This is a genomic window from Bacteroides sp. D20 (assembly GCF_003436255.1).
Lineage (GTDB): Bacteria > Bacteroidota > Bacteroidia > Bacteroidales > Bacteroidaceae > Bacteroides > Bacteroides uniformis.
Genome location: NZ_QSOO01000013.1, coordinates 57,672 through 142,909 on the forward strand (window position 1 = coordinate 57,672; position 85,238 = coordinate 142,909).

Annotated in this window: 60 protein-coding genes and 1 tRNA gene (1 of these 61 only partly in view); 30 read left to right on the top strand and 31 right to left on the bottom strand. The window is 47.3% G+C overall.

Features of this window, described 5'->3' with window-relative positions; genetic code table 11:
- Together msrA and DXD78_RS13915 are read right to left on the bottom strand one after the other, a co-directional pair.
- Positions 1-604: the 5' portion of a peptide-methionine (S)-S-oxide reductase MsrA gene (msrA, locus tag DXD78_RS13910; RefSeq protein ID WP_034522775.1), read on the bottom strand. Its footprint begins 38 nt before the window's first position; the window shows 604 of its 642 coding nt (coding positions 1-604); its start codon is at positions 602-604; the stop codon falls past the left edge of the window.
- A gap of 121 nt (positions 605-725) precedes the next feature.
- Positions 726-798: transfer RNA gene (locus DXD78_RS13915), tRNA-Arg, on the bottom strand.
- Between the two features lie 212 nt (positions 799-1,010).
- Here DXD78_RS13915 and asnA point away from each other — a divergent pair.
- Both asnA and ung read left to right on the top strand, forming a co-directional pair.
- Positions 1,011-2,048, top strand: coding sequence for an aspartate--ammonia ligase (asnA, locus tag DXD78_RS13920; protein ID WP_008664075.1), 1,038 nt, complete (start codon positions 1,011-1,013; stop codon positions 2,046-2,048).
- 104 nt (positions 2,049-2,152) lie between these two features.
- Positions 2,153-2,815, top strand: a complete 663-nt coding sequence (ung, locus tag DXD78_RS13925) for a uracil-DNA glycosylase (RefSeq protein ID WP_005827240.1) — start codon at positions 2,153-2,155, stop codon at positions 2,813-2,815.
- Between the two features lie 3 nt (positions 2,816-2,818).
- On the opposite strand, the gene DXD78_RS13930 is transcribed toward ung, so the two are convergent.
- From DXD78_RS13930 to DXD78_RS13940, 3 genes are all read right to left on the bottom strand, one after another.
- Positions 2,819-5,599: a putative LPS assembly protein LptD gene (locus DXD78_RS13930; RefSeq protein ID WP_117652788.1), complete on the bottom strand. Its 2,781-nt coding sequence runs from the start codon at positions 5,597-5,599 to the stop codon at positions 2,819-2,821.
- Between the two features lie 79 nt (positions 5,600-5,678).
- A complete protein-coding gene (locus DXD78_RS13935) occupies positions 5,679-6,215 on the bottom strand; it encodes an HD domain-containing protein (protein ID WP_005827246.1) in 537 nt (178 codons plus the stop codon).
- A gap of 27 nt (positions 6,216-6,242) precedes the next feature.
- Positions 6,243-7,976 (bottom strand): glycosyltransferase family 39 protein, encoded by a 1,734-nt coding sequence (locus DXD78_RS13940; RefSeq protein WP_022401422.1) that lies wholly within the window; start codon positions 7,974-7,976, stop codon positions 6,243-6,245.
- 187 nt (positions 7,977-8,163) lie between these two features.
- Here DXD78_RS13940 and DXD78_RS13945 point away from each other — a divergent pair, with 187 nt between their 5' ends.
- From DXD78_RS13945 to DXD78_RS13975, 7 genes are all read left to right on the top strand, one after another.
- A complete protein-coding gene (locus DXD78_RS13945) occupies positions 8,164-8,541 on the top strand; it encodes a GtrA family protein (protein ID WP_005833184.1) in 378 nt (125 codons plus the stop codon).
- Between the two features lie 51 nt (positions 8,542-8,592).
- Complete coding sequence (locus tag DXD78_RS13950) at positions 8,593-9,564, top strand: glycosyltransferase family 2 protein (RefSeq protein WP_022401421.1); 972 nt, start codon at positions 8,593-8,595, stop codon at positions 9,562-9,564.
- Positions 9,565-9,922: 358 nt separating this feature from the next.
- Positions 9,923-10,210 (top strand): hypothetical protein, encoded by a 288-nt coding sequence (locus DXD78_RS13955; protein WP_022401420.1) that lies wholly within the window; start codon positions 9,923-9,925, stop codon positions 10,208-10,210.
- A gap of 256 nt (positions 10,211-10,466) precedes the next feature.
- Entirely contained in the window at positions 10,467-10,949 is a 483-nt protein-coding gene (locus DXD78_RS13960) for a GNAT family N-acetyltransferase (RefSeq protein ID WP_022401418.1), read from the top strand.
- Positions 10,946-11,305 (top strand): DUF3795 domain-containing protein, encoded by a 360-nt coding sequence (locus DXD78_RS13965; RefSeq protein WP_057097562.1) that lies wholly within the window; start codon positions 10,946-10,948, stop codon positions 11,303-11,305. The genes DXD78_RS13960 and DXD78_RS13965 overlap by 4 nt, the downstream gene beginning before the upstream one ends.
- A gap of 31 nt (positions 11,306-11,336) precedes the next feature.
- Positions 11,337-11,918, top strand: a complete 582-nt coding sequence (locus DXD78_RS13970) for a Crp/Fnr family transcriptional regulator (protein ID WP_005827269.1) — start codon at positions 11,337-11,339, stop codon at positions 11,916-11,918.
- A 143-nt stretch (positions 11,919-12,061) separates the two neighbouring features.
- Entirely contained in the window at positions 12,062-12,337 is a 276-nt protein-coding gene (locus DXD78_RS13975) for a hypothetical protein (RefSeq protein ID WP_022401417.1), read from the top strand.
- A 12-nt stretch (positions 12,338-12,349) separates the two neighbouring features.
- On the opposite strand, the gene DXD78_RS13980 is transcribed toward DXD78_RS13975, so the two are convergent.
- Positions 12,350-13,303: a transporter gene (locus DXD78_RS13980; protein ID WP_009037935.1), complete on the bottom strand. Its 954-nt coding sequence runs from the start codon at positions 13,301-13,303 to the stop codon at positions 12,350-12,352.
- Positions 13,304-13,503: 200 nt separating this feature from the next.
- On the opposite strand from DXD78_RS13980, the gene DXD78_RS13985 reads away from it, so the two are divergent.
- From DXD78_RS13985 to dnaA, 3 genes are all read left to right on the top strand, one after another.
- A complete protein-coding gene (locus DXD78_RS13985) occupies positions 13,504-14,739 on the top strand; it encodes an N-acetylmuramoyl-L-alanine amidase (protein ID WP_009037934.1) in 1,236 nt (411 codons plus the stop codon).
- A 13-nt stretch (positions 14,740-14,752) separates the two neighbouring features.
- On the top strand, positions 14,753-15,646 hold the full coding sequence (locus DXD78_RS13990) for an MlaD family protein (RefSeq protein WP_005827282.1): 894 nt from the start codon (positions 14,753-14,755) through the stop codon (positions 15,644-15,646).
- A 351-nt stretch (positions 15,647-15,997) separates the two neighbouring features.
- Complete coding sequence (dnaA, locus tag DXD78_RS13995) at positions 15,998-17,383, top strand: chromosomal replication initiator protein DnaA (RefSeq protein WP_005827286.1); 1,386 nt, start codon at positions 15,998-16,000, stop codon at positions 17,381-17,383.
- A 92-nt stretch (positions 17,384-17,475) separates the two neighbouring features.
- On the opposite strand, the gene DXD78_RS14000 is transcribed toward dnaA, so the two are convergent.
- A complete protein-coding gene (locus DXD78_RS14000; protein WP_044468986.1) occupies positions 17,476-18,210 on the bottom strand; it encodes an NADPH-dependent oxidoreductase in 735 nt (244 codons plus the stop codon).
- Positions 18,211-18,627: 417 nt separating this feature from the next.
- Here DXD78_RS14000 and DXD78_RS14005 point away from each other — a divergent pair, with 417 nt between their 5' ends.
- The 3 genes from DXD78_RS14005 to folB all read left to right on the top strand — a co-directional run bounded on the left by DXD78_RS14005 (position 18,628) and on the right by folB (position 24,630).
- The gene (locus tag DXD78_RS14005) at positions 18,628-21,165 is read left to right on the top strand and encodes an adenosylcobalamin-dependent ribonucleoside-diphosphate reductase (RefSeq protein WP_009037933.1); all 2,538 of its coding nucleotides are present in this window, start codon (positions 18,628-18,630) and stop codon (positions 21,163-21,165) included.
- Positions 21,166-21,296: 131 nt separating this feature from the next.
- Positions 21,297-23,990 (top strand): 4-alpha-glucanotransferase, encoded by a 2,694-nt coding sequence (locus DXD78_RS14010; RefSeq protein ID WP_009037932.1) that lies wholly within the window; start codon positions 21,297-21,299, stop codon positions 23,988-23,990.
- A gap of 274 nt (positions 23,991-24,264) precedes the next feature.
- Positions 24,265-24,630 (top strand): dihydroneopterin aldolase, encoded by a 366-nt coding sequence (folB, locus tag DXD78_RS14015; protein ID WP_009037931.1) that lies wholly within the window; start codon positions 24,265-24,267, stop codon positions 24,628-24,630.
- Between the two features lie 653 nt (positions 24,631-25,283).
- Here the strand turns inward: folB and DXD78_RS14025 are convergent.
- Genes DXD78_RS14025 through mtaB form a run of 4 tightly spaced genes read right to left on the bottom strand, consistent with a single transcriptional unit; the run spans position 25,284 to position 29,129 of the window.
- Positions 25,284-25,802: a methylglyoxal synthase gene (locus DXD78_RS14025; protein ID WP_005830204.1), complete on the bottom strand. Its 519-nt coding sequence runs from the start codon at positions 25,800-25,802 to the stop codon at positions 25,284-25,286.
- A 47-nt stretch (positions 25,803-25,849) separates the two neighbouring features.
- A complete protein-coding gene (locus DXD78_RS14030) occupies positions 25,850-26,866 on the bottom strand; it encodes a glycosyltransferase family 2 protein (RefSeq protein ID WP_009037929.1) in 1,017 nt (338 codons plus the stop codon).
- The gene (locus tag DXD78_RS14035; protein ID WP_005833230.1) at positions 26,859-27,758 is read right to left on the bottom strand and encodes a lysophospholipid acyltransferase family protein; all 900 of its coding nucleotides are present in this window, start codon (positions 27,756-27,758) and stop codon (positions 26,859-26,861) included. Before DXD78_RS14035 ends, DXD78_RS14030 begins: the two co-directional genes overlap by 8 nt.
- Positions 27,759-27,812: 54 nt before the next feature.
- Positions 27,813-29,129, bottom strand: coding sequence for a tRNA (N(6)-L-threonylcarbamoyladenosine(37)-C(2))-methylthiotransferase MtaB (mtaB, locus tag DXD78_RS14040; protein WP_005833232.1), 1,317 nt, complete (start codon positions 29,127-29,129; stop codon positions 27,813-27,815).
- 85 nt (positions 29,130-29,214) lie between these two features.
- On the opposite strand from mtaB, the gene DXD78_RS14045 reads away from it, so the two are divergent.
- The 3 genes from DXD78_RS14045 (at position 29,215) to DXD78_RS14055 (ending at position 31,837) form a co-directional block, all read left to right on the top strand.
- The gene (locus DXD78_RS14045) at positions 29,215-30,888 is read left to right on the top strand and encodes a long-chain fatty acid--CoA ligase (RefSeq protein WP_117652789.1); all 1,674 of its coding nucleotides are present in this window, start codon (positions 29,215-29,217) and stop codon (positions 30,886-30,888) included.
- A 157-nt stretch (positions 30,889-31,045) separates the two neighbouring features.
- On the top strand, positions 31,046-31,258 hold the full coding sequence (locus DXD78_RS14050) for a hypothetical protein (RefSeq protein ID WP_005833237.1): 213 nt from the start codon (positions 31,046-31,048) through the stop codon (positions 31,256-31,258).
- A gap of 333 nt (positions 31,259-31,591) precedes the next feature.
- Positions 31,592-31,837: an RNA-binding protein gene (locus DXD78_RS14055; RefSeq protein ID WP_005830186.1), complete on the top strand. Its 246-nt coding sequence runs from the start codon at positions 31,592-31,594 to the stop codon at positions 31,835-31,837.
- A gap of 264 nt (positions 31,838-32,101) precedes the next feature.
- On the opposite strand, the gene rplI is transcribed toward DXD78_RS14055, so the two are convergent.
- The 3 genes from rplI to rpsF are packed head-to-tail and all read right to left on the bottom strand — an operon-like array spanning position 32,102 to position 33,186.
- Positions 32,102-32,551: a 50S ribosomal protein L9 gene (gene rplI / locus DXD78_RS14065; RefSeq protein WP_005830185.1), complete on the bottom strand. Its 450-nt coding sequence runs from the start codon at positions 32,549-32,551 to the stop codon at positions 32,102-32,104.
- A gap of 15 nt (positions 32,552-32,566) precedes the next feature.
- Positions 32,567-32,839, bottom strand: a complete 273-nt coding sequence (gene rpsR, locus DXD78_RS14070) for a 30S ribosomal protein S18 (protein WP_004288442.1) — start codon at positions 32,837-32,839, stop codon at positions 32,567-32,569.
- A gap of 2 nt (positions 32,840-32,841) precedes the next feature.
- Positions 32,842-33,186, bottom strand: coding sequence for a 30S ribosomal protein S6 (gene rpsF / locus DXD78_RS14075; RefSeq protein ID WP_005657357.1), 345 nt, complete (start codon positions 33,184-33,186; stop codon positions 32,842-32,844).
- 159 nt (positions 33,187-33,345) lie between these two features.
- Between rpsF and DXD78_RS14080 the strand changes: the two genes are divergently transcribed.
- Both DXD78_RS14080 and DXD78_RS21190 read left to right on the top strand, forming a co-directional pair.
- The gene (locus tag DXD78_RS14080) at positions 33,346-33,792 is read left to right on the top strand and encodes a MarR family winged helix-turn-helix transcriptional regulator (RefSeq protein ID WP_005830183.1); all 447 of its coding nucleotides are present in this window, start codon (positions 33,346-33,348) and stop codon (positions 33,790-33,792) included.
- A gap of 200 nt (positions 33,793-33,992) precedes the next feature.
- Positions 33,993-34,169, top strand: coding sequence for a hypothetical protein (locus DXD78_RS21190; RefSeq protein WP_005830181.1), 177 nt, complete (start codon positions 33,993-33,995; stop codon positions 34,167-34,169).
- 89 nt (positions 34,170-34,258) lie between these two features.
- Here DXD78_RS21190 and DXD78_RS14085 read toward each other — a convergent pair whose 3' ends face one another.
- From DXD78_RS14085 to DXD78_RS14095, 3 genes are all read right to left on the bottom strand, one after another.
- Positions 34,259-34,960 carry a response regulator transcription factor gene (locus DXD78_RS14085; RefSeq protein WP_005830176.1) on the bottom strand — a complete coding sequence of 234 codons (702 nt, stop codon included), beginning with the start codon at positions 34,958-34,960 and terminating at the stop codon, positions 34,259-34,261.
- 5 nt (positions 34,961-34,965) lie between these two features.
- Complete coding sequence (locus DXD78_RS14090; protein ID WP_005830174.1) at positions 34,966-36,510, bottom strand: sensor histidine kinase KdpD; 1,545 nt, start codon at positions 36,508-36,510, stop codon at positions 34,966-34,968.
- 300 nt (positions 36,511-36,810) lie between these two features.
- A complete protein-coding gene (locus DXD78_RS14095) occupies positions 36,811-38,967 on the bottom strand; it encodes a translation factor GTPase family protein (RefSeq protein ID WP_008664112.1) in 2,157 nt (718 codons plus the stop codon).
- 250 nt (positions 38,968-39,217) lie between these two features.
- Between DXD78_RS14095 and DXD78_RS14100 the strand changes: the two genes are divergently transcribed.
- Together DXD78_RS14100 and DXD78_RS14105 are read left to right on the top strand one after the other, a co-directional pair.
- Complete coding sequence (locus DXD78_RS14100; protein ID WP_009037926.1) at positions 39,218-40,987, top strand: gamma-glutamyl-gamma-aminobutyrate hydrolase family protein; 1,770 nt, start codon at positions 39,218-39,220, stop codon at positions 40,985-40,987.
- Positions 40,988-41,134: 147 nt separating this feature from the next.
- Positions 41,135-44,455 (top strand): beta-galactosidase, encoded by a 3,321-nt coding sequence (locus tag DXD78_RS14105; protein ID WP_009037925.1) that lies wholly within the window; start codon positions 41,135-41,137, stop codon positions 44,453-44,455.
- 114 nt (positions 44,456-44,569) lie between these two features.
- Here the strand turns inward: DXD78_RS14105 and uxuA are convergent, their stop codons facing one another.
- Positions 44,570-45,751, bottom strand: coding sequence for a mannonate dehydratase (uxuA, locus tag DXD78_RS14110; protein ID WP_009037924.1), 1,182 nt, complete (start codon positions 45,749-45,751; stop codon positions 44,570-44,572).
- A gap of 162 nt (positions 45,752-45,913) precedes the next feature.
- Between uxuA and DXD78_RS14115 the strand changes: the two genes are divergently transcribed.
- The gene (locus DXD78_RS14115; protein ID WP_009037923.1) at positions 45,914-46,486 is read left to right on the top strand and encodes a DNA-3-methyladenine glycosylase I; all 573 of its coding nucleotides are present in this window, start codon (positions 45,914-45,916) and stop codon (positions 46,484-46,486) included.
- Here DXD78_RS14115 and DXD78_RS14120 read toward each other — a convergent pair.
- From DXD78_RS14120 to DXD78_RS14135, 4 genes are all read right to left on the bottom strand, one after another.
- Positions 46,446-48,605: a glycoside hydrolase family 88 protein gene (locus DXD78_RS14120; RefSeq protein WP_083790053.1), complete on the bottom strand. Its 2,160-nt coding sequence runs from the start codon at positions 48,603-48,605 to the stop codon at positions 46,446-46,448. The two genes, DXD78_RS14115 and DXD78_RS14120, sit on opposite strands and share 41 nt — an antisense overlap.
- Before the next feature lie 24 nt (positions 48,606-48,629).
- Positions 48,630-49,718: a hypothetical protein gene (locus DXD78_RS14125; RefSeq protein WP_009037921.1), complete on the bottom strand. Its 1,089-nt coding sequence runs from the start codon at positions 49,716-49,718 to the stop codon at positions 48,630-48,632.
- A gap of 103 nt (positions 49,719-49,821) precedes the next feature.
- Positions 49,822-51,807: a RagB/SusD family nutrient uptake outer membrane protein gene (locus tag DXD78_RS14130; RefSeq protein WP_009037920.1), complete on the bottom strand. Its 1,986-nt coding sequence runs from the start codon at positions 51,805-51,807 to the stop codon at positions 49,822-49,824.
- Positions 51,808-51,819: 12 nt separating this feature from the next.
- Positions 51,820-55,140, bottom strand: coding sequence for a TonB-dependent receptor (locus DXD78_RS14135; protein WP_009037919.1), 3,321 nt, complete (start codon positions 55,138-55,140; stop codon positions 51,820-51,822).
- A gap of 379 nt (positions 55,141-55,519) precedes the next feature.
- On the opposite strand from DXD78_RS14135, the gene DXD78_RS14140 reads away from it, so the two are divergent.
- On the top strand, positions 55,520-59,584 hold the full coding sequence (locus DXD78_RS14140) for a two-component regulator propeller domain-containing protein (RefSeq protein ID WP_009037918.1): 4,065 nt from the start codon (positions 55,520-55,522) through the stop codon (positions 59,582-59,584).
- A gap of 136 nt (positions 59,585-59,720) precedes the next feature.
- Here DXD78_RS14140 and DXD78_RS14145 read toward each other — a convergent pair whose 3' ends face one another.
- The 9 genes from DXD78_RS14145 to DXD78_RS14185 form a co-directional block, all read right to left on the bottom strand.
- On the bottom strand, positions 59,721-62,816 hold the full coding sequence (locus tag DXD78_RS14145; protein ID WP_009037917.1) for a glycoside hydrolase family 2 TIM barrel-domain containing protein: 3,096 nt from the start codon (positions 62,814-62,816) through the stop codon (positions 59,721-59,723).
- 178 nt (positions 62,817-62,994) lie between these two features.
- Positions 62,995-64,944: an alpha-L-arabinofuranosidase C-terminal domain-containing protein gene (locus DXD78_RS14150; protein ID WP_005830131.1), complete on the bottom strand. Its 1,950-nt coding sequence runs from the start codon at positions 64,942-64,944 to the stop codon at positions 62,995-62,997.
- Positions 64,945-64,998: 54 nt separating this feature from the next.
- On the bottom strand, positions 64,999-66,990 hold the full coding sequence (locus tag DXD78_RS14155; RefSeq protein ID WP_009037916.1) for a glycoside hydrolase family 127 protein: 1,992 nt from the start codon (positions 66,988-66,990) through the stop codon (positions 64,999-65,001).
- A 49-nt stretch (positions 66,991-67,039) separates the two neighbouring features.
- Positions 67,040-69,580 (bottom strand): alpha-L-arabinofuranosidase C-terminal domain-containing protein, encoded by a 2,541-nt coding sequence (locus DXD78_RS14160; protein ID WP_034529507.1) that lies wholly within the window; start codon positions 69,578-69,580, stop codon positions 67,040-67,042.
- Positions 69,581-69,805: 225 nt separating this feature from the next.
- On the bottom strand, positions 69,806-71,752 hold the full coding sequence (locus tag DXD78_RS14165; protein WP_009037914.1) for a glycoside hydrolase family 97 protein: 1,947 nt from the start codon (positions 71,750-71,752) through the stop codon (positions 69,806-69,808).
- Positions 71,753-71,782: 30 nt separating this feature from the next.
- Positions 71,783-73,723, bottom strand: coding sequence for a family 43 glycosylhydrolase (locus tag DXD78_RS14170; protein WP_009037913.1), 1,941 nt, complete (start codon positions 73,721-73,723; stop codon positions 71,783-71,785).
- A gap of 110 nt (positions 73,724-73,833) precedes the next feature.
- The gene (locus tag DXD78_RS14175) at positions 73,834-74,961 is read right to left on the bottom strand and encodes a glycoside hydrolase family 88 protein (RefSeq protein ID WP_009037912.1); all 1,128 of its coding nucleotides are present in this window, start codon (positions 74,959-74,961) and stop codon (positions 73,834-73,836) included.
- Positions 74,962-74,978: 17 nt separating this feature from the next.
- On the bottom strand, positions 74,979-76,310 hold the full coding sequence (locus tag DXD78_RS14180) for a BNR repeat-containing protein (RefSeq protein WP_009037911.1): 1,332 nt from the start codon (positions 76,308-76,310) through the stop codon (positions 74,979-74,981).
- Positions 76,303-77,556: a DUF2264 domain-containing protein gene (locus DXD78_RS14185; protein WP_005830116.1), complete on the bottom strand. Its 1,254-nt coding sequence runs from the start codon at positions 77,554-77,556 to the stop codon at positions 76,303-76,305. Before DXD78_RS14185 ends, DXD78_RS14180 begins: the two co-directional genes overlap by 8 nt.
- Positions 77,557-78,061: 505 nt before the next feature.
- Here DXD78_RS14185 and hemW point away from each other — a divergent pair.
- From hemW to DXD78_RS14215, 6 genes are all read left to right on the top strand, one after another.
- The gene (gene hemW, locus DXD78_RS14190) at positions 78,062-79,192 is read left to right on the top strand and encodes a radical SAM family heme chaperone HemW (RefSeq protein ID WP_009037910.1); all 1,131 of its coding nucleotides are present in this window, start codon (positions 78,062-78,064) and stop codon (positions 79,190-79,192) included.
- A gap of 20 nt (positions 79,193-79,212) precedes the next feature.
- Positions 79,213-79,758: an RNA polymerase sigma-70 factor gene (locus tag DXD78_RS14195; protein ID WP_009037909.1), complete on the top strand. Its 546-nt coding sequence runs from the start codon at positions 79,213-79,215 to the stop codon at positions 79,756-79,758.
- 286 nt (positions 79,759-80,044) lie between these two features.
- Entirely contained in the window at positions 80,045-80,563 is a 519-nt protein-coding gene (locus tag DXD78_RS14200) for a DUF4974 domain-containing protein (RefSeq protein ID WP_009037908.1), read from the top strand.
- A gap of 2 nt (positions 80,564-80,565) precedes the next feature.
- Positions 80,566-83,304, top strand: a complete 2,739-nt coding sequence (locus DXD78_RS14205; protein WP_034529504.1) for a TonB-dependent receptor domain-containing protein — start codon at positions 80,566-80,568, stop codon at positions 83,302-83,304.
- A 15-nt stretch (positions 83,305-83,319) separates the two neighbouring features.
- On the top strand, positions 83,320-84,462 hold the full coding sequence (locus DXD78_RS14210) for a DUF4249 domain-containing protein (RefSeq protein ID WP_016273062.1): 1,143 nt from the start codon (positions 83,320-83,322) through the stop codon (positions 84,460-84,462).
- A 291-nt stretch (positions 84,463-84,753) separates the two neighbouring features.
- On the top strand, positions 84,754-85,107 hold the full coding sequence (locus DXD78_RS14215; protein WP_005830102.1) for a hypothetical protein: 354 nt from the start codon (positions 84,754-84,756) through the stop codon (positions 85,105-85,107).
- Positions 85,108-85,238: the final 131 nt, after the last annotated feature.

The following is an 85,238-nucleotide window of genomic DNA, read 5'->3' on the forward strand; positions in this document are numbered from 1 at the left end:
TCTTCATCTTCGCTTTACGTGCCAGGTCGAACAAGGTGGGGTTAATGTGGCAATATCCACCAGGATTTTTGTCCAGATAGTCTTGATGATAATCTTCGGCGAGATAGAAGTTCTTCAAAGGCTCTATCTCTACAACCAACGGACGGGAGTAGTTGGCAGCCAGCCGGTCAACGGTTTCACGAATAACGGGCAGGTCGGCGGTATCCGTATAATAGATACCCGTGCGATACTGTGTACCTCTATCCCCCCCTTGCTTATTGAGGCTGGTAGGGTCAATCGTTTTGAAATAAAGGTCGATAAGGAAAGGCAAGTCCACCTCATCGGGATCATACTGTACTTTTACGGTTTCGGCAAAGTCCGTGGTACCGGTACATACCTGCTGATAGGTAGGATTGGCTATATTTCCATTGGCATATCCCACCTGGGTAGCCTCCACACCTTCTATTTGTTTCAGGAAATGTTCGGTACCCCAAAAACATCCTCCTGCCAGATAAATCTCTTTCATTGGTTTCATGTCTGTTCTCCTTTCTGACCGTCCTTCCGGCTTACCGGCATAGGACAGACAAGTCATTAACATTGCAAAAATAAATATTATTTGTTTCATACCTCTAACTCTATGGAAATTATAACAAGAAAGAGAACCGTATGGTTGACTTTTCTGGATGTATTGTATAAAAAGAAACTCCCTTTGCAAAGTATTCATGCAAAGGGAGTTCCTTTCTTTGTGACCCCGGTGCGATTCAAACGCACGACCTTCAGAACCGGAATCTGACGCTCTATTCACTAAGCTACGGAGCCAAATGTGGATGCAAAAGTATAAAAAAATTAGCAGATTCCTAACATTCAAACGCTTTTTATATCAAACCGAGGAATATTTTTATTATTACTTTGAGAAGACTAACCGCAATTACACAAACATTTTGTTCTTTTTTCCCACAAAACAGAAGCAAGTATCAATATTATTCCTATCTTTGCCGAGCAATTTAATAGAAGTTATACTGAATAAATTTATGAGCTACCTGATAACACCTGAAGGTTACAAACCTTTATTGGACCTAAAACAGACTGAATTAGGGATTAAACAAATTAAAGAGTTCTTCCAATTGAACCTCTCTTCCGAACTGCGCCTGCGACGTGTGACAGCTCCACTGTTCGTATTGAAAGGAATGGGTATCAATGACGACCTCAATGGAGTGGAACGTGCCGTAACTTTCCCTATCAAAGATTTGGGCGACGCCAAAGCTGAAGTGGTGCACTCCCTCGCCAAATGGAAACGCCTCACGCTTGCCGAATACCATATCGAACCGGGATATGGCATCTACACAGACATGAATGCCATCCGTGCCGATGAAGAACTGGGCAATCTGCATTCCCTTTATGTAGACCAGTGGGACTGGGAACGCGTCATTACTGCCGAAGACCGCAATGTGGAATTCCTCAAGGAGATAGTAACCCGTATCTATGCAGCTATGGTGCGCACAGAATATATGGTATATGAGATGTATCCGCAAATCAAGCCTTGCCTGCCCCAGAAACTTCACTTTATCCATGCCGAAGAATTGCGCCAACTGTATCCGGACTTGGAACCCAAATGCCGCGAACATGCCATTTGCAAGAAATACGGTGCAGTGTTCATCATCGGTATCGGATGCAAGCTGAGCGACGGCAAGAAGCACGACGGACGCGCCCCGGACTACGACGACTATACCAGCAAAGGGCTGAACGACCTCCCCGGACTGAACGGTGACCTCCTGCTATGGGACCACATCCTGCAACGCAGCATCGAACTTTCCTCCATGGGTATCCGCGTAGACAAGGAAGCCCTGCTTCGCCAGCTCAAAGAGGAAGGCGAAGAGGAACGCCTGGAACTTTACTTCCACAAACGCTTGATGAATGATACACTGCCGCTTTCCATCGGTGGCGGTATAGGGCAGTCCCGCCTCTGTATGTTCTATCTGCGCAAGGCGCATATCGGTGAGATACAAGCCAGTATCTGGCCGGAAGATATGCGCAAAGAGTGCAAGGAACACAATATACACCTGATTTGATATACATTTATCCCGTCATATAATATAAAGTTCACCCCCTCAAAAGGTTGGACTTTATTTTTTATTTTGTACTTTAGCATCCGAAACTACTAACAGATCCAATTATGAATGTTCAAATAGAAGAAAGCTGGAAAGCACATCTGCAACCTGAATTTGAGAAAGATTATTTCCGTACATTGACTGATTTTGTACGGGACGAATATGGGAAATATGCAATATATCCTCCGGGAAAGCTGATATTCAATGCATTCAACCTATGCCCTTTTGACAAAGTAAAAGTCGTGATAATCGGTCAAGACCCCTATCATGGTCCGGGACAAGCACACGGACTTTGTTTCTCCGTAAATGACGGTGTTCCTTTCCCTCCTTCCTTACTTAATATTTTCAAGGAAATAAAAAATGACATTGGCACTGATGCCCCCACTACCGGCAATCTGACACGCTGGGCAGAGCAAGGCATATTGCTGCTCAATGCTACCCTCACCGTACGTGCACACCAAGCCGGTTCTCACCAAAACCGAGGTTGGGAAACATTTACAGATGCGGCTATCCGCATTCTCGCCGAAGAAAAAGAGCATCTTGTATTTATTCTTTGGGGAGCCTACGCCCAACGTAAAGGGGCATTCATCGACCGTAGCCGACATCTGGTACTTACCTCGGCACATCCATCTCCCCTATCCGCTTATAACGGCTTCTTCGGGAACAAGCATTTCAGCAAAACAAACGAGTATTTGCGGGAACATGGAGAGACGGAAATAATTTGGTAAACATCAATACCACTGAATATTACTCTGAGTCTGGCTTCTCTGTTCCCATTTCAAGTCTTGCAGGATACTTGCATTGGCACGGATGGTAAAGTTATAGTATTTCCAGCGTCCGAAAGGTGATATGGCAGCCGTCATGCTGAAACAGTGCAGGTCACGTGTGATGTTGAAAGCGGTCTGCGTTATCTCCTTCGCATTGAAGTCATAACCGGAATTGAAGCTGACAGCCCATTTATTGGTAAGCTTGACGTTACCGTTTATATTAAGGGAATTCAGGCTGAATTTGTACGGATAGCGCATGTTCTTACGATTAATGGGCTTACTGGTGTCTTCCGTTATATTGAAACCGGTACTGAAGTTGATGGACCAAGGCATTTTGAATACTTGATAGCCGTCAGCATCGGCAGCAGCCTTTTCCTTCTTCTTCTTCTTCGGAGTGCCGTCCTCGGTGGTTTCGCCCTCCATGTCACTGTCTCCCTCCGTCGAGGCATTCTGGTCTTGGTCCTGCTCCTCGTCATCCTTCTGACCGGTGAAGAAGTTCCTTATTTTCTTCCACGAATCATTGTTCACGGTCCAACTGAACGACGTACCATATCCCGACCAACGACCGAAACGGCCATACGACCATTCCGTACGGTTACCGGGCACCACCCTTCCGTTCTCATCAAACTCGTAAGCATAAGTGGCAAAGGTAGAGCTCATACTCAACGTATAACTCTTGCTCAACTTCAGACGGAGATTAAAGCTCAAGTCACTCCAAGGACGCACCTGGGCAGCCGTGTTGTAACTGATACCCATACTCAAATCGTCAATCAGGCTCACCTTGCGGATAGAGTCATTCTTATCCTTGAACTTCATTTCAAGGTTATTGGAGATATTGAAACTGATAAGCCCCTGCTTTCCTCCACTTGGCGGACTGAACACCTGACCGGCATAATAGGAATACTGCACGGTATCGCGAATGCCGTTCTGGTCTTTTATATAAGAGTCATAATAGCCAAAACGGGACGAAGTGAAATCGGGCGCAGCGCTGAAACTGATGGAGGGAGTGATGACGTGACGTATCTGTATCTCCTTCTTCTTCATGAACAATGGCTTGTACATACCATAAACTTTGGTATTGATACCCAGACTGGCACTGTAGTCGTATACACGGTGAAAACCGTAGGTCGTATCATTCACCTCCTTGCCTTGCTCATCGTCCCAGTCCTTCTTCACCTTGCGGGTGTACCAACGCTCCGTATAGTTTACGGTAGGCGTCACATTGAAGTACTTGAACAAAGTAAACGTGGCACTTACCGGAATCTCATGCTGCATACCGTTCTCCCAATCGCGTATCAGGTTCTTCTTGAACAACAGATTGTCCTTCGTCTTGATACTGTTCTTCACACGGCCAGTATAGCGAACGGAAATCTTCTCATACCACTTTTCATCTCCCACTGCATGTTTGCGCTTGAAAGGGAAAATGGTACTCAAGGAAATGGTCATGTCCGGTAAAGTCACCGCGATAGAGGAGTCGCGCATGGTCTGGGCAATATTACCTGAAGCGGAGATGCTCAGATGCTGGTCGGGAAAGTTACGCGAATAGCTGACACTGGAAGTCTTGGTATTCTGCGACATTGCCTGGGAGTTGTACATATTGCCGATATTGGTACGCTCATAACTACTGGTAGCAAAGTTCACACTGGCAGAAAAGGTAGAATTCGGACTCGCTTTCGGGTCCTGCCGGTGAGACCACACCACCTTGAAGTCTTTGGCAACCGAGTAGTCGGGCAAGCCTTTGTCACCGGTCTTGGTCACCTGATAGCTTGCCTGCAGCAAACCGGAATATTTGTAACGCTTCACATAGTTCGACTCCATATTCAGCGCCCAAGAACCTTTCGTGAAGATATCCGCCCGCAGCTTCAAGTCCATTTGGTCACTGATGGCGAAGTAATATCCACCGTCCGTCAGACCGAAGCCACGATTGGAGTCATCCATATAGGTAGGCATCAGAAAACCGGACTGGTAACTGCTAGAAAACGGGAAAAAGAAAAATGGAACGGCAAGCGGAAGCGGCACATCCTCTACTACCAGATAGGCAGGTCCCGTCACCACGTTCTTTTTCGGACGTACCTTGGCATAAGTCATCTGCATATAAAAATGGGGGTGGTCATGATGGTCACAAGTCGTGTAACGACCGCTCCTCATATAGAGTTCATCATTATTCCCTTTCTTGGCATTATTACCGGTCACGTATCCCTCGCCCTGCTGGCTGACAACATTGCTGATAAGACCTCTTTTACTCTTGAAGTTATAACGGATAGTATCGGTTTCGTAGGAGGTGTCCCCGTCTTTGAAGACCGGTCTTCCCTTGGCTGTTCCTACAGAATCGACCACGCCACGGGCAAAAACCGTACTGTTGTCCATATCCATAGAGATGACATCAGCCTCCAGGTCAGCACCCGGATAACTCACCTTTCCCTGGCCGTAAAGATGGGCAAAGCCACTCTGCGTAAATACAATGGAGTCATTGGCTTCGTAGGCTACGGGAGCATCCAATGCATCCTTCTTGGGAGGCGCAGCCGCTACCGTATCTTGTTGCAACGAATCGGCAGGAAGCCCCTTTCCCCCTTGCAGGGAGACTCCCATCTGCAAACTATCCCCTACCTGCAACGTGTCTGTCCGCTGAACATTCGGAGGCGCGACCTTCGTTCTACGGCGCTGAGAAGCAGCCCCACCAGAGAGAAGAAGCAAGACGAATAGTAGTATGAATGATATGAATGTATTTGCTTTCAATGGCGTCATTAACTAATAGTTTACGCTTGGAGGGGCAAAAGTACATAATTTATACGGATAATCTCCCTTTTTAAAGAAATTTAGATTGCTACAAGAACTGTTCGCACCAATTATCAAAGCGCCGTACCCCTTCTTCACCATAACGTTCCAAACTTTTTCGGGCTTTTTCTACACTTTTCTCCTTTTCCAAATGAGTTTTTGAATAAAACTTATCGGCAAAACAGATAGCTTGTTCTTCCAAGCTGACCGGAACCATTTCACGATGCGGTACGGGCAAATCCTGCGCAATGATTCCCTCCAATGAAAGTCCGGCACCCGTATGGCGTTCACAAACCAAAGCATGGCGGGGATAGCCTTCGCCGCGTATCAGGTCGGCTCCCAAATAACCGTGACAGATATAAGGCTTGTCGCCAAAACAATGGATACCTGCCGCATCTGTAAGAAAAATGCCTATATCGTGCAGCATGGCAGCCTCGTACAGAAAATCCTTATCCAATGAAAGTTCCGGATGGCGGTCGGCAATCCATAACGACTTGTCGGCTACGGAACGGCTGTGCGTCAACAGTATATGCCGCAACTCATTCTCTTCCGGATAATATTTGTTAATGATATCTATCGGATTCATTTTAAGTTATGAGTTATGAGTTATAAATTATGGGTTATGAATGTCAATCGCCCTAAATTTATACATGCAGATTTCATTACGCATATCACAACTGCGTCTGTCTGTACGGAATATCTTTTCCAGATGATACGTCTGTTCCAGCTCTCCCAACATATTCTCCTCCTCCTTTACGGGAACCAACAAATAGCCCTCCTCGCTGGACGGACGTTCCTTTTCAATGTGCCGCATGCGGTCTTTCAGATAGAAGTTAACACCATAGAAACTCATTTTCGAGTAAGAATAGACCACACCTTCCGGAACATACGTATTGACCCTTTCAGCCAAATGTTTATCTGATTTCACAGCCAGCACCGTGGGCTGATAAACCGAATCCAATGATACGAAAAGGCAGAGCATACATCCTGCTATGCCATATAATAATGACCGGCTATCCGCACGCTTTATCACCATGCGTAATGTGCAGACAGCGGCTACTACGGGAAGCGCTACCAGGAGCCACTTGGGAACAGACAAAGCCACATCCTCCAACGCATGCATAAAGGCTACATTCTCAGCGGCATGGCGTCCGCTTCCAAAAACACTGTCGGGAACCAGGCCGAGACGAACTACGACAAAAACAAGCGTAAGCAACAAGCCCAAAGAAGCAAAGATGATTGCACAAATCCTGAAAACTCGTGCCCCCTTTTGTACCAAAGCCAACAGATACTCAGCTATCAGCACTGCCATAAACGGATAGATGGGAAGCAGATAAACGCTCCGCTTACTCTTGGGGATGCAGTAGAAGACAAAGATTATCAGAATGACCAGCCACGTGAACAATTGTACCGGAGACTGGTTGCGGAAAGCAGTCCAGCCCTTCTTCAACCGCAACAGCAGGGTCTCCCCTTCCGGCAGACAACGCATGTTTTTCCACTTCAAGCCAAACAAGGAAATTACCAGAACCAACGTCCAGGGAATCCATCCCCAAATCAAAGTCAGGAAATTATACCATATAGGATTTTCATGGGACTCGTAGGACATTTTGCCCATAAACCGCCCGGTATTCTCCTCCAGAACCAAATCGAGGAACGGTTGTCCACCTTGTCTGTAAGCTACGTATACCCAAGCTAAATAAGGAACAAAAGAAAGCAAGCCGATACCTACCAACGAGAAAAACGCTTTCCAGAAAGAACGTCCGCGCAACAACTGATACACACCGATACACGCGCAAGGGAATATGGAGCCTACCGGCCCTTTGGTCAACGTGGCACATCCCATCAGCAACACCGCAAGCCAGGGCACTCCGCGGCATCCCTTCTCATCCCAGCGGAACAGCAGACAAAGGGAAATAACGATAAAGGCAACCTGAACCATATCGACCCGACAAGCGACAGCCGCCCGATGCACCTCGAAAGAAGACAAAAGAAGAATAGAGGCCAGAAACGCCGTTTGAACGTTTTTACGTTTTGCCACAAAGGCAAAGAACATCAACTGCATGGCTAAAAAAGCCAATGCAGACGGGAAACGGGCGGAAAACTCCGTCACCTCTCCAAAAAGGGAAGAGACGGCGGCTATTGACCAGTAGAAGAAAGGGGGTTTATAAGCAATATCAGTACCATAGTTCACCGGAAGTATCCAGTTTCCACTTTCCAGCATAGAAAGGGCAACAATCGCCTCCCGCGGTTCCCCCTTGGAATAAAAAATGGTTTCTCCCAGAAAGGGAACAACCACAAGCACACTCAGCAGCGCAATAAACCAGAACGCCTTCTTTCTGTCCGACATACCTTATTTGTTTTTTATGTTTTCTGGACGCAAAGATAGCGCAAACCGAAAGCAGATGCAAATTTATTTGCAATTTGCTGAGATGCAGCTTAATTTCGCAAAGCAAAATTACAAATAATTCTGAAACAATGCCTAACTTTGCCGCCCCAATGATAATGGCAACAGAGAGTAGATATTTAATGTTAAGATGAAGCGGCTGAAACAACTACCGGAATTTGTACGCTTCGTAATGGTGGGCATCTTTGCGACAGCTCTGCACTACGGATTGTATTTTGTATTACAACGGGTTATCAATGTAAACATAGCCTATACACTGGGATATGCTCTCAGCTTCATCGCCAATTTCTATCTGACTGCTTACTTTACCTTCGGCCGAAAGCCCTCATGGAGAAAAGCCTTCGGATTTGGAGGGGCACACTTATGCAGCTATCTGCTACACATGGGGTTGCTGAACCTCTCTCTCTGGATGGGCATCCCCAAACCTCTGGCCCCCATTCCGGTTTTCGCCATCGCCATTCCGGTCAACTTCTTACTCGTACGTTTCGTTTTCAAAAGAAAAGAGTGATAATTTGTTTTTCTCCCGATTTCTTACGAATATTGCAAAAAGATTTGTTCTATGATGGAAAACTCTCCCATACTCGCCGTTGTCGTACCTTGCTACAAAGAAGAGGCAGTGCTGCATGAAACCCATAAACGATTGAGCCAATTATTCGACCGGCTGATACAAGCCCGGCAAATTTCCCCGGAAAGCTATATATTATATGTAAACGACGGAAGCACCGACCAGACATGGGCTATCATCAAAGAACTGCACCAAAATACGGCCTATGCCTGCGGACTGAACCTGGCAGGAAACGTAGGACACCAGAATGCCCTGCTAGCAGGACTCAATGCAGTAAAAGAGCGTTGCGAGATAGCCATCTCCATTGATGCAGACTTGCAAGATGACATCCAGGTGATTCCGGACATGATAAACAGCTATAAAGCGGGCAATGACATCGTTTATGGCGTACGTAAAGAACGGAAGACCGACACTTTCTTCAAACGCAACACCGCTTTGGTCTTTTATCGGCTGATGAAGGCAATGGGGGTAAAATCCGTCTACAACCATGCCGACTACCGCCTGATGAGCCAGCGGGCTATACAACACCTATGCCGCTTCCGCGAGCGCAACCTTTTTCTTCGGGGGCTGGTTCCCCTCATCGGCTACCAGACGGACAGCGTGTACTACAATCGTGACAAGCGTTTTGCCGGAGAATCAAAGTATCCTTTCCGGAAGATGCTTAATTTTGCCATCGACGGTATCACTTCCTTTTCCGTCAAACCGGTCCGTATGATTTTTTGGATAGGCTGCATCTTTATTCTTGTGGCACTGTGTGTCACCGGATGGACACTTCACTCTTACACACAGCATAACGCCGTCCCCGGATGGTCATCACTGATGATTTCCGTCTGGCTGGTAGGAGGTGTGATACTTGTGTCGCTGGGGATTGTAGGCGAATACATCGGCAAAATATACATTGAGGTGAAGGACCGACCGCGCTACAATGAAGAAGAACTGCTGATGCCGTCCGGCAAAACAGAATAAAAGAAGCCCATCATCATTCTACACAAAAGTTTTAAAAAGGAAAAACACTTGTCACGCTATCACACTATAATAAAGGTATAGGGAACAGTGTGTGTCTTTCTTGCCGACAAGTTGGCAAGATTTTGCCACCCTATTGGCAAGACTTTGCCATAGGCATGGCAAAAGTTTGCCAAAAGCATGACAATGGGTTGGCAAAATTACTCTCTGGCAGACAATGAGTTAACATAACTATCAAAATCGTATCGTCACATCAGTTTATATCAAAAAACACAAAATCGCTTGCGAAAGCGACATAAATGCCGTATCTTAGTACACGTGCAAGCAAACCATTTTGCTTACACATGATAAAAATCTGCTTATGGGAACATTAGGCTGCATCAATGACATGCTACAAAGGGATAAAGAGAACCGTGCTCTCCGCAAGTTGAGCAGAGGACGGATGCGGGAGCACTACAAATACCTTGTAGAAAGGAAAGGTCCTGAGAGAGCCGATGTAACCATTGAGGAAATAGAAAAAATCCGAAGAAATACTACTGAAAAGGAATTGTCAGATAAAGAACATCTATTCAGGGCAAAGACGATTCTTGCAGCATGTGCTTTAGTCTTGCTTTTATTGGGAGTACTTTGTTATAAATTGTTCTTATAAGCAGGTCTGAAACCAATTGGCAAGAAATCTACCCGGTTAAATTCATCAGCCATTGGCTGGCGATTGAAAGCAGATTCCCATGCTTCATAAAAATTCGCATACTTTTTATATTCGAAGCAGAGAATCAACAACTTGATTTTCCTAAACCAATAAATTAGAAATGAAAAGATTATCTTTGCAAACACAATAAATACATTGAAAGACTTTCTGTTAGAACATGGAACATCTAAAAGCATACATTTTAGCACTTAAAAACATGAATACAGATTTTACAATTAGAATTGCCCAACAGCCTGATGCCCTTGAACTTATGAGTTTGTTTCAAGAGACAGTCCTCCATATAAACAAACGTGACTATTCAGAAGCAGAAGTGGCAGATTGGGCATCGTGCGGAAACGACCTCTCCCGCATAAAAGACATGATTAAGACACATTATTTTATTGTGGCAACCAATCAACAGTCACAGATTGTCGGCTTTTCATCCATTACCCACCAAGGATATTTGCATTCTATGTTTGTTCATAAAGATTTTCAAGGTAAAGGCATTGCTACCATACTTCTAAATGAGATAGAACGGTATGCAACCGCAAGAGGAATCATGCGAATTACATCAGAAGTAAGCCTGACAGCCCGTCCATTCTTTGAGAAAAGAGGCTATATAGTAGAAGTGGAACAGAAACGCAAAGCCAACCAACTTTATCTCACCAATTTTTGGATGGCGAAAAGGCTGGCTGAATGAAATCGTATAACGGACGTATTCCTGCTTGTGGTGTCTTTTGTGGTGGTTGTCCCATATACACAAGAGAAAAAAGTCCCTGCAAAGGAGCAGAACAGAATGGTTCTCGCTGTGAAAAATGTAAAACATTCCATTTATGTTGCTTGGAAAAAAGAATAACACATTGTTTCCAATGTTCTGATTTCCCATGTACTAAATTCAAAAGATTTACCAAACGTTGGCTAAAATACGGACAAAACTTCATTGAAAACCAAAAGCTTTTAAAAAACGTAGGTGAAGTTAAATTTTTAAAGTATTATAATGAGAGAGTCCACGACCAGCTTACCAACAATGACAGAAAATCAGGAATAAAACAATAATTTTGTACCTTTCGAAAAACATGTGTTGTAAATGACAGATTTTAATTCATACATGGGCAATATAGACACTGACTTTTTTAGGGAACTGTGTTTAAGAAACGGAGAACTACGGTATTATAAAAGAAATGAGTTTATCCTCCGAGAGGGAGAAGTCGGTTCTTTCTTCGGGTTTATTGTATCCGGTGTAATCAAATATACCTGCATCAACCAAACTGAAAACAAAACATATAATGTAGGTTTTTCTTTTGCCAATGAATTTATCTCTGATTATCCCAATTGTTTATACGACATAAAATCTGAATTGAATATACAAGCAATAACCCCATGTAGAATCTACATCTGTTCTTCCGAATTACTTCTACAAGAATTTGAAGAGAACAAAGAAAATCAACGAATAGCCCGTATTGCAGCCGAACAATTATTTTTTCAGTCGTATTCACGTTACTTGGATTTGTTCAGATTTACATCGGAAGAACGCTATCTCCAACTTCTTAAAAAATGTCCAGAAATCCTACAAATGGTACCCCTAAAAGAAATTGCGTCTTACTTGAAAATAACCCCTATTCACATGAGCCGCATCAGACACAAACAGAGTTTTGACAGCAAAGAATAAACATAGGTTTAGAAATTCAATCATTTAACAATATTCCAAGACAATATTGATTCTGTCAGGAAGTTCTCTTTTATTTTTGCCCTATCCTTTGGCTGATTCAGCGAAAGGCAGGAATGAAAGGAGTTAAACATAGAGTCCTATATATGAGAACAAGAAAAGTATTTAGAATGCCACTTGATAAAATTCTTTGTTTATCAGCCAATGCTATATTAACCATTATTGCACTATGGAGTATTGCATCAGTCTTTTTCGAAAACGCCACAATTGATTCTATAATAGCCCGTTTCAGCGTGGCTTCTGCCTGCATGGCCAACCTATTTTCAAAACATCGTCTTATCCGGATAATATTCCTCATTATGGCATTTGTACTGATAATTGTTGCAACCACCCTCTATGTCCATAAAGCAAATAAGATGTAAAATACTCAGCAGTTATTCCGTCTCATTTTTCCTTTTCTTCCACAGCTGATAACTATTGATGATGTTTTGCCACAGCACATACGATCCCGGACCGACGGAAGATAACGGATTAAGATAAGTATATGCCATCCAGATGGCAAGCACCGTATTCTTTTGCCCCAGCGCCTGCCCTCCACTGATGCGCTCACCATAATGACCGCCGATTCTCTTTCCCAAATAGAATTGTATACAGCAGGTTATCAGTCCCGCCAGGGCTATCAGCAGTTCAACAAATACCGGTGCATCACTATTGACCAATGAACGTACCGTCTGCCCTGAGACAATGGCAAGAGCTACCGCCCACAAATAGAAGGCTGCATCATGGAAACCCAACAGAAAATGATGCACCTTCGGCACAAACGCACGCAGAAACCATGCCAGCAAGAAAGGACAAAGCAGCAATGGAAAGACTTTACTCAGAATTTTCAGGAATGCAACAAAAAAAGTAATGTCAGCATGAGGCTCCACCAACGGGAAAACCAAAGGAACAGCCACAGCCGCCAGAAGATTGGACAACAACGTATAGGTCGTCAGGCTGGATGCGCTTCCACCCAGTTTACCGGTAATGACAGCCGCAGCGGTTGCAGTGGGACAAATGAGACAGACCATCGCACCTTCAAACACTTCCCGGTAGACCTCCTCCATAGGACAACACACCAACAATACCGCAACAATCAAGCAAGAAACCGTCTGGAACAGCAGTAACCATCCATGCCACGATTTGGGTTTCAGTTCATGCACCTCCACCTTACAGAAAGTGAGCAGAAGTTGGGAAAAAATCAAAAGTGGAGTCAGGAAAGCCACTAACACATTCACATAAGGTTTGGCAGGCGCCACAAAAGGAATGTCTGCAAAAAAGAAATATCCCAAAGTACCGGCAAGCATTGCCAAAGGCAACGTCCAGTTCTTTATAAAACGAACCAGCATACTTGATTTGCTATTTTAATTATCTGCCGCAAAGTTACGCATATTATCAATACATTGAGCCACTAATTACTCAAACACAGACATTAATTACACTAAAAATGAGAAGAAGAACAATAAAACTGAACATAATCCATTAGTTTTCTATAAATTTCCACTACATTTGCCAAGCGAAAAGGAAGCATTGTCTTTGCTACAATTATATGAAACTATACAGACGATACATATTATATATAAGTATATGCTTAGGGCTGCTTATCTCCCCCTTTTGCAGTGGCAGCGCTGAAGCGAAAGACTTTGTTGTCGTTATAGACCCCGGACACGGTGGACACGACCCGGGTGCAGTGGGAAAAATTTCCAAAGAGAAGAATATCAACCTGAATGTAGCACTCAAACTTGGCAAACAAATCAAGAAGAACTGCCCTGATGTAAAAGTTATCTATACGCGGGACCGGGACATATTCATCCCCTTGGACCGGCGCGCTGAAATTGCCAATAACGCCAAAGCTGATTTGTTCATCTCCATACATACCAATGCCCTGGCCAAAAACCGGACGGCCAAAGGAGCCTCCACCTGGACACTGGGTCTGGCAAAATCGGATGCCAATCTGGAAGTAGCCAAGCGCGAAAATGCCGTTATCCTCTACGAAAGCGACTACAAGACGCGGTATGCCGGCTTCAATCCCAACTCGGCAGAGTCCTACATCATCTTCGAATTCATGCAAGACAAATACATGTCACAGAGTGTGCACCTCGCCTCCCTCGTACAAAAGCATTTCCGCCAAACCTGCAAACGTACAGATCGGGGCGTGCACCAGGCAGGTTTTCTGGTATTGAAGGCCAGTGCCATGCCAAGCATACTGGTGGAACTCGGATTCATCTCCACACCGGAAGAGGAACGGTACCTGAACACTGAAGCAGGAACCACCTCACTTGCCAACGGTATCTTCCGCGCTTTCCTCACCTATAAGCGCGAGCAGGAAATCCGGTTGAACGGAAGCAGCAATACCATTCTTCCGGAGGATGTACCCGAGCCCGTTCAAGAAGAAGGCAACGCAGCTACAGCGACACCGGAAAAGAAAAATGCACCTCAAGCGGAGAGTAACCAAGCTGCCCAACGCCCGCAAAGGTCAGAAAATGCAGCCGTTTCCCAAACAGAACAGAGCGGCATCGTGTTTAAGATACAGATACTCACTTCTTCACGTCCTCTGGCCAAGAATGACAAAAGACTGAAAGGAGTGAAAGACGTGGATTATTATAAAGAAGGCGGAATCTACAAATATACGTACGGCGCATCACCCGATTACAACAAGGTGCTGCGCAGCAAACGTAGCATTACGGACAAATTCAAGGACGCATTCATCATTGCGTTCAAGAATGGAGAAAAGATAAACGTCAACACAGCCATCAGCGAATTTAAAAAGAACAGAAATAAATAACAAAAGATACATCATGAAGTATATTACAAAAGAAGTTAGAATAGGAATAGCAGGCATAGCTGCACTTTGCATATTGGTATACGGCATCAACTACCTGAAAGGGATAAATATGTTCAAGCCCTCCAGCTATTTCTACGTGAAATTCCAGAATGTCAATGGACTGACAAAATCCAGCCCGGTCTTTGCCGACGGCTTCCGCGTGGGTATTGTCCGCGACTTGTACTACGACTATACCCAACCGGGCAAAGTCGTTGCCGAAATAGATGTTGACCCAGAGCTACGCATTCCCAAAGGAAGTACGGCAGAACTGGCAGCCGAAATGCTTGGCGGCGTAAAGATGAACCTGCTGCTTGCCAATAACCCACGGGAGAAATACCAGATTGGAGACACAATCCCCGGCGTGCTGAACAACGGAATGATGGAAAAAGTTGCCACCATGATGCCGCAAGTAGAGAAGATGCTGCCCAAGCTGGATTCCATCCTCGCATCCTTAAATGTCATACTGGCCGACCCCGCCATCCCTGCAACCTTGCATAACGTACAAGATTTAACAGCAAGTATGGCCGTCACAAGCCGCCAGTTGCAAACTCTAATGAAGGATGATATTCCACAACTGACCGGCAAGCTCAATACCATTGGAGACAACTTTGCACTCATTTCCAACAACTTAAAGGAGATAGATTATGCTGCCGCCATGCAAAAGGTAGACGCAACTTTGAACAATGTAAAAATGATTACAGACAAATTGAACCAGAAAGACAATACCGTCGGACTTTTGCTAAACGACCCTTCTCTATATAATAATCTGAACGCCACCACTGCCAACGCAGCAAGTTTATTGGAAGACTTGAAATCGCATCCGAAACGATACGTCCATTTCTCCCTATTCGGCAAGAAAGATAAGTAAAAGATGGACGTTATATAGATTTTGTCTAAATAACAAGTCTATAAAGGAATTAAAAGGAAAGCCCTCATTTGCTCTATACAAGGAGCGAAAAAGGGCTTTTTCCTGCTCTGGGCACAGAAAGAAAACAAGAGACGCAAAGCTACATAAACCACTATATGACAAAGTATTAGATAAATGCAACACACCTTATATAAGGAGTATACTCATAGTAACCGATAAGTAGCTGAAAGTAAAGAGCTTATTACTTTCCCTAAAAACGCAAGAAAAAAAGGATTTGTTTTTCTCGAATAAGATTGCCAATTTTGCAATCGTAGAAGTTATGCTTAATTAATAAATGTATTTATAGCCGTTATGAGTGAAATAGATCATGTCGGGCTGTGGAACCGCTGTCTTGAAATCATCAGAGACAATGTTCCGGAGCAGACATACAAAACATGGTTTCTTCCCATCATACCTTTAAAATATGAAGACAAAACGCTGGTCGTACAAGTGCCCAGCCAGTTCTTCTATGAGTTTTTGGAGGACAAATTTGTTGATTTGTTGCGCAAGACTCTCTATAAGGTCATTGGTGAGGGAACTAAATTGATGTATAACGTAATGGTGGACAAGAGCTCGCGGAAAACCGTCGACCTGGAGTCTACACAGCGTACCATCATACCGCAAAAACAAGTGATGGACAAAAGGATTCCGCAGATTCCCGTCCCCGAACTTGACCCGCACCTTAATCCAGAATACAACTTTGAAACCTTCATCGAAGGTTACAGCAACAAGCTGTCGCGCAGCGTTGCAGAAGCTGTCGCTCTCAATCCGGCTAAAACAATCTTCAATCCGCTGTTCCTATACGGAGCATCAGGTGTAGGCAAAACCCATCTTGCCAATGCTATCGGAACCAAAATCAAGGAACTATACCCGGAGAAAAGGGTATTGTATGTATCTGCACACCTATTCCAAGTGCAATACACCGATTCCGTACGTAACAATACGACTAACGACTTCATCAACTTCTACCAGACCATTGATATTCTAATCATTGATGATATTCAGGAATTTGCCGGCGTGACCAAAACGCAGAATACATTCTTCCATATCTTCAACCATCTGCATCAGAACGGCAAGCAGCTCATCCTCACTTCCGACCGTGCACCGGTATTGCTGCAGGGCATGGAAGAGCGTCTGATTACACGTTTTAAATGGGGAATGGTGGCTGAGCTGGAGAAACCTACCGTAGAACTCCGCAAGAACATTCTGCGCAACAAGATACACCGTGACGGCCTGCAGTTCCCCCAGGAAGTGATTGACTATATTGCAGAGAACGTGGGCGACAGTGTACGTGACCTGGAGGGCATCGTCATTTCCATTATGGCGCATTCCACCATATACAATAAAGAAATAGACCTGGAACTGACGCAACGTATCGTCCGCAAGGTAGTGAACAGCGAAAGCAAGGCAGTGACTGTCGATGAAATCATCAACACCGTATGCAAGCACTTCGGATTGGAAACTGCCACCATCCACACAAAATCCAGAAAGCGGGAAGTGGTGCAAGCACGACAAATAGCCATGTATTTAGCCAAAAACCATACAGACTTCTCTACTGCAAAAATCGGTGCGCTAATTGGACATAAAGACCATGCCACCGTATTGCATGCATGTAAAACCATCAAAGAACTGAAAGAGGTGGACAAATCATTCCGTGCGGAAATCGACGAGATTCAAGCCGCACTGAAAAAAGGATAAGAATAAAGGATAAGGGATTAAATGCAGCTAAGTATGCATTAGCTTAACCCCTTATCCCTTATCCCTTATCCCTTATCCCTAATCCTTAATTTTCAAAATCCCTGCTTTTTCATTATCTTCCAAAGATTCTCCGACATTGCCTCACTGTCTTTCTTCGTATAACGCACATCTGTAAAGACCTGCGCCAGCGTTTCCTTATTGTTCTCCAAGATGAACTGCTTGTTCTCAGGAAGCGATTCTTTATAGGCATACAACCGGTCAATGTCCTGAGGAGTATAATCATGATAAACCTCTTCGTGTACAATGGCCTCCAGCGGCAAACGGTCCACTTGTTCCGGCTGTTCGGCAGGCCATCCCACTGTGACTGTCGTGATGGGAAACACCAATTCCGGTAACTCCAACGCTTCGACAATCATCTGAGGGTTGTAAGTGGTAGTTCCCAGATAGCAAATGCCCAACCCCTTCTCCTCGGCAGCCACACAAAAAGTCTGTGCCACCAGCAAGGTATCGACAGCCCCCGTCACAAACCACTCAAAGTTGTTGTATCCCGGCTCAGCCTTACGTTGCTCACACCACTTGCTGAAGCGGCGCAAATCTATGCAGAAAGTAAGCACTACCGGCGCCGTCCGAACCATCGGCTGATTGAAATGTGCAGGCGCCAGTTTGGCTTTACGCTCTGCATCACGCGTCACAATCACACTATAAACCTGCATGTTCCCGACTGTAGAAGCCCGGAAAGAGGTTTCAAGCAAATCATTTAACAAATCAGCAGAAATATCCTTCTGCTGGTATTTTCGGATTGTTCTCCTTTGTTTCAAGCTTTCCATTCTTTCTTTTTTTGCAAAGATAATGTAATCCACGAACAATTCATTCAAGAGTTCACACTTTTTTTATCATCATATATCCGGAATAAAATACATCTTTTCAACAAGAAATGAACAATTATTATCTCTACGAGCAGATAAAAGTAACCTTATGTTCGACTAAACCGAGAACCTTTCAGCCCAACAAGTTGTTAATAAATTCCATTTTGGAAAACTTATTCGTTTACTCAAATCATTAAAACATTATAAACCAATAAATTAATAGCAATCAATAGAAAACTATACATCGGTTGATAAAAACATTCATTTTAATTTTGCCAAGTTGAAAAACATTCATAGCTTTGCAAATGCATTTGTTAACGATAAGTACAACTTCTACAACTTTACTTATTTGTAACTAATCCTAAGAGATACAACATTGTGGAAAAGAAAAATTATTCTTATGACGAAGCCTACGGAGAATCTTTAAAATACTTCCAAGGCGACGAATTGGCTGCCAGAGTTTGGGTAAACAAATATGCAGTCAAAGATTCTTTCGGAAATATTTACGAAAAGTCTCCGGAAGACATGCATTGGCGAATAGCCAATGAGGTAGCCCGCATTGAGGCCAAGTACCCCAATCCATTAAGTTCAGAGGAACTTTTCGGCTTGCTCGACCACTTCAAGTACATTGTTCCGCAAGGAAGCCCGATGACCGGAATTGGAAACAACTATCAGGTAGCCTCTCTGTCCAACTGCTTCGTTATCGGTGTGGACGGCGAAGCGGATTCTTATGGTGCCATCTTCAAGATAGACGAAGAACAAGTACAGCTGATGAAACGCCGTGGCGGCGTGGGACACGACTTATCCCATATCCGTCCGAAAGGTTCACCGGTAAAGAACTCGGCACTGACCTCCACCGGCTTGGTCCCCTTCATGGAACGCTATTCAAACTCTACACGCGAAGTAGCTCAAGATGGACGCCGCGGCGCACTGATGCTCAGCGTATCCATCAAACACCCCGACTCGGAAGCCTTCATCGATGCCAAGATGACTGAGGGCAAAGTGACCGGAGCCAACGTCTCCGTAAAACTGACCGACGACTTCATGCAGGCCGCCATCGAAGGCAAACCATATACACAGCAATATCCGATTGACGCCACAGAGCCGGCATTTCAAAAAGACATTGACGCATCCGCATTATGGAAAAAGATTGTGCACAATGCATGGAAATCGGCAGAACCCGGTGTATTGTTCTGGGATACCATATTAAAGGAATCCGTGCCCGACTGCTATGCAGACCTGGGCTACCGTACCGTATCCACCAATCCATGCGGCGAAATTCCACTGTGCCCGTACGACTCCTGCCGTCTGCTCGCCATCAACCTTTACTCATACGTGGTCAATCCGTTCAAGCCGGACGCCTACTTTGACTTTGAGCTATTCAAGAAGCATGTAGCTTTGGCCCAACGCATCATGGACGATATCATCGACCTTGAACTGGAGAAGATAGAGCGCATCATGAGCAAGATAGATGCCGACCCCGAAAGCGAAGACGTGAAACATACAGAACGCGTTTTGTGGCAGAAGATTTACAAGAAAAGCGCCCAAGGCCGCCGTACCGGTGTAGGTATCACGGCAGAAGGCGACATGCTTGCCGCCCTGGGATTGCGTTACGGTACTGAAGAGGCAACCGAGTTCTCGGAGAAAGTACACAAGACGGTGGCACTCAACGCCTATCGCTCCTCCATAGAAATGGCCAAAGAGCGCGGCGCATTCGAGGTGTACGACACAGAACGCGAAAAGAACAACCCGTTCATCAACCGCCTGCGTGAAGCCGACCCGGAAATGTACGAGGAGATGAAGAAGTACGGACGCCGCAACATTGCCTGTCTGACCATCGCCCCGACCGGCACCACCAGCCTGATGACTCAAACCACCTCCGGTATCGAGCCCGTATTCCTGCCCGTGTACAAGCGCCGCCGCAAAGTGAATCCCAACGATACGAACGTTCATGTGGACTTCATCGACGAAACCGGGGATGCCTTTGAAGAATATATCGTGTTCCACCCCAAGTTCGTGACTTGGATGGAAGCTCAAGGATACAACCCCGCCAAACGCTACACGCAGGAAGAAGTGGATGCCCTGGTAGAGAAATCACCTTATTATAAAGCAACCTCCAACGACGTGGACTGGCTGATGAAAGTCAAGATGCAGGGACGTATCCAGAAATGGGTGGACCACTCCATCAGCGTAACCATCAACCTGCCGAACGACGTGGACGAAGACCTTGTGAACCGTCTGTATGTAGAAGCATGGAAATCCGGCTGCAAGGGCTGTACGGTTTACCGCGACGGTTCGCGTTCCGGTGTGCTCATCTCTACCAAGAGCGACAAGAAGTCCGAGCTTCCTCCATGCAAACCGCCTACGGTCGTTGAAACTCGTCCCAGAATATTGGATGCAGACGTTGTCCGTTTCCAAAACAACAAAGAGAAATGGGTGGCGTTCGTCGGCTTGCTGGACAATCATCCCTACGAGATATTCACCGGTGTGCTGGACGATGACGAAGGCATCATCCTGCCGAAGAATGTGGTGTCGGGCCACATCATCAAGAATGTGGATGAGCACGGAAACAAGCGTTACGACTTCCAGTTCGAGAACAAGCGTGGATACAAAGTCACCATCGAGGGCCTGTCCGAGAAGTTCAACAAAGAGTATTGGAACTATGCCAAGCTGATTTCCGGTGTATTGCGCTATCGCATGCCTATCGAGCAGGTCATCAAGCTGGTAGGTTCACTGCAACTGGACAGCGAAAACATCAACACCTGGAAGAACGGTGTGGAACGCGCCCTGAAGAAATACATCCAGGACGGCACGGAAGCCAAAGGCAAGAAATGCCCCAACTGCGGCAACGAAACACTGGTTTACCAAGAAGGTTGCCTCATCTGCAAGACGTGCGGAGCTTCCCGCTGTGGATAATCCCACGGCAAGCACAAACGTTTGCATAGGAATTTAAATGACTTAGATAACGGTAGCTGCATGATTATGAGGAATAATTTCTATACTTGCATAATCATTGCAGCTATTGCTATTTCTAAATCTAATATAATATGACACTAATATTCAATATCGAGTATCGCACCAGCTGGGGTGAAGAAGTCAGAGTCCTGGGTTCCATCCCGGAACTTGGCAACAACCAGCCCAACAAAGCCACCCCCCTGCACACTGTAGACGGCATTCACTGGACCGCGGAAGTGGATATCCAGATTCCCGGTAATGGAAGCGTCGAATACAGTTACCACATCTATCGAGATGGCAGAACCATACGGACAGAGTGGAACAGCCTGCCACGCATCCTGCACGTTGCAGACAATCCGAAGAAAGTTTACCGCATAGAAGATTGTTGGAAGAATCTGCCCGAGCAGCAGTATTTTTATACATCCGCTTTCACAGAATCCCTGCTGGCGCATCGCGAACGCAGTGCCGCCCCGAAAAGCTACAAAAAGGGGTTGCTGATAAAGGCGTACGCCCCCTGCATAGACAGTGACCATTGCCTGGCACTCTGCGGAAACCAGAAGGCGCTGGGTGACTGGAACCCGGACAAAGCTGCCCTTATGAGCGACATCGACTTCCCCGAATGGCAGGTAGAAGTGGATGCCGGCAAAATCAGCTTCCCGCTAGAGTATAAATTCGTCCTTTACAACAAGAAAGAGCGCCGTGCCGTGGCCTGGGAGAACAATCCCAACCGCTATATGGCCGACCCGCAGATAGCCGCCAACGAAACGCTGGCTGTCGGCGACCGTTATGTATACTTCAATCTTCCTGCATGGAAAGGTTCCGGAGTAGCCGTACCCGTATTCTCCCTGCGCTCCGAGAAAAGCTTCGGTGTAGGCGATTTCGGCGACTTGAAGCGCATGATTGACTGGGCAGTTGCCACCAATCAGAAGGCGGTGCAGATTCTGCCCATCAACGACACTACCATGACGCATACCTGGACAGACTCCTACCCTTACAGTAGCATCTCCATCTATGCCTTCCATCCCATGTACGCCGACCTGAAGCAGTTGGGCAGCTTGAAGGACAAGAAGGTGATGGCCGAATTCAACAAACGCCAGAAGGAACTGAATGCCCTGCCCGCCGTGGACTACGAAGCTGTGAACAAGACAAAGTGGGAATACTTCCACCTCATCTTCAAGCAGGAAGGGGAAAAGGTGCTGGCATCGGATGCTTTCCGTAATTTCTACGAAGCCAACAAGGAATGGTTGCAGCCATATGCCGTCTTCAGCTACCTGCGTGATGCCTACAAGACCCCGAATTTCCGCGAGTGGCCCAAGTATGCCACCTACGATGCCAAGGAGATAGAGACATTGTGCCGGCCGGACTCTGCCGACTATCCGCATATTGCCATCTACTACTACATCCAGTTCAATCTGCACCTGCAACTGCTTGCCGCCACCGAACATGCGCGCGCCAACGGCGTAGTGCTGAAAGGCGACATCCCCATCGGCATCAGCCGCAACAGTGTGGAAGCCTGGAAGGAACCCCACTACTTCAACTTGAACGGCCAAGCCGGTGCACCGCCCGACGACTTCTCCGTGAACGGACAGAACTGGGGCCTCCCCACCTACAACTGGGATGTCATGGAAAAAGACGGTTATGCCTGGTGGATGAAACGTTTCCACAAAATGGCAGAATACTTCGATGCCTACCGCATAGACCACATCCTCGGCTTCTTCCGCATTTGGGAGATACCGATGCACGCCGTACACGGGCTGTTGGGACAATTCGTCCCCGCCCTGCCCATGACGCGCGAGGAGATAGAAAGCTACGGGCTGGCATTCCGCGAAGACTTCTTCCTGAAGCCCTATATCCATGAGTACTTCCTCGGACAAATCTTCGGCCCGCATACAGACTATGTGAAACAGACCTTCATAGAGCCGACAGACACGTGGGAGGTTTACCGCATGCGTCCCGAGTTCGACACCCAGCGCAAGGTGGAAGCCTACTTTGCCGGAAAAACGGACGATGACAGCATCTGGATTCGTGACGGGCTTTACGCCCTTATCAGCGATGTGCTGTTCGTGCCCGACCGCAACAATCCGCACGAATACCATCCGCGCATCGGCGTGCAGCACGACTACATCTACCGCGCACTGAACGATTGGGAAAAGGCTGCCTTCAACCGGCTGTATGACCAGTACTACTATCACCGCCACAACGACTTCTGGGGACAGCAAGCCATGAAGAAACTGCCGCAACTGACACAGTCCACGCGCATGCTGGTATGCGGTGAGGACTTAGGCATGATTCCCGATTGCGTGGCATGGGTGATGAACGACCTGCGTATCCTTTCCCTGGAGATACAACGTATGCCGAAAGACCCGAAACAAGAATTCGGCCACACAGACTGGTATCCATACCGTTCGGTCTGCACCATCTCCACGCACGACATGTCTACCCTGCGCGGCTGGTGGGAAGAAGACTTCCAACAGACGCAGCGTTACTACAACACCATGCTCGGGCACTACGGTGCCGCACCGGCAACGGCCACGCCGGAGCTCTGCGAAGAAGTGGTTCGCAATCACCTCCATAGCAACTCCATCCTCTGCATCCTCTCCCTGCAAGACTGGATGTCCATGGACGGCAAATGGCGCAACCCGAACGTGCAGGAAGAACGCATCAATATTCCTGCCAACCCGCGGCACTACTGGCGCTGGCGCATGCACCTGACACTGGAACAACTGATGAAGGCAGAAAGCTTGAACGAGAAAATAAGGTGCATGATAGAAAGCACCGGAAGATAAGAAAGGATTCTTAGCAAAGTATTATTTTAGGCACGGATTACATGGACAATCACGGATAATATTGAAAGCAACCGTGATAACCCGTATAATTCCGTGCCTAAAATAGTTCGATAAGTTTATTCCGACCCTCACATAATTGTATTCTATAAAAAACAATTTCGCGCTATTTTTATATTTTACAGAATACAATCCACAGCCTGAATCGTAATAACCGGATACTGATTTGCCCGTACCACAAAATATCAGTAAGTTTGCAGAAAACAATCTACAAGTAATGACCAGTTATATTTTCCTTGACACGCTTCGCTTCTTCGCCCATCACGGCGTGGGCGAACAAGAAACCGTGGTAGGCAATGAGTTTACCGTCAGCCTGCGCCTGCAAGTTGATATCCGGCGTGCGGCAGAAACGGACGACGTAGCCGACACCGTGAGCTATGCCGATGTACATACAGCTGTGAAGGCAGAGATGGACATTCCTTCCAAACTATTGGAACATGTATGCGGGCGAATTATAAACCGATTGTTCCGCGACTTCCCACAGATAGAGGAAATAACCCTCAAGCTGGCAAAGCGCAATCCACCGATGGGCGCGGATATAGAGGCTGCAGGAGTGGAAATATGCCAACGCCGCGGAGAATGACAGATTGCCGAATCACCCCATTCACTATTGATACACAGGCACTTCCCACTGCAAAGACACTGCATGCTTTTTGCAGTGGCGCTGCAAACGGTTTGCAGTAACACTGCACATATATTTGCAGTAGTACTGCAACAGCTTTGCAGTAACGCTGCAACAGATATGCAGTAGCACTGCAAAATGTATACAGAAGTTCTGCAGTGAGCATGCAGCAACTTTTCTGCCGTAGAATACAACCATTGATACCAATATTCCGTACCTTTGCCCCATCATCAACAAAAAGTCAATGAGAAACGCTATACAACGACTGGCATTACTCCCCATCGTCGCTCTCTTCCTGCTACCGGCCGCTTGCTATCAAATACAGCTCCGAGTTTCATTGAAGAAATGCCCTCTACCTGCCCACCCCTTACGACTTTACAAACCCATACAACTATGCAGACTTCAGAAGGAATGAACTATTGAAAATAAACCTCACAGAGTTCCGCTTCCCCTACCAATACCTCAACGACATAGAATGGGCAGATTCACCAACACCATTATTGTGCAACCCTATGACTTCAAACGGCAAGGGTGGGCTATCGCACCAGTGTGGGCTGTCCATGAACGAAGGGTAGCGATAGATTAAGAATGCCCAGTAGAACCGAGTTTCATCCTTATTTTTGCCGTTTCCGCTTCTTTGCCGATTCCACCGCTTCGGCCACCACCGGCTTATTTGCAAACCGCTTGGTGTAGTTGCTGTAATCGGGAACAGTGCGTTCATACGTTGGATCGACAAACAACGGGCTGGAAATGATATGGTCTGCCGTACTGCGGTTGCAGCAGAACACGATGTTCTCCACACCGGCAAGGCGGGTCAACGCCTTCACATCCGTATCGTGCGGCTGAAGGGTCATCGGGTCGGTGAAAAAGAAAAGATAGTCAATCTCTCCGTCCACAATGCGCGAGCCCATCTGCTGGTCACCGCCCAAAGGACCGGATTTAAGGATAGTGAAATCCCACTCCACATCAGGATGTTTCTCCCGGAGGGCTTCGAGGATAAGGGTACCCGTGGTGCCCGTACAATAGAATTTATGCCCCATCAGCAATTCCGAGTTCCACAGTACCCACTCGATGAGGTCTTTCTTCATGGCGTCGTGTGCCACTAATCCGATTTTTCTAACTAGTTTTTCCATAATTCAAAACCTTTAATAGATTGAACAATTATAAAAGGCAACAGTTCCTACAATTGGGAAAAGAATTTCTTTCCATGCAGATAAAACTGCGCCAATATACTGTTTTTTGTCCGTTCCGGTATTACGGCAAGCGTAGTTTTTTTCAGATTCTCTTTGCGGGACGCTGCTAATGAAGTGCGGAGGGAGTGGTAGGCACGGCGCGCACGGAATACGGCCAAAGCATTGGGTAACTGGCCTTTCAGCATGAAACTGAACGCAGCCACATAATCGAGCACCGCACGTACACGCATCACGGACGCCAAGTCCTCCTGCGGCAGATTCTTATAAAGCATGACAAGGTTATTACGAAAATTGAGGAAGGTCTTGCGCGGATTCTCCTTCTTCAAAGTGGCCCCTCCCACATGAAATACCACACTCTGCGGTATACATGCCAACTGTCTGCCACGGGCACGAAGCCGCCAACATAAATCTATCTCCTCCATGTGGGCAAAAAAACGTCCGTCCAGCCCACCCGCTTCCCGGTAGTCTGCCAGACGGATGAACAGAGCCGCCCCCGTAGCCCAGAAAATGGGTATCACCGTGTCGTATTGCCCCTTGTCCTCTTCTACCACGCCCATAATACGGCCGCGGCAGAAGGGATAGCCATAGCGGTCGATGAAACCTCCCGCAGCTCCGGCATATTCAAACTGCCCCTTGTTACGCCAACTGCGTATCTTCGGCTGGCAAGCGGCCGTCTCCGGATAGGCATCCATATACTCTGCCAACGGGACAAGCCAGTGCTCGGTGACCTCTACATCGGAGTTGAGCAGCACTACATATTCTGCCTCCACCTGCTTCAATGCCAGATTGTATCCGTCGGCAAAACCGTGGTTCTCTTCCAGCAGAATCAAGTGCACAGAAGGAAACTCGCGACGGAGCATTGCCACAGAAGCATCCGTAGAGCCATTGTCCGCCACATACACCACAGCACCATCCGCCTCCGAAAAACGCACAACAGAGGAAAGGAAGGAACGGAGCATATCACATCCGTTCCAATTCAATATGACAACAGCAATCTTATCCATGTTGCACAGATTCTTTTCGTTTATTTTTCCAGCGTTTATGAGACCAGAACCAATAAGCCGGTTCGCGCCGGATGGTCTGCTCCAGACGACGGGCGAAGCACTCGGTTATCTCGCCATCCGCCGTCTGCTTGGGAGTTTCGGTAACCAAATCGAAGAGCACTTTGCAATATCCCCTGGATGTCCGTTCCAATTCACAATAAAAGACGGGGAAGTCCATCAGCTTGGCAATGCGCTCGGCGCCATCCATGAACACGGTGTCCTGATTCAAGAAAGTGGTCCAATAATGGGCCTCGCTGCGGTTGGGCGACTGGTCTGTAATCAGGCCGATGGCTATCCGCCTGCCTTCACGGCGAAGCTTTATCACTTCGCGTGCCGTGGAATGTTTCGCCACATTGTATCCTCCGAACCGGGCACGGATATGCTTAAACATCTCGTCCAGATACTTATTGCTTAGCGGTTTGTACACCTGCACCGGGATGTCGCCCGGATGCATGATGGCCCCCATGCCTATAATCCACTCAAAATTGGCATAATGGGGAATCAACAGTACAATGCCTCCATGCTTCTCTATCATGGCAAGGTATTCTTCCTTATTATCATACTTCATCCGGCGGCAGAGCTCCTCGAAAGACATGCGCAGCATCTTCACCTCTTCCAGCATATAGTCGCAGATATAATGGTAGAACTTGCGCTCTATCTCCATCAATTCGGTTTCCGACTTCTCCGGAAAGGAATTGCGAAGGTTGCGGCGAACGACTTTCTTCCGATAATGCACGACGTGGCGCATCAGGAAGTACAGCCCGTCAGACAATGCATAAAGCGCCCGGAAAGGCAGAAGTGCCACAAGCCACATGCCCGCATAAGTCAGCCAATAGACAATTTTTGATTTCACTTCGTCAGTTATGAGTTATAAGTTATGAGTTATTTGTTGCAAAGGCGGCATTCCTCATTCCATTGCTCCCAAGAGTGCGGTGCCGTCGGCATTGAAATCGCCCAGGCGCACAGACACGAGCTGGTTGTCCAAGGCAGCATCATGAGGGACTTCCACACGGATATAATTGGGAGTGAAGCCGTGCATCGGCAGTCCGGGTTTGGGACGTTCCAGCAACACCGGCATCGTCTGCCCGATATGGCGCGCATAAAAAGCACGGGTCTTTTCGTCCGAAAGCTCCAGCAATTGCTGGCTCCTGCGGTGCTTTTCTTCGGGTGCCACCACGTGGTCTATCTTCAAGGCTTGCGTGCCGGGACGCTCCGAATAGCTGAAGACATGGAGCTGCGTCACGTCCAGGCTCTTGATAAACTCATAAGCCTGCCCGAAATACTCCTCCGTCTCTCCACGGGTACCCACAATCACGTCTACCCCTATAAAGGAATCGGGCATCACTTCCTTTATCTTCTTTATCTTCGAGGCAAACAAGGCGGTATCGTAACGGCGTCGCATCAGCTTCAGCACCTCGTCACTGCCCGACTGCAGCGGTATATGGAAATGAGGCATGAAACGCCGGGAACGGGACACGTATTCTATGATTTCATCTGTCAGCAGATTCGGCTCGATGGAGGATATGCGGTAACGCTCAATGCCTTCCACCTCGTCCAGCGCCTTCACCAAGTCGAAGAAAGTCTCACCGGTAGACTTGCCGAAGTCTCCGATATTGACGCCGGTCAATACAATTTCCTTTCCACCTTCGGCAGCCGCCTGGCTGGCCTGCTCCACCATAGAAGCAATGCTGCCGTTACGGCTACGTCCGCGGGCAAAGGGAATGGTGCAATAGGAACAATAATAATCGCAGCCGTCCTGCACTTTCAGGAAGAAGCGTGTCCGGTCGCCACGCGAACAAGACGGGGCAAACGAACGTATATCCTTCAAAGCGGAAGTGTAGGCCTCGCCGGTCTCGTGCTTCTGCAGATTGCCCAGGTAGTGGAGCAGGTCCTTCTTCTGCTCGGCTCCCAGCACGACGTCCACACCTTCTATCTTTGCCACCGTCTCCGGTTTCAGCTGGGCATAGCAACCGGTCACCACGACAAATGCACCCGGATGTTGCTTCACCAGTTTGTGGATGGCCTGGCGGCACTTCTTGTCCGCCACTTCCGTCACCGAGCAGGTATTCACTACACAAATATCCGCTTTCTCACCCTTGCGCGCCGTACGTACGCCCGCTTCCCGCAAAATTTTACCGATAGTAGAGGTCTCCGAGAAGTTCAGTTTGCACCCCAACGTATAGTAAACCGCCGTCTTATCTTGAAATATATTGGTATCTATCATGAGCTTATAAACACATTTATGCTGCAAATATATACATTATTAATCTATTTTTCCTACTTTTGCACACTCAACTAAAATTTGTGCAATGATACAAGAGAACTTTATCAAACTATACGAGCATAGTTTCCGCGAGAATTGGGACCTCCCCTGCTATACCAACTATGGAGAAAACGAGAGCTATACTTATGGCGAAGTGGCACAAGAAATAGCCAGACTGCATCTTATTTTCAAGTACTGCCAACTGCGCCGCGGCGACAAGATAGCCGTCATCGGCAAGAACAATGCCCGCTGGTGCATCGCCTATATGGCCACCATCACCTACGGTGGTATCGTAGTCCCCATTCTGCAAGACTTCAACCCCAATGATGTCCATCATATCGTAAACCACTCCGAATCGACGTTCCTCTTCACCAGCGATGCCATTTGGGAACATCTGGAAGAAGAACGACTTACTGGACTTCGCGGTGTGTTCTCACTGAGCGACTTCCGCTGTCTGTATCAGCGGGACGGCGAAACCATCCAGCGTTTCCTCAAGCATCTGGGCGATGAAATGGAAGCGACCTACCCGAACGGGTTCCGCAAGGAAGACATCGTTTACACGGACCTTTCCAACGACAAGGTCATGCTGCTGAATTATACCTCGGGCACCACCGGATTCAGTAAGGGCGTCATGCTGACGGGAAACAACCTGGCCGGCAACGTCACCTTCGGCATACGTACCGAGCTGCTGAAGCAAGGGGACAAAGTGCTCTCTTTCCTGCCTTTGGCACATGCATACGGCTGCGCATTCGATTTCCTTACCGCCACGGCCGTCGGCACACACGTCACACTGTTGGGAAAAGTGCCTTCCCCAAAGATTCTGATGAAAGCTTTCGAGGAAGTGAAACCCAACCTGATTATCACCGTCCCCCTTGTCATTGAAAAGATATACAAGAATGTCATACAGCCCATCATCAACAAAAAGACCATGAAATGGGCGCTCAGCATTCCCTTGCTCGACGGACAGATATACGGGCAAATCCGCAAGAAACTGATTGACGCACTGGGCGGACGTTTCAAGGAAGTCATCATAGGAGGCGCAGCCATGAACCCGGAAGTGGAAGAATTCTTCCACCGCATCAAGTTCCCCTTCACCATCGGCTACGGCATGACCGAATGTGCCCCTCTCATCAGCTATGCTCCCTGGAATGAATTCGTCCCGACTTCCTCCGGACGGGTACTCGACATCATGGAAGCCCGTATCTGCAAGGAAAACCCGGACGACAAACTCGGCGAAATACAAGTACGTGGCGAGAACGTGATGACGGGTTATTACAAAAACCCCGAAGCCACCAAAGAAGTCTTCACCGAAGACGGATGGCTTCGCACCGGCGACTTGGGTACACTGGACGACGACAACAACCTATACATACGCGGACGCAGCAAGACCATGATTCTCAGTTCCAGTGGACAGAATATCTTCCCCGAAGAGATAGAAGCACGGCTCAACAACATGCCTTTCGTCCTGGAAAGTCTTGTCATCGAACGGAATAAAAGACTGGTAGCACTGGTTTATGCCGACTATGAAGCCCTGGATTCCTTGGGACTAAACCAGCCGGATAACCTTAAAACCATCATGGATGAGAATCTCAAAAATCTGAATAACAGCGTGGCAGCCTACGAAAAAGTAAGCCAAATCCAACTTTATCCGACTGAATTTGAGAAAACGCCCAAAAGAAGTATCAAGAGATACTTATACAACAGCATTGCCGAAGATTAATATGTTGTAAAACATATAGATAGGGATAAAAACAGCCGAAGCTCCAAAAAAAATATAAAAAAAGTTGGGGTTTCGAGAACAACATATTCAAAAAGTACATACCTTTGCAACGTTTTAATAAAGCAATTGATTGTATTACGTTTTAAAAGTAAAGAAAATGAAAAAATTAGTTTTGATGGCTGCAGCTATCGTAGCAGTATCTTTCGCATCTTGTGGCAACAAAGCAGCTAACGCTGAACAAGCAACTGCAGATTCTATCCGTATCGCTGACTCAATCGCAGCTGTAGAAGCAGCAGCAGCTGAAGCCGCAGCAGCAGCCGCAGCAGCTGACACTGTAGCAGTAGATAGCGCAGCTGTTGTAGCTGAATAATTTCAGTACAACACTCGAGAGAATTGAAAGTCTGACGTGCATACAAGCACACCAGACTTTTTTTATGTCTTATCCTCTCCTTCTGTTCCCTTCCAATTGTTAAGTCTTGGTCTTATTTCACAAAAAAGGGTATTATATGGCAGATAAATGATAAAGTATAGTGCATATACCAAATAAAAGCCGTTACTTTGCATCAACAAAACAATAAGAGGTTTATTACGATCTACGTTTCACTATGTTTCTCCTCGATTAGCCACATTGAGAATTTTCATTTCTGACTACAACTTCCTAAGACTCCTTTATTGAATTATTAATTTTTTATTTTTGTATTTTATGAATATGTACATTGGAAACCTTAGCTACAACGTTAGGGAATCAGATTTGAGACAAGTAATGGAAGAGTATGGAACAGTAGAATCAGTAAAACTGATTATGGACCGTAATACAAACAGATCAAAAGGTTTTGCCTTCGTAGAGATGCCCGAAGCTGCTGAAGCCCAACAAGCAATCAACAAACTGAATGGAGCAGAATATGTAGGCCGCCAAATGGTAGTGAAAGAAGCATTGCCAAGAAACTAAAAGAATTATTGGCTGACAATAAGGCAAAGAGCATACCCCTGAGTGGATATGCTCTTTTTTTTGCATTAGTAACCTCGTAAAGAGACACAAGAGTATTCTTGCCAAACCTCTATACCGCGCGCGTAAACCTCTACTTCAGATTCGTAAACCTCTATAACCGCAGCTTTACGTATCCCTCAATAAGCTCACACACATACGCTCCGAACATAGAAAAGCCCGGTCCTTTATCAGAACCGGGCTTCCTTATCATTATGAAGTCTTTTCTTATGCTTCTTCAGCAACTACTTCGAAAGGAATTTCTACAGAAACTTCCTTGTGCAGCTTAACGATAGCCTTGTAGTTACCAACTTCTTTCACTGCGTCCTTAACAACGATAATCTTACGATCGATGTTGTGACCCAATTTAGCCAACTCTTCAGCAATCTGGATGTTACCAACAGAACCGAAGATAGTACCAGTAGAGCTAACCTTAGTAGCAATCTTCAATGATACGCCTTCCAGCTTAGCAGCCAGTTCTTCAGCATCCTTTTTGATTTTCTCCAGCTTGTGAGCACGTTGTTTCAGCTCTTCAGCCAACATTTTCTTTGCAGCCGGTGAAGCGATGACAGCTTTACCAGTCGGGATGAGGTAGTTACGACCGTAACCAGACTTTACTGTTACGATGTCGTTCTTATAACCCAAGTTTACAATGTCTTCTTTCAATATAATTTCCATACTTTCCTCCTCCTATTATTTCATCATGTCAGTTACATAGGGCAGCAACGCCAAGTGACGTGCTCTCTTCACAGCTTGAGCTACACGACGTTGGAACTTCAAAGAAGTACCGGTAATACGACGCGGAAGGATTTTACCTTGCTCATTCAAGAATTTCTTCAAGAATTCGGGATCTTTGTAGTCGATGTACTTAATACCGCTCTTTTTGAAACGGCAGTATTTTTTCTTCTTAACGTCTACTGAGGGCGGAGTTAAATATCTGATTTCTGATTGAACTTGTTGTGCCATGATTAATCCTCCTTTTTAGTTGATTTAACACTTCTTCTCTTCGCAGCATATTCAGCAGCGTACTTGTCTTGCTTGAAAGTCAAGAAACGGATAACGCGCTCGTCACGACGGAAGTTTATTTCCAGTTTCTCAATGACAGTAGGTTCTGCATTGAACTCAATCAGCTGATAGAAACCGGTTGACTTCTTCTGGATAGGATATGCCAGCTTCTTCAGTCCCCAGTTTTCTTCATTTACAATCTCAGCACCTTCAGCAGTAAGGATGCCTTTGAATTTTTCTACCGCTTCCTTCATCTGAACATCAGACAAAACGGGAGTCAAAATGAAAACGGTTTCGTATTGATTCATACTCGTTTAATTAAATAAATAAATTATTCGTTTTAAAAATGCGGTGCAAAGGTAGACATTTTATTTTGAACTACAAACATTTAATGTTTTTTTGTGTAGGGATATAGGAATTGTCTTCGGCTTGCACTATCTTTGCAAAGTTGTTTAAACAATAATTTCATGATAGAGCAATTCAACTTTGATATCCGCCTTATCTTTGCCATACTGAACGGTAAAGTGTCGGCTGCCATTAACCGAAAGCTGTCCCGCAACTTCCGCCAGAACGGTTTGGAGATTACTCCGGAACAGTGGACCGTCCTCATCTTCTTATGGGAAAAGGACGGGGTGACGCAACAAGAGTTGTGTAATGCAACTTTCAAAGACAAGCCCAGCATGACGCGCTTGATAGACAATATGGAGCGTCAGCATCTCGTCGTGCGCATATCGGACAAGAAAGACCGCCGAACCAATCTGATACATCTGACCAAGGACGGCAAGGAGCTGGAAGAACGCGCGCGCGTCATTGCCAACCAGACCCTCAAAGAAGCCTTGAAAGGCATCACCATTGAAGAGCTCAGTGTGAGCCAGGAGGTACTGAGGAAGATTTTCTTCAATACGAAGGACTAAGATATAGGGATTAGGGGTTAAGGATTAGAGATTAAGGGAGGAGAAAACAAGGGGATGAAGCGTCATTTTTCATTCCTCATCTTCCATTCTTTATTAAAATATGGATTTTTTGCAAAAATAATTTCGCTTGTTAAAGAATTATGCTTTTCTTTGTGACAAGAATACGAAAGAATATAATAATCTAATTAAAATACACACACATGAAAGGCTTATTAAAAAATCTGGGATTGATATTAGTCGTAATAGGAGCTGTAATCCTGGTTGCATGTTCTTTTACCGGCAATGTTAACAACAATGCCATCTTGGGCAGTTCTGCCGTTTTGGTTGTAGTGGGATTGATTTCCTACATTGTCATCAACAAGAGAATTGTCGACTAATATCAAAAGAAAAGAAATAAAGAAGGCGGTTAGCATATACATGCAGACCGCCTTTTTTATTTTCTCTCCCCCAGAGGAGCCGAGTCTCATCAAGACTCAGCTTCCGGAGTAATCAGTTTATATCCTTTTCCGTGAATGTTGATGATTTCAATCGAATCATCTTCTTTCAGGTGCTTACGAAGCTTTGTGATATATACATCCATACTACGTGCATTGAAATAGTTGTCATCAATCCAAATAGTCTTCAACGCAAAGTCACGCTGCAGAATTTCGTTGGCATGTGCACAAAGCAAGCCCAGCAGTTCGGATTCTTTGGTGGTCAGTTTAGTCTGCTTCTCGGCAGTCGCCAGAATCTGTTTCTGCGTGTCGAATGTAAACTTACCAATCTTATAGATGTTGCTCTCCTTGTTCTTCTTTCCGCGAACACGTCTCAGGATAGCTTCAATTCTGAAAGTCAGCTCTTCCATACTGAAGGGCTTGGTGATGTAGTCATCGGCACCAATCTTGAAACCTTCCAGAATATCTTCCTTCAATGTTTTTGCCGTCAAGAAGATAATAGGTATTTCGGCATTGGCCGCACGCACTTCTTGTGCCAGTGTGAATCCGTCTTTCTTCGGCATCATCACATCAAACACACACAAGTCATATTTATTCTTCAGGAAAGCCTTGTATCCTGCTTCTCCATCGGGATATAACTCGGCAGCGTAACCTTTTGCCTGTAAATATTCTCTTAAAAGCATGCCAAGATTTTCATCATCTTCGCACAATAAAATACGCAGTTTCTCGTCCATATCAATCAATTTTTTAATAAAGGTAATGCAATAATAAATTTAGTTCCTACGTTCAGTTCACTTTCTGCCCGGATAGTTCCCTTATGATCCATGATAATCTTCTTCACATAAGCCAGTCCCAAGCCGAAGCCTTTCACATCGTGCAGATTACCTGTATGCACGCGATAGAACTTCTCGAATATCTTTTTCAAATTCTCCTTCTTGATGCCGATGCCGTTATCTTGGATGGAAATCATCAGTTTGCCAGGCTCATTCCAAGTCTTCACCGTCAGTTGCAGATCCGCATCCGGACGTTTATACTTCACTGCATTATCCATGAGATTGAAAATCACATTGGTGATATGCATCTCATCGGCAAAAATGGCAGAGTTGGTAGCTTTAAGCTCCGATTCAATCTTTCCATTATAACGCTCCACTTTCAGTGTAAACGTGTTGATAACACCCGCTATCAGCTCGTTGGCATCCAGTTCCTTATTCTTCAAAGTAGCCTTCTGACGGTCAAACATCGACATCTGAAGCACTTTTTCTACCTGGAACCTCAAGCGCTTCGTTTCATCGTTGATGACACCCGATATATGCTGGAACATAGTCGGAGACTTGCCCACAGCCGGGTCTTTCAACATCTGTGCCGCCAGAGAAATCGTCGATATCGGCGTCTTGAACTCGTGCGTCATATTGTTGATGAAATCATTCTTCATCTCCGTCAGCTTCTTCTGGCGGAATACGATGTAAATCGTAAAGATGAACGTCACCAGCAGTACAAAAGTAAATATCATCGACGGTATCATAAACCTGACCGAATCGAAGATATAATCCTTCTTTCCCGGAAAATGTATCTTGACGATACTCATACGGGCTGGTGGGTCATTCAAAAACAATGGCTGCGAATAAGAGCTTTCACTCCCTGCATCGCTATAATCCGCACAACGGTATACCTCCCGACCTTCCCGGTCTATCACCTTGAAGTGATAATCCATATCACCGAGACCATTCTCTATCAGACCTGCTTTTAGATACTGGTCCAGACTTTTGAAATTAACACGCTCCTCAATCGGCTTGTCGCTGGCATTGTATACCATCTGCAACACCACCTCGTCTACCAATGCACGCTGGTAAAGATAGCGGTTTTTAAGCATCTCTATCTGCGAGCGTGAAGTCTGAGGAATGGTTTTTGCTCCGTGTTTGCGTGAAATCATTGCTCTTGGCAATTCAGAAGGCTCGTTACTGAAAGTTTTCAATTCCACCGAAGAACGGACACTGCCATCCGGAGCTGTCATCACAAACCGCTGGGTACGCATCACTCCGCTACTGCTTTGCGATTGTTCCCACGCCTTCTTTTCTGCCTCGGAGATATCCTCATTCAGCCAACGCACAACCTCTGCGGACTCTGCCTCTTTCGAAGCAGCCATCAACGCACGCTTCACCGATTCATCAAATTGTCCGTTACGCATCTTCACCATTTCCTCAATATAGCTTATCTGCAGATACAGCAAACTAAGGAAGGAAAGCCCCATAACAACACCTAATATCCATATAGTTGACTTTTTCATAGTCACAAAATTAACACTCCCTAATTAACACTCCTAACCAATTAACCTGATTTAACCGGACGTTCTCGTAAATTAACCGAAGACCATTTTTTAGGTTGTATTATGAGCATTATAACAAAAACACAAGCCTTTGGTTTGCAAATTTAATAAAAAATTAATCATTCAATTCACAATTCTGCATGTTCTTAATCTACGTTAATGAAAAAAGCCGTTATTACTTGCCATGAAGTAACAACGGCTTTAACAATTGTTATATTAGCAGCCGGTAGTTACAACAGCCAAACTACCAACCCCTGAAAATCATTCTTCAGCTTGCTTTGCCTCAAATTCCTTAATCAGTTTATCCTGCACATCACTCGGAACGAGTTCATAGCTGGCAAACTTCATGATGAACGAAGCACGTCCACCAGTCAGTGAGCTAAGTGCCGTAGAGTAGGATGACATTTCCTTCAAAGGCACCTTAGCACTCAGTTTTTCGTAACTGGCCTCGCTGCTCATACCCATAATCATGGCACGGCGTCCCTGCAAGTCCCCCATCACATCACCCATCTTGTCCGACGGAACAAATACTTCCACGTCATAAATGGGTTCTAGAATCTTCGGGCCTGCATTCTTGAACGCTTCGCTGAACGCATTCCGTCCCGCCAGCATAAAGGAGATTTCATTGGAGTCAACCGGATGCATTTTTCCGTCATATACGATGACACGTACATCGCGAGCATACGAACCAGTCAACGGTCCCTGCTCCATACGTGACATGATACCCTTCAAGATGGCCGGCATGAAACGTGCATCAATGGAACCACCCACAATACTATTGACGAATACCAGCTTGCCACCCCATTCCAATGGAACTTCTTCGGTACCCTTGACGTTCATCTTGAACTCCTGACCATTGAATTTATAGGTTTCGGGCAACGGCATGCCTTCGTAGTAAGGCTCAACAATCAGATGAACTTCACCGAACTGGCCTGCACCACCCGACTGCTTCTTATGGCGATAATCCGCACGGGCAGCTTTGGTAATCGTTTCGCGATACGGTATTCTCGGTTCTTCAAACTTGATTTGCAGTTTTTCATTGTTTTCCAGACGCCACTTCAAGGTACGCAAATGGAATTCACCTTGTCCGTGTACAATAGTCTGACGCAATTCTTTAGACTGGTCTATCACCCATGTCGGGTCTTCCTCTCGCATACGGTTCAAAGCAACCATCATCTTTTCTGTATCCGACTCGTTCAACGGCTTGATAGCACGTGAGTATTTGGAGTTCGGATATTTAATGAAGTTGAAACGGTTTTCAGAGCCCTTACCGTTCAATGTATTGCCGGTATGTACATCCTTCAGTTTCACTGTACAGCCGATGTCACCGGCTACCATTTCCTCTACCTTGATACGGTTGGCACCGGCACAAGCATAAATCTGCGCGATGCGTTCCTTGGAACCGCGGTCTGCATTGGTAAAATCATCACCTTCGTGCACTTTACCACTCATAACCTTGAAGTATTGAACATCACCGATATGCGGCTCAACGGCAGTCTTGAAGAAATACAAGGAAGTCGGTCCGTTAGAATCCGGCTTCACCACCTCACCGCGTGTATTGTGCACCGGTGGCATTTCGTCCACAAACGGCACCACATTACCCAGGAACTCCATCAGACGGCGTACACCCATATCCTTGCCGGCACAGACGCAGAATACCGGGAACATACCTCGTGAAGCCAGTCCCTTGCGGATACCTTCGCGCATTTCGTCTTCTGTCAAAGAGTCCTGCTCAAAGAATTTTTCCATCAGGCCTTCGTCATGTTCGGCTGCAGCTTCTACCAAAGCCTTGTGCAGTTCTGTAGCCTTTTCCATTTCTTCGGCCGGAATCTCTTCAATAATGGGAGCGCCACCTTCGGGTCCCCACGAATATTTTTTCATCAAAAGTACATCGATCAACGAATTGAAGTTCGGTCCGGTAGCCAGCGGATATTGCACGGGCACCACCTTCGGACCGTATATGGTTTGCAACTGCTCAAGCACCATATCATAATCGCACTTTTCATTATCAAGCTGGTTTACCAGGAAAATAACCGGTTTGCCCAGTTTCTCGGTGTAGCGGAAATGGTTCTGCGTACCTACCTCGGGACCGTATTGCCCGTTCAGCAGCAGAATGGCAGTATCTGTAACGTTGAGCGCCGTCATGGCAGCCCCTACAAAGTCATCACTACCCGGGCAGTCAATGATATTCAGTTTCTTGCCGTTCCACTCCACATGGAAAACGGTGGAAAACACAGAATAGCCGTATTCCTGCTCCACCGGGAAGTAATCGCTGACTGTATTCTTGGCAGTAATCCTGCCGCGACGTTTTATAATACCACTCTCAAAGAGCAGCGCTTCCGTGAGAGTGGTTTTACCCGAGCCGTCATTGCCAAGGAGGGCAATGTTCTTAATTTCATTCGTCTGATATACTTTCATGATATATTAAGATTTTAAGTGAATAACCTGACATACGATGATGCCGTTAACTTTTTGTGAGGCGCAAATTAGGCATTAATTCAAAGAAAAGCAACATCGGGAAGCATGTTATATAACACACTTCCTCCACCAACAAAGAATATAATGTTCTTCTGCCAATAAACTGCCCGAATTCACAAGTCATCCAACTTCTTGGACGGCTTAAATATTTCTTATAACTTTGCAGGAAAAAGAATCCCCCCCGAAAACCATGAACAAACTACTGTTAACAGCACTGCTCGTTCTATGTCCATATTTGGCAATGGGACAGTCCAACCAAAAAACAACCAGGAAAGCCCCTCTCATCGGCATTTCCTGCTCACATCCGGGCCGAAGCTCATCTACACAGATGACGTATACCGAGTCTGTAATCCAGGCAGGTGGAACACCTATACTGATTTCCATCACTACCGATAGCCTTGTCTTGACAGACATTGCCAACCGGCTGGACGGTATCATTCTGATAGGAGGAGGAGACATCCACCCTTCCTATTTCAATGAATCGCCCATCGAACAGCTGGGAGAGGTGGACTCCCTGCGTGATGTATACGACATGGCACTCATCCGCCTGGCTACCCGGCGTAACATTCCGATGTTTGGCATCTGCCGGGGAGAACAGTTAATCAATGTAGCTTTCGGTGGAACTCTTTATCAGGATATCCCTACCCAGCATCCCGACACCACTGTCTGCCACCAGCAGCAGGAACCGAGCAGTATACCAACTCATACCGTCCACCTCACTCCCGGTTCTGCCATGGCATCCATAACCGGACAGACACAACTTTTCACCAATACTCACCATCACCAGGCGGTCAAGCAAGTTGCCCCGGGATTCAGCGTAACGGGTTGGTCGTCAGACAGTATTCCCGAAGCTATAGAGTCTTCCCACGAATATCCGATATGGGGTGTGCAATTCCATCCCGAAGCTCTGGCTACGGCAGGCGACAGCATCTCTGCCAGATTCTTCTATTTTCTGGTTCAAAAGGCAGCTACCTACCGGCATGCCAAAGAGATTCACCGCCGCATCCTCTCCCTCGACACGCATACAGACACCCCACTTGATTTTGACGTTTCCTATAATATAGGTACGCGCGAAAAAACGCAGGTTTGCCTGCCCAAGATGCGAGAAGGAAAATTGGATGGACAATACCTGGCATGCTGGGTGCGCCAAGGCCCGTGCGATGAAGAGAACAGTCTGAAAGCCATTGACCGAGTGGATGAGTTGATACGCCACATCTACCGACAAGTGGAGATGAACGGGGAGCAATGTGCCATAGCCCGCACGCCCGATGATTTGTCCAGGCTCAAGACCGAAGGAAAGAAAGCCTTTTATATTGGCATCGAAAACGGATACGGCATCGGCAAGGATTTGAAGAATATCACCCGTTTCCATGATGCAGGCGTTACCTACATCACCCTTTGCCACACCCGCAACAATGACATCTGCGACAGTTCTTCGGACACGACTGCCCGTTGGAACGGCTTAAGTCCTTACGGTAGAAAAGTGGTGAAAGAAATGAACCGGCTGGGAATAATGATAGACCTTTCCCATGCAGCCGAAAGCACCTTCTGGGATGTACTGAAATATTCAAAAGCACCGGTCATAGTCTCCCACTCCTCTGCAAGCGCCATCTACAGACACGACCGCAATCTGACCGACGAACAGCTACGCGCCCTTGCCGCACATGGCGGTGTGGCTCAAGCCTGCCTGGTAGACGAGTTCCTGAACCCGGATGCCAAGAAAACCAACCTTACGGACTTCATGAAACACCTGCTGCACATGGTTGAAGTGGCAGGCATAGACCACGTGGGCATTGGCTCGGACTTCGACGGTGGAGGCGGGGTCAAAGGATGCAATGGGGACAATGATTTCATCAATATCACCGTCCGTCTGCTGGAACATGGATTTACAGAAACAGACATCGCCAAGATATGGGGTGGAAATTTCCTCCGGGTGATGAAACAAGTACAAACCAAATAGAAAAGACCGAAAAACATCACAAAAAGGAGAGATTAGAGCTATAATCTCTCCTTTTTGACACATTTACATACCCTCCATTTCTCAACTTTCGCATATCTTTGCCCAAAACATAAACGATTTATTAATTATCTAATACCGAATTCTTAAATGAAAAGGAAAATTATTTGGAGTTTTGCATTGCTGGCCTGCCTTTGCTGCCTGCCATCTGCAAAAACAAAAGCACAAACGAAAAATGCCGCAATCATACCCGGGGAAGTATGGAAAGACACCGACGGCAATCCCATCAACGCCCATGGCGGCGGCCTTCTTTACCACGAAGGGACCTACTATTGGTATGGCGAATACAAAAAAGGGGGAACCATCCTGCCCGAATGGGCTACGTGGGAATGCTACCGCACCGACGTAACCGGTGTCAGCTGCTACTCTTCGAAAGACCTGCTGAACTGGAAGTTCGAGGGTATCGTACTTCCTGCCGTGAAAGACGACGAGAAACACGACCTGCACCCCAGCAAGGTGTTGGAACGTCCCAAAGTGATTTACAACGAAAAGACAAAGAAATTCGTCATGTGGGCGCATGTGGAAAGCGCCGACTACAGTAAGGCATGTGCCGGCGTAGCGGTCAGCGATTCTCCTACCGGGACATTCACCTATGTAGGCAGCTTCCGTCCCAACGGTGCGATGAGCCGCGACCAAACAGTGTTCGTTGATGATAACGGCAAGGCATATCAGTTCTACTCTTCGGAAAACAACGCTACCTTATATATAAGCGAGCTAACGGATGACTACCTGAAGCCCACTGGTCGCTATACACGCAATTTCGTGAAGCAAAGCCGCGAAGCACCCGCCGTATTCAAGTATAACGGCAAGTACTATATGCTCTCTTCCGGTTGTACCGGCTGGGATCCCAATGTTGCCGAACTGGCTGTGGCCGACTCCATCATGGGGCAATGGACTACCATCGGCAATCCGTGTACCGGTCCTGATGCAGATAAGACCTTCTATGCACAAAGCACTTACGTGCAGCAAGTATACGGAAAAGGAAATGCCTACATTGCCATGTTCGACCGCTGGAAAAAGAAAAACCTTGAGGACTCACGCTACGTATGGCTCCCGCTTGAATTCGGCAAGGACGGCACAATCGCGATACCCTGGCGCGACAGCTGGGACCCGCGTACCCAATGGGAAGGACAAGGCGACTTCTCTGCCGGCAAAGGAACATTCCTATTGAATGGCAAGCCGTTTGTCATCAAAGCCGCAGAGCTGCACTATCCACGTATCCCCAAAGCCTATTGGGACCAACGCATCAAGCTATGCAAGGCACTGGGCATGAACACCATCTGCCTTTATGTATTCTGGAACTCCCACGAGTCTCAGCCGGGAGTGTTCGACTTCACCGGACAGAATGACCTGGCGGAATTCTGCCGCCTATGCCAGCAGAACGACATGTATGTCATCCTGCGCCCGGGACCGTATGTCTGTGCCGAATGGGAAATGGGCGGACTGCCCTGGTGGTTACTCAAGAAAAAAGATATCCGCCTGCGCGAATCCGACCCCTACTTTATGGAGCGTGTAGGTATCTTCGAAAAAGCCGTTGCCGAGCAGGTAGCTGGTATGACCATACAGAACGGAGGTCCCATCATCATGGTACAAGTAGAGAACGAATACGGCTCCTACGGGGAAGACAAAGGCTACGTATCGCAAATCCGCGACATCGTACGCGCCAACTACCCCGGCGTAGCACTGTTCCAATGCGACTGGGCGTCCAACTTCACCAAGAACGGACTCCACGACCTGGTATGGACCATGAACTTCGGTACAGGAGCCAACATCGACCAACAGTTTGCACCGCTGAAGAAACTCCGTCCTGATAGCCCGCTGATGTGCTCCGAATTCTGGAGCGGCTGGTTCGACAAGTGGGGAGCCAACCACGAAACCCGTCCGGCTGCCGACATGATTGCCGGCATTGACGAGATGTTGTCCAAAGGCATCTCCTTCAGCCTCTACATGACCCACGGAGGGACCAACTGGGGACACTGGGCAGGAGCCAACTCACCCGGATTCGCCCCTGACGTAACCTCTTACGACTACGACGCCCCCATCAGCGAATCGGGACAGACCACTCCCAAATACTGGGAATTGCGAAAAGCATTGTCCAAATACATGAACGGCGAGAAGCAGGCTAAAGTTCCCGCTTTAATCAAGCCCATCCGTATTCCGTCTTTCCAATTTACAGAGATGGCTCCTTTGTTCGACAATCTTCCTGCTGCCAAGAAAGACCGCAATATCCGTACCATGGAGGAATATAACCAGGGATTCGGAAGTATTCTCTACCGCACCACACTGCCCGAGATGAAAACCCCGTCCCTGCTCACTGTGAACGATGCGCACGATTATGCCCAAGTTTTCCTGGATGGCAAATACATCGGCAAACTGGACCGCCGCAACGGTGAAAAGCAACTGGAATTCCCCGCCTGCCCCAAAGGTGCACGCCTCGACATTCTGGTAGAAGCCATGGGCCGCATCAACTTTGGACGTGCCATCAAGGACTTCAAGGGTATCACCCAAAGCGTAGAACTTACCGTAGACATCGACGACCGTCCTTTCACCTGCAACCTGAAGGATTGGGAAGTCTATAATCTCGAAGATACATACGATTTCTATAAGAACATGAAGTTCCAGCCCATCGGCTCACTGAAAGATGAGTTAGGACAACGCATTCCGGGTTGCTACCGTGCCACCTTTAAGGTGAACAAGCCCAGCGACACATTCCTAAACTTCGAGACTTGGGGCAAGGGACTTGTCTACGTCAACGGGCACGCCATGGGACGCATTTGGGAAATCGGCCCGCAACAGACCCTCTACATCCCGGGATGCTGGTTGAAGAAAGGTGAGAATGAAGTGATTGTCTTCGACATCATCGGTCCCAAAGAAGTTAAGTCCGAAGGACTGAGCGAGCCATTGCTGGACCAGTTGCTCGTCACCAAACCGCTGACGCACCGCAATGAGGGTGAAAATCTCGACTTGTCCGGTGAGCAGCCCGTCCTCTCCGGCAGCTTCAATCCCGGCAACGGTTGGCAGGAACGCAAATTCGACCAACCCGTCACCGGACGTTATGTCTGCCTGGAAGCCTTGAGTGCACAAGATGGAAAAGACCTGGCTTGCATTGCCGAAATGTATCTGCTGGATGAGAATGGGGAACGTCTGTCACGCGAACCCTGGATTGTCAATTATGCCGACAGCGAAGACGTATCCCACGTCAACTGTTCTGCGGACAAAATCTTCGACCTCCAGGAATCAACCTATTGGAGCACAACAAAAGACACTCCATACCCGCATTCTGTCGTGATTGACTTGGGTAGTACCCGCACCCTGACCGGCATACAATATCTACCCAGAATGGAAAGCGAGGTACCGGGTGGAATCAAAGACTTCAAGGTTTACGTAAAATCCAAGGCTTTCAACTATTAGGCCGGATTTACAACACTAATAGATTCTTTAGACACGGATTACATGAAAAATCATGGATAATAAATGAAGAATATCCATGATTTTTCGCGTAATCCGTGCCTAACTTAAAATCAATCAAACAGATTTTCCGTACAATTCATCGTCTACCACAGCCAGCATTCCCTCCACTTGAGCCAATGCCAGCATACGGCCATGAAAAGAATAACCTGCATTGTACCCTTTATCCTCGTCGCCCAACATCATGCGACCGTGGTCCACACGCATCGGCAATCCCGGATTTTCTTTCTCAAAGATACGAATCAAATCAATGAGGTGTCCCCTTCCCTCCAGATGGGAACTTTCGATAAAGTTTCCACCCGGTATTGCCTTCGTACTGCGCAAATGCACAAAGTGGGTACGCCTGGCAAACTTCCTTGCCAGTTCACGGGTATCATTCTGTTCACCCGCACTCAATGAACCGGCGCAAAAAGTCAGGCCATTATGGGGATTGTCCACTGCACTCAGTATCCAGGCAATATCTGCCTCGTCTGTCACAATGCGCGGCAACCCCAATACCTGAAAAGGAGGGTCATCGGGGTGTACACACATATTCACCCCATATTCCTCGCATACCGGCATGATGGCAGACAAGAAATAACGCATATTCTCGCGCAGAGCCTCCCGGTCTATCCCTTTGTATAGCGCCAGCAAACGTTTGAACAGGGTTACCGGCTCCTTGTCACCTTCCTTGATGTTGCCATTTACGAATCCTTGTGTCTTTACGATAATCGTATCTACCAGCTCTGCCTTTTCAGACTCCGTAATCACCTTATCCAGTTCTGCCACCTTGTCCAGCTCTTCCGGAGAATAATCGGCTTCCGCATTCTCCCGTTCCAATATCTTCAGGTCGAAGTAGGCAAAACGGATTCTGTCGAAATAAAGAGAAGATGTCCCGTCTTCCCAGGGATGTTGTAAGTCCGTGCGAATCCAGTCAATCACCGGCATGAAGTTGTAGCATACCGTCCGGATGCCTGCCTTGCCGAGATTGGCAAGGCTTATCTTGTAGTTCTCTATCAATCGGTCACGCTCACTCCCCGCATATTTGACAGCCTCGCACACCGGCAGACTTTCTACTACAGACCAGCGCAATCCGAAGGATTCAATATAATCCCTCAAATCTTCAATGGCTTCCAACGTCCATATTTCACCGTTGGGAACTTCATGCAAGGCAGTGACAACGCCTTCCACTCCTATCTGTTGCAACATGGCAAGGGTTATCTTGTCTTTCTTGCTAAACCATCTCCAAGTCTTTTCCATTCTTTATTATTAATTTTCTTGTTTTTCAGGCGTTCAAACCACCCGTTACCTTTTTGCAAAAGTAAGAAAGAATATGAGAACTGTCCATTCTGAATGGATAGATTTGTTTGTTCGCAATGAAAACAATATCTTAGCACTTCATTACATATATTAATTACGCTTATGCAAGACATAACAAACGGACGTTGCGGCTGGTGCGGAACCGACGAGCTGTATGTGAAATACCACGATGAAGAGTGGGGAAAAACGGTAACAGACGACAAGACACTATTCGAGTTTCTTGTATTGGAAAGTGCTCAGGCGGGACTGAGCTGGATAACCATCCTCAAAAAGCGGGAAGGCTACCGCAAAGCCTTTTGCAATTTCGATGCTACGCAAGTGGCGCAAATGACCGACGAAGACGTGGAACGGCTGATGCACTTTGACGGCATCGTGAAAAACCGTCTGAAAATCAAATCGACCATCACCAATGCAAGGCAGTTTCTTGCCATACAGAAAGAATTCGGCAGCTTTTATAACTACACGTTATCCTTCTTCCCCGACCAGACACCGATTATCAACCACTTCCAGTCATTGAGTGAGATTCCGGTATCATCTCCCGAATCAGATGCCATGAGCAAAGACATGAAAAAACGGGGATTCAAGTTCTTCGGCTCTACCATTTGCTATGCCCATCTGCAAGCTTCGGGGTTTATCAACGACCATCTGACGGATTGCATTTGCCGGAAAGGGTAAGATAAGGCATCCCCTCTTCATCAAACCGGACCGGAATCCAAAGATATTCCGAATACATCAGGCTCTTGGGCCGCCAAATATCGGCCATGAAAAGGTAGCGGTTACCGGGAAGCTGCAATACGTAAGTGCTTTGACCGCCGAAAGTCCTATCACTTCCCTCACCCCGACAAGGGTTGGGATGCTGTGTCCACGGTCCCCAGATGGAAGGAGCCGAGAACAGACGCGCTGCATTGGGTGCCCAACCGGTACAGCCGGAGGTTATCATCCAATAAGTGCCGTCTTTCTTGAAGATGGCCGGCGCCTCGTTGTGTCCGGCAGGGAAGATGCGGATGTAGCGTCCCGAATGGGAAAGGTAGTCCTCCGTCAGTTCGGCTATCTGCAAAGTCAGATTGTCCTCCGAAGAATAGATATGATAGGCCTTGCCGTCATCGTCTGTAAACAGAGTCATGTCACGTGACATCTGCCCGCCTTGCCGGTCGCGTTTCACAAACATCCCCTTCTCTATGGCCTCATGCCATACCGGTGTCCACCATTTCCGATATTTTTCATCCTCCCAAGTGGCGTTCTGTTCCTCTTCCGTCATATTTATGGGCCATCTGCCCGGACAGACACGACCGGAAGAGACGAAACGGTAAGGCCCTTCGGGACGGTCACTGACGGCAACTGCAGCACGCGCAGGTCCATATCCCCTACCTTTCAGTTCCAGATGGAACCATAAGACAAACTTACCCGTTTTTCCGTTGTATATCACTTTAGGACGCTCCATTATACATCCACGTTCTATGTCCGAACCCTCTTCCTCGGACACAGCCAGAGCTACCCCTTCGTACTTCCAGTTTGCCAAATCGTCGGATGAATAGCAGGTTATCCCGACTTGTGTGGAAAAGCCTTTTGCCGGGCGGTGTTCGCCAAACCAGTAATATTTACCATTGTAAGGCAATATGCCACCTCCGTGGGCATTGATGTAATTTCCATCCATATCCTTCCAACTCTCTCGCCGGAGATAACGGTATCTCTCGCAAGCGGCCAACAGAAAGGCGCCTACCCCGAAATTTGCCGTAGAACCTACACTCAGCACCTGGTCGGGAATGGCACTTCCACCGATGGGCTGCACATATCCTACACTGCCATCGGGTTGTAAGGCTACGGTGGACAGGTACTTCCAAGCCTTGTCTACCACCGGTTGATAAACTACACCGTCGAGCAGGCCGTTATTGATACCCCATTGCAATCCATAAGCGAAGAAAGCCGTACCGCTTGTTTCCGGTCCCGGAGCAAAATCATGCTGGAGCAGGCTACGGGTCCAGTATCCATCGGGATGCTGGCATTTGGCCAAAGCTCCCGCCATCGCAAGATACCTGTCGATATAAAGCTGGCGATGTTTGTCGGTTTCCGGCAAATCCTGCAACACCTTGGCAAAAGCGGCAAGTACCCAGCCGTCACCACGCGCCCAAAAGTCCTTCTTGCCGCCGAGGATGGAATGCCTGGGATAGACAAAGCTGCCGTCACGGTAGTACAACCCTGCTTCCGGGTCGTACATCACACTGTCTGCATACGAAAAGTATTCGTACAACTTTTCCAGATAAAGAGGATTTTTCGTGATTCTATACAGTTTGGTCATCACGGGCATCACCATATAAAGCCCGTCAGCCCACCACCAGTAGTCATTTTTATCAGTCCCCATCTGATACTCCAACACTTCACGGGCACGGGCTATCCTCCGGTCATCACCCCGGATGCCATACAAATCGGCATAGGTCTGGAAACAACATTGCCAATCGCCGAAGAGCACATACTGCGGAGTCTCGCCATAACCGTATCTCCACTCCGCCTTATTGTCCGAAGCGGCTCCTTTCCAATGGTTGTATTCCGCCCAATCGGTGGAATATTTCAGATAAGCGGTGTTACCGGTCAATTCATAGACCTCCATATTGCCCGTGTGATAGGCAGCATTGTCCCAAAAAGAACGTACTTGCGGAGAGTTGTTTTCCTGCCAGTGACGGTTCACTTTGTGAATGATGCGCAGCAAGTTTTCAGCAGACTCCGTAACTCGACCGAAAAGCTGCAACGGAGTGCTCAGGATAAAAAGTAAAACAAAAAGAAATTTAACTGTCTTCATACAAAAAAGGACTATTATACAAGTTTATTCAATGGCTGTTCCCGTCAATCGGATATATCTTATCGTTTTATCTTGAAGTAAGTGAGCCAGTTTATATGCCTTTTCCATTTCCTCTGAAGAAAGTTCCGTCATTCCCACATTTTCCAACCACTCAAACAGCAAGCCATAAAAGTAAGAATTGACCGGAGTATCAAAGGCCAGTTTCAGCTCGTCCTGAACATCCTTCAAATAAAAGACAGGTACGAAATAGAAATAGTCATTGATGGAAGAAAAGAAGAGATTATACTTAAAGAATGAACTTCCCATTATCTTTTCAGTCAAGCACGATACACCGTCCTGGTCTGTCACAAAATAAGCAAAACCATTATTCGGGTTACAAAGGCCATGCTTTCCCGGCACTGTGATGACGTCACCCGCTCCCTCCGGCTTTATACTCAGATGTACGGAAGCTTCCGGAACAAGCTCCGCACAAAGGAAACCGCCCAGACGTCTGCCGATGGCATCTAATACAGGAGTAATGGCATCGCTTACAAATTCTTCCACCGGTATCTGGCTTCCCTTCCATTCTATCGATGATAAAGAAGGATTCAAAAAGCCAAAATCCAATGATTGCCTGCCGAACTCAAAAAGAAACTTCTTTCCTACCAGCATTGAGGAAGTAATAGAATAGGTCAAATCCAAATTCAATATACCCTCTTTATAAACTCCTTTCACAACGAGTTCATGTTCAGGCTGCTTGGACATCCCTTCCAATACAACCTCCTCCGGTGAAGCGGATGCCTCAACCTCTAAAGTAACATTATCGAATACCGGCGACGTACTCACTGTAGCCAAATTCGGCCAAAGTGGAGGCAGCGCCAACAGTATTTTATAATCTCCCTCCATCTCATCTTTAGAATGATTGTCCAAAGATTCCATTGTCAAGGAGGCATTCCCCAAAGCAGGCATATCTTCACCATTAAAGGTCATTTTTACTTGTTGCGGAGTATAAACTCCACAAATATCTTGAATATCAATTGAGGTAGGAGTTTCGGCGTCATTACTACAAGCGTCAAGAATACCCATACAAAATATACTGCATGCAATAAAAATAAAATGATTCAGTTTTTTCATGGTCATTAAAATTAAAAAGGAAAAGAGCCCACCCTTTCCGGCCAAAGAGTGGGCTCCCTACAATAGTACCTATTGAAAACGAGTGATTTATTATAAGAATTATTTATTCCGTGATATCCTCATCAGCTACTGCATCTTCCCAGTTATCCCACATCTGGATATTGGCATCATAACCGTCATAACCATAATTCTGTGCCAATTGGGCCTTGTTATTGGCGGTAATGGCATCGTTAGGAATTGGCCAGTATACATTACGCTTATCCAAAGTGAAATACAATGTGTTAGGACCGGACGTAATACCGTCAGGATTCTGATTGTAAACAGAATAACGTGTCAAACGCTGATACCAGTAACTACCACCGGTTGCATCGGTACCCGACTGCTTATCCCAATTATCCTTACTGTACGTGTTCCCCCATTCATCGGGTTTCCCACTCAGTGCAAGACAATACGAAATACGCTTCAGCTCCATAGCACGCCATTCTTCAAGATACAATTCGCGAGCACGTTCATTGGCTATATCACCAATATTTACAGAAGTGTAAAATTGTGAACACTTGGCACGTCTACGCACTTCGTTTACATCCGACGTAGCATCTTTACCTTGATATAATTTAGCCTCTGCACGCAGCAGGTAAGTTTCTGCCAAACGGTAGAGATACCAGTTTGCATTACTTCCGGTAGTGGCACCATTAAATTGATTAGCTCCCTGATTGGCTTCAGCTGTTGCGTCATCCAAGAAGATCTTGTAATGCGGGAAATCAAACCAGTCACGAATCAAGTTTGTACAGAGTATTTTACCCTGGTCATCATAGAGCTGTAAGTTCTTACCATAATATTCAGACTCAGGATTATTGTATTTCAGGTCTTCCATACGTACCCAGTTGCCCACTTCATGGTTGTGGCGCAAGTCTTGTGTATCTTCTACACCATTCACCACCCACATTCCATGTTGCTGGAAATCGGTAGCACCGCTGACAGTAGCAATACCACGGCCAAAAGCACGTAAAAAGTCAAGACTCTTGTCATAATTCGCATGATTGCGTGCATAATTCACAGCCCCTGCCTTTCCGTCCGGAGCCAACAGATATCCATTATCACTCCACATCGGACCAAAGATACGCATAGTCAAAAAGTCTGTATGAGAATCTGCCGTATTGTTGGGCATACCCATTATCACCTCTTTATTAGCTGCAATCAGTTTGTTTTCAGGACGGTGTAAATCCCAAATCACATTGTCTGTGATTTTCCAAGTTTCCGGTTCCCCACCATCATTAAAAGTGCCGAAAGTCTCTTGCATTAAAGAATAACCCGACTGATTGATGAGGATATCAGCTTGGGCTTCAGCTTCAGCAAAACGTCCGGTAGCCAAATAACATTTAATAAGCAACTGACGGCAAGCTCCCTTATTCACCATACCAATATATTCGGTCTGAGCTTGTTCGGGTACCCATTCTACCGCTTTCTCCATATCCTGAGTAATCATTTCCAGAATAGCTTCCTTCTTGGTGGATTTATAGTTACGTTTTGGACCTTCCAGAATCTTCGTCACCAAAGGTACATCTCCAAATTGAAATACGAGGGCCAGATAACGATAGGCACGGTGAAAATAAGCACGACCTTTATACTCGTTTTTCTTCTCTTCACCCAACCCTTCTACTGCATCAATGTAGCTCAAAATTGTATTGGCATATTTGATACCGGAATAATGCTGGTCCCAGAAATATTTAATTTGGTTGTCGTCACCATTGGCTATGCCACTTGTCGGTGTCAACCGGGTAGCCCAGGTTCCATAGGCTCCACCCACATTATCCGTCTTACCGTAAATGGCTACATCCGAGAACAGATATTCAGTACCAATAGGTACACGTATATTATTGGCCTCATAGTTGGTCCAGTACAAACGCAGATGGCGGTCGCACATGGCAAGTACGGACTTCAAACCGGATTCTGTTGTAAATGTTGTTTCCGGTTCATAGAAAGACAAGGGGTCAGGTTTCAAGAAATCATCTGTACAGCTTGACAGAAATGCTGCTCCCATAAGAATCAGAAAACCTTTAGAAAGCTTATTTTTGATATTATTTTTCATTGTTTCTAGTTTTTAGAAGGTTAAATTTAATCCGAATGTATAGGTACGGGTAGCCAAACCACCGGTTTCAGGGTCGGCATATTCCCAATCGGCAGCCCAAGTGGCTACATTACGTACGGTAGTATAAAGCTTTACACGGTCAATCTGCCATTTCTTCGTCAGTTTTTGAGGCAACGTATAAGCCAAAGAAATATTATCCAGACGAATGAAATTACGGTTATGGAGACGTTGTGCACCGGTCGCACCATCGGGGCCCTGCGCCTCAAGGCGTGCATAGGTATTGCTCGGGTTTTCAGGCGTCCAATAATCCTTCTTGAAAGTATTGAAGCCATATGTCATCAAAGAACCTCCATTATCATTGTTAAGATAGTAACCTTCAAGGCTCTTATGCCCCATATAAGAATAAAGGTTGAAAGAGAAATCTATATTCTTCAGAATAGTGAATTCATTACGCAAAGACCAACGGACAGGAGCATTCGTAGTACCCAAGAACTGCTTGTCGTTATCATTGTAAACCGGAGTGCGGCTACCGTCAGCATTGATTTTATCATCAGCTGTGTAATAGTTCTCGACCTTCGGATCACCCGGTTTCTGACCTACCTTGGCAGCTTCTTCCACTTCATCCGTCTGCCAGATACCCGTTACCTTATAATCCCATATCTCACCGATAGGCTTGCCGATAAACCATTTGTTACTGGTATCATCCTGCTCTTTACGACCGACCACATTACCATTCTCATCCAACACATCCTCATACTCATAATAGAGATGCTTGATTTGATTCTTATTATAAGCAAAGCCAAAAGTGGTACGCCATTCAAAGTCACTGTTACTGATATTGACAGTGTTCAGAGAGAATTCAAAACCATTGTTCTGCACTTCACCCAAGTTGGTGGTTATCTCACCGAATCCGCAGAAACCAGGAAGACGCTGGCTCATAATCATGTCATTGGTCTTCATAAAGTAGGCTTCCAAACTACCACTGATGCGATCGTTCAAGAAACCGAAATCAAGTCCGAAGTTCCAGGAGGAAGTCTTTTCCCATTGCAGGTTGGCATTGGACAAACGGTCTACACTGAGGTATTTCATATCTACATAGTCTGAACCGGTAAAGTATCCCATGGTACCTCCGGTACCCGAAGCCAAATTTGCCAAAGCAAGATAAGGGTCTTTCAACTGGCGGTTACCATTCTTACCCCAAGATACGCGCAACTTACCGGTACTCATAGGTTCCCATTTGAAGAACTTTTCATTAGCAAATGACCACGCTACAGAAAGTGACGGGAAAGTAGCCCACGGATTGTTGGCACCAAAAGCACAATAACCATCGCGGCGAACAGTACCGGTGAACATATAGCGGTCATCGTACGAGTAGAACAAACGTCCCAGATAAGCGGCAGCCGTTTCATGCGTATCGTTTGTCTTGAAATTACTGTTGTCCTTGGTTCCGTTTTGGGTATTATGGAAACCCAGTGCATCCGAAGGCAGGATATTGCGGGCTTCTATCTTGTCATTCCAGTAACGACGTTCTTCGGCCTCTTGTACCAATGTCAATATCACATGGTGCTTTTCGGCAAAAGTATGATCCCAGGTAATCGTGTTATTCAAGGAATAATCAAAACGCTTGCTGCTTTCACGGTCTACACCGCGGCTTGTAGGACTGCTGTCCGGCAATTCGGCCGACATAAAGTAGTAATTGTGGAAAAACTCATATCGCGGAGCTATATTAAAGTCATAAGTAATGTTAAACGGTAACTTTACTTTAGCATTGAATATAGTATTCAATACCGTATAGCCTTTATCCAAATCAAGGTACTGGCGGTCGAATTCATAATTATAGCCGCGCTTCACCGTGCTGCCCATCGGATACTGTGCCAAACTGCCATCTTCATTAGTATAGTCAGAATACGGACTGTTGCGCAGCATATTGGCATCCCAGTAATTGGTTCCCAGACTGACGGCAATATCACCGTCCGTACGGTCCTGGAAATTCACATTGGCACCGATTTCCAACCAGTCAGTCACTTTACCAGACACCTTCAGGTTGGCACGCATGGCACTATAATCATTACCCTTAACAGCACCTTCATTCTTCTGATAACCGAAAGACATGTAGTAGCTCATACGTTCACTGGCACCGGATACACTGGCATTGTAGTCCTGATTGATACCGGTACGGAAAGTCTGGTCATACCAGTCGTGAGTTTTTCCAGTCAAGAAGTTTCGCAGCACAGCATCCTCCAAGCCCAAGCGCTTGGCATAAATACTTAATGCCGATTCTCCTGACTCATTCTTGCTATATGCCATCCACTGCTCCTGCGTAACTCCATATCGCCCCAAATTGTCCGGATGATCGTAATAACCCGGATTAGTCTGGCCAGTCTGGTAAGCTTCGTACTTGCCGGTTGCCGGATTCACGCCGTATGTACCGACTTTATACCAATCCTCGCGGTATTGCATATACTCAGAAGCGTTGAATACATCACGGTAAGCGCTCTTAGTATTGATACCAAGTGTTGCACTGACATTAATTGTCGGCTTGCCCATCTTACCCTTCTTGGTAGTCACTACAATAACACCATTGGCACCCTTCGCACCATAGATAGCAGCAGCCGAAGCATCTTTCAACACGTCTATCTGACCGATATCCTCCGGATTGATTTCTGAAAGCTCGCCATAGAATTGCATACCGTCAAGGATAATCAACGGTGTATTGTGCGTATCATTGGCAGGATTATTCTTATCAGTCACATAAACAGAACGCTGTCCACGTACCATCATCGTACCGCCTCCCTTTGCATCGGCATTGTAACCGATATTTAGTCCTGGAGTACCGCGTAATACATCCTGTACAGTCTTGGGAGCTTCATTGGCAAGCTTGTCGGGACGAATCTGCACAACAGACCCCGTAAGGTCTTTCTTACGCATTGTTCCGTAACCCACTACCACCACTTCTTCCAGCATCTCACTGTCATCTTTTAAGATTACATTCAGTGGCTTGCCTGCGACGGCCTTTACTTCTACCGTTTTATAACCGATAAAAGAGATTTCCAATGTCGCATCCGGATTCACTTTGATACTGAAATTACCGTCAATATCGGTAATAGTACCATTACTGGGATTGCCTTTTTCACGGATATTGGCACCGATAACCGGTTCACCCGTGGAATCTTTCACTACACCCGAAACGGATTGTTTCTGTTGTTGGACCATCTGCACAGCAGGGACATTTTCTTCAGCAAATGCTGCCAAAGGATGTGCTGCAATGAAACCGGTGCAGATCAATAAGGCTGTAAGTGCCTTGCGATTTCTTTTGAACGAATTAAGATTCATCGTTTTCTTTGTTATTAGATAAGTAAGGTAATTGATAATTTCTCTCTTTCCATTTCCTACATATATAGAATAAAGGTTAACTTTTCGTCTCCCATTTCTCTAAACGAAGGTTAATTCTATGTTTTCATATGCATTAAAGATTTAATAGTTGTTTTCTCTTTTCAATGCAAACTTAAAAAATATTATAATATGGAGGAGAATAAAAACTAGGCAAGAAGGATAGAAAATCGTTCACAGAAAGGAATAAGTGTATATTTGACCATTTATTTACCTTTTAGTGACGAATTTTTAGTGGTAGAATGCAGAATTTCTACTCGCCTCTGCAAGAACATCATTCAAAGAAATGTGCTATTTTTGTGCAGACAAAATAAACCGCACCATGAAACACACCGGCATTATCTCTGCAATTTATTTTTTAGTCCTGCTGGCCATAACAGCCAATACATCAGCACAACCCTACCGCATCTCGCATTTGGGGGTAGACGACGGACTTTCCAATAATTATGTAGTCAGCCTGGCACAAGACCGGAAGGGCTATATCTGGATAGCTACAGAATCAGGACTGAACCGTTTTGACGGGCAGCAATTCATTGTTTACAATAAAAACAACTCTGGACTGAGCAGCAATGAGCTGAATGCAGTGCTTGCCGATTCTAAAAATGACAGGATATGGATAGGCACACAACGCGATGGCCTATGCTGTTTTGACTATGCTACAGAGAATATCTCTTGCCTGAAGGTTGGAGAAAGCCCACTTGCCAGCAACGACATTCCTTATCTGGCACAAGCATCGGACGGTGGAATCTGGATTACCCACTACCATCTGGGCATCCAGCACTATGACAGCCAGAAAAATGTATTTACCAATTACAATATAAATACTGTAAAGGGACTGCCGGGAAGATATTGGACTGCCAAAGACGATGCCCAAGGAAATCTTTATGTAGGACATGTACTCAACGGACTCAGTATCATCGACCTCAAGAAGATGACTGCCCGCAACTATCGGCACGACCCACACAATCCTAACAGTATTCCTGGTGATGAAGTTTATTCCATCTGTATCGACCACAACAAAAATATATGGGTAGGAACCAACAAAGGAGCGGCCCTCTTTCATCCGGATACCCAACAGTTCACCGTATTCAAGCATAAAAAAGAAGATGAATACTCCCTGCTCCCCGGAACAGTGATGGACATCAAGCAGATGAAAAACGGCGACCTTTGGTTTGGCACCAGCATGGGAGGCATCAGCATACTGAATATGCAAAGCAACACTTTCACGGATGCCCGCAATATCCGCTTCCGAAATATCACCGCCACAAATGACGAATACGGACTGACCGGCCCCTATGTGCGACGCATGCTACAAGACTCTTTCGGTAACATCTGGATAGGCAATTACCGTGACGGACTGGACTTCATCAGCTATGAACCAAACATTTTCAGTACCCTGCGCTATACAACGGAAAAACAAGGGAGAACCCGCTACAAACAAGTGTGGAGCCTCTGTATGGACCACAACAGACAGTTGTGGATGGGCGGAGAAAGCGAGCTGGCACTTTATAGGAAAGGAGAAAAAGTACAAGTAATACCATTGCCTACTTCCACTTCCCATCCACATGCACACATCAGAGCTATTCATGAGGACAATAAAAACAGAATCTGGATAGGAACCTGGGAAGCAGGGCTATTCTATTATGAACCGGAAAAAAGAAAATTCACCCAAATTCACGAAAACAACTCACAGCCTTCGGATGTGCGGTGCTTTTATGAAGAACCGGATGGAAAGTTATGGATAGGCAGCCGAAATGGAATCTACTCCTTTTCCAATGAAAAGCTGGTCTGTGAACAACGTATAAACGAACAGTTAGAGGACCTTATCATACACGGTATTCATCGTGACTCACAAGGCAAATTGTGGGTAGGGACTTTCGGCAAAGGAATCTTCATTTTCAGTCCGCAAGGAAAACTCCTGAAAAACCAACAGAAAGACAACGGGTTCCCCTCTAACGCCGTAAATTCTTTGACAGCCGATTCGCAAGGACGTATATGGGTAGCCACGCGCGAAGGTGCCATCCTCTTTCAGGATACCCGCACACCCGACGATTATCTTACTTTCGGTAATCCCGAAGGCTTGGAAAACACGCAAGTCCGTGCTGTCTGTGAAGACCGGGACGGTAATATTTGGGTCAGTACCAACGCCGGCATCTCCCGACTGAATGAAAGCCGGAAAGTGTTCTATAATTATGACTATCGTGACGGCATTCCCTTAGGCGACTTTATGGACGGGGCCTCCATATTGGACAGTGACGGTACACTGTATTTCGGCTCACAAAATGGTACATGCTATTTTGACCCTTCATCACTTTTCGCCGCACAAATCATAGCGCCCGTCACCATCACCCGTTTCTTTGTATACAGCAAACAGACGGAAAGCAAAGATGTAGAAACACCGCTACCTCTGGCTTCCGGCAGAATTACATTGCCATACAATGAAAACACCTTCAAAGTTTCGTTCAATGTACTGGACTATACACAAAACTCGCAAGTGGAATTTGCCTATATGATGGAAGGGCTGGAAGATGTATGGTATAACACCCAAGGAGAAAAACAAGTAACTTTCCGGAATATCCCTCCGGGAAAATATATTTTTAAAGTGAGAACCCGGTTCCGCAACCAAGAATGGGAAGAGAAAATTGCCACACTTCCCATTATCATCCGTCCTCCCTTCTGGTTGGCGTGGTATGCCAAATTACTCTATTTCTTTATAGCAGCTACCCTTGTATATATTCTTATCAGTTTCTATAAACGGAAACTGGACCTGGAAAGCAGCCTTAAAGTAGAGCGCAAAAACAGTCAGAACAAGCAGGAACTGAACGACGAACGCCTGCGCTTCTACACCAACATCACCCACGAGTTACGCACTCCGCTCACCCTGATTCTGGGGCCTCTGGAGGACCTGCTCAGCGACAACAGCCTCTCCCCAAAGCATGCCAATAAAATCAGTATCATCCATGATAGTGCTGCCCGTCTGTTGAATCTGATTAATGGTATATTGGAATTCCGAAAAACAGAAACGCAAAACCGAAAACTCTCCGTAGCAAGAGGTGACCTTTCAGAACTGGTACAAGAAATAGGATTACGGTATAAAGAGCTGAACCGTAATCCCAAAGTCAATTTCCACGTCCGCATCAATACAGAAGAGACACAGCTCTTTTACGACGCAGACATGTTGACTACAATCTTGAGCAACCTCCTTTCCAATGCGGCCAAATACACCTCGGAAGGCAACATCACTCTCAGCTTAAATTCTATAGAAGAAAACAGCGTGAGATATACAGAAATAAGTGTCAGCGACACCGGACACGGAATCTCCCCAGAAGCATTGCCACATATTTTTGAACGTTACTATCAAGCCAACAGCAAATACCAAGCCTCCGGTTCCGGTATCGGACTGGCTTTGGTGAAAGGATTGGCCGACCTGCACGAAGCTACTCTCGACGTCAGCAGCCAGCTGGAAGTCGGCACCACTTTCAGGCTACGTTTGTTAACAGACAATATTTATCCCAATGCCCTGCATACCGACATTCATCCGTCAAATGGGCAAAACGAATCTGAAGCCAAAGACAATCTGTCGGAAGAAAGCTTCAATATGGAAGAACAAATTGAAGAGAGCCGTCCGTTACTGCTTGTAGTAGAAGATAATCAGGATATACGCGAATACATACGCCAGTCTCTCGGCGATGATTTTGACATACTGACGGCTGAAGACGGCAGCAGAGGCTGGACGTTGGCCCAAGAACGGATTCCCAACATTATAGTCAGTGATATCATGATGCCGGTGATGGACGGTATACAGCTTTGCCGGTTAGTCAAGGATGACATCCGGACCAGCCATATTCCTGTTATACTGCTGACAGCCAAAGACTCCCTGCACGACAAGGAGGAAGGCTATACCGCAGGCGCAGACTCCTACCTGACCAAGCCGTTCAGTGCCAAACTGCTCCATAGCCGCATCAATAATCTGCTGGAAGCACGCAAGAAGCTGGCCGCCGGCCTGGCGGTTGCCACCCCTCATTCGGAGCCTGCCGACGAAACCGCCGATTCAATGAATCCGCTGGACAATGAATTCGTGCAACGCATCACGCAAATCATTGAAGACAATCTGGAAATGGAAAAAATGGATATTGCTTTCATTGCCGACCAAATGTGCATGAGCCATTCCACCCTCTACCGGAAAATCAAAGGAGTGGCAGATATGTCGGCAAATGAGTTCATCCGCAAGGTGAAAATGAAGAACGGGGTAAAACTACTGCTCTCCGGAAAATACTCCATATCAGAGATTTCCTACATGACGGGGTTCAGCAGTGTAGCCTACTTCAGGCAATGCTTCAAGAATGAATTCGGAATGACGCCGTCGGAATACGTGAAGCAGAAATGATAAAATCGTCAATGAGGGTGTCAAAACTCTCCCTCTAACAGAAATCACCCCTGCTACAAATGCTTGCAACAAGGGTGATTTCTATATTATATTGGAGCATTTTAACTTTACCTTTATACTCAAAGAGGCTTAAACATCATTCCACTCCTACCTCATTTTTCACCGGCATCATGATAAACGTAAATTCATAGTCGGCATAAGGAACCTGATATTCCGGACGGGCTATACGTCCCCAACTGTCTTCGCAACCCAGACCGGCTTGCACCTTGTCGATACAGAGATTAGTCAAATCAGCTTCATCCACCTCTTGCGAGTGTCCTTGCTCTTTGCTCCAGCCTTCATCTAAAGACTCGATGGTATAGTGCAAGGCAGATGCGGAGAAGGGAGCGGCTGCCACAATCTTGATGCCATTACCAGACTGATCCAACATCTTCCACCAACGAATATCGGTCTTTGTTCCATTTTCCTGCGGACGGATGTAGGGATAGAACTGCTCAGCCACACTTTGGCGATAAATGCCTAAGTCGGCGCAATGATTACGGTCAATATAGTTTTCAACCGGACCGCGTCCATAGTATTCAACGGTTTCAAAGCTGCGCGGCATAGGCATCTGCAGACCGAAACGGAACATGTTCGATACTTTGGCATTCTTGTCGGCAGTCAGCTTCTGGGTCACCTTGACGGCACCGGCATTGTTGATGACATAAACAAGGTTCAGCTTAGCTGAAACACCCGGCATGTCGTAAGCAGATTCTACAATCACCTGATTGTTCTCCGTGCGCTGTTTGAAAGAGGTCAGTTTGATTTCCGGATTCTTCCAAGCGATATATTTGCGTTGCAGATTGGCACCGTAGTCGTTGTCAACAGGCGCACGCCAGAAGTTTGGTTTTAAAGCCTCGCCGTCTTTAATCATATCCCGGCCATTCACTTCGTACTTAGTCAGATAACCGTTGTGCTTGTTGATTTCTACACGGAAAGCATCACCGGAGACGATGAGGTAGTTCCAATCGTTATCCTGTACTTGGGGAGCCGTCATCTCGATATTGCTCTGTTCGCAGTTCTTCAATTCCATGGAAGGAGCTTGGTAAGGATTGAGCGTCAACTGGTCTTTTGCCACTACATGTCCGGCGGAAAGCAATCCTTCACGGTTCTTCAGCTTATAGGAAACATTCAGCAACCACTCGGTGCATTGGCAAGTCTTGCCCAAGTCCAACTTGATTTTGGCTGTCTGTTGGGGAGCTACATTCAGATTATCCACACGACCGGTCCGTATCACCTTACCGCCTTTCAGTACCTCCCACTCCATATAATAGGCAGAAAGATCACGGAAGAAGTATTCATTGAACACATTGATTTCGCCGTTCTTCAAGTCGGCCGGAGTAGTCCAGATGTCCTGATAGATACGGCCTACCTCATACATGTGGGGATTGGGCACACGGTCGGGGCTGATAAGACCGTTATCGCAGAAGTTACCGTCGCTGGCATCAAAACGGTTAAAGTCACCGCCGTAGGCATAAATCATCTTACCGTTTTTTCCTGTCCAACGTACAGACTGATCAACAAAATCCCAAATAAAGCCACCTTGGAATTTGGAATATTTACGCACCAAATCCCAATATTCTTTAAAACCTCCTTGCGAGTTTCCCATCGCATGAGCATATTCGCACTGAATCAGGGGCTTTGTCATAGAATCATCCTCACTGTATTTCTTACATCCGTCATAGCCATAATACATCGGGCAATAGATGTCTGTCTTGCCTGTTTTACCGGCTTGTTCATATTGTACGGCACGGCTCGGGTCTTCAGCCTTTATCCAATCGTAGGCAGCTTCGAAATTAGCGCCATAGCCGGCTTCGTTGCCCAAAGACCAGAAAATGATGCTGGGATGATTGAAGCTACGCTGCACATTGCGCTGGTTACGCTCCATATGTGCTTTCCTATAGTCCTCACGTTTGGCAAGTGTCTCTTCCCCATAACCCATTCCGTGGGATTCGATATTGGCTTCGGCCACTACGTAAATACCATATTGGTCGCAGAGGTCGTACCAGAGATTATTGTCGGGATAGTGGCAGGTGCGCACGGCATTCAGGTTGAACTGCTTCATCACCTGAATATCCTGAATCATGCGTTCGCGAGAAATGACGTAACCACCGTCCGGATCCATCTCGTGGCGGTTGGCTCCCTTGAAGAGAACGGGCTGGCCGTTGACAAGTATCTGACTTCCTTTCAGCTCTATCTTTCGGAAGCCCACCTTTACGGGAATCACTTCACTGCTGCCTTGCAAAGTGGCACGCAGGGTATACAAGTAGGGCGTTTCTGCCGTCCACTTATGAGGATTCTCCACATTTATCAAGGCAGTAGCGTTACCTTTGGCGACAGCTGTAGCCACCTGTTTTCCGGCAGCGTCCAGCAGTTCAAGACTGATATTGCCGCCACCCTTCACATCAAGCTGTACTTTCAGGGAACCGTTCTTATAAGCAGTATCCAAATCGGGAGTGACACGGATGTCCTGAATGCGCTTTTTGTCACGGGCATACAAGTAGCAATCGCGCCCTACACCGCTATAACGGAAGAAGTCCTGGTCTTCCAGATACGTCCCGTCACACCAGCGGAATACCTGAAAGGCTATCAGATTCTTTTGTCCCGGCTTCAAGTAGGGTGTCAGGTTGAATTCAGCCTCCAGTTTGCTGTCCTCACTATAACCTACGTACTTGCCGTTTACCCACAAATACATATTGGAAGTCACGGAACCGAAATGAGCCATGATGTCCTTACTCTTCCAGTCGGCAGGTATTACAATCTCACGACGGTAGGAACCTACATTGTTATTCTCCGTTGGCACCTGCGGTGGATTGTTCTTGAACTGATTGCGCCAGGCATATCCGGTATTCACGTAGATAGGGTCGCCGAAACCGTTCAGTTCCCACATACCGGGAACGGCCATATCGCTCCATCCCTTGTCGTTGAACCCCACTTTCCAGAAATCCGTGGGACGGGCATCGGCATTCTTCACCCAGAAGAATTTCCAGATACCGTTCAGAGTCATGTAATTGGAAGAATGTTCTTTTGCTCCACGAGCCGCAGCATCTGCCGACTCATAGGCAAAATAGTTGGTGTGCATCGGAGCACGGTTCACGGCATTCACTTCAGGGTTTTGCCATTCAGTGAAGGACTGTGCGCTTGCGGCAATGGCAAAAGTCGCAAGCAGTCCGGTAATGAAATGTTTCTTCATGGTAAATAGTTTATAAAAATTAGCAACGGCATACAAGCAGAACCGGTATGCCGTCACAAAGATACGCCTATCCTATAATTAAAAGGAAGAATAATCGTTCAAAAAAGGCTGAATTTAATTCTTTAAATAAGTGTTCATAACTAGTTCACATAATTAAATTAGGTGACTAAATGGGAATTTATTTTGATTGAGTACTTATCCGCAAACGATAGACTCCGAACGAACGGGGCTGAAGCTCCAGGCTCAGAGAACGGGAAGCCACCTCCACCGGACGAATACGTGGAACAATAGCCTCCTGCTCCAGTGTATTCTTGGCTTTCCAGTCATCACTTTGCAAATAGGTGCAGGAACCCGAGACAAGCTGCCGCTTCTTCAATCCGCTGAACTCTATCTGTACCTTCTCCGATCTGCTGCCCGCATTGACAAGCTTCAGAATTACTTCTCCCGTAGGAGCATCCAGCACTGCCGATGCATAAAGGCTGTCCTGCCCCGTCACGGGTTTTCCGTCCATTTGCAGGTTCAGCACATCTGTTCCGGCATTCATACCGTACATCTGCTGTACGTAATAGTTGGGAGTCCGCATCATACGGAGATTGTCGAACCAAATCAAATCGGGATTCCACTGCCAGGCATCCACATGGGCAAACAACGGAGCATAGGTAGCCAGGCGCACCACATCAGCATTACGTTCCAGTCCCGTCATAAAAGCTGCTTCGGACAGTGCCGCCAAGAAATTATTGGCTTTCCCGGTGGGGTGGTCATGCGATGCATATTCACCGGCAAAGACTTTCGGTCCTTTACGGTCATAGTCATCATAGCGGGCAGCATTGGCAAAGAACCAGTCGGGAGCCATATAATAATGCTCGTCCACCAAATCCACCCCGATGCGTTTCATTTCGGGCCAGAGGTAATCGAACTTGTCCCCATCTGCACTCGGACCGGAAGAACCTACAATCTGCATATCGGGATATTCCGCACGGATGGCTTTCGTGAACACTTCCAGACGCTCGGGATAGACTTCCCCCCACTGTTCATTGCCGATGGCAATCATTTTCAGACCGAACGGTTCGGGATGTCCCATATCGGCACGCACCTTTCCCCACTTGGAGGTTGCAGCACCGTTGGCAAACTCGATGAGGTCGAGGGCATCCTGCACGTACGGGCCGAGTTCTCCAAGGGGAACCACTTCGTTGCTTTCGTATTGGCAGGACAGCCCGCAGCTCAGTACCGGCAGAGGCTCTGCACCGAGGTCTTCACTCAGCAGGAAATATTCGTAAAAGCCAAGTCCGTAACTCTGGAAATAATCCGGGAAAGCTTTATGCTTGAATGTATAGTTCCAGCGATTTTCGTTCAAAGGACGGTTCTCTACCGGACCCACGGAATTCTTCCATTGATAACGGGTGGCAAGGCTGTTGCCTTCGATGATACAACCGCCGGGAAAACGGAATACTCCGGGATTGAGGTCATAGAGGGCTTGTACCAAGTCGGCACGCAATCCATTCTCACGCTTCTTCCAAGTGTTCACCGGGAAGAGAGAGATGTGGTCCATATCTACCGTACCCTCCGTCTGCAACACAACACGCAGACGCGAGCGAACATCGGTAAAAGGAGCTTTCAGCACAGCCGTCAGCTTCTGCCATTCACTGCCTTTCACTTCCAGTTCCTTCTTCAGGAGATTCTCTCCGTTGGAATTCACCAGTTCGACGGAAAGCTTCATTGGTTTGGTATCCGGCGTACGGACATAGGCGGAGAAACGGTAATCTTCTCCTTTTTTCAGGCCGATGCCACGATAACCTTCATTATCCAGTCCGGCACGCAAAAGACAGCCGTCATTGGTAATGCGCACATAATGCGGATTGCGGTCGAAGCAGGGCCGCTCGTCCTGTACCGTCACCTCGCCAAAAGGTATCCACCCCACCAGCGGCTGCGGGAACTCAAAAGAGCGGTTCTTTACCAGTTCGGCATACAAACCACCGTCCGCACCGAAATTAATGTCTTCGAAGAAGATTCCATACATGGCAGGATTTATCCGAGCCGTCGGTTTTGATACATCAACAGTCATCACATGCTGTTGCGCCTGCATGCCAAGAACAACGAACAATGTCAATAGAAATAAAAGTCTTTTCATGGTTTTAATCTGTTTATAACGATAGCATAAGCTAAATTATGACGACATACTTACCTATTCTACATCAATCCTATTTACCGGCAACCATACATCCATCTTGCCCTCACCCCGGTGTGCCCATGCATAATAAGGTATCAGGGTCAGCGTCACATCTCTGGTTGCCAACTTTCCGGCAGCATCAAAACCAAGAGCCTGCACTTCTGTGGTAATTTCGTTGATGCCATACAGCAGTTCGGGCTTCTCCGTCACCTGGAATTTCGGATGACGGTTCAGGATGATATTCTGTATATTAAAATCATTATCGGCCCACTCGGCACAATAAACGATAGGACCACGCTCAACGGCCACCCGTCCACGGTCGGCAACCACTTTTTCATTGGCTTTCACCACACGGGGGTGCATGTCGAAATGCACCTCTACCACATCCCCTTTCTTCCACTTCCGGTCTATCCGGAGATAGCCTTTACGAAGTTCACCGGTCACCTCCTCGCCATTCACCAATACACGATAGCCCAACTTCAGGTCGTCGGCATACGAATAAAGGTCACTCGGAAGTACACTGCCGCGCACCCAACCCGGAATACGGATATTCATCGTAAACGGCAGGTTGCCCTGAGCCACCTTCACACGAATATCTCCGTTCCAGGGGTATCCGGTTTCCTGCTCCAGCACCACTTTCTTTTCATTCAACTTCAGCTCGGCACGGTTGGACAAGAAAAGGTTGACGTACACCTGATTGTCTTTCACGGCATACACATATCCCGGCAAAGAAGGAATGAACCGGCTGATGTTGCTAGGACAGCAGGCACAACCAAACCACGGCTGGCGTGTAATCGTATGGTCGGCATTAAAGTGATACTTACCATCGCAAGACAACGGATTGGGATAGAAGAACTTGCCTCCGTCCAATGAAACGCCGGAGATTAATCCGTTGTAAAGCGTACGTTCCAGCACGTCGAAATACTTGGAATCGCCATGCAGCAGAAAGAGGCGGTAATTCATGTAAACATTGCCGATGGCGGCACAGGTCTCATTGTAGGCAGTCAGATTCGGCAATTCATAGTTATCACCGAAAGCTTCGCCCGCATGACGCGCACCGATACCGCCGGTAATATATATCTTCTTGCCGACGATATTCTCCCATATCTTGTCGATAGCCTTGATGTAGGAGCTGTCACCCGTAATGGCAGCCACATCAGCCATACCGGAATACATGTAACCGGCACGTACGGCATGTCCCACTGCCTCTTCCTGCTCCAGTACAGGCTTGTGCGACTGCAAATAGATGTCCTTGCGTGCCGTAGTGCCGCGCGCGTCGAGGAAGAACTTGGCCTGGTCGAGATATTTCTTATCTCCTGTCACGGTATAGAGGCGTACCAATGCCATTTCGGCAATCTGATGTCCGGGAATCACACGCTTCTGTCCGGGGCCTTCACCGATATTCTTGCATACGCAGTCGGCATAACGGATAGCTATATCCAGGAAGTTCCGCTTGCCTGTAGCTTGATAATAAGCCACAGCCCCTTCCACCATGTGACCCAGATTATAGAACTCGTGGCTCAAATTCTCCACCTCCGACCAGCGTTCCGGCCCCGACCAATCGTGCGGATGCTTGGGGTTCATGGTACGTGCGGTGTAAAGATACCCGTCCGGTTCTTGGGCGGCGGCCACTATGACCAATACGCTGTCGATATATTCTTCCAGTTTCTTGTCCGGGTAAGTCTGCAAGGAGTAACTTGCACCTTCAATCGTCTTATAGACATCCGTATCGTCAAAGGAGAAGCCTCCCACCTTATACTCATCACTGGGATGAGTAGCTTTCACAAAGTTTTCATAACGTCCGGTTTCCTCACACTTACTGAAAGCCAACGGGATGGTTACCTCACGGCTTGCCTTCAAGCGTTGTCCCCAGAAACTGTCCGTCACCTTCACTGAAGTGAAAGGAACCGGGTCGATGGGATAACCGGAATGCAAAATCTGTTGCTTTTGTGCCGACACACTGCCGGTCATGGCTGCAACAAATGCCAAAGTCAATAATCGTTTCATATCTTTTAAGTTCTTAAGTTCCCACGCACGGAATTACACGGATCTATCCTTATTTCCCCTTATTCTCATGGATACGTATCACCGTAAACGAATAGGCAGGCAAGGTATAAGGAAACTCCGTACCGCCGATGTCGAAGGCGGAAGTCACGGAACGTGCCTGCTTGTCTTTCGGGTCACCCGTCAGGAGCGTCTTCACTGCCGAGGGATTCTGCAAGTCGATGCCCTTCAGCTTCACTGTAGAGGAAACCTCTACCGGAAGCAGGTTCACCAGCTTTACGATATGGTCACCCGTGACCTCATCCTTTACCACCGAAACGCCGACGCGCTTGCGGACAGCCTCTTGCCCATTACTCAGTGTGACGTGCGAGGTGATGTACTGCGTACCCGCATTCTGTCCATACATCTGCTGTGTGTAGTAGCCCACGGTAGGCTTCACTTCCGTGTTATTGAAATAAATCAAGTCGGGATTCCACTGCGTATGTCCTTCCTTTGCCAGCAACGGGGCGTATGAGGTCATTTCCACCACATCGGCATTACGCTCCACAGAAGTCAGATAGAGGGCTTCTGCCAACGCTGTCTCTATGTTGTTGGGACGTCCGGGCAGGTGGGCGGCATATTCGCCCAGATAGACCTTGGACTTGGTACGGTCATAACGGTCGTAGTAGTCCTGGTTGTGAATCATCCAACCCGGATCCACGTAATAGTGTTCGTCCACCATGGGCACGCCCAGTTCCGTGGCAAGCCGCCAGCCCTCCGCATAGTCCGTGCCTTCGTAGAAGGGACCTACAGTGCCGACAACCGTAATTTCGGGATGCTTCTCCCTGACAGCCTTGTATATCATGGCAAAGCGCTCCTCAAACACTTCGGTAATCATATCCTCGTTGCCGATGCCGATATACTTCAGATTGAAAGGCTTGGGATGGCCTGCCTCGGCACGCTTCCTGCCCCACACGGTGCGGCGTGCATCGCCGTTGGCATACTCTATCAGGTCGAGCACATCCTGGATATAGGCAGGCATCTCTTCCATCGGGATGCCACCCTGCTGGCCGTAGCGCATCAGTTCCTTGTTGGCCCCCTGCGGACAGTTGTCGGCATAGTGCGAGTGTGTGCCCGAGTTCTGGCACGGCACGCCCGCTGCCAATACCGGCAGAGGTTCGGCACCTATATCTTCGCAGAAGCGGAAGTACTCGAAGTAGCCCAGTCCGCGTGTCTGATGATACCCCCACAGATTGCGCAACGGCTTACGCGCTTCGAGCGGTCCGATAGAGCCTTTCCAGTCATAGATATTATCAATGCCGTCGCCATGAGCCACGCAGCCGCCGGGGAAGCGGACGAAGCGTGGATGCAGGTCGGCAAGCGTCTGCGCCAGGTCGGCACGCAAGCCGTTCTTATGGCCCTTGAATGTATTTTGCGGAAAAAGGGAAATCATATCGAGATGCAGTGTCCCCACCGTCTGCGGCTGGAGCGAGAGGACGGCGGCACGCACGTCGGCATTCGCCGTCAGCACCGTCTGCTGTTTCTTCCACTCTTTGGAGGACACATTGACGGAAGAGCGGGCAATCTCACGGCCCGTCTGGTCGAGCAGGCAAACAACCACCTTGCCTCCCTTGCTGCCCGGTGCCACGCGGGCGAAGAGAGAGAAATCGTACTTCTCCCCTTTCTTCAGGCTGATACCGTCGAAACCGTCGTTCTGCAATGTCACTCCGGGACGCGCCTCCAATACGGCATAATGAGGGTTATTGGGATGAATGGGGTCGGCAGCGGCAATGGTAACGGCAGCCGAAGTATTCCCCTCTTTCACCGCCCAGGCATATGTGCCGTCCCAACCTTGGTGTGAACCGTCCTTAGACGAATACTCGAAGTCGCGGTTCTGTACCAGCTCGGCATACAGTCCTCCATCCGCAGCATAGTTGATGTCTTCGAAGAAAATACCTATCAGATGCTTGCTGATGGGTTTTGCACATTCCGTCTCCACTTCGATAGTCGCCTCCACCGGTTTCAGTCCGGCAAAACGTACGGGGTCTTGCTCGGTACGTTCGGCATGGAGTGCCTGGCGGTACTTCTTATGCTCTGCAAAGGAGATGACACGCTGCACCGTGGCATACGGTACACGCTGCATCCAACCCTGCTGTACGGTACCGTTCAGCAGAACCTCCTTCCGCACGTTAGGATAGACCTCCGCCGGCCGGTATTCGGCAAGGCGAGAACGGTCAAAGTATTTCTGCGCTTTCCATTGCAGCAAGTCGGGAGACTCGACGTATGCAAGGGAGTTTCCGCTTTCCGTCAGTTCCCAGATACAGTGCCAACGGTCGTCGGCACGGGTCTGCATCAAGTGCGGTTTCAGCATCCGCTTCATTTGCCCCCAGGGGCCGAAGTCCGAGTTGACAAAGGAGCTGCCCTCTGCCACGCTGAACCATCGGTTGCCATTGGGACTCCAGGCTAGTTTCAGACCGCCACTGCCGTCGGCATGGGAGTAGGAAAAGAGATAGACTGAATCGGGTTCATTCGCCACTCCATTCGTTATAGCCTGCAAAGGAACGGTCAGTGTCAAGAACAGACACAAGGACAATAATTTCAAGAATCCATTCATGGTATTAAGTCGGTATTAATCATTTACATTTAGTTCGATAGTCACAATCAGCCGTATTCTGAATGCCATTCAGTCGTATAGTGAATAGGGTTCAGTCGTATAGTGAATGCCATTCAGTATACGACTGAATCAGGACAATTATAGACCTCTGATAATCAAAGATTTGCAAAAGGAGTAATCCGTTATGATATATCATTACAAAACAAGGGTTGCTCCATGCCTTCTTTATTCCACGATTACCGCCCCTCCCTGCGGCTGAACCGTGAGTTGCAGAGAGCCGTCAGTCTTTATCTTCTGCAGCTTTAATTGAGGCTGCATCTTCTTGTCATCACTATACAGAGACACCTCTTGTCCTGCCAGCACAGGAAGGTCAAGCTTCAGTTTCAATGGTTCCGCCGTTGCATTGACAGCGGCTATGTACCACGTGTTGCCATGACGACGGGCAAGAACAATATATCTCCCCGGATAGCCGTCAATGAAACGGGTCTCGTCCCAAGTAGTGGGCACTTGTTTCATAAAGTCGAGGCAGATTTGCGGAGCATCCGTCAAGTTATTAGGTGCCAAGGCGAAGTTCTGGATAGGATTTTGGAACAGCACTGCCGTTGCCAGCTGAAAGATGTCCGTGGTGCGGCGAATAGTTCCGCCATCGTTGCTGCGGTTCAAACGCTTGTTCAGGAACACACCGCCAAACTCCATGCATCCCACAGCATTGCGGATGAAAGGGTGCAGCGTGGCATTGAAGGCCTCGTTATCACAGAAATGCTGGCTAAATACCAGATTCTCGGAAGCCAGCACCGCCTCGCTGCCTACGTAATTGGGATACATCCGTTCCCAGCCGCGAGGCAAGGTACAGCCGTGGAAGATAACCATCAGACCGTGGTCGTCGGCATCGCTCAGAATCTCCTCGTACAAACGCAGGGTCTCCTGCTTGTCACCGCCGAAGAAGTCTACTTTGATACCCTTCACACCCAGACTTTGCAACCAGCGCATCTCTTGCTTGCGGGCAATGGAGTTATCCATCCGGTTGACGGGACTCTGCTCTATATCGTTCCAGTAACCACTGGAGCTATACCACAAGAATACCTCCACACCCTTGCTACGGGCATACTTGATAAACTGTTCCATGCGGTCGCGACCGATGTTGTTGTCCCACCAGTTGTCAATCAATACATATTCGTATCCCATGGCGGCTGCCAAGTCAACATAGCGCACCTGGTCGTCGTAGTTGATGCTGCCGTCCTGCCAGAGAATCCAGCTCCATGTGCCACGGCCCGGCTTGTAATCATGGGTGGTGGTATAGCGTGGTTCCACTACATCCCAGGGGACGGTGGTTTCCACAATCGGCTTCAAGGTTTCCCCCACCGTCACAGTACGCCACGGCGTGGAGCCCGGCAGGGAAAAGGCAGGTGACACCGTTCCGTTGCCGTTGTTCTCTTCCGGCATGGGGAAAGCAATGCGATACACGCCGTTATCCCAATCACTCAAACGCGAGCCACAATAACGGCTGTCCACTCCGGTTTCACTGAGCAGTACCCAGCCGTCATCCCCCACCTTGAACAAGCAGGGAAATGTATATCCATGTCCATAACCCGAACGTTCGTTCATCGGGGCATCTGCCTTATATTCTTCTTCGTAACTGGGTTTGGTACGCTTCCACCCTATCATGGCGTCGCTCTGCGGACAAAGGAAAGTGGTGGTCTGCGACGGGAAGCGGAAGCCGGTCCGTTCGCTGTTCACCGTGACGCTTCCTTTTCCCTGCTCCCTCGGCAGGGTGTAACGGAAAGCCACGTCATTGTTGCTGACGCGGAAAGTTATCTGCACATTCTTCCCCTCACCGTTGACGAATGAACAAAGCAATTCGTTTGCCCGGTAATGGATGTGCGAAGCTTTGATTCGGGATTGTTCATAAACCGTATCGAAAGCTGTGACTTTATGTTCCTTCAACTGCAATCCTCTATAGAAATCACCCACATTTGTCTCCATCCCCAAGGGAGAAGATTCCAGCATTTGCTTTCCATTGTAGGTGACGGCGTAAGACACTTCGCCGTTGGCTGACGGGCAGGATACCGTAAGCTGCAATTTTCCATCCGGACCATTGACAGATACACTCTGTGCTGCCAGCGGACCTGAGAGGGCAAACAACCAAACCAGTAATTTCAATCTATTCTTCATGGTATTAAATTATTATGTTATATCATTAAATCAAAAGGTAGGCATCACCGGCCTGATGGTTCCGTCTTCATTGAACTCCATCCGGTCTATGCAGACTTCACGATGAACGCCGGGGCCATCTTTCAAGTACCATTTATTAATACGGTGGTAAACGATTCTCCACTCATCTGTACCGGGAATCTGCAATACAGCGTTGTGTGCCGGACCGTAAATTTCCTTTTCCGGATTCTGAATCAGCACAACGGGTTGCTTGGCAACTTCGATAGGACCGAGCGGCGACTTGGATGTACCGTATGCCACATGGTAATTGGGCGAACCGGTATCGTCTACCGACCACATGAAATAGTAGAGCCCGTTGCGATAAAAGACATAGGCTGCTTCGCGGAAAGCATAGTCCTGCAAGGTGCCTCCCGCCGGTGTCATCACCGTAACGGTATTTTCCTTGATGGACACCATATCGTCGTTCAGCTCGGCACCTGCCATGTAGCCGTTGCCCCAGTAAAGATAGGATTTGCCCGAAACAGGGTCTGTAAACACATCCACATCAATCTGTTGCCCGCCACCGACGGGTGAGGCTGTAACGACAGGGCGTCCCAAATCGGTGAAAGGGCCGGCAGGAGAATCGCTCGTAGCCACTCCAATCTGCTTGCCGCCGCCATTCTTGGGGTTTCCACTGTAATAGAAGAAGTATTTATACTTGCCGTCCACTTTTTTCTCTTCAATGCAAGGCGCCCAAGCATTGCCATCTGCCCAGGGCACTTGCTCCGACTGCAAGTCCAGCATGACGCCTTCATCCTGCCAGGTCTTCAAATCCGTGGAGGAGAATACGGTGAAATACCAGCCTCCCCAACCCGGCTGTCCGTCCGTAGTAGAATAGATGTAATACTTTTGAGTCTGATGGGAATAAAGGATTTCCGGGTCGGCATGGAAACCCGGCAATACGGGATTGTTGGGCAATGCGCCCAGTTCTGTCGGCTTGCCCCATTCATCGGTAATGCGCAACAGCTCATGGCGGGTAATGGGGATAATGGTCCCATGACGGGGATGGAAGTTCATCTTCACCTCGCTGTCTATCACCTTAAAATTCTTCAAGTCAGTGGTTTCCGTAAACTGATAGCTTCCTTTCATATAGACGTCGTACATCAGGATATACTTATCCTGCCCTATCAGTTTGAAAGTGCCCGCACCCTCTACGGCTTCCTTAGTCTGTTGCTTGTAATCGGGCTCTTCCGTCCATGCCCCGGAGGTCAGGGAACGAGTGGTGGCCACCTTTATGCCGTTTCCATGCCCTTCCGTCTTATAGAAAAGGTGGAAAACACCATCCTTATAGACAATGTCTCCATCGATGCACGATTTCCCGTTCTCCGGCAGAAACAATGGCTTGGGCTCTCCCTCCAAATCCGTAAACTCCGCATTGGCATAAGCATAATATATGACATCGGCTCCATCGCCATGCAGCATGGACCAATACACCATGTACTTTCCCGCCTCCGGGTCGTAGATAGTCTGCGGAGCCCATACACGCTTCAAATCCTCCTGACCTGAATAACGTTTCTGTATATTGATAACGGAGTGGGACCAGTTGACCAAGTCGGTAGATTTCAGCAAAACCATGGCACGGTTGGAACTCCATCCATTGGCTGAAACCATATCTGTCACTACCATATAGAAAGTCTTGCCATCCTCGCAACGAAGGATATGCGGGTCGCGGACTCCCCCGGTGGAGCTGATGACTTTCGAGTCGATTACCGGTTCATTATCATTCAATGCCCAGTAGGTATAACCGTCCATGCTTACAGCATAGCGCACAGCCTCTTCATCGCCACTATTCCCAGTGAAATAAGTGAACAAATAAGCTACATAATCTTTTTCGGGAAAGGATTTTTGCCAGGAATATCCCGGAAGTGCAAACAACGACAATAACATTGCCGCCAAAAGCATCCGGAAAGTGTTTTTCATCCGTACAATCATAATCTTTTTATATTAAACCTTTTAACGGGTGTAAAATTAACACTATATACATTATAATACAAAGAAAGTGTATATGTTGTGTAACATATACACTTATTTAATCTCTCCAATCAGTCGGCATTCAAAAAACGCACCATCTCACAAGCTGCCAGCAGAAATGCCCCTACCCCAAAGTTAGCAGTAGAGTTGGCATCAACCACCTGTCCGGGAATGGCTTTCTCGCCAATCGGCTGTACATACCCTATGCGGCCATCGGGCTGCAAGGCTACAGTAGTCAGATAATTCCACGCCTTCATCACTACGGGTTGATAAGCAGCCTTGTCCAGCAAGCCGTTGTTCATCCCCCATAACAGACCATAGGTAAAGAAAGCCGTACCGCTGGTTTCAGGACCGGGAGCATGCTCAGGGTCGAGCATACTGCGTGTCCAGTAGCCTTCCGGCTGCTGGCAGGCAGCCACGGATTTGGCCATCGTCTGGAAGCGGTCTATGTACTCCTGGCGGTATTGGTCTGTTTCGGGCAGGTCTTTCAGTACCTTTGCCAAAGCAGCCAGCACCCAACCGTCGCCACGTGCCCAGAAGTCTTTCTTACCATTCACACTTTTGTGTTTTGGATAAATATATTTGCCGTCGCGATAGTATAGGCCTTCCTCCGAATCGTACATGATACTGTTGGCATAGGTCCAGTATTCATGCAGTTTCTCCAGATATAACGGATTGCCGGTCAGCTTGTACATCTTTGTCATAACGGGCATTACCATGTAAAGTCCGTCCGCCCACCACCAATAATCGTTCTTGTCCGTACTCATCTGGTATTCCATCACTTCGCGCGCACGGGCTATCTTCCCGGAATCCGGCTTCACGGTATACAAATCCGCATAAGTCTGGAAACAAATCTGATAATCACCGAAAAGCACATAATCATCACTCTCCCCATAGCTGTACTTCCACTCTTCCTTGTTGTCACTCTTCGCGCCTTTCCATTCATTATGTTCTGCCCACGCCTCGGAATAGGCATAGCATTCCGGATTACCGGTCAGGAAGAACACCTCCATGTTTCCCGTATGATAGGCGGCATTGTCCCAGAAAGAGCGCCCATGTTGCGGATGGGTCTCCTGCCAATAGTTGTTCACCCGATTGATAATCTCAATCACTTCTTCCGGTTTCGGCTGCTGAGCGGTGCATGAGAACAGTCCCCAGCAAAAAGCCAAACCCAATAAAAATAAGCATGTCGTTTTCATATACTAATACTGTTCTTTTATCTTATCACTTCCAATACATATACCGATTGCGGTGCAAACTCCACAACCCGCTCTCCGTCTCCTTGCTTGGCATGCTGCACAAATAGATGCAGCCGCTTCCTGCTCTTCCACAATTCCGTGTCATGAGACGGTTCCCAGGCACCGACAGTGAAGTCGGTCAAATCGCTGATGCTCCACTTACTGTTTGCCACATCCGTAGCGTGCGCCAAAGAGACTTTGCTCCCCCGTTCTTCATCCCTGAATACATAAAATATCTCCCCGCCATCTACTACGATGCGCGGACGGGCCATCGGAATCATCTTCGTGCCTCCACCTTTCAGGGAAAACGGAGTGGTACGCCCGGAGACCTGGCGGCTGTGCCACATCTGCCCGTCATGCCAGACAATCCGGTATTGCGGGACGTCGCTGTCCGGGTCGCGCCAATAGGAAGCAATGTACGGATTGCCGCCTGCATCGGCACTCATGCTGGTCTGGTTTATCAGTTCCGAATTCTGAGGAATGCGGCAGGCATACTCTGCATTACCCAGACGGATGGGCAAATCATATTTCTTGCCATTTGCCTTATACCATGTTACGCCATTGTCAAAGGAACGGGCGTAGCATAGGTCATGGTTGGTTTCCACATGCCAAGTCTCGCGCCAGACCCACGACAGATGGATGGTTCCAAGCTCATCTACATATAGCTGCCAGTAAGCATTGCGCTTGTTCTCGCCATCAATCAGTACATCCTGCACACGGCTCCATTTCTTCTCCTTCAAGGAATAGCGGTTCATCACCAGGTTGCCCCGGCCGGAAGAACCGGAACGGTATGCAAACAGCAGGTCGCCTCCGGACAGCAGATAAAACTCCGGATAGGTTACATTGCCTTCATCCACGCCCGTCATGGGCTCCTTCTCACCCAATTCCAGTGAATGGGGTGCAATGCTGCGACAGTAGTTCAAGAGCTGTCCGTGATGGTCGAAGGCTACATGAATATACCCGTCACCGTCCAGCATCATGCTGATGACGTTATGGGCATCCTTCACATTCCCTTTATACTGTGTGCGGTGCAGTGTCCACTGTCCGGCATGGAGGTTCCGTTTTCCAAGAGTCAGGAACCCTTCCGCATCATAGTAACTGATGTATTGCTCGTCACCTTGCGTCACCAGCGAATTATTACGGAATACGGCAGTGTTGACGGAAGTCTGGCTGTATCCTTTCCCCACTTCCACCAGATGCGTTTCGGGAAGGACACCGGCAGCACCCTGTGCACAGAGTGCCACCGGAAATCCACCAATCCCCCAAACAATTAATATAAATACTATAAAAAATGAATCAGTCTTACTCATAATAGGCATGGTCTTTGGGGAATTCTTCACCACCCCACGCCTTTTTCGAAGTCCATGCCTGCGGAGCATCTGTCCAGAACGGATGGTCGGCGGGCAAGCCCAGGGGCAAGAATGCCAGGGAAGCCATGTAAAGGCTGCCGTTGTTAGTATACCAGTCGGAGATATGAGGCTGGGAACCATTGAATCCCAATGTCAGAAAACCTTTCTCGTTGAAGTTCCGGTTGTCACCGAACATACGGTTGATGACAGCTGTCATGGCAGCACGTACCTGTCCGTTCGACAATTCCTTGGGCAACCATCCACGCCATGCCAACAAAGCCAATGGTTGGAGGGTACCGGTGCGGTAGGTAATGGAACGCCCGAATACGGGGAAGGCCCCCTCGGGAGAGATGAAACGTTCCAGAATCATGCCGAAACGCTGCATGCGCTTCTGGGCACGCTGGAAATTGCAATCCGGCGCATTCCATATCTTATTTTTTCCACTGTTCGTAAAGACTTCCAGACACTCCACATACATGGGATGGAGTACGAAGCTGTTGTAATAGTCAAAGGCAAATCCCGGTCCGTCGCTATAGAAGCCGTCACCTACATACCACTCTTCCACCTTGCGCAGAGCGGAGACAATACGGTAAGCATCACTCTTGGCACCAGCCTTGCGCAGGAAACATTCTACCGTAGACGAGAACAGCAGCCAGTTGGTATAAGGAGGGTCCACACGGCGCAACTGGGTGAACTCTTCAATGTAACGCCGTTTAGTCAAACTATCCAGAGGCACCCACAAAGCATCGTATCCTCGCAGGAAGCTTTCAGCAACATAAGCGGCATCGACCAGCGGCTGTCCCTCTTTCCGCCAAAGTAGGTAATCCTGACTTTCCGGGTCTACCGCCTGCGCATAACTTTTCAATGCCCACTCGCGGAGCTGCCTGCGCTGCTTGCCTTCGGCAGTGTCATCGTCCGGCAAAGAGAGCCAGGGTGCCAACCCCGCCATCAGACGTCCGAAACATTCCATATAGGTCACCCGTTTGTCGCGTCCATCCCAAGTGGGACTAAGCTCCACCTGCATATTTTCCTGGAGCTTCCCTTCACTCATATTGCTCAGTACCGGAGCAGCCATTTGATACAACACTCCGGCCCAAAGTTCGCGGTCTGTCACTTCCTTCTCTTTTTTCTTCTTGGCAGCCATTTCCTGAGCGGGCAGCAATAAAACTGCCACCAGCAGCAACCATAAGTAGTTACTTTTTCTCATGATATTATTTAAGTTTGTTATTCAATACTGCAAAATTACCCCATTCCCGGTAATTTCGGGGGCACTATTGTTTCAAAAAGGGGTAAATATCGGTCATTAGTACCCCCAAAACTCAGAAATCACAAGAAAAAGCCTAAGATTAAGCCGTGCTACGACGGAAGTGAATAAAGTATTTGCCGCTATATTTGTTTCTTCATGAACTGCACCAGTACGAGGGCAATGCAATAAGCTATAATCTGTTCAAACCAAAAGTCAAGTCCTTCAAACATATTACTCATTATTTTAATAGACACCCATTCCTTTTTCTGATAACAAAGAAAAGGAGTTTATTCGGAACAATGAATTTCCATACGACTCAAAAAATGTTCTATTTTTCCGGATTACAGACAAAACTGAGAATACACACCAAGACACTGACTACTTCCATATTACATTAAATGTCCCGAAAACCGATATATTCTCCTGCCAAAAGACTATTTTTGCAACAAATATCCATAAGCATACCATGGCAGGCATCTATATTCATATACCTTTTTGCAAGACACGCTGTATCTATTGCGATTTTTATTCCACCACTCGCAGCGAATTGAAGCAGCAGTACATCCGTGCCTTGTGCACTGAACTGAAAACCCGCAAGGGTTATCTGAAGGAAGAACCGATAGAGACCATCTACTTTGGCGGAGGAACTCCCTCACAGCTCGCCCACGAAGATTTCGAGCAGATATTCCGGACTATCAAAGAGGTGTATGGAACAGAACATGCCGAAGAAATTACCCTCGAGGCCAATCCCGACGACCTGACGGAAGAATATGTGTCCATGCTGCGCACCCTCCCCTTCAACCGCATAAGCATGGGAATACAGACATTCGACGCCCCCACCTTGAAACTGTTGAACCGCCGGCACAATGCCGCGCAAGCCATCGCAGCCGTACACCGCCTCCGCCAAGCCGGCTTCCGGAATATCAGCATCGACCTTATCTATGGACTGCCGGATGAAACAGACCAACGGTGGGAACGCGACCTGCAACAAGCCGTCGGCCTTGATGTGGAGCATATCTCCGCTTATCATCTGACTTACGAAAAAGGCACCCGCATCTACGAAATGCTGCAAAGCCACCGCATCAGCGAAGTAGATGAAGAGAGTAGCGTGCGCTTCTTCTCGGCGCTCATGGACACCCTGGGAGCCGCGGGGTATGAGCATTATGAAATATCCAACTTCTGCAAGCCCGGCATGTACTCACGCCACAACACTGCTTACTGGAAAGGCATTCCGTATTTGGGGTGCGGCCCTTCCGCCCACTCCTTCAATGCGGAGACAAGGGAATGGAACACAGCTTCTCTGGAAGGATACATAAAGTCCATTGAAGAGGGACAGCGTTCCTCCGAAACAGAAATCCTGGATAAAGTGACCCGTTACAATGAATACATCATGACTTCCCTGCGTACCATGTGGGGAGTCTCCCTGACATATACGGAAGAAGCCTTCGGCACAGAGTTGCGCCAATATTGCACGAAGATGGCAGCCCCCTACCTCCAAAGCCACAAACTGGAGATGCAGGCAGACCGCCTGCACCTGACCCGGGAAGGCATCTTTGTTTCGGACGGTATAATAAGTGACCTGATGTTCATTGAATAACAACAAAACCGGGAGACTGCATGACCGAACAAGAAGTCAGACGCTACTTGCGCCAAATGAAGGAAGAAGACTCGGAACGGGCTTTTCACAGTTTCTACAATCTGTGCTACGACCGCTTGTTCCGTATTGCCTGCTATTTCGTGAAGTACGAAGAGTGGGCGCAAGAAATTGTGCTCGACGTCTTCATGAAGCTTTGGGAACAACGCGCCCGGTTGCCGGAAGTGAACAACATAGAGGATTACTGCTTTATCCTTACCAAAAACGCCTCCCTCAATTACCTGGAAAAAGAGAACCGGCACCCTACACTTTCGTCCGAACAGCTTCCCGAACTTTCAGACCAAGCCGATTCCCCCGAAGACACTCTTATCAGCGAAGAACTGTTTGCCCGATATGTCAAGGCGCTCGACCGCCTGCCGGAGCGTTGCCGTGAAGTATTCATCCGCCTGCGCGAAGAGAAACAAAGCTATGCACAAGTGGCGGAGGAGCTGAACATCAGCACAAAGACAGTAGACGCGCAACTGCAAAAAGCACTCACAAGACTCAAAGAAGCATTGCTGACGGAGTGAACTCTGCTTCATCTTCCTTGCAAGAAGCCGCGTATGCATGTATGAGATGTACATCTCGAGCTGCATGAGATACACATCTCGCACAACATGAGATGCACATCTCGAGCACACCTTCCCTATTGATTGAAACAGAGAAACAAGGAAGTCATACGTAGGCAGGACGGACTTTCACGGACAAAGAGCTTTAGATTAACATTATTTCAGGATATAGGCATAGGGAATTCCTGAAAAGGAGCTGTCTTTACATGCAGAAAAGGAGTCATAGGCTCTTAATAAATTGCCAAAAATGAAAGTGAATAACGAGAATTTCGACAAGGTACTGAACAAACTGGTTGCTTCTACCCGTTCCCCACGAGGACGCTTTACGGCAGAGAACAGCTGGAAGCTGCTGGAAAGCCGTTTGCTAAAGCGCCGCAGCATGAAGCGGTTCTGGATGCGTACAGCCAGTGCCGCAGCCGTAGTCCTACTCTGTGTAACGAGCTGGGCAGCCTATCAGTTCTTATACGTAGCACCGCAACGGGAAGCCATTCCCACAGAAGCCGTACATACTACCGAGGAAACCCAAGTAATCCATAGCGTACTGACATTCGACCAGCAACCCTTGCAGGAAATCGTCCGTCAACTTTCCGAAACGTTCCGTACCGATATACGTATCGAAGGAGACAGCCTGAAGAACTATCATATGACAGCTACCTTCCGCGAAGGGGAGAGTCTTACAGAAATCCTCGACCTACTGAAGGACGCCGGCAACTTTACCTATAAAAAAGAAAACAACACTATTATACTTACTACTAAACTTAACTGACAATGACCAGCTCTACTATCTGTTCGCACCACCGCATCAGAACCGTACTTCTGATGTGTGTGGTTCTTTTAAGCGCCTCACTCCATGCACAGGCACAAAACAAGGAAACACGTATAAACCTGAATATCCGTAACGCAACTTTAGAGAGTTTCGTGAAGCAACTGGAAAATGCAACCGGATTCTCCTTCATCTATGGGGAAGAAGTAAAGCTCACGCACCGCATCACACTGGAGATGAAACAAAAGAACATCAGTGAGATATTGCAACGTGCCTTTGAAAACGAACCCATCACGTTCGAAATATCCGGAAAGCACATTCTACTCCATAAGCGGCCCGTGCCGCAGAAACCCGTTAGCCGTAAGTTCACCATCAGCGGATACGTGACCGACGGAGCGTCTTCCGAGACGCTGATTGGTGCCAATATCCTTGAGAGTCGTCGTTCCACAGGTACTGCCACCAATCCTTTCGGTTTCTATTCCCTCACCCTGCCGGAAGGGGAAACGGAACTGGTTTTCTCCTACCTGGGCTACGAAAGCCGGCATAGCCGGTTCGAACTGACGAAAGACACCTTACTCAACGTCAGGCTGGACAGCAATAACCAGCTGGCAGAGGTCGTGGTGCTCTCGGACAAGCGGGAGGCCGGCATAGAAAGCACAGCCATGGGAGCGCATGAGATACCGATGACACAAATCAGGCATACCCCGTCCATATTGGGAGAAGCCGACCTGCTGAAGACCATTCAGCTGATGCCGGGTGTGCAAGCCGGTATGGAAGGTTTTGCAGGCATGTATGTGCGAGGGGGAGGTCCCGACCAAAACCTGGTTATGCTGGACGGGATTCCAGTTTACAACGCAGACCACCTGCTGGGAGTATTCTCCATCTTTACGCCCGAGGCGGTAAAGAACACCACACTCTTCAAAAGTTCTTTTCCTGCCCGCTACGGCGGGCGTCTTTCGTCTATAGTAGATGTACGGACCAACGACGGGGACATGCATAAATACCACGGCGCATTCAGCATAGGCCTGCTGACGGACAAACTGCATATCGAAGGCCCTATCTGGAAAGAACGGACCTCCTTCAGTTTCAGCGCACGAGCCATCCCCACCCTATTCTTCAAAAATCTCATTGTAGACAAAGACGACACCTATTCCGACAAATACAACTACTATTTTTACGACGTCAATGCAAAGGTCAATCATAAGTTCAGCGACCGTAGCCGCATCTTCCTCAGTTTCTACAAGGGGAAAGACCACTATCATTATGACAGTTACTACCACGGTGACAATTACGACAACAGCATTAAGAATTATTCCAAGGACAACAGCCATCTGAATTGGGGAAACACCATCGCCTACGGCCGCTGGAACTATGTATTCAACAGCAAGCTGTTTTGCAACACCACCGTCTCATACAACAAATATGAGATGGGGCTGGACGGAAACATGGAAGATACCTATACTGTCGCCAATAAAGTACAAGACAGATACTATTACTCCTCCAAGTTCAACTCCGGTATCCGTGACTGGAGTGCGCGTATGGACTTTGACTACACCCCCATGCCGCAGCACCACATCAAGTTCGGTGCAGAGTACATCCACCATACGTTCCGTCCGGGAATAGCTACCTCGAAAATACAAGATATAGATAATGGCGCCCTCCAGGAAGATACGGTTTACAATACCAGCAACAGCCATGCCATGCGCGGACAAGAAATCTCCCTTTACGCCGAAGACAATTTCAATGTAAACGCCAGGCTCAGTCTGAATGCAGGTGTACGCACATCGCTGTTCCACACACAAGGGAAAAGCTACTATTCGCTGCAGCCCCGCCTTTCCGCCCGCTATGACCTCGGACAAGGATATTCTGCCAAAGCATCCTATACGCGCATGGCACAGTATGTGCATCTGTTGTCCTCCACTCCGCTGTCTATGCCTACCGACCTCTGGGTACCCATTACCAAAGACATCAGTCCGATGTATGCCAACCAGTTCTCCATAGGAGGCTACTATTCCGGACTGCCGGGTTGGGAGTTCTCCGTCGAGGGATATTATAAACAGATGAAACACATACTTGAATATCAAGACGGTGTATCCTTCTTCGGCACCTCTACCAACTGGGAAGAAAAAGTGGAAATGGGCGAAGGCCGCTCCTTCGGTCTGGAACTGATGGCACAGAAAACATTGGGCAAGACTACCGGCTGGCTGGCATATACCCTATCCAAGACCGATCACCGTTTTAAGAGCGGAACCATCAACCAAGGCCGATGGTTCCCCTACAAATATGACCGCCGCCACAGCATCAGCCTCAATCTCAGCCATAAGTTCAGTGACCGCATTGATGCAGGAGCTTCCTGGATATTCAATACCGGTGGATGTATCACTATCCCCGAAAAGGCAACAATCATCATCCGGCCCGATGGCTCTATTGAGGAAACCGGTTACATCTCCCGGCGTAACAATTACCGCCTTCCCGCCAGCCATCGTTTGAATCTCGGCGTCAACTTCAACAAGAAGACCAAACATGGTATGCGTACCTGGAATATCAGTATCTACAATGCATACAATGCCATGAATCCGAACATCGTTTACAGCAAATACAAAAATGGATACAACGTATACTACGATGATTTCTACGAAAGTATTTATCATGGAAATACCGGGCAGAAGAAAGCTCAAACTGTCATCAAGAAAATAACAATACTGCCTTGTATTCCTTCTGTTACCTATACTTATAGATTTTAAAAACAAATCCGGCATATGAAAACAAAAATGAAATTACACCTTATTATATACATAACTATTGTAGGCTTCCTAACAGCCTGCGAAAACGAGATTCCTTACAATCCCGGACAACAAGATCCGCAAATCATCATGAACGCCTTGCTCGAAACCGGACAAGCTGAGAATGATGTCTATCTCCATTTAGGCGAGGGCTATAGTATTGAACATTTGAACGAAGCAACTCTTTTCCTCTACATCAATGGCAAAATAGCAGAAACTCCGAAAGCGGTTTCCCCGGAAGAAATTTATGGGCATCTGGAAGGAGAACTTGATAAGGACATTTATGAATCATTACTGAAAAGTATACGTTTCAAGAAATATCGTCTGACCAGCACACTGCATCCCGGCGACAACATACGTCTGGAAGCCACTGCCGAAAACGGGAAATACCATGCCAGTGCCGAGGTCACCGTGCCACAACCGATAGAGAGCCTGCACGTGGACACTTGCTTGGCCTACCTGCGCGAGTACAGCGGACAAACCCTTTACCGCCAATACAAAATTACATTGCAAGACCGCCCCAACGAGAAGAACTACTACCGGCTGGACATTTGGAATGACCGTAGTTACTATTGCAAATGGAAAGAATACCTGGAAGATGAAAACGGCAGCCTCATCAAAGTGGAAGACGAGGACGGCTCTTGGCATTGGGCCTTCATACCCAGAGACACCACCATCCTTGCTCCCCGGCAGAACGAAATCATTAACCGGGAAGATGTTATACTGACTGACGGCCATCCCGGAAACTATGATGATGAAGAAAATGAATTGTTTCCCACCATCAATAACAAATACAATATATTCAATGATAACACTTTCCGTGATTCGTATGCCACATTAAAAGTATATACCCCTCTCTACCAAGAATATTATCCGGTAGAGGGACACTACTACGACCATATATCCCGCAAACAAACCATCACCGTACGGCTGCTTAGCATCACTGAAGCCGAATACCGCTACCTGAAAGCCTTAAACTGCCTGGATGATGGGGATTACGACGATGCTTTAATGGAACCTATCAGTCTGCCTTGCAACGTCATAGGTGGATTAGGCTTTGTGGGAGTCTGCTCTGAAAGCAGAGTAATCATAGAATTGCCCGAAACTGTTTGGCAATAACATTTTGACTAATAAAAATCCTTTTATCCATTACAATAAACTGAATTTTATTTAACCTACATTACATTCGTATTACAAAAAGCATCCAAATAAAGCATTTTCACACTACAAAATTGATTTAAGTCAAGAAATGAAGGTATAAACTACACTTTTTTACGTATTCATTTTTGTGTTATAAAACATATACCTATATTTGCATAGGTAAAAAGAAAAAGCTAAGCGCTTAGAGAGTTTTCAATAGGTATTAGATTGAGATTAGTTTTTAGGAATAACAATTAAAAAGTAGGTATTATGAAACGTTTAGGATTAACATTAGTGGCAGCAGTCTGCCTGACTGCTACAACATTTGCAGCAGGAAACCAACCTACAACTGCAAAATGGGAAGGTAACATCAACATAACAAAGTTGAGCAAGTATTTGAATCTGGATTCCAACCAGCATGAAGAAGTGGCAAACATCTGCGAATATTTTACAGAACAGATGGAACGCGCTACAAATTCCAAGAAGAATCAGGAGAAGTTACTCCGTAATGCAGTTTATGGTAATCTGAAGTTGATGAAAAAGACTCTGAATGAAAAGCAGTATGCTGATTATGCCAGAGTATTGAACGTCACACTGCAGAACAAAGGTATCGAAGTGAAATAAACTTCGCTTCTGATAAATACGAAAATAGTATTTGATAAATAAAAAGGCATTGGACTTTAGAGGTTCAATGCCTTTTCTTTGGCACTATAAAATATTTTGTGTAAATGTAAAATACGGGATTCAGTATGGGT

What these genes read in the sequence shown, in the direction of transcription:
- DXD78_RS14090 (WP_005830174.1), bottom strand. Translation starts at nt 36,510, where the DNA reads ATGAAAAAGTCAACTATATGGATATTAGGTGTTGTTATGGGGCTTTCC.
- DXD78_RS13940 (WP_022401422.1), bottom strand. Translation starts at nt 7,976, where the DNA reads ATGTCGGACAGAAAGAAGGCGTTCTGGTTTATTGCGCTGCTGAGTGTG.
- ung (WP_005827240.1), top strand. Translation starts at nt 2,153, where the DNA reads ATGAATGTTCAAATAGAAGAAAGCTGGAAAGCACATCTGCAACCTGAA.
- DXD78_RS14080 (WP_005830183.1), top strand. Translation starts at nt 33,346, where the DNA reads ATGATAGAGCAATTCAACTTTGATATCCGCCTTATCTTTGCCATACTG.
- DXD78_RS14125 (WP_009037921.1), bottom strand. Translation starts at nt 49,718, where the DNA reads ATGAAAAAACTGAATCATTTTATTTTTATTGCATGCAGTATATTTTGT.
- DXD78_RS21190 (WP_005830181.1), top strand. Translation starts at nt 33,993, where the DNA reads ATGAAAGGCTTATTAAAAAATCTGGGATTGATATTAGTCGTAATAGGA.
- DXD78_RS14140 (WP_009037918.1), top strand. Translation starts at nt 55,520, where the DNA reads ATGAAACACACCGGCATTATCTCTGCAATTTATTTTTTAGTCCTGCTG.
- DXD78_RS14195 (WP_009037909.1), top strand. Translation starts at nt 79,213, where the DNA reads ATGACCGAACAAGAAGTCAGACGCTACTTGCGCCAAATGAAGGAAGAA.
- DXD78_RS14200 (WP_009037908.1), top strand. Translation starts at nt 80,045, where the DNA reads ATGAAAGTGAATAACGAGAATTTCGACAAGGTACTGAACAAACTGGTT.
- DXD78_RS14185 (WP_005830116.1), bottom strand. Translation starts at nt 77,556, where the DNA reads ATGAGAAAAAGTAACTACTTATGGTTGCTGCTGGTGGCAGTTTTATTG.
- DXD78_RS13975 (WP_022401417.1), top strand. Translation starts at nt 12,062, where the DNA reads ATGAGAACAAGAAAAGTATTTAGAATGCCACTTGATAAAATTCTTTGT.
- DXD78_RS14050 (WP_005833237.1), top strand. Translation starts at nt 31,046, where the DNA reads ATGAAAAAATTAGTTTTGATGGCTGCAGCTATCGTAGCAGTATCTTTC.
- rpsR (WP_004288442.1), bottom strand. Translation starts at nt 32,839, where the DNA reads ATGGCACAACAAGTTCAATCAGAAATCAGATATTTAACTCCGCCCTCA.
- DXD78_RS13930 (WP_117652788.1), bottom strand. Translation starts at nt 5,599, where the DNA reads ATGACGCCATTGAAAGCAAATACATTCATATCATTCATACTACTATTC.
- DXD78_RS14100 (WP_009037926.1), top strand. Translation starts at nt 39,218, where the DNA reads ATGAACAAACTACTGTTAACAGCACTGCTCGTTCTATGTCCATATTTG.
- DXD78_RS13965 (WP_057097562.1), top strand. Translation starts at nt 10,946, where the DNA reads ATGAAATCGTATAACGGACGTATTCCTGCTTGTGGTGTCTTTTGTGGT.
- DXD78_RS13985 (WP_009037934.1), top strand. Translation starts at nt 13,504, where the DNA reads ATGAAACTATACAGACGATACATATTATATATAAGTATATGCTTAGGG.
- rplI (WP_005830185.1), bottom strand. Translation starts at nt 32,551, where the DNA reads ATGGAAATTATATTGAAAGAAGACATTGTAAACTTGGGTTATAAGAAC.
- DXD78_RS14150 (WP_005830131.1), bottom strand. Translation starts at nt 64,944, where the DNA reads ATGAAAAGACTTTTATTTCTATTGACATTGTTCGTTGTTCTTGGCATG.
- rpsF (WP_005657357.1), bottom strand. Translation starts at nt 33,186, where the DNA reads ATGAATCAATACGAAACCGTTTTCATTTTGACTCCCGTTTTGTCTGAT.
- DXD78_RS14010 (WP_009037932.1), top strand. Translation starts at nt 21,297, where the DNA reads ATGACACTAATATTCAATATCGAGTATCGCACCAGCTGGGGTGAAGAA.
- DXD78_RS13955 (WP_022401420.1), top strand. Translation starts at nt 9,923, where the DNA reads ATGGGAACATTAGGCTGCATCAATGACATGCTACAAAGGGATAAAGAG.
- DXD78_RS14155 (WP_009037916.1), bottom strand. Translation starts at nt 66,990, where the DNA reads ATGAAACGATTATTGACTTTGGCATTTGTTGCAGCCATGACCGGCAGT.
- DXD78_RS14095 (WP_008664112.1), bottom strand. Translation starts at nt 38,967, where the DNA reads ATGAAAGTATATCAGACGAATGAAATTAAGAACATTGCCCTCCTTGGC.
- DXD78_RS14160 (WP_034529507.1), bottom strand. Translation starts at nt 69,580, where the DNA reads ATGAATGGATTCTTGAAATTATTGTCCTTGTGTCTGTTCTTGACACTG.
- DXD78_RS14130 (WP_009037920.1), bottom strand. Translation starts at nt 51,807, where the DNA reads ATGAAAAATAATATCAAAAATAAGCTTTCTAAAGGTTTTCTGATTCTT.
- uxuA (WP_009037924.1), bottom strand. Translation starts at nt 45,751, where the DNA reads ATGGAAAAGACTTGGAGATGGTTTAGCAAGAAAGACAAGATAACCCTT.
- DXD78_RS14165 (WP_009037914.1), bottom strand. Translation starts at nt 71,752, where the DNA reads ATGAAGAATAGATTGAAATTACTGGTTTGGTTGTTTGCCCTCTCAGGT.
- DXD78_RS14210 (WP_016273062.1), top strand. Translation starts at nt 83,320, where the DNA reads ATGAAAACAAAAATGAAATTACACCTTATTATATACATAACTATTGTA.
- DXD78_RS14085 (WP_005830176.1), bottom strand. Translation starts at nt 34,960, where the DNA reads ATGGACGAGAAACTGCGTATTTTATTGTGCGAAGATGATGAAAATCTT.
- mtaB (WP_005833232.1), bottom strand. Translation starts at nt 29,129, where the DNA reads ATGATAGATACCAATATATTTCAAGATAAGACGGCGGTTTACTATACG.
- DXD78_RS14145 (WP_009037917.1), bottom strand. Translation starts at nt 62,816, where the DNA reads ATGAAGAAACATTTCATTACCGGACTGCTTGCGACTTTTGCCATTGCC.
- dnaA (WP_005827286.1), top strand. Translation starts at nt 15,998, where the DNA reads ATGAGTGAAATAGATCATGTCGGGCTGTGGAACCGCTGTCTTGAAATC.
- asnA (WP_008664075.1), top strand. Translation starts at nt 1,011, where the DNA reads ATGAGCTACCTGATAACACCTGAAGGTTACAAACCTTTATTGGACCTA.
- DXD78_RS14030 (WP_009037929.1), bottom strand. Translation starts at nt 26,866, where the DNA reads ATGGATAAGATTGCTGTTGTCATATTGAATTGGAACGGATGTGATATG.
- DXD78_RS13960 (WP_022401418.1), top strand. Translation starts at nt 10,467, where the DNA reads ATGAATACAGATTTTACAATTAGAATTGCCCAACAGCCTGATGCCCTT.
- DXD78_RS13990 (WP_005827282.1), top strand. Translation starts at nt 14,753, where the DNA reads ATGAAGTATATTACAAAAGAAGTTAGAATAGGAATAGCAGGCATAGCT.
- DXD78_RS14180 (WP_009037911.1), bottom strand. Translation starts at nt 76,310, where the DNA reads ATGAGTAAGACTGATTCATTTTTTATAGTATTTATATTAATTGTTTGG.
- DXD78_RS13970 (WP_005827269.1), top strand. Translation starts at nt 11,337, where the DNA reads ATGACAGATTTTAATTCATACATGGGCAATATAGACACTGACTTTTTT.
- DXD78_RS14115 (WP_009037923.1), top strand. Translation starts at nt 45,914, where the DNA reads ATGCAAGACATAACAAACGGACGTTGCGGCTGGTGCGGAACCGACGAG.
- DXD78_RS14205 (WP_034529504.1), top strand. Translation starts at nt 80,566, where the DNA reads ATGACCAGCTCTACTATCTGTTCGCACCACCGCATCAGAACCGTACTT.
- DXD78_RS13935 (WP_005827246.1), bottom strand. Translation starts at nt 6,215, where the DNA reads ATGAATCCGATAGATATCATTAACAAATATTATCCGGAAGAGAATGAG.
- DXD78_RS14215 (WP_005830102.1), top strand. Translation starts at nt 84,754, where the DNA reads ATGAAACGTTTAGGATTAACATTAGTGGCAGCAGTCTGCCTGACTGCT.
- DXD78_RS14120 (WP_083790053.1), bottom strand. Translation starts at nt 48,605, where the DNA reads ATGAAGACAGTTAAATTTCTTTTTGTTTTACTTTTTATCCTGAGCACT.
- DXD78_RS14105 (WP_009037925.1), top strand. Translation starts at nt 41,135, where the DNA reads ATGAAAAGGAAAATTATTTGGAGTTTTGCATTGCTGGCCTGCCTTTGC.
- DXD78_RS13980 (WP_009037935.1), bottom strand. Translation starts at nt 13,303, where the DNA reads ATGCTGGTTCGTTTTATAAAGAACTGGACGTTGCCTTTGGCAATGCTT.
- DXD78_RS14000 (WP_044468986.1), bottom strand. Translation starts at nt 18,210, where the DNA reads ATGGAAAGCTTGAAACAAAGGAGAACAATCCGAAAATACCAGCAGAAG.
- folB (WP_009037931.1), top strand. Translation starts at nt 24,265, where the DNA reads ATGACCAGTTATATTTTCCTTGACACGCTTCGCTTCTTCGCCCATCAC.
- DXD78_RS14170 (WP_009037913.1), bottom strand. Translation starts at nt 73,723, where the DNA reads ATGATTGTACGGATGAAAAACACTTTCCGGATGCTTTTGGCGGCAATG.
- DXD78_RS14025 (WP_005830204.1), bottom strand. Translation starts at nt 25,802, where the DNA reads ATGGAAAAACTAGTTAGAAAAATCGGATTAGTGGCACACGACGCCATG.
- DXD78_RS13950 (WP_022401421.1), top strand. Translation starts at nt 8,593, where the DNA reads ATGATGGAAAACTCTCCCATACTCGCCGTTGTCGTACCTTGCTACAAA.
- DXD78_RS14055 (WP_005830186.1), top strand. Translation starts at nt 31,592, where the DNA reads ATGAATATGTACATTGGAAACCTTAGCTACAACGTTAGGGAATCAGAT.
- hemW (WP_009037910.1), top strand. Translation starts at nt 78,062, where the DNA reads ATGGCAGGCATCTATATTCATATACCTTTTTGCAAGACACGCTGTATC.
- DXD78_RS14045 (WP_117652789.1), top strand. Translation starts at nt 29,215, where the DNA reads ATGATACAAGAGAACTTTATCAAACTATACGAGCATAGTTTCCGCGAG.
- DXD78_RS13945 (WP_005833184.1), top strand. Translation starts at nt 8,164, where the DNA reads ATGAAGCGGCTGAAACAACTACCGGAATTTGTACGCTTCGTAATGGTG.
- DXD78_RS14175 (WP_009037912.1), bottom strand. Translation starts at nt 74,961, where the DNA reads ATGAAAACGACATGCTTATTTTTATTGGGTTTGGCTTTTTGCTGGGGA.
- DXD78_RS14135 (WP_009037919.1), bottom strand. Translation starts at nt 55,140, where the DNA reads ATGAATCTTAATTCGTTCAAAAGAAATCGCAAGGCACTTACAGCCTTA.